The sequence below is a fragment of the Mesorhizobium sp. NPDC059025 genome, from assembly GCF_042739655.1.
In the GTDB taxonomy this organism is placed as follows: Bacteria; Pseudomonadota; Alphaproteobacteria; order Rhizobiales; family Rhizobiaceae; genus Mesorhizobium.
The window spans coordinates 1-108,932 of sequence record NZ_JBHYIM010000004.1 but is presented as its reverse complement, the minus strand read 5'-3'; the positions used below and the strand labels follow the sequence as shown (position 1 = coordinate 108,932).

Here is a 108,932-nt window from a genome sequence, read left to right as displayed (position 1 = left end):
GCCGCGATCAGACGCCTGCCAGTCGGCGGCGCGGTAGCTCCACCAGGTGTAGATCTTCTGCTCGACAGGCACGTTGAGGCGCATCAGGTCGGCCCAGGCCCCTTGCTTGCGCATGGCCTCGAAACTCTCCGTCTCGACCGGTGTATGGCTGACGACGTTGAGCAGCTGCTTGTGCGACCAGACGTCGTGTTCGAGCGGCGCGATGTTGAGATCGCCGACCAGGATCGAGCCTGCGCCGTCACTGTCGTCCGCGCGAACACCGTTCATCTCCTGCACGAAATCGAGCTTGTGCCGGAATTTCGGGTTGATCGCCGGATCTGGTTCGTCACCACCCGCCGGCACGTAGAAATTATGCAGCACGATCTTCCTGCCACCGGCCTCGAACCGCACGGAGATATGCCGGCTGTCCTCTATCTCGCAGAAGCGGCGCTTCTCCACGATCTCGATCGGTCGCCGCGCGACAGTGGCGACGCCGTGGTAACCCTTCTGGCCGTGGATCGCGATGTGCTCGTAGCCCAGCTTGCGGAACGCATTCGCCGGAAACAGATCGTCCGGGCATTTGGTTTCCTGCAGGCAGATGACGTCGGGATTGCGCTCGGCGATCAGTTGCTCGACCAGCGGCATGCGCAGCCTGACCGAGTTGATGTTCCAGGTTGCCAGGGTAAAAGCCATGCGTGTTCCGAACCCGTGCCCGTCAAGCCGGCGGGCTCAAGCGAAGGCATCAATGCGATGAATGTGCGCGGAACCTGCCAGCCCGGGTTCGGAAAAACAAGACGGCGCATCGGACAACGGCCAGGTGCGTCGAATTTCCACAAAGAGTTGGGAGATGGCGGCAGCCGGAACGAAACTGCCGCTGCCAGTCTTAGCGCAAGCCTTTCTTGGCATTGAGTTCGCGGTTGGCGGTGTAGTCGATCTTGAACGTGTCGGGCGCGAAGGAAACACCTTCCCTGGTATTGAAGATCATCACCGTCGTGTCCTTGCCCTGCGCATCGGTGATGGTCCACTGGCGCAGTTCATAGGTCTTCGGATCGAACATCATGGTGATGGTAGAATTGCCGAACACCTGCTTGTCCGACAGCTTGATCGTGGTGAGATCTTCTTCTTCCTTCACGGTCTTCACGCGGTCGCCGGACAGGTCGATCCTGTCTTCGAGCAGAAGCTTCAGCGGCGTCTTGGAAAGCGGATAAAGATCGGACGTCTGCAGCTTCTTGTTGAGCAGGACCACCGATTCGCCGTCCGAGATCACCTTGAAATTGTTGGCGCCGTCGTAGTTGAAGCGGATCTTGCCCGGGCGTTCCATGAAGAACTTGCCGCCGGTCTGCTCGCCCTTCGGACCGAACTGCACGAATTCGCCCGTCATCGACTTCACGGCCGAGAAATGATCGGCGATCTTCTGCGCGGCAGGCGGGACACCGGCCTGGGCAGAAGCCACGGGCATGAACACCGGCACGGCATTGGCTGCGGCGGCTCCCGCCACCATCAGGCCAAGCCCGAGCAACCGCCGCCGCGTCAGGGCAAGACCGGCTGTCGCTGCGAAAAGATCGTCTTTCATGCCGCTTACTCTCGTATCGTTGTTCCGGACAGCCAATGGACCCTCAGTTGGGCTTTAGTTTGACCATCCCTCCCGTCAGAACTTGTCTTCTTCCGTCGGCACCAGGATTTCGCGTTTTCCCGCGTGATTGGCTGCGCCGACGATGCCTTCCTGCTCCATCCGTTCGATGATCGAGGCCGCGCGATTGTAGCCGATGCCGAGACGGCGCTGGATGTAGCTGGTCGATGCCTTGCCGTCACGCAACACCACGGCGACCGCCTGGTCGTATGGGTCGTCGGAATCATCGAGATTGCTGTTGCCGCCACCAGAGCCACCACGACCCGACGGCTCGTCATCACCGTCCTCGTCGTCTTCGGTGATTGCGTCGAGATATTCAGGCACACCCTGCAGCTTCAGGTGCTGCACCACCTTCTCGACTTCGTCGTCGGCCACGAATGGACCGTGCACGCGCTGGATACGGCCGCCGCCGGCCATGTAGAGCATATCGCCCATGCCGAGCAGCTGTTCCGCACCCTGTTCGCCGAGGATGGTGCGGCTGTCGATCTTCGACGTCACCTGGAAGGAGATACGGGTCGGGAAATTCGCCTTGATCGTGCCGGTGATGACGTCGACGGATGGACGCTGCGTTGCCATGATGACGTGGATGCCGGCGGCGCGCGCCATCTGCGCAAGGCGTTGCACGGCGCCTTCGATGTCCTTGCCGGCCACCATCATCAGGTCGGCCATCTCGTCGATGATGACGACGATGTAAGGCATCGGTTCGAGATCGAGATTCTCCGTCTCATAGATCGCTTCGCCGGTCTGGCGATCGAAGCCGGTCTGGACGGTCCGCGAGATCTTTTCGCCCTTCTTGTCTGCCTGCGCGACGCGCTGGTTGAAGCCGTCGATGTTGCGCACGCCGACCTTGGACATCTTGCGGTAGCGATCCTCCATCTCGCGCACCGTCCATTTCAGCGCGACCACGGCCTTCTTCGGATCGGTGACGACAGGGGTGAGCAGGTGTGGAATGCCGTCATAGACGGAGAGTTCCAGCATCTTCGGATCGATCATGATCAGGCGGCATTCTTCCGGTTTCAACCGGTAGAGCAGCGACAGGATCATGGTGTTGATGGCCACCGACTTGCCGGAACCCGTGGTACCGGCCACCAGCACGTGCGGCATCTTGGCGATGTCGACGATGACAGGCTCGCCATTGATGGTCTTGCCCAGCGCAAGCGCGAGCTTGGCCTTGCTGTCCTCGAAATCGCGGCTCGCCAGGATCTCGCGCAGATAGACCATCTCGCGCTTGGCATTGGGCAGCTCGATGCCGATGGCGTTGCGACCGGGCACGACGGCGACACGGGCCGCGATCGCGCTCATCGAACGGGCGATGTCGTCGGCCAAACCGATGACACGGCTCGATTTGATGCCGGGCGCCGGCTCGAGTTCGTAGAGCGTGACCACGGGACCGGGCCGGACATGGATGATCTCGCCCTTGACGCCGAAGTCCTCCAGCACGCCTTCCAGCAGGCGCGCATTCTGTTCCAGCGCGTCCTTGGACAGGCTTGGGTCGCGGGCTACGCTTTTTGGCTCTGAGAGGAAATGCAGCGAGGGCATCTCGAAACTGCTGGGGGCGATCAGCGAGGTCTGGGCCTCGCGCTGGACGCGCGCGCCCTGGGTCGGCCGTGGTGCAGGTGCTTCGACCCGCGTTGCGGCATCGGAGCGGAAATTGCGCACCTGGGTAGTAGAGCCGGCCCTCTGCGAGCCCACGGGCTGGTCATAGGCATAATCGTCCTCGTCGCGCTCGACATCGGCTTCACCGAAATCGCCATTGTCGAAATCATCGGTCTCGAACGGGGCGACCGCGGGATCGACCGTTGGATGGCGGTCCTTGACCATCGCCGCGAAGAACTCGGGTTCGACGCGGGCACGACCGCTCGAGCTCATGCGGGCTTCAGCGAGTTCGGCTGATTCCACACGTTCCGCCGCGCGCCGCCAGGCGCTTTCCCGCGACGGCATTTCGGCGAAATCGAACTCGCCCTCCTCTTCGCGCCGACGGGCGGCGGCACGGCGATGCAGCCAGGCGCGGAATGAAAGCCACCAGTGGGTGACGGCGCCAAGCGCCAGCAGGCCGCCATTGTCGTCGTCATCCTCTTCATTCTCGAACAGGATGGCGTCGCGGTCTTCTTCCTTCTCGCGACGCTTCGGCTCGGGCTCGTCGATGACGGCAAAGCCGTTGGCACGGGAAATCAGCGCCGCCCCATAGGCGAACAGCCAGAGTGCGGGAGCGGCCAGAAGGACGGCGATGATGCTGGCGGCGACACCGGTCGGATATCCCCCCAGGAATATCCCCGGCACCTTCAACACCATGTCGCCGAAGACACCACCGAGACCACTTGGCAACGGCCAGGTCTTGGGCGGCACGACGCAGCCGGCCATGGCTGCCGCAAGCAGGGCGAAACCGAACCATGAGACGCCACGGCGCGGCATCTTGTCGACGCCGCGGGCGGAGAACAACAGGAAACCCCAGATCACGGCCGGGACCAGCGCGGCGACGGCGGAAAGGCCGAGGAACTGGGTGGCGAGATCGGAGAATACCGCACCCGGATACCCCATGGCATTGGTCACCGGATTGTCGGTGGCATGGGAGAAGGAGGGATCGGCAACGTTCCAGGTCGCCAGCGCGGCCACGCCGAAAGCGACGAAAACGAACAGCGCTCCGCCGACAAGCCGGCCGGCCTGGCGTCGCAGGAACGCCTGGAAACCGTGTCCGGTGCCAGTCATCGCGAGCGGTGCCGATGCCCCTGAACGCATGAATTTCCCCGTCTGTCGTTGCCTGGGCCGGATGCGGGACGCATTCCGGCAGATTCGAAACCCAGACTATCGAGGCGATGGTTAAGGCGGCATTAACTATGCGGGACAAGGTATGATCTTTGACGAAAGCCAACCCGCGGCGATGAAAAAAGGGCCCGGATCGCTCCGGGCCCAAGTGACGTGAGCGCGTTCGCAGCGGCCACGACGGGATTTTCTGTCGGGCGCAGGACGCCCGCGATGCGATGCTTACTGCACCACCTCTCCGTGCTGGGTGACGTCCAGCCCTTCGATCTCTTCCTGCTTGCTTGGCCGCAGGCCGACCAGCGCCTTGACCACATAGAGGATCACAAGAGTGGCGACGGCGGCCCAGACGATGGTGAAGACGATACCGTAGAGTTGCTTGAGCACCGAGGCGTCCTTGCCGAGCGCGTTTATGGCGGGATCGGCGAAGACACCGGTGAGCAGTGCGCCGACGATGCCGCCGACACCATGCACCCCGAAGGCATCGAGCGAATCGTCATAGCCAAGTGCGTGCTTGATCTTCACCGCTGCGAAATAGCAGATGATGCCCGCGGCGATGCCGATGATGAAGGCGCCGGTCGGATTGACGAAACCGGAAGCCGGCGTCACCGCGACGAGGCCGGCAACAACGCCCGAGATGATGCCGAGTACCGACGGCTTCTTGGCAACCAGCCATTCGGTGAACATCCAGGCGAGGCCGGCTGCTGCGGCCGCTACTTGCGTGTTGACCATGGCGGCCCCGGCAAGGCCATCGGCAGCGAGTTCCGAACCGGCATTGAAACCAAACCAGCCTACCCACAGCAGCGCGGCACCGATCACCGCGTAGACGAGGTTATAGGGTGCCATGTTGACCGAGCCGTAGCCCTCGCGCTTGCCAAGCACCAGCGCACAGACGAGGCCGGCGACACCAGCGTTGATGTGCACCACGGTACCACCGGCGAAATCGAGCACGCCGGCCGAACCGAGGAAGCCGCCTCCCCACACCCAATGCGCGACTGGCGCATAGACGACGAGCAGCCAGAGGCCACTGAACAGCAGCAGCGCCGAGAACTTCATGCGTTCGGCAAAAGCGCCGGCGATCAGCGCCGGTGTGATGATGGCGAAGGTCATCTGGAACATGGCGAAGACGAACTCGGGAATGTTGGCCACGCTCGGCGCCCACAGCGACGAAACCGTGATCCCCTGAAACAGGACCTTGGAAAAGCCGCCGACATAGGCGTTGAGCGAGCCGCCATCCGAGAATGCCAGCGAATAGCCGGCCACGAACCACAGCACGGTGACCAGACAGCAGATCGCGAAGCTCTGCATCACGGTGGCGAGCAGGTTCTTCTTGCGCACCATGCCGGCGTAGAACAGGGCGAGCCCTGGGATGGTCATCATCAGCACCAGCGCCGTGGATGTCAGCATCCAGGCGGTGTTGCCGGTGTCGAGCGTGGGAGTGGGAGCGGCGGCGGGTGCTGCTTCCTGCGCATAGGCGACAGTCGCGGCAAGCATGCCGGCCAGGGCGGCCAGCGGCATTGCCACCCTCTTCAGGCTAGGAAGATTGTTCATCGATCTCTCCATAACGATGCGTGACCCGCTCACAGCGCGTCGGTGTCTGTTTCGCCGGTGCGGATGCGCACGGCCTGGTCGATGCCGAAGACAAAGACCTTGCCGTCACCGATCTGGCCGGTCTTGGCGGCGTTGGTGATCGCCTCGACGGCCCTGTCGACGAGGTCGGTCGAGACAGCGACTTCGATCTTGATCTTTGGAAGGAAGGAGACGGCGTACTCCGCTCCACGATAGATTTCGGTATGCCCCTTCTGACGTCCGTAGCCTTTGACTTCGGTGACGGTCAGACCCTGGATGCCGACGGCGGTGAGCGCTTCGCGCACCTCGTCGAGCTTGAACGGCTTGATGATAGCCATCACGATCTTCATCAGGTTTCGCCCTTTGTTCGTTGCGGTCCCCGCGTTCCACGCGACATCACCGGCCTCGACATGGGCCGGCGAGTGCCCATGGCAATTCAAGCTCCGTGCCAAATGGCGAAACGGATGCTTAAGTCTTTGATTAAAAAAGAAATACATATGCTTCGACCGGAATCGAAGCACCATGGACACCTACAAAATGCCTATTTAGTGAGCAAAAAAGGTAGATTGCCTATTCTGCAGGCGGTCGTTTCAGACGAATCAGCCCTTCCTGGGCGACGGAGGCGATCAGCGTGCCGTCGCGGGCGAACAGCGAGCCGCGTGTGAAACCCCGCGCGCCCTGCGTCGAGGGGCTGTCCTGCGTGTAGAGGATCCAGTCGTCGATCGGATGGCTGCGGTGGAACCACATCGAATGATCCAGGCTGGCCGCCTGGATATCGCGGTCGAAGATCGCCCGGCCATGCGCAAAGGTTGAGGTATCGAGCAGCGTCATGTCCGACAGGTAGGCCAGCACCGCAGCCTGCAGCGCACGATCATTCGGCACGGGACCCGTCGTACGGATCCAGATGTTCTGCTCTGGCTCCAGCCGCTCGCGGCTGGTGTAGTGCTTGAGCATGATCGGCCGCATTTCGATCGGGCGTTCGCGCTGCCAGTAGCGCTTGATCCCTTCCGGCACGGCCTCGCCGAATTTCTCCAGCAGGTCGCGCTGCGTCATCAGCGTGTCCGGCTCCGGAACATCGCGGGGCATGGGAATCTGGTGTTCGAGCCCGCCTTCGTCCAGTTGGAAGGAAGCCTCCAGCGAAAAGATGGCCTGGCCGTGCTGCACCGCCACCACACGCCTTGTGGTGAAGGACGAGCCGTCGCGGATGCGGTCGACCTCATAGATGATCGGCAGCTTTGTGTCGCCCGGCCGCATGAAATAGCCGTGCAGCGAATGCACATGCCGATCCGGCTCGACCGTGCGCTGCGCGGCCACCAGCGCCTGCGCGATCGTCTGGCCGCCGAAAACACGCTGCCAGTCGGTCTGGGGGCTGCGACCTCGGAACAGGTTGTCTTCCAGCTTCTCCAGGTCGAGAATGCCAAGAAGTTCGTTCATGGCTTGCGTCATGCGTCCGTTCCTCGCAATTGTCGGCGCGGTTTCGGACAGCCATGGCGGGCAGTCAAGGCATAAAGCGGATATCGGCTGGAGCGGCCAGGCGAGAAAGGTGGCTGGAATGGCGACAGGATCGGGGAAAGACGCACTGGAAAACACGCGGCTCGACGTGCTGGTGGCGGGTGCTGGCTATGTCGGCCTCGCCGCCGCTGTCTCGCTCAAGCAGGCACGTCCCAGCCTGCGCATCGCCGTCGTCGATGCTGCTCCGGCGGGTGTATGGCGGAAGGATGGCCGCGCTTCGGCTATCGCTGCTGCCGCATGCCGCATGCTCGACCAGCTCGGCGTCTGGGCCGAGATTGCTCCTCAGGCGCAGGCCATCACCGATATGATCATCACCGATTCGCGCACCGCGGATCCGGTACGGCCGACCTTCCTGACCTTCGATGGTGAGGTCGCTCCCGGCGAACCCTTCGCGCATATGGTCGCCAACCTTGATCTGAACGGTGCCCTGCGTCGCCAGGCCGAGCGCCTGGGTATCGACCTGATCGAAGGCGTCGCTGTGCAATCCTTCGATACCGGTACCACCGGCCTGACCGTTCATCTGGCCGATGGCGCCACCCTCAATGCGCGCCTGCTGGTCGCGGCCGATGGCGTCAATTCCAGACTGCGCAACATGGCCGGCATCAAGACGGTGCGGTGGGAATACGGCCAGTCCGGCATCGTCTGCACAGTGGCGCACGAACGGCCGCACAACGGCCGCGCCGAGGAACATTTCCTCCCCGCGGGACCTTTCGCCACCTTGCCGCTGAAACCGGATAAGGACGGCACCAATCGCTCTTCCATTGTCTGGGTAGAACGCACCGAGGACGCCGAAAAACTTGTCGGCGGCGACGATCTTGTCTTCGAGATGGAGCTGGAACAGCGTTTCGGACTGAAGCTCGGCGAGATCCGCGCAATGGACAAACCCCGCGCCTGGCCGCTCGGGCTTACGCTTGCCCGCGCCTTCGTGGCGCCGCGCCTGGCACTGGCGGGCGACGCGGCGCACGGCATCCACCCGATCGCCGGACAGGGGCTCAACCTCGGTTTCAAGGATGTTGCTGCCCTTGCCGAAGTCATCGTCGAGGCCGACCGGCTTGGCCAGGACATCGGCGCGCTCGACGTGCTCGAACGCTACCAGCAATGGCGCCGTTTCGACACGATGCAGATGGGTGTCACCACCGATGTGCTGAACCGGTTGTTCTCCAACGACATCGCACCGCTGCGCGCGGTCCGCGACATTGGCCTCGGCCTGGTCGAACGCATGCCCCGGCTGAAGGATTTCTTCATCCGGCAGGCTTCGGGCCTGGCGAATGACACGCCCCGCCTGCTGAAGGGAGAGGCGATCTAGGCATTCTCAGGACCAATGGATATCCGGACTGGCCACCTGAACTGGCAACCAGTCCGGTTGCCTGCCTTGCAGGCGATCCTTATGGTCTGGATATGAGCCTCGAATCCGTCCGCGCCTTCTTCGCTGCCCAAGCCCCGGACATCGACATCATCGTTACCGAAGCAAGCTCGGCGACGGTTGCGCTTGCTGCCGAGGCCCATGGCGTGACACCTGACCAGATCGCCAAGACGATCTGCCTGAGGGTTGGCGACACGGCGATGCTGGTGGTCGCTGCCGGCACAACGCGGCTCGACAACCGCAAGTTCAAGGACCGTTTCGGTGGCAAGGCACGCATGCTCGAAGCCGAGGAGGTTGTGACCCTGACCAGCCACCCGATTGGCGGCGTATGCCCCTTCGGCCTGCCTGCACCGTTGCCGGTCTATTGCGATATCTCGCTGAAGGCGTTCGCCGAGGTTGTGCCCGCGGCCGGCGCCACGAATGCCGCCGTGCGGCTTGATCCAACACGCATGGCGGCGCTCGTCGGCGCCGAGTGGGTCGATGTCTGCCAGGCATCGGCGCCTGCAGTGCAGGATTGACGGCCGCGCGCAATCGCACGCTCCAACGGTCGCCTGGGTGATCGTTGGTATTACGGCTGCGGAATGTCGTAGATAGCTCGCACCTCGATCATGCCCATCTCCGCCAGCGGGATATCGGCGGCTAGCGCGAGCGCCTTTTCAAGATCTTCTGCCTCGACCAGAATGAAGCCGAGCAATTGCTCCTTGGTTTCGGCGAACGGACCGTCGGTCACCAGCACCCTGCCCTTGCGTTTGCGCACCACCTTCGCCGTTTTCACCGGCTGCAACGCCTCCGCCGCGATCAGATGGCCGCTATCGTCCAGCAACTTGTCGTAGGCGAGTGACTCCGCATCGAGCTTTCTCATGTCTGTGGCGGACAGCGCCCGCAGGGCCGCTTCCTCGTGATAAACCAGGCACAGATATTTCATCGTTCACTTCCCCATGTGGTGTGCGCCGATATGGCGCCAGGCCCAGGACGGCCCAGCTTGCGCAAAGCCGACATTCCGGCGCGACGATTCTCAGCGGTCGAGAAGGATGTTGTGGTCTTGTCAGGTTGCGGCGCTATAGTTCCTTCCTCAATCCCTGCAGGAGAAAGACCATGGATCGCACCGCAACAGCCGTCTGGAAAGGCAATCTGAAGGAAGGTGCCGGCACGATCGACACCCAGAGCGGCGCGCTCAAGGGCACGCCCTATTCGTTCAAGATGCGCTTCGAGGACGAAAGCGGCAAGTCCGGCACCAACCCGGAAGAACTGATCGCCGCTGCCCATGCCGGCTGCTACGCCATGCAGCTTTCGCATTTCCTGGCCGAAAACGGCGCGCCTGCCGCCAAGCTGGAGGCGACGGCGGCTGTGAAGCTCATCCCCGGCACCGGCATCACCGAGAGCAACATCACGCTGGTTGCCGATGTTCCCGGCATCGATGACGCCAAGTTCCAGGAACTGGCCGCCAAGGCCAAGGCGGAGTGCCCGGTTTCGCGCGCCCTTGGCGCCATCAAGGTCGGCCTGAACGCCAAACTCGCCTGAACCACGGGCCGCGTTGCTTCCGCAAGCTACGCGGCCTTTTGCAAGGCGGGCGATTGCGGCTCATCGGATGGCCTGGTCGGGCCATCCTTGCGGAACATCAGCAGCATCACGACCGCGGCGACAACAGTCAGCACCGTCGAGATCGTGGCGATCAGCTCGAAGCCGCTGCTGAAGGCGTCCCGCGCCACGACCAGCAGCGCGTCGGCAAGTCCCTCCGGCAGTTGCGGGGCAATCGCGACCGCTCCGCCAAGCGTATCGCGCGCCGTGTGGGCGGCTTCTTCCGGTACGCCGGCGGGCACACCACCGGCCATGGCACTGCGATAGATCGCCATGCCTATGCTGCCCAGAACCGCGATGCCCAGCACGCCGCCGAATTCCGCGCCGGTTTCCGAGAGCGCGCCAGCCGCTCCGGCGCGCTCAGGAGGCGCGGCACCCACGATCAGATCCGTGGTCAGCGTAAAGACGAGACCCAGGCCCAGTGACATGACGATTGTCGCCGCCACGATCATTCCGAGTGGATGGCCATTGCCGACCTGGGTCAGCAGCAGGAAAGCAAGCGAGGCCAGCGCCAGCCCGCCGGCGATGACACGCGGCGCCGGAATGCGCGCGACGACCCAGGAGGTCATCATCGAGGAGACCACGAAGCCGACGGACGACGGCAATGTCCACAGACCCGCCTTGAGCGGCGTCAGGCCGATGACCAGCTGCAGATATTGCGCGATGAAGACGAAAGGTCCGAAAGCAACGAAGCAGGCGATGACGTTGACGATCAGCGCCGCGCTGAATGGACGCGAACGAAACAGGCTGAGATCGAGCAGGGGATCGGCCAGGCGGCGCTGTCGCGTCACGAAGGCAGCACCGACGGCAACGCCGCCAAGGATCGCCGCGACCGGCAGCCAGGCGACACCGTCCGAAGCGATCTGCTTCAGACCGTAGACCATCGCCAGGACGGCCACCAGGGAAAGCGCCGCGCTGGCGACGTCGAGACGGCCGGCGCTGGGATCGCGATACTCGGGCAGCAGGATCGGCCCGACGATCAGAAGCAGCACCATGACCGGGACAGCCAGCAGGAACACCGAACCCCACCAGAAATACTCGAGCAGCACGCCGCCGAGCAGCGGACCGATGGCGGCACCCAGCGAATAGCTGGTCGCCCAGATCGAGATTGCGAAGGTGCGCTCGCCGGCGTCGTGGAACATGTTGCGGATCAGCGAAAGCGTCGACGGTGCCAGGGTCGCCCCGGCGATGCCGAGAAGCGCCCGCGCCGCGATCAGCATTTCGGCCGAGGTCGAGAACGCGGCGATCACCGAGGCTATGCCGAAGAGAATAGCGCCGGCGAGCAGCACCTTGCGGCGGCCGATACGGTCACCCAGCGTGCCCATGGTGATCAGCGAGCCGGCGATCAGGAAGCCGTAGATGTCGACGATCCAGAGCAGTTGCACGGCGCTCGGCTTCAGGTCGGCGACCAGGTGCGGCACCGCGAGATTGAGCACTGTCAGGTCCATCGTGTAGAGCAGGCAGGGCAGCGCGAGTGCCACCAGCCCGATCCATTCGCGGCGTGTCGCCTTCTGGTTCGGCATTTACCCCTCCATTACAACGACGGCGAGGGTGCCGGCGCAGCGTGTATTTGCCAGATCCCTAATAGAGGAAGCGCCGACAGCCGGTTCAAGGGCACGGCAAATCGTTGCTGACACATCTCGCCATCGATGTCCCGCATGGAGAGCCGGGCTGCTCAGATCAAGCCGAGATGGCCGGCCAGCTCGCGGGCTGCCGCGCCGCCGGCGCGATTGGCGCCGATGGTGGAGGCTGAGGGCCCATAACCCACCAGATGGACACGCGGATCCTTTTCGACCCGCGTTGCCAGCCGGCCACCCATGACGATCCCGCCATTGTCCTCGCGCAGCTGCAGCGGCGCGAGATGATCGAGCGAACTGCGGAAACCCGTCGCCCACAGAATGACGTCGGCCCGCTGCTCGGAGCCGTCAGGCCAGCGAACGCCGTCCCTGGTGATCTCGCTGAACATCGGCAGGCGCTTCAGTGCACCACGATCCCGGGCGGCGCGCAGGGCTGGCGTCAGCGAAATGCCGGTAACGGAAACCACTGATCCCGGAACCAGGCCACGCCGCACCCTGTCTTCGACCGCGGCGACCGCAGCGCGGCCATCTTCCGGCGTGAAGGGCTGTTCCCGGAACTGTGGCTCGTGGCGGGTGACCCAGGTTGTGCCGGTCACCCGCGAAATTTCATCGAGATGCTGCAAGGCGGAAATGCCACCGCCGACCACGATGACATGTTTTCCCGCGAACTCGTCGGCGCCGCGATAGTCATGGGTGTGGAGTTGCCGGCCCAGGAACAGGTCTGCGCCGGGATAGGCCGGAATGACCGGGTTTTCCCAGGTACCCGTGGCGTTGATGATGCCGCGCGCCGAAAACGTCTCGCGGTTCGTCTCGATCCGCAGCCGCCCGGAGCGATCGCAGACGACTTTGGCCGTGACCGGCCGGTAGACCGGCAGATTGAACTTGCGCTCGTAACTGGCGAAATATTCCGGCACCGCGGCCGACGCCTTGACGGCTCCGTCACCGGTGTCGACAGCCTCCGAGAACTGCATGCCGGGCAGATCGTGCACCCGGTTGACGGTGCTCAGCGTCAGCGAGGGCCAGCGATGCTGCCAGGCACCGCCAGGCGTCGGGTTGCTGTCCAGCACGAGGAACTGTCGCCCGACCGCCAGGCCCAGCCTGCCGAGATGATAGGCTGAAGAAAGGCCGGCCTGCCCCGCACCGATAACGACGATGTCGACCTTGAAACTGACATTCGTCGAGGCGTTGGCCCGCGGCTCGGCCACGCTATGCGCCTACGGCATCGAGCCTGGCCTTGAGGGCCGCCACTTCCTCCTCCAGAAGCCGGATCCGCTCTTCGAGCTCCGAAACGGCGGACGGAGCAGTGTCGGCCGCACGGCTTGTCACAACCACCGCGCCAACTTCGACATCGCCGGAGAGCAGATGCGCGAAACGGTCTTCGCGCTGACCCGGCGCTCGCCCGATTTCCTTGACCAGGGGCGGCCTGCGGCCGATCAGCATGTCGAGTTCGCCACGCACGGCATCGGCGTCGGCGAAACTGGCCATGCGCTCGGCGCGCGCCTGCAATTCATGGACCGTCTGCGGACCGCGCAGCAGAAGCAGGCCGATCAGCGCGCTCTGGTTGCGGGTCAGCGAGAACCTCTGCGCCATCAGATGTTCGTAGCGTTCGACGCGCGAGGCGAATTGCTGGCGCACCAGGCCCTTGGTCTGCAATGTGCCGAGCGTGCGCATGATCTCGACCATCTCCAACGTCATCACCGGATCGCGCGAGGTCTTCTGGTTGGCTGCGGCCACCAGCGCATTCGATGTCATCGGATAGACGTCGGGGGTAAGCTCTTTCTTCTCGATCAGGCAGCCGAGGACCCGCGCTTCGGCGGGAGTGAGATGAGGGAGATCTTCTGCGGTCATGTCTACTCTCTAACTCGAACGCCAGGCGCTGTCAGCCAAGTCGCTCGATCGTCTGCCGGTAAAAGTCCTCTGCCAACTGATGTCGCAGCGCGAGATCGGCTCCGTCATTGCGCATATCTGGAATGTTCTTTTCATGGTGAGCGTAGCGTCGCTCCACATAGCTGGCGATGGGGGCCGGGATTGGACCCGTGCCCATCTCCCGGGTCTTGGCCTTGCGATCGATCAGATCACGGATTGCCTGCGTCGTCGCGATGGGCAACTCCGTTTCGAAAAGACAATCGGGCAGGGCCATCGGAGGCAACGCTGCAAAATGACGCTGCTCCATCCAATCCAGCGCGACAATCGGCCGGATGAGATAGAACAATTTTTTCAGGTTCACGTCGCCGGAAAAATGTCCAAGCCGGGCAACGTGCGAACGCGCCAGACCCAGATAGTGTTGCGCGACCTTGATCGGGTCGACAACCTGGTCCAGGATTCCGACCAGTGACTGCCTGAACCCATGAATCTCTTCGTAGACGATCGGTGACTTGACCCACTCCACGACGACGGCATTTCCACCCAGGGCCAGAAGCAGCGCCTTGCGTAAATCCCAACCCCCGGCATCGATCTCACCTTCGATCGGAAACTCGATCACATCACGCGGCTGGGTGAGCACCAGATGCCGCCGCATCCCGCACGCATAGACGAACCGGCAGTCGTAATCGCTGTCCGGCGAAGGGAAACCCCAGGCGCGACTGCCGCTTTCAATGGCAAAAAGTATCGAGACGTCTTGCTCCCGCGCCAAATCCAGCCGCTGCCGGATTGAAACGACGGCCTCGGGCGAAAAACTTGACGGGAGACGGTCGCTCAGACTCGCCGCTCCACCATCATCTTCTTGATCTCGGCGATCGCCTTGGCCGGGTTGAGACCCTTCGGGCAGGTCTGCGCGCAGTTCATGATGGTGTGGCAGCGGTAGAGCCGGAACGGATCCTCGAGGTTGTCCAGGCGCTCACCGGTGGCTTCGTCTCTGGAATCGATCAGCCAGCGGTAGGCCTGCAGCAGCGTGGCCGGACCGAGATAGCGATCGCCGTTCCACCAGTAGCTCGGGCACGATGTCGAGCAGCAGGCGCACAGGATGCATTCGTAGAGGCCATCGAGCTTCTGGCGATCCTCATGGCTCTGCAGCCATTCCTTGGCCGGCTCCGGCGAAACCGTTTTCAGCCAGGGTTCGATCGAACGATGCTGGGCGTAGAAATTGGTAAGATCAGGAACCAGATCCTTCACCACCGGCATATGCGGCAGCGGGTAGACCTTCACCGCGCCGGAAATGTCGTCGCAGCCCTTGGTGCAGGCCAGAGTGTTGGAACCGTCGATGTTCATGGCGCAGGAACCGCAGATGCCTTCGCGGCAGGAACGGCGCAGCGTCAGCGTCGGGTCGATCTTGTTCTTGATGTAGAGCAGCGCGTCGAGAACCATCGGGCCGCAGTCGTCCATGTCGACGAAATAGGTGTCGATGCGCGGGTTCTCGTCATCGTCCGGCGACCAGCGGTAGATGCGATACTCGCGCAGGTTCGTCGCGCCTTCCGGCTTCGGCCAGGTCTTGCCCGGCTTGACCTGCGAATTCTTGGGGAGTGCGAGTTCGACCATTACCTACGGTCCTTTCGGATGACGAGCTTCAGCCCGGACCAGATTTCATCGATTGCCGCGACCTTGATGTCGACCAGATCGAGCTTGAGCGCTTCGGCGCGGATCACGTCCTCGGTCACATCGGTCGGCACTTTGGATGCCTTTTTCGGCCACGACACCCAGATCATGCCGTCGCGCTTGATCGCAGCCTGCAGCTGACTGAGCGAACTCTCGACCTCGTCGCGTTGCTTGGTGAAAGCATGCACCACATCGCAGCTTGCATCGGCCTCGATGTCTGCCCAGGCAGCGAAATGCCTCACCGTGGCAAAGCGGACTGCTTCGCTGAGCCGCGTCAACTGTTCCGGCAAGGCAAGAAAGACGGCATGCATCCCGTCCTTCAGTCCCAGCTTCGCCACAAGCGGCGTACCGGAATAGCCAGCCGTGGCCAGCGCCGCACCCATCCTCAGTACACCCGCGCCTTGGGCGCGATCTTTGCGGGGTCGATGCCCCCCTTGTCCAGCGGCAGCGTGGTTTCGGTGTGCACGCCGCGATAGGTCAGCGTCACCTTGCCATCCTCGCCGACCTTCGCCAGCGTGTGCTTGCGCCAGTTGGCGTCGTCACGCGCCGAGAAGTCCTCGCGGGCATGTGCGCCGCGGCTTTCCTTGCGCGCTTCGGCGCCGTAGACGGTGGCGATGGCGTTGGCCATCAGGTTTTCCAGCTCCAGCGTCTCGACCAGGTCCGAATTCCAGATCATCGAGCGGTCGAAGACCTTGAGATCCTTCAGCTCGCCCCAGATCGCGGAAATGCGCTTGCAGCCTTGCTCGAGCGACTCCTGCGTGCGGAACACCGCAGCATCTTCCTGCATGGCGCGCTGCATCTTGTCGCGCAACACCGCGGTCGGCGTGCTGCCATTGGCGTAGCGCAGCCGGTCGAAGCGATCCATGATCCTTTCGAGCGACTTTGGGTTGGCCGATGGCACGGCGGAGCTGCGGTCCACCACCTGTCCCGCACGGATCGCCGCCGCGCGGCCGAACACCACAAGGTCGATCAGCGAGTTGGAGCCGAGACGGTTGGCGCCATGCACGGAAGCGCAGCCGGCCTCGCCCACCGCCATCAGGCCCGGCGATACGCGGTCCGGGCTCTTTGCGGTCGGGTTCAGCACCTCGCCCCAGTAGTTGGTCGGCACGCCGCCCATGTTGTAGTGCACAGTCGGCAGCACCGGGATCGGCTCGCGCGTCACGTCGACGCCGGCGAAGATCTTCGCCGATTCCGAGATACCCGGCAGGCGTTCGTGCAGAACCGCCGGATCGAGATGGTCGAGATGCAGGAAGATGTGATCCTTCAGCTTGCCGACGCCGCGTCCTTCGCGGATTTCCAGCGTCATGCAACGCGAGACGACGTCGCGCGAGGCAAGGTCCTTGGCGGAAGGTGCGTAACGCTCCATGAAGCGCTCGCCCTCGGAATTGACCAGATAACCGCCTTCGCCGCGCGCACCTTCGGTGATCAGGCAGCCGGCGCCATAGATTCCGGTCGGATGGAATTGCACGAATTCCATGTCCTGCAACGGCAGGCCGGCACGCACGGCCATGCCGCCGCCGTCGCCGGTGCAGGTGTGTGCCGAGGTTGCCGACAGATAGGCGCGGCCGTAGCCGCCGGTCGCCAGCACCACCATCTTGGCCGAGAAGCGGTGGATGGTGCCGTCATCGAGATTCCAGGCGACGACACCGGTGCAGGTGCCGTCATCGTCCATGATCAGGTCGAGTGCGAAATACTCGATGAAGAACTGGGCGTTGTTCTTCAGAGACTGGCCGTAGAGCGTATGCAGGATGGCGTGGCCAGTGCGGTCGGCCGCCGCGCAGGTGCGCTGCACGGGCGGACCGTCGCCGTAGTTCATCATGTGGCCGCCGAACGGGCGCTGGTAGATCTTGCCTTCCTCGGTTCGCGAGAACGGCACGCCGTAGTGCTCGAGCTCGTAGACCGCGGCAGGTGCCTCGCGCACCATGTACTCCATGGCATCGACATCCCCGAGCCAGTCGGAGCCCTTCACGGTGTCATAGAGGTGCCACTGCCAGCTGTCGGGACCCATGTTCTGCAGCGAGGCGGCGATGCCGCCCTGCGCCGCCACGGTGTGCGAACGGGTCGGGAAGACCTTGGTGATGCAGGCCGTGCGCAGTCCCTGCTCGGCCATGCCGAGCGTAGCGCGCAGGCCGGCGCCACCCGCGCCGACGATCACCACGTCGAATTTGTGGTCCACATAGGTATAGGCGGAGCCTGCGCTGCCGCTTTTTGCGTCCTTGGCCAAAGCGTCAGCCTCCGAATGCCAGCTTGAGCAGGGCGAAGATCGAAACCACGCCGACCGCTACCGTGAAGAAAGTATTGAGGATGAGCACTGCGAGCTTTCTGCCCTCGCTGGTAACGTAGTCCTCGATGACGACCTGCATGCCGAGGCGCATGTGAACGAGCCCGGAAACCAGCACCAGGATCATCACCAGCGCAACCAGCGGGTTGGCCAGGGCTGCGCGGACTTCCTCATAGGATGCGCCGTTGGTGGCGATGAGGAAGCCGACAAAGAAGAGCAGCAGCGGGACATTGGCGACCGCCGTCAGGCGCTGGCGCCAGAAGTGCATGGTGCCTTCGCGAGCGGAGCCAAGGCCGCGCACCTTCTTGAGCGCAGTGCGCATCTCGGATTTGTTCGCGCTCACGGCTCAGCCTCCCCTGACCATATAGCCGACAACCCAGATCAGGATCGTCAGGATCACCGAGCCGATCAATGTCGCCCAGGCGATCTTCGAGGCGGTGTGCTTTTCGAGCCCGGCACCGGTATCCCACACGAAATGGCGGATGCCGCCCAGCATGTGATGCATCAGTGCCCAGGTGTAGCCAAGCAGCACCAGCTGGCCGAACCAGGAGCCGAAGATGCCGTTGACGAAATCGAAATAGGATTGCGGACCGGCCGCTGCCGTCAGCCACCAGGCGACCAGAAGCGTGCCGACATAAAGCGCGCAACCGGTGATGCGGTGCACGATCGACATCGTCATGGTGATCGTCGGCCGGTAGATGGTGAGATGCGGCGAAAGTGGTCTGTCGCGGGTGGCTGGTGAGTGGCTCATGGCTTCCCCGTTCGGCACCCGTCACGGCAATGCAAACGCGGCATCGACGCTTCGGAATGCGACTATGGAACAGCGGCGTTCTAAAACGCTTTTTGCACCGCGTCAAAGCCAGAAAATCGTTTTGGAAAAGTCATTTAGTCTGATGAATAGTGGCGTCGTCGCCTTTAAACGATTGAACTTCCTCGCGACTGCGAATGCCACCACCCGACTGGCCTATCGGATGCTGCCCGAAAGGATCAGCGCCTGCAGGCCACAGGGGTAGCATTGGCTTTCATGACCAGCGCCTCGCGCCCGTCGATCACGATTGCGTCATGGTCGATACCGAATCGGCTGTTCTGGCCGGCCGGCGCCGCGGGCAGCTCCTCATTGACACCATCAGAGCCCACAACGCGGATCGCCGTGCCAATGTTCTCGACGGTCATGCGGCCGCCGTCGGCGCAGTTGTAGGTCGCCATGCGTGGCTGCGGCGTATCCTTTTCAACCAGCGTCGTTGCGGCTTGCGAAGCCGGTGCGGCAGCGGTGGCGGCTGCAGCCAGCTGCCCCTGTGCGCTGTTGGCTTTCAGGGCGGATTTGCTCGGCTGCGAAACACAGGCTGCAAGCGCCAGAAGCGTGATCAGGATGGGCGTCGCCCGGGAAATTCGGCGTAGCGCCATATGACTCCTCCACCGCGCCAACCTAGTCGCGATCATCCCTGCCGATCAAGCCACGATATTAACCATGTTAAGCGAAGTCACGCATGCCAACGCGCCACCCCCTTAACAAAGGTTAAGAAAAGGTTAATTCTACGATTCGAGGAGGCAGCCCTCGTTCGAATGGAGGAGCGCCATGCATTGGAATTCTACCCGCCATGCCGTCATCGGCATCACGTTTGTGGCCATGACAGTCGGCCAGGCGTTTCCCGCCCTGGCGTGGTCGAGTCAGCACGATCGCGCCTACGCCGACTCTTTCGGCAACCTGGTGATCGACAGTGCGACTGGTTACAAGCGCATCCTGGTCGGCGAAGGCGCCATGGCCAGGAAGATGGCCGACTACACCAGCGCCGGCCAGCCGAAGCTTCTTTATATGGATCGAATGGGCAGCCACGCCGATGAACGCGACTGCTATCGGCCGCCGGCCTTCGTGAAGGGCCGCTCCTATATGTACGGCCTTGCCGACGGCGAAATGCCGGAAATCAGTCCCTGCCGTTGAAGCCGTTGCCCAGCGGCTTGCCGTTGGGTTTGCCGACGAGGGCGATCGGCCCCGAAGCCACGCGGACCTGGTCACGGCCCCCCTTCTTGGCGCCGTAAAGTGCCTCGTCCGCCCTGCGCACCAATTCGGAGAGGGTTTCCCCGGAGCGTAGTTCGGCAACGCCGAAGCTCGCCGTACAGCGATAGGACAGCGGCAACCCCTTGATCGGCAGGGCACCGAAGGCACTGCGCGCGCCTTCAGCGAACAGTCGCGCGGCGGCAAGATTGGTCCCCGGCAGCATCACAGCGAACTCTTCGCCGCCGAGACGTGCGGCGAGATGGCTCTGCCCGGCCGCATCGCGCAGGAAACCCGAGAAGGTTTCGATAACGCGGTCGCCGCAGGCATGGCCGAAATTGTCGTTGACCAGCTTGAAATGGTCGAGATCGGCAATGACGAGCGACACCGGCAGGCCCTGGCGGGCCCCGTCGCGCAATGCCGTTTCGGCATGACGCTCGAACCCGCCGCGATTGAGCAGGCCCGAGAGCGTATCGGTCTCCGATTTCGAAGTGGCTTCGGCGAGCACGTCGCGCACCAGGATGACCAGAAGCAGCAAGGCAATCGCAATGGCAAACACCGTGCCAATCGACTGCGAAACCATCGCATAGTTCGTCTGCAGATAGGCTTGCGGATTGGCACCCCAGCCGCCCAATGCGTGGGCGATCAACGGCTTCGACGCAAACTGCAGCGCGCTCGCCGCGAGAACAGCCATCAGGATGATGTCGAGCTTCTCGCGCCGCTGGCGCGACGACCAGACGATCCACAGTCCGATGAGCTGCGCCGCGGCATAGGGGAATTGATAGGCTGCCATGCGCGGGAAGGAATTCCGAGGCAGATCCTGCACGAAATAGACGATCACTGAAGTAAGCAGCAAAAACGCCACCATGAAACGCCACGGCGGCGTTATGCCGTATTTGTTGGCGAGCCCGACGTTGAAGATGAGGGTTGCTGCAAGAAATACCGCAAACGCCGCCACCACCGGTGGCGTCGCATAGTTGAAAGCAGGGATGGAGAATTCAACGACGAAATAGACCATGCCGACGGCGTAACCGAGCGCCAGCCAACGCGCCGCGACACGTCGCGTGTCGTAGGCGGCAACAGTCATGAAAGCCGCTGCCAGCAGGCCAGCGACGAAAAGGTTGATCGCCAGGATGAAGTTCGCACCGCTCATCGCGACAAATCTATCCGTAGCCTCGGTTCCGGTCGCATCAACTTAATCATTTTAGCAAGTGATGATTGTAGCGCTGCGAAACGAAGAACAGGTTAACCGGGCGGCAGTTCCGTCAACTCGCAGCCGGCAGTTCCACGTATGCGGCCATCGGCTGCCTCTGGAACGATATGCGGACGCTGTCGCGCCCGTTCTGCTTCGCTTTGTAGAGCGCCTCGTCTGCGCGCAACATCAGCGGGGCGAGTTCTTCGCCTCCGAAGCGGCCGGCGACGCCGAAACTGGCGGTCAGCTTGACGCCCTGCGGCACGCCTTCGACTGTTTCCGAGCAGAAGGCCCCCCGCACCGTTTCGGCAAACAGGCGCCCGGCAACCAGATCGGTCGACGGCATCAGCACCGCGAATTCTTCGCCGCCGATCCGCCCGACGACCGCGCGCGAACCCGCCGCCTGCAGCCTCGCGGCGAATTCGACGATGACCTGGTCGCCGACAGCATGTCCGAAACGGTCGTTGACCGACTTGAAATGATCCAGATCGGCCAGCACCAGTGTCACCGGCGCGCCGTTGCGGGCGCTACGCTGCAGAACGGACGCGGCTTTCTGTTCGAAGCCGCGCCGGTTGAGCAGTTTCGACAATGTCTCGGACTCGGCCTGCAATTCGTTGATGGTGTCGAGCGCAACGGCAGTCAGCAGGGTGAGCGCGATCAGCAGCGAGAACACCATTACCGAAAGGCTGGTGGTCAGCCAGTAGGGCGAGTGCAGGTATGGCGGACGGCCGGCATCGACGCCGCTCAACAATGCGACCAGCAGCGGGCGAATGAAAAAGTCAGCCGCCCTCAGTCCGGCCATCAGGACGATCATCCGGTCGATCACCGAGCGGCGGCTGGACTGGCGCAGCCGCATCACGGCGATGATGCACAGCGCGCCCAGGCCGTAGTTCACGGAAAACACCCGCCCGGGAAAGTAAGGTTGCACGAACAGGAACCAGAGCAGGCCGCCCATGCCAGCCGCTATGCAGACCAGCGACGCTACCCAGGGGACGCGCACGCCCTGGCGGGTCGCGACTGCCGCGACAAACAGCAGAAGCGCGCCGAAAAACAGAAAATTGGAAATCACTTTCGACACGGCTAGGCCGGCACCGAGGTCGAACGATTGCAGTGTGAAACCGATCGCCACGGCTAGGTAGCAGATGCACAGTTGCAGCACGTAGCGGTTCTCGCGCCGGAAAGACCACAGCACGAAAAATGCCGTCGACAGAACGATCGACAGCACCGGATTGAGAAGCGATATGAAAAGGTCCTGACTCACCGCCACGCCCGAATGTCCCGCCTGCACACTAGAACCAAGGGACAAACAACGCGTTAAGTAGGGCTGGAACTGTCAGCTCCTGTTTGCCGCCGCCAGGTCCTCGAGCATACGCATCGCATCGTCGGCGCGATCGGCCGGCACGAAAAGATGGTCGTGGTAGAAACCAGAGACCGGATTGACCCCCATGCCTGCGGCGGCAAGGCGCGGCAGGATGGCAGCGAGAAAGCCCACGGCCTCCAGCGACGAGTGGATGGAAAGCGTGATCATGCGGCAGGGGAAGGTGCCAGACAGCCCGGCTCGGCCGGCTGCGTCTTCGCCGACGATGCAGGTCCAGCCCTCTTTTTCACCAAACACCATCAACGGCGGGACACCATCCGGCAGGCTGTGGTCAAGCGGAAGGGTGACAAAGACATATGTCTCCGGTTGCAGTTCCGGCCGCATCGAACCGAGCAACGTCTTCAGCTTGGTCTCACCACTCATTGTTTCCTCGCAGGTTGGTTCAGCGGCAAAGAATCAAGACCCCTGTCGGATTTGCGCCGGCTTATCCGTCCTAGGCGTAACTTCGCAGATGGCCTCGGACAACCCCGGGCCAACGAAGCATTGGAGGGAACAACATGTCCAATCTCAACGCATCGACGGAAACCGTCTCGACCCGAGCCCTGTGGGCTGGCCGCATCATGAGCGGCTTGATCGTCCTTTTCATGATATTCGACGGCGTGATCAAGCTGCCACCACTCGATATCGTCACCCAGACGATGACCGAGATCGGCTGGCCCGCGGATGTCGGCACCGCGCGCCTGCTCGGTGTCATCGGCCTGATCTCCACCGCGCTCTACGCCTGGCCGCGCACCTCTTTCCTGGGGGCCATCCTGCTTACCGCCTATTTCGGCGGCGCGATCGCCACTCACGTCAGGATCGGCAATCCACTGTTCTCGCACACCTTCTTCGGCATCTATCTCGGCCTGCTTCTGTGGGGCGGCCTGTGGCTGCGTGATCCGCGGTTGCGCGCTCTGTTGCCGTTCTCCGGCTAAGGGAGTGATTGTTTGGATCGAATCCAACGCTACGGCGTTGGACACAGGCGGGCGGTATGTCGCTTCGAAAGGAACGATCATGAAGAACGTCTTGATCCTGGCAGCTTTGTTGCTGCCCCTTGCCGCCTGTTCGCAGACGGAAAGGGGCGCTGCAATCGGCGGACTGGGTGGCGCGGCAGTGGGTGCCGCCGTCGCAGGCAATCCAGTCGAGGGTGCCGTCATCGGCGGCGCTGTCGGCACTGTGGCAGGCGCCTTGATCGGCAACGCCAGCGAGCGTGGCAAATGCCGCTACCGCGATCGTTATGGACGGGTCTTCGTCGATCGCTGTCCGGATCGCGGCGGCCGTTACTACAACGACGATCCAGATTATCGCTCTCGCCCCGGATACTGACGAGCAGAAGCAGCACAGCGCCTGAAGCGGCGTCGCGACGCATCCTGTCGCGGCCGTGTGTTGCTAGCCGCCATTTCCCATTCTATGCCCGGCTGTCGAAGGGTGGGCAAGAGTGGGGTTGTCATGATCGTGCGGCCAAAACCGGGGCTCTGGCAGCTCTTCTTCATCATGCGCGGGTCGATCGTACCGCGAATTCTGCCGCAGATCCTCGGTTTTGCCGCTTATGCGGCCGCCGTGGTCGCGCTGGTCAGATATTTCGGCTTCGAGCTGAGCGGTTTCACCATCGCCCCCTTCGGTCTGTTGGGCGTGACATTGTCGATCTATCTCGGCTTCCGCAACAACGCCGCTTATGACCGCTGGTGGGAAGCGCGCAAGCTCTGGGGACAACTTGTCTACGATGTCCGCAACCTTGCCCGTGCCGCGACCGGACTCATTTCATCGCGGGAGGAACAACGTTCGCTGCTGATGGACGTGCTGGCCTTCTGTCACATGTTGCGCGGGCAATTGCGGCGGATCGACAGCACCACCGACGCGCGCCCCTTCATCGGCGAGGCGGCCGACAGCCTCGCGGTCTTCGTCAATCGGCCGGACGAGATGGTGAGACGCATGGGCAAACGAGTGGCGGCCCTGCGTGAAAGCGGCACGATCGACAGTATCGGCTATCGCATCCTCGACGAGCGCCTGTCGGCGATCGCCGCCATGCAGGCTGGTTGCGAACGCATCGCCGGCACACCGCTGCCTTTTGCCTATGCACTGCTGCTGCACAGAACGGCCTACATCGTCTGCCTGCTGTTGCCCTTCGGGCTTGCCGCGACCGCCGGCTGGGTGACGCCGCTTTTCACGGCGCTGATCGCCTACACCTTCTTCGGGCTCGATGCCTTGTCGGAAGAACTGGAAGACCCTTTCGGCACGGAGGCCAACGACCTTGCGCTCGACGCGCTTTGCCGGGTCTGCGAGGTATCCGTGTTCGAAGCACTCGGCGAACCGGCGCCGCCGGTGCTGGAGGCAGAAAACTACTTCTATTCGTGACGGATGGCCTCCAAGGCCAGAGCGTTTCCTTTTTCGGAAGCCGAAGCGCTTCAATTTTTGCTTTAGGCAACTCCGGCCGGAAAACCGCTGCACGCTTTTCCCGAGATTGCTTTTAGGCGACCTTACTCTCGTCGCTGCGGTAGCTGTCTATGATGCGCAAGGCGCCGACGCTGTCGACCGGGGGGCTGAACAGGAAGCCCTGAATCTCGCCGCAGCGTTCCTGCCGCAGCAGTTCAAGCTGCGCACCCGTCTCGACGCCTTCCGCAGTTGTATCGATGCCGAGATTGGCGCCCAGACCGATGATCGCCCTGACAATCGCCATGGATTCGCGGCTGGAACCAATGTCGCGGATGAAGGAGCGATCGATCTTCAGCCGGCTGAACGGGAAGCGCCTGAGATAACTCATGCTTGAATAACCGGTGCCGAAATCGTCGAGCGCGACGCGGACGCCGACATCCTTCAGCCGCTCCAGCAAAGCAAGATTGGCACCCGTGTCGGCCAGCAGCACGGATTCGGTGATTTCGATCTCCAGGCGCGAGGGATCGAGCCCGGACGCCGCGAGCGCCTGGGTGACTGTCTCCGCGAAGCGGCCCTGGCGGAACTGCACCGCCGAAGCGTTGACGGCGATGATGAGATCCTGTGGCCAGGCAGCTGCACGCCGGCAGGCCTCCTCCAGGACCCAACGGCCGATGGCATCGATCATGCCTGTCTCTTCGGCCAAGGGGATGAATTCTGCCGGGGACACCATGCCGCGTCTCGGGTTGCGCCAGCGCACCAGCGCTTCGAAGCCACGCAGGCCGCCGCTGCGCAGCGAGATGATCGGCTGGTAGTGCAACTCCAGTTCGCGGTCGAAATCGGCCGAGCGCAGTTCCAGTTCCAACTCACGGCGCTCCCGCATTTCGGCGTCCATTTCGGGTTCGAAGAAATGGAACGTGCCCTTGCCCTCGCGCTTCGAGCGGTAGAGAGCGAGGTCGGCGCATTTCAGCAGCGTGCCGGCCTCACGTGCATCGACAGGCGCGATGGCGGCGCCCAGGCTGGCGCCGATGGAAAGCTTGTGTCCTTCATAGCCGTGCGGCTGGGCGATCGCCTGGATGATCCGCCCGGCCAGCAACTGGACGTCGTCTCGGCTCAGGGCGCCACGCAACAGCACGGCGAATTCATCGCCACCGAGACGAGCGACGAGATCCGTACGGCGCAGCAGCCGGCGGATCCTGTCGGCGGTTTCGATCAGCAGGGAATCGCCGGCGGCGTGACCCAGCGTATCGTTGACGGCCTTGAAGTCATCGAGATCGATCAGAACCAGTGCGAATGGCTGGTGGCCGGCAACCGCGGTTGCCACCGCCTCCTCGATTTCCTGTGAAAAGGTCGTACGATTGCCGACCCCGGTCAGCGGATCGTGGTGCGCGAGGAACGAGATCCGCTCTTCCGCCCGCTTGCGCTCGGTGACATCGACGATGGTCGAGAGCGTTGCCGGTTGTCCGCCGACCGTTATGGCACGCGTGTATTCGATGACGTCCAGCTCGGCTCCTGATGCCGTGCGGTGGCGCGCGAAGCGTTCGCCGGAAGAACCAACACGCGCCGCGGAATTCGGTTCGAGATTGCGGATGTCCAGGGCGAGGAAAGCAGCGCGATCATGCCCGTAAAGGTGAAGTGCCGCGGCATTTGCGTTGAGGAAGGCGCCGGTCGCGAGATGGCGCACATACATCGGCACCGGGTTGTCGTCGAACAGCGAACGGAACAGCACCTCGCGGTTGCGGATCTCACGCACATCGGTCAGCGTCACGGCAAGAAGACCGTCGGTTTCGACGACACCCACCTGCAGGGAGATCGCTTCGCCGGCGAGATCGTATTCGAGTTCGAGCGACGGTACAGCAGTGCCCTGGCTTCGGTTGCGAGAGCGCTGATCAAGCAGACGCGCCAGGCATTCAGCCGCACTCACCTCGGACAACAGGCGCAGGCGCATGTTTTCCGCCGGTGCGTCGAGCATCCTGGCCGCGGCGTTGTTTATGCTGAGCACCTGAAAGTCGCGGGGCGCGGTACCGACGCCTTCCAGTGGGCTCAGCGCCAGAATGCCCTCGTCGGTCGAGTTGATGAGCAGACGTGCCAGATCGACCTGGCTTTTGCGCGGTCTTGCGAAGACCAGGAAATATTCGCCTGGCCAGCGACAGGATAGCGGCAGCGCCAGCACCTCCATGGTTGACACCATGCCGTCGATGATCGACCGGCACAGCGTCAGATAGGGGCGCGCAGCCAGGCGCGCGAGATCGATGGCGTCATTCACCGCGCGTCGAACCGCAAACGGCAGGACGGAAAGCGAGACCGATGCCTCGGCGATGTCAGCCAGGCTGCAGAAACGGGAGCCCGCGCGCAGGATGAAACCCGCATGGCCTTCCGAAAGCCGAACCACTGCCAGTTCGTCGGCAAAACGACCGACGCTGCCCAGTGCCAGCTCCTCATAAGGGGGGAGAACGCCGTCGATGCATGCCGCCTGCCAGCGACGCAACATCAGTCGAACGTCCTCGAATTCGGTGTCGATACGGAACACGCGGTCGGCCTGGCTCGAAGGACTTGGCTCGGTCGGCTGTTGTTGCCTCGCAAGCCCGTCCAGTTCCTTGACCCGCACCGCAATCGACATCATTCCAGCCCGCCATTGCCGCAACGCTTCCACGGCCCGGCATGCACCAGGCTTCACGGCAGAGTCGCATCGATTTTCAGCACATGCCGGAACAATTCCGGCCCGGCATCACGGCATCATGCCTCGCGCAACATCCTTGGACAGCGCGCCATATCAAGCACGTTAGCGGCCGCTTACTTACTTCTTGCTTAAGCCGAATGTCATATACCCGTCATACTTCGAAAGGGAGGAACCGCCGCCCGCAACGCGCCCGTCTTTCGACGTGAGGACAGACATCAGCCCATCAGGATCGGCCGAATGAGATGCAGATGACGGAACGTGAAATCAAAGAAGCTGCTGATGCGCGGCGTCTGGCGCAGATCGGCACGGGTGAGAAGATACCAACCCCGTGCAAGGTCCTGCACCGGAGGAAGAACCTGGACCAGGTCATCCTCCGTGTCTGCAATGGTGGTTGGCAGCGGCGCGATGCCGATACCTGATTTCACGGCATGCAACACGCCAAGCACGCTGTTGTTGCGTGCAGCGATCCTGGCGCCGGGGGCAACGGCAGACAGCCATTTCGCAGCGCGATGGTTGACGAGCATTCCATCGAAGCCAACCAGCGCGTGGCGGTCAAGGTCGTCGACCCGTTCCGGCCGACCATGATGCTGAAGATAACTCTTGCTGGCGTAGACCGCCCATATCGAATCGGCGATCTTGCGGCCGACCAGCGTTTCGTCATCCGGTTCGCCTGAACGCAGCGCCACGTCCGCCTCGCCCTTTCCAAGGTCGAGATAGCGGTCACTCATCACGAATTCGATCGTCAAACCCGGATGCTTCTCGTGGAAGAGGTCGAGATAGGACGACCCTGCGAGGCGGGACACCAGTGGCTCGGGGCAGGTCAGGTGAATGACCCCGACAAGCTCGTCCCCGTGAGCGCGGATCTGGTTCTGAAGAACCAGAATTTCTGCTTCTACGCGCTCGGCTGCCGGAAGCAGCGCCTCGCCCAGGCTCGTTAGCCTGTAGCCCGTTGCATGTCGGGAGACGAGTGCAGAACCGACGCGCCGCTCGAGCTCAACCAGCCGTCGATGGACCGTGGACTGGTTTACTCCCAGCACCCGCGCAGCCGCCAGCGTGCTGCCCTCGCGCGCGACGGCAAGCAGATAGCGCAGGTCGTTCCAGTCGAACATCCCGACGTTATGCGCTTCTGCTCGGCGGCTCTGCAAGCTTGCGGCTGCCGGAAAGAGCGGCCCGGCATTAGCCTTCATTACGAAACGATGGAGGAGACGATGCACGAGACAATGGCAACCAGAGACGCCATCGCCGGCCTGACCGTCGGCATCACCACCTCGGCACGATCTTCGGGTGCCGCGAAGCTATCGGTCGCGTACCGCGCGGCGACCACCGACATGCCGACACAGGAGACACAGGAAATACGGATCCTGCTGGCCAGGCTTGATCCTGGCGATTGCACGCCTCATCACAGCCATCGTCACCCCGTGACGGTCTATATGCTGGAAGGAACGTTCACGCTTGAGCTCGAAGGCCGTGCGCCGATGGAGATAAGGGCGGGTGAGGTCTTTGTCGAACCGGCGCACGTCGCCATGACGGGCCGCAATCTGAGCACCGATACGCCCGCACGGATGGTGATCTTCTACGCCAGCAAACCGGACACTCCATTTGCCGACCCTGTTGCCTGAACGCAAAACGGCGGGCCTTTCGGCCCGCCGTTTCTCCGCCGTAGCGGAACTGTTTACTCGCTGGCTTCAGCCGGGGCGGCAGCGGCAGCCACGGCGGCAGCGGCGTCTTCCTGCGCCTTCTTCAGCAAGGCGGCGCGTTCCTGCGCCTTCTTGCCCGGCTCGGCCTTGGACGGGTTGTTGCGGGCTTCGCGCTTGGCGATACCGGCTTCGTCGAAGAAACGCAGCACGCGGTCGGTCGGCTGCGCGCCGTTGCCCAGCCAATGCTTGGCGCGATCAGCGTCGATCTTGACGCGGTCGCCATCCTTGGGCAGCAGCGGGTTCCAGGCGCCGATCGATTCAATGAAACGGCCGTCGCGCGGCGAGCGCGCGTCGGCGACGACGATGTGGTAGTAAGGACGCTTCTTCGAGCCCGCGCGGGCCAGTCTGATTTTCAGTGCCATTTTGTTTCTCCTAAAGCTCTGATTCTCGTTGATCGGGTTACGGCCGGGTCCAGCCGGTTATGCTTGCGCCGTTTCCGCGGCGATCTGCTCGTGATGGCGGATCACTTCGCGGATGACGAAGTTCAGGAATTTCTCTGCGAAATCGGGATCGAGCTGCGCTTCCTTGGCAAGTCGGCGCAACCGCTCGATCTGCTCGGTCTCGCGCTTCGGGTCGGCTGGCGGCAAGCCATGCGTGGCCTTCAGAACGCCGACCGCCTTGGTGCAGCGGAAACGCTCCGCCAGCATATGCACGAGCGCGGCATCGATGTTGTCGATCGAAGCACGATAGCCTGCGAGCTGGGCGCGGGCGGCTTCCATTTTTTTCTCGTCGCTCATCGCCGCCTCACTTCTTCTTGCCGAGGCCCGGCAAGCCACCCGGACCACCGAGGCCCGGAAGCTTCAGGCCACCAGGCAGGCCCGGCAAACCGCCGCCACCGAGGCCTGGTAGACCGCCGGGCATTCCGCCCGGAAGACCCTTGCCGAGGCCCGCGGCTTCCGCCTGTTTCTGCAAGGCTTCGATCTGCTTGGGGTCCATCTTGGAAAGATCGGGCATGCCACCCATCCCAGGCATCATGCCGCCAAGGCCCATCTTGTTGGCCAGCCCGCCCATCAGGCCGCGCATCATGCCGCCGCCTTTGCCCTTGCCGCCCATCGCCTTCATCATGTCGGCCATGCCGCGATGCATCTTCAGGAGCTTGTTGATCTCGGCGGCATCGGTCCCGGAACCGGCAGCGATGCGCTTCTTGCGGCTGTGCTTGAGAAGGTCCGGGTTTGCCCGCTCGGCCTTGGTCATCGACGAGATGATGGCAAGCTGGCGGCCGAACATCTTGTCGTCGAGGCCGGCGGCCGCCATCTGGTCCTTCATCTTGCCCATGCCGGGCATCAGGCCCATGATGCCGCCCATGCCGCCCATTTTTTGCATCTGGCCGAGTTGATCGGCGAGGTCGTTCAGGTCGAACTTGCCGGACTGCATCTTCTTGGCCATCGCCGCGGCCTTTTCCGCGTCGATGGTTTCGGCAGCCTTCTCGACCAGCGAAACGATATCGCCCATGCCGAGGATACGGTCGGCGATACGCTTGGGGTGGAATTCCTCCAGCCCGTCCATCTTCTCGCCGGTGCCGATGAGCTTGATCGGCTTTCCGGTGACCGCGCGCATCGACAGCGCCGCGCCGCCGCGGCCGTCACCGTCCATACGGGTCAGCACCAGCCCGGTGATGCCGACGCGGTCGTCGAAATTCTTGGCGAGATTGACGGCATCCTGACCGGTCAGCGAGTCGGCCACCAGCAGGATTTCATGCGGGGTCGAAGCCTTCTTGATGTCGGCCATCTCGACCATCAAAGGCTCGTCGATATGCGTCCGACCGGCGGTGTCGAGGATGACCACGTCATGGCCGCCCAGCTTGGCCGCCTGAACGGCACGCTTGGCGATATCGACCGGGGTCTGTCCGGCGATGATCGGCAGCGTCGCCACCTTGGTCTGCTCACCGAGCTGCCGCAGCTGCTCCTGCGCCGCCGGGCGGCGCGTGTCGAGCGAGGCCATGAGCACTTTCTTGCCCTGGCGCTCGGTCAGCCGCTTGGCGATCTTGGCGCTGGTCGTCGTTTTGCCGGAGCCCTGCAGACCGACCATCATGACGACGACCGGCGCCGGCGCATTGAGGTCGATGGCGACGCCTTCGGCACCCAGCATCTCGACCAGTTCGTCATGAACGATCTTCACGACCATCTGGCCGGGCTTGATCGCCTTCAGAATCGCCGCGCCGACCGCCTTCTCCCGCACCTTGTCGGTGAACGAACGCACGACTTCCAGTGCGACGTCGGCCTCGAGCAGCGCACGGCGCACTTCGCGCAGCGCGGCCGAGACATCAGCCTCCGACAGCGCGCCGCGGCCGGTAAGGCCGTTCAGAATTGAGCCAAGTCGCTCTTGCAGCGATTCGAACATGCTTCTTCCTTCGATCCCGGATGGTCAGACCCGAGAGGTAATACGTCCGCACCGATCATCCAAGCAAAGCCCAAAACCAAAAAGCACCCGGGGGCGCACAGCGCTGCCGGGTGTTGGCCTCCGGGATCGCTCGGCAGCGCATCTTGACGCGCTTGCCTCGTCCCGGTCGGCTTTCGCGAAGACGATCGTCGCGGAAGTTGGCGGCCTTTGACAGGAAAAATGGCCGAGAGTCAAGGGAAATGGCTGAAATCGGCGTTTTCGGCCAGTCAACCGAGATCCGGCGCCACCCTGAGCGGCGAGCGCGGATGCAGCAGAAGCAGTGCCGTCAGCAGGCTGGATACGATGCCGATACCCGCGATCAGGACCGCATCGGTGCCAGCCCAGCCAGCGCCCTCCAGCGATCGTGCCTCGAACAGCGCAAAGCTGGAAAGACTGGCCTGGTGCGAAATCAGCAGGAAACCGAACAGGTTGTTGCCGAGATGGGCACCGAAGGCCGCGCCGAGATTCCCTGTCGAATGGACGAGCATCATCAGGACAGCCGCGAAGACACCGATGGAGATCAGTCCGGCAGCGTTCATCGCGGGCGCCGAGCCTCCACTCCAGTGCAGCGCCGTGAAGACCAGCGTTGGCAGCAGCGCCCACACCGCCGGGCTTCGGAAACGTCCGGCCAGCCCGCGCGGCAGGTAGCCGCGAAACAACAGCTCTTCCGCGGAGGTCTGCACGAAACCAAGCAGCGCGACAGGCACCAAAGCCAACAACCAGACACCAAGGCGGATCGAGCCACGCTGGATCACAGGATCGAGCAGAAACAGCAGCACTTCGGAAAAGACCGATGTGAGGATGACGGCAACAAAACCTTTGAGGAAACCGGATCGGGAAATCCGCTGGCTGTTGCCGAAAAGGGCCGAAAGCGGCTCGCGGTGGATCCATCGCATCACCAGCCACGCACCAGCCCATATGCCGCAGAATGTGACCAGCGCTGTCAGCACACCGATGGGCGAGGTGAGGAAAGCCTCCATGCCATAGCCATCCGGCCGCAACGAGGCAGGCACCAGCGCAACGAAACCCCAGCCGGCCCGCACCGCCGCAAAAGTCGAAAGTGTCCAGACCAGCAAGATGATGATGGTGCCGAAGATGAGACGCGGGAGCGTCATTTTGCCAGTCGGGCTCGAACGGTAACGCTCGAAGGCTGTCGGCTCGGAGATCATGCGGGCTCTTCTCGAATGACCCGCCTGTAACATCGGGCACCGCCATGACTAGGCGATGCCCGGAAACCTCGCAATCACGTCGCAAGGATTAGGTTAAATTTGTCGGATCGCGCCGCCGACAGTCGTTATGATTACTCGCCGACATAGACGACATGCCTGGACGACGGGCTGACGATGACCGGCTCGCCATTCACATAGGCATATCGATAGTCATAGCCGGGAACTTCACGCAGCATGACCGTATCGGGCAGTGTCGCGCCGGTCCGAACCTCATCCTGGATGTAGATCGGATCAACCGCGTTCGTCCTGACGTAGCTGCGCACTTCCATCGGCGGCACCGGCATATCCGCATCATCATCCTGGATGATCGATCCGGTCGACAGTTCATCGTCCATGACGGCGCCCGGCGTCTCGATCACGGTCACGCCTGAATCGACGGGCCGTTCTGTCAGCAGCACGCGCCTGCCGGAGAATTCGCTGGTGACATAGTCCGAATTGATCCAGGCACGGTTGTCGGCATTGCCGACGGCGCACCATTTCGAGCCTTGCAGGCAACCATCCAGCACCGCGGTCTGACCCGCAGCCAGGACACCCACCACGGGGTAACGTGAACCAGGCCCGGCGCGCATGTTGAGGTCTCTGTCGGCCGATACGAGCGTATCCGCCCATGCCGCGCCAGACATGGCAACGAGTGTTCCCGCGATCGCAGACAACAGCAATGTCCTCATTGTCTTGCTCCTCTGTCATCGTCCCTCGCACCGCCAACGCCTCCGGCATCCTGACGTTCCCGCTAAAGTTTCGATCGATGCTCACGCTTTGTTCCGGATTGTCGTTGCAGGTGAGCCGCAGGCGCCGCCAGATCGACGCCCGAATCGGCGAAATCGGCAAAAAACGCTTGATTGGAGCAGGGTTCTGGCCTTTAGCCGGAACACGGCGGGCGCCGGGGAAACGTCGGTGACAAGCTCGATGTTCGCTGGCAAATTCGCCTCGCGAGGTGATTCAGGCAACCAGGAGATGAGAATGGCATTGCGTGCCAAGGGAAAGGTTTTCGCAGCCGTGGCGGCGCTTTTGCTGCTGACCGGCGCCACCCAGGCGGCCGAATGCGGCAAGTCGGCCGCGGGGTTCGACCAGTGGAAGGCGGATTTCGCGCAGCAAGCGCAGGCTGAAGGCGTCAAGAGCCGCGGCCTTGCGGCGCTGGAAGGCGCGACATACGCCACGGCGACCATACGCGCCGACCGGGCGGTCAAGAAGGCTTTCAGCGGTTCGGTGGAAGATTTCATGAAGCGCAGGGGCGCCGCGACAATCATTTCGCGCGGCAAGTCCATGAAGAGGGCCAATGCGGCGCTCTTCAACCGGATCGAGAGCACCTACGGCGTAACGCCGGGCGTTCTGCTCGCCATCTGGGGCATGGAAACCGGTTTTGGCGCCGCCATGGGCAAGCAGAACACCGTCTCCGCCATCGTGACGCTCGCCTACGACTGCCGTCGTCCCCAATTCTTCTACCCGCATGCCATCGCCGCCCTCAAGCTCGTCGATCGCGGCGCGCTGACCGCCAGTTCGGTGGGCGCGATGCACGGAGAGATCGGCCATACCCAGTTCCTGCCGGGAAATGTCCTGAAATATGGCGTCGGCGGAGCAAACCTGCGCGACAAGGAAACCGCGCTTGCCTCGACCGCCAACTTCCTCAAGGGCCACGGCTGGCAGCCCGGTGTCGGCGCTGATGGCAATATGGGCGCAATTGCCGGCTGGAATTCGGCCAGCGTCTATCAGCAGGCAATCGCCCGCATCGCCACGGCCATCGACAACGATTGATGGGACCAGGTTCGAGCTCGGGCTCGAACTTTTCTTGCGAGGGTCGCCGGCGCGGCGATCCTCGCCTATTTCCCCTTTATGACCTTCCAGATCTCGGTGGATCGGTTCTCCTGAAGCCGATTGATATCGGACAAGGTAATGCGTCCACTGGCGACAGCCTTGGCGAGGCGCTGACAGAAAAGTCCAGGCGCGCGCTCCTTCGATACCCCCATGAAGGTCCTGATTTCCTCCTTTGCGGAGAGGGGAAAGGAAGGATAGTTTTTCATGCAGCGGGCGAAGCCGGTTTTGACGTCCGGCCTATCAGCCGCCTGGGTGGTTCGACTGCCGGAAAGCACGACGGTCGCAGCAAGTAATACGAAAAGACAATTCTTCATGGAAAGCCCCTCAGCCCGATAGGTCGCAAACCTAGGCAAGGGTGACAAAACATCAAGCCGCAGAGGCGCGCGTGTAGTTGGTCCTCAATCAGTGATTGACCGATATGTCCTCTGCGATGCCGGACGACACGCTTTTACATGACCTCGACCTTGTAGGAGCAGCCGGCAAGTACCTTGCCTGGATGCGTCTCGACTGTTGAGACATTGAGGCTGATGCGGGTGGCAAAAGTGATGCCTTCGGACGTCTCGCTCCTCTCCGAGACGACCTTTTCGCCGAGGAATTTCTGCGGTGTGGAGATCATCGGCTCAATGCCGAGCTTCTTTGCCAGATCCGGGGCTGTGATGCCATCGAGCACGGCCATCGGGCCGCTCGATGTGAAGACCAGCGTTCTTGTTTCGCTGCCGAAGGCAACCAGCGGCTTTTCCAGCTCATACTGCGACAGGAAAGGATTGCCGCTGTCGACCTTGCGCCAGCCCAGCCTGTCGGCGGCGTCCGGCTCACCCGCCAACCAGAAAGCGAAACCGTTATAGGTAGGCACGTCCGCCCGGCATTCGACCAGTGCAGGCAGATCAAGCGCAGCCGGGTCGAAATCCTGTGCGACAGCCGGCAGAACCGCCGCCAGCGCAAGAAAGCCAGCGACGGAACAACGGGCCTTGTGCACGCTCAACCGCGCTTGTTGCGGGCCGCGAGCGTGCGCAGGCGCAGGGCGTTCAGCTTGATGAAGCCGGCCGCATCCTTCTGGTCATAGGCGCCCTGGTCGTCCTCGAAGGTAACCAGCTTGTCGGAATAGAGCGACTTAGGCGATTCACGGCCGATAACCATGACGTTGCCTTTGTAGAGCTTCAGTGTCACTTCACCCTCGACGTCCTTCTGGCTGAGGTCGATCGCGGCCTGCAGCATCTGCCGCTCCGGCGAGAACCAGAAGCCGTAGTAGATCAGCTCCGCGTAGCGCGGCATCAACTCGTCCTTGAGGTGGGCTGCACCGCGGTCGAGCGTGATCGACTCGATGGCGCGATGCGCAGCCAGCAGGATCGTGCCCCCCGGCGTTTCGTACACACCGCGCGATTTCATGCCGACGAAGCGGTTCTCCACCAGGTCGAGGCGGCCGATGCCGTTGTCGCGGCCATAGTCGTTGAGCTTGGCAAGCAGCGTCGCCGGCGAAAGGCGTTCGCCATTGATCGAAACCGCGTCGCCCTTTTCGAAGCCGACCGTGATGACGGTTGCCTTGTCGGGAGCGGCTTCCGGTGAAATCGTGCGCATATGCACGTATTCGGGCGCCTCGACCGCCGGATCTTCCAGCACCTTGCCCTCGGAGGAGGAGTGCAGCAGGTTCGCATCGACCGAGAACGGCGCCTCGCCCTTCTTGTCCTTGGCGACCGGGATCTGGTGCTGCTCGGCGAACTCGAGCAGGTGCGTGCGGCTCTTGAAAGACCAGTCCCGCCATGGCGCGATGATCTTGATGTCCGGGTTCAGCGCATAGGCCGACAGTTCGAAGCGAACCTGATCGTTGCCCTTGCCGGTCGCACCGTGCGCGATGGCGTCGGCGCCGGTCCTCTCGGCGATCTCGATCAGATGCTTGGAGATCAGCGGGCGGGCGATCGAAGTGCCGAGCAGATAGACCCCCTCGTAGACCGCGTTGGCGCGGAACATCGGGAAGACGAAATCACGCACGAATTCCTCGCGCACGTCCTCGATGAAGATCTCCTTGATGCCGAGCATCTCGGCCTTGCGGCGCGCCGGCTCCAGCTCTTCGCCCTGGCCAAGGTCGGCGGTGAAGGTGACAACCTCCGCGCCAAGTTCGGTTTGCAGCCACTTCAGGATGATCGAGGTATCGAGGCCGCCCGAATAGGCGAGCACCACCTTCTTCACGTCTTTGAATTTGGACATCTTGGAGGGCAACCTTCCTGCATTTGGCCAGAACCGCTTTTTCGGCGCCACTATTAGTGCGGTTCCGATCCTGGGGGAAGCGGCCAACCGCGCCAAATTGTTTGGCGGCAAGGATGTTGGACCGGACATCCGGCAGGACATTTGGCGTTCCTGATGGAAACACTTCCTTGACCCTACTCTTCGACCGAACGGGGAACTCGCCTCGAATACCGCTGGGTTAAACCCGCATTCACGATTCAACCGCTAGTCGGTCTCGGCTTTCTTGATTGTCCCGCTCCAAAGGTCCGCTGAATCCGATGCGCGTCATCTCCTGCATCGCCATGGAACACAATCTGTGGCTCGTCCTGCTCGCGGCATTCGTTTGCGTCACAGGCTGCTGGGTCACCTCCGGTCTTTTTCAACGCGTCAGAAAAACCGAAGGCGTGCAGGCGAAGGGCTGGCTGGTTCTGACCGCCGTAGCCGCCGGCTCGTCGATATGGTGCACGCATTTCGTCGCCATGCTGGCCTATGATCCAGGCGCGCCCATTTTCTTCGAGCCGCTCCTGACTATGGCGTCGCTGGTCATTGCCATCATCGGCACAGGTATCGGCTTTGCCTGGGCAACAAGCGGCCGCCGCTTGGCGGCAGTGGTCGGCGGCGCTGTTGTCGGGCTTTCGATCTCGGCCATGCATTATGCGGGGATGGCGGCCTATCACGTCGCCGGCATCGTCGAATGGGATGGCATCTATGTCGCAGCATCCGTGCTCATCGCGGTTGTCGCAGCGTCCCTGGCGCTGAGGCAGTGGGTCGATGGGCAGAGTGCCAAGGCATTCCTCATTGGCACCGCGATCCTGGTGCTTGCCATCGTCGGACTGCATTTCACCGGGATGGCCGCGGTCTCGGTGACGCCGATGTCCTTCGTCACAGGCGGTACCAACCCGAGCGTTCTCGAAGCCATGGCCGTCTCGGTAGCGATCGTCGGACTGCTGATCGCCGGCACCGGCGCCGTCAGCCATCTCATCGACGAGCGGACGCGTTTCGAGAACTACGAACGCCTGCAGCATCTTGCCCTCAACGATGCGCTGACCGGCCTGCCGAACCGTACGAGCTTCAACGACCGTCTGGCTCACGAGATCGAGCGGGCAGGCGAGGCCGAGGACGCGAGAGTCGCCGTGATCGGAATCGATCTCGATCGCTTCAAGGAGATCAACGACATGCGCGGACATGCGGCTGGCGACCAGGCGCTGAAGACCGTGGCGCGCCGCATGACCCGCCTGTTGAAGGATAGCGAGTTCGCGGCTCGCCTGGGCGGCGACGAGTTTGCAGCCATCAAGCGGTTTTCGGAACAGAGCGACCTGCTCGATTTTGTTGCCCGGCTTGAAAAGGCGCTGTTCCAGCCGCTGCGGTTCGACGATTTCGAGATCGTCACCGGAGCCAGCATCGGTGTCGCGGTCTATCCGCACGACGGCGAGGACTGCGAGCGCCTAGTGAGCAATGCCGACCTGGCCATGTACCGTGCCAAGGCGGATGTACAGCAAGTTGTCTGCTTCTATGAATCAGCCATGGACGAAGCGGCCCGCGACCGGCGGGCGCTCGCCAACGATCTGCGCCACGCGATCGAACGCGGCGAACTGGCCCTTCACTACCAGCTGCAGGCCTCCGTACTCACCGGCGAAGTGACCGGCTACGAGGCGCTCCTGCGCTGGCGTCACCCCGAGCGTGGCATGATCCCGCCATCCGAATTCATCCCGATCGCGGAGGAAAACGGTTCGATCCAGGCGATCGGCGAGTGGGTCCTGCGCACCGCATGCCGGCATGCGGCGGGTTGGCACAATGAGCACAAGGTTGCCGTCAACCTGTCGCCGAAACAGCTGTCGCACAACAACCTGCCAAAGCTGGTCCATGAGATCCTGCTGGAGACGGGCCTGCCGGCGCGCCGGCTGGAACTCGAGCTGACCGAGTCAGCGATCATCGCCGACAAGGCGCGAACCCTGCACGCACTGCGTCAGATCAAGGCGCTGGGTGTCACCATCGCGATCGACGACTTCGGCACCGGTTATTCCTCGCTCGACACGCTGCGTTCATTCCCCTTCGACAAGATCAAGCTCGATCGTTCCTTCATGGGCGATATCGAACAGAGTCCACAGGCCAAAGCCATCGTGCGTGCCGTACTGGCTTTGGGGCGCAGCTTGGAGATCCCGGTGCTTGCAGAAGGCGTCGAGACAAAAATCCAACTTTCCATCCTGCAGAAGGAAGGCTGCAACGAGGCGCAGGGTTATCTGCTTGGCAGGCCCCAGCCACTGGGCAGGATCATCGAAGCCAAATTCGGCCCCTACATGCCCGAAGAGACTGCTGAAATCGCCGTCTCGACGCTCCCGGCGCTGAGACGCCTGGGTCGATAGAGACATTCAGCTGCACCTGGAGCAAGGCGGGCTTATCGGTTATGGCTCGGCCTGCCTGCTGCGGGGAGCCTGCAATGTCGTTTGTTCCAGATACCACCACGCTGATCCAGTTCGCCATCGCCACCTTCATCCTGGCGATCACGCCCGGGCCCGACATGACGCTTTTCGTCAGCCGTACCCTAAGCCAGGGCCGCGCTGCCGGCTTCGCTTCGATGGCGGGGGCGCTGTGCGGCACCCTGATCCATACATCGCTGGTGGTGGTCGGCATTTCCGCGCTGATCGTCGCCTCGCCGATGGCGTTCTTCGTGCTGAAGATATTCGGCGCCGGCTACCTTGTCTTTCTCGCCTGGCAGGCCATCGCCAAGGGCTCGGCTTTTTCCCCGGAGAAGAAGAGCGGACCGAAAATCTCGCTGACCCGCGCCTGGGCGGCCGGACTGGGCGTCAACCTGCTCAATCCCAAGATCATCCTGTTCTTCATGACCTTCTTGCCGCAGTTCGTTTCCGCGCACGATCCTAACGCGCCGGGCAAGCTGTTCTTCCTCGGCGCCATGTTCGTGGTGCTGTCCATCCCGGTCACCGCGCCAATGGTGTTCGCTGCGGAAAAATTCTCGGCAGCGATGAAGGCGAGCCCACGCGTGACGCGAGCCGTGGATTATCTGTTCGCCGGCGTCTTCTCGGCCTTCGCGCTCAAGATCCTGACGGCCCAGGCGAAGTAGGCGGCCTGCTGTCCCGCCACCAGCTTCCGGCCCAACGGCCGGCGCAGAGCCAGTAGAAGATGCCGCCGACCATTCCTGCACCGACGATGCCCAGGATGACGCGCGTGTCCATGACCGCGAAATCCGGGTCGCCCGATCGCCAGGCAACGCCCAGGACTATGCCCGCGACCACGCCACCCCCCAGGGCATAGAACAGCCAGTCGCGCCGAGCCAGCAGCTCCGTCACCAGGATCAGCAGCGCGGAGGGCGCAAACGCGAAATAACCGACGAAGACAGCAAGAAGTGGAATGGTGACCACCAGCGGGCCGCTTGCCAGCCAGCGGGTTTCCTCGGCACTGAAGCCGATCGCCCCCAGGAACAGCACATTGATGAAGGCACTCGCCGCCAAAACGGCGACCGCATACCCGAACAGGATGACAAGGCAGCGGATGAAATAGGCCGCGAAGCGGTTCATGCCGTCGTCCTGCCCCAGTTGCCAATTCGACGGACACACACAAGATGGAAAACGAAACCGCCGGCGAGGCCGCCAACGACGCATGGGATCAGCAGGCCCGGCGGCATGACGAACAGTCGGGTCCCGGTGAAGAAATTGAGCACAAGGATGGAGAAGACGCCGTTCAGCCCCCCTGCCAGGGTGTAGCTCAGCGGCTTGACCCAGCGAAGGATTGCCGCGGCGGATATGGCAATCAGGAAACCGGGCAATGCCGATTGCACGGTTATGATCAGGCCTACCAGGAAAGTTTCGGGCAACTGGCGCAGGTTCTTCAGCAGGCCAGCCATGTTGGCGCCTTCCGCGACGAAACCAGCGGCGAAAAGCGCGATGACCGTGACGGCGGTCGCACCGACGACCGAGGCCAGATAGCCGAGAACGACGAGGCCGAAGCGACCAAGCCAGAGCACCAGAGCGGAACTCTGGCTGCTCACGCCTCGCCGTGTCCCGCTATCATCATCGCCTCGAGCGCCAGGCGCTCGGATTTCTTCAGCCGTTCCGATTCCGACTTCAGCTGGCCGCAGGCCGCGAGAATATCACGGCCGCGCGGCGTACGGATCGGCGAGGCATAGCCCGCATTGTTGATGAAGTCGGCGAACTTCTCGATCGTCTCCCAGTCCGAGCACTGGTAGTTGGTGCCGGGCCAGGGGTTGAACGGAATCAGGTTGATCTTGGCCGGAATGCCTTTCAGCAGCTGCACCAGCGCCTTGGCATCTTCCAGGCTGTCGTTGACATCCTTCAGCATCACATATTCGAAGGTGATGCGGCGCGCGTTGGAAAGGCCGGGATATTTTCGGCAGGCGTCGATCAGATCCTTCAGCGGATACTTCTTGTTGATGGGCACCAGAAGATCACGCAGGTCGTCATTCGACGCATGCAGCGAGATCGCCAGCATCACGCCGATCTCCTCGCCGGTCCGGTAGATTTCGGGCACGACGCCCGAGGTGGAAAGCGTGATACGACGCTTTGACAAGGCCAGCCCGTCGCCATCGGAAGCAATCAGCAGCGCCTGCTTGACCGCCTCGAAATTATAAAGCGGCTCGCCCATGCCCATCATGACGATGTTGGAAACCTTGCGGCCTTCGGCCGGCACGATCGCGCCAGCCGGCGTGTCCCGGTCCGGGAAATCGCCCAGCCGGTCCCGCGCGGTCAGCAGCTGCGCCAGGATCTCTTCCGCCGTCAGGTTGCGCACCAGCTTCTGCGTGCCGGTGTGGCAGAACGAACAGGTCAGCGTACAGCCGACCTGGGAAGAGATGCACAGCGTGCCGCGCCCCTCCTCGGGGATATAGACCGTCTCGATCTCCACCGGCCTGCCGGCTCCGCGCGCAGGGAAGCGGAACAGCCATTTGCGCGTGCCGTCCTCGGAAATCTGTTCCTCGACGATTTCCGGACGGGCAATGGCAAAATGCTGGTCGAGCGCGGTGCGCAGATCCTTCGAGATGTTAAACATCTGCGAGAATTCGGAAACGCCGCGCACATAGAGCCAGTGCCAGAGCTGCTGCACGCGCATCCTGGCCTGTCTTTCCGGCACGATGCCAGCAGCAATGAGCGCCTCGGCCATTTCGGCGCGGCTGAGACCGACAAGCGAGGCCTTCTGCTGTGCGGCAGCGCGTGATGCAAGCGCGGCGCGTGTGTTGCTGTCGGTGATGTCGAGCGAAATGGTCATGGCAGATCTGGCTTGAACAGAAACAATCCTGGCTAGATAGGGTTCAGCCGGCACATATCACAGCTGTGGCGTGACGTCACGATGGCGCGTCCTTACCGCCGGAGAGGATCGAGAAAGAGGCGGTATCGCTGCTCCGGCTTGCCGGTGCGCGGATGTGGCAGCGCCTCTCCATGCGGTTGCCAACCTCCGCGTTGGTAGAATTGAACCGCACGCTGGTTGTCGACATAGACCGAGAGCCTGGCCACTGCAAAGCCTCGTTCGAGCAAGGCATCCTGCGTGGCCACCAGTGCCACGGCGCCGTAGCTCCTGCCCCATGAAGGCGGCTCGACACCGAGGTAGTGCAGTTCGGCCATGTCTTCGTCCCCGGGAACGGGTGCCACCGCCGTGAAGGCGACCGGCCGGCCGCCGTCGGCGTCCTCGAAAACCATCAGCAGGAATGAACGCTCCGAGATTTCCAGCACGCGCTTGATGATCGGGCGCGACAATTCGAGCGACGGCACGTCCTTGTCATTGTCGCGCCGGCTGGTCGCCTCGGCCCAGATCCGCGCTGCCGCATCGAGATGTTCACCTGCCTCGTCGACAACGATGCGCATCATCGGGAAGTTTCTCGCGTTTGAAAAACAGAAAGGGCCGGATATCGACCCGGCCCGCTGTCGAAATGTCGGGGTATCAGGTCCCTATTTGCACGTCGCGATCGATTGCAGCGCTGCAGAAATGCCTTTCAGCGAGAAGACGTAGGATGTCGGATTGCCGCGACCGGACTTGGCGGTGACTTTCATATCCTTGCCGGTCTTCATCGCCGCGATCAGCACCGGCTCCTCGGCGGCGTTTTCGACCCAGGCCGATTTGCCGCGTGTGAACATCGAGAAAGACTTGTTGTCGATGGTGACAGTGGCCTTCGAGTTCTTCTGGAACTCGTAGCCCGCAATGAACTGCGGCTCGTAGGAGACCTGCTGGCCCGGGCGCTGGCTGACAAAGAAGAACATGTCGCCATGGTCCAGCGTCGGCGGCTGCTTGTCGGTCGGAACGGTCAACACGTAGCACACCTTGCCGGTCTGCGCCTTGTAGCTGTAGGTGCCCCAGGCGTTGTGCTGGCCGATCTTGGTCGCCTGCTGTGCCAGCGCCGGCGAGGCAACGGCAAGCAAGACCAGACTGGTGGCTGTGAGGATCAATCCGCGCATCTTATTCCCTGTATTCCATACGGTGCGGCGCCAGGCGGACCCCCGCCCGCCGGTTCGCTTTAGTTTGATTTAATCTGGGTTACCAAAGGGTGAACTTTCCATCGAAAAGAGCATGACCTTCGGAAACCGCCGCCAATTCCATGCCGTAGCCAACCCTTCAGGCGACAACATGGTGTCCCGGCGTCGACTTGGAGAGCAGGAAAACGGCAAGAATTTGACTGGATTACCCCGACGGGGACCGCATTGACCACACCATGCGGTGACGCCGCGTCAGTCCTGTTCGGCGATTGCCTTGCGCGCCGCGAGTTTGTGAGCGGGCGTAATATGGGCGCGTACGGCGGTGATCGCCGCCGTCAGCACCGCAACGTCGTCAGTGAAGCCGATGCCCGCGACGATATCGGGGATGGCATCCACCGGCAGCACGAAATAGGCCAGCGCGCCGAGCAGGATCGCCTTGACCTTGTACGGCGTTTCCTTGTCCAGGGCGCAATAGTAGGCCGCTACGACGTCTTCCATGAATGGAACCTGGCGCGCCGCCTTCTTGGCGGTGCGCCAGAACTTCGCGCGCACGTTGTCCTCGCCGATGACCTTGCCATCGGGCCCGAGGAACTCGTAGTTGCTGCCTTGCACCATGGTGGTTTCCCTCGTGAAGCAGCAGATGCTGCCTCGCTTCGCCACGAAATGTGGTGACCTCTGCGATCCATCGCAAGATGCAACCGGCTCAGCTGCCCGCGAAGCGGTCCATCTTCTTGGCCAGTTCGAAGTCGAGCGCCGTCAGTCCGCCGACATCGTGTGTGTTCAACGTGACATCAACGGTCTTGTAGACATTCGACCAGTCGGGATGATGATCCAGTTTTTCCGCTGCCAGCGCCGATCGGGTCATGAAGGCGAAGGCTTCTGAAAAATTCTTGAATTCGAACCTGCGACGGATCGACTTCCCATCGGCGGCAAGGGTCCAGCTCTCGAGCCCGGCCAGAAGCGCCGCTACGGCCTGTCCGTCCAATTTCTCTCTCGCCATGGCTTGCTTCCGTGCTTTCCCGGTTAAGCATGTCGTGCAACAGTGCAAACGGTCTTGCGATGACGACATGCGCAAAAAACCCGATGCGCGACATGCATCAGAATTGACAGAGGATACCGTAGCGTCGGATGCGCGTGGAACCCCCAAAATCGATCCTTTTCGTCTGCCTCGGCAACATCTGCCGCTCACCGCTCGCGGAAGGCGTTTTCAGGGATGTCCTGACCACGCGTGAGCTGGAACATCGCTTTCTCCTGGATTCGGCCGGCACGGGCGGGTGGCACGCCGGCTCAGCACCCGATCCGCGCTCGGTCGAAATCGCTGCCCGTCATGGCATTGATATCTCCAGCCAGAAGGCACGCAAGGTCGCTCTCGACGATTTTTCGCGCTTCGATCTGATCTTCGGCATGGACCGGTCGAACGTCGCCGATCTCAAGGCGATGGCACCGCACGACGCACGCGAACGCATCCATCTGTTCCTGGAATACGCCGGTGATCGCGGCCGCGAAGTGCCGGACCCCTATTATGGTGGAGCGGAAGGTTTTGCCTCGGTCTACCGCATGATCCGCGACGCGTCGGAGGCCATCGCCACTCGGTTGGACGGGCGCGTGGCGGCATCCGACAGCGGCCATGCCTCCTCGACGATGTAGGGGCCGCCACCAACGGAATCGCGTGAGGACATCAGCACGAAGCGGCCGACCCTGAACGGCAGGGCCGCGAAATTGCCGCGTGCGGAGAGATAACCGGCGACCTCCAGCGGGCTGGAATTGCGTAGCCTTGCCAGTGTCACATGTGGCGTGAACTTGCGCGGATCGGTGGGTACGCCAAGGCGTTTGCAGACACGGTCGATATCGGCCTGCAGCATGTTGAGATCGGGGGACGGAATGACGCCTGCCCATACAGCATGCGGCTTTTTCTGGCCGAAAGCGCCAACACCACAGAGGGTCAGCGAGAAGGACGGGCGTTCGATGCGGTCGAGCGCATTGGCGACTTCATCGGCGACATGACCTTCGACATCACCGATGAAGCGCAACGTCAGATGGTAGTTTTCGACATCGATCCATCGGGCGCCGGGCAAGCCGCCCCTGAGCAGGGAGAGCGAAAGCGCCGCATCACGCGGAATTTCGAGGGCCGTGAAAAGACGTGGCATGGCAAGCCTCCTGTCCTCGAATCGAACTCTCGAATCACAGCGAATCACTGAAAAGCGGCGGGAGCAAGGGGTTTATTTTCCGGACACACTGACGCAGCCCATCGATCGGGCAGCCGGCTCAGGACTTCGCGGGCAACGCCTTGATCGCTTTTTCGACATCCGGAAGGATTCGCTCGACGATCACGTCGATGCCCTTTGCATTGGGATGCATCTTGTCTTCCAGCTGCAAGGCAGGGTTGCCGGCGACTCCGTCCAGGAAGAACGGGTAGAACGGCACCTCGTATTTTTTCGCCAGCCGAGGATAGAGCGTGCCGAAGGCCTCGCCATAGGCGTGGCCGAGATTGGGGGCAGCCACCATGCCGGCGAGCAGGACTGGAATTTTGCGCTCCTTCAGCCGTGCCAGCATTTTGTCCAGATTGTCCTCGACCATCTGCGGATCGATGCCGCGCAGCATGTCGTTTGCGCCGAGTTCGAGGATAACCAGGCTCGTGCCGTCAGGAACCGACCAGTCGAGCCGGGCCAGACCGCCGCTCGAGGTATCACCCGAAACGCCGGCGTTGGCGACGGCGACGTCATAACCCTTGGCGCGCAATGCCACCTGCAGCCGGTCGGTGAAGCCTTCGCCGGGGGCCAGGCCGAAGCCCGCGGTAAGGCTGTCACCGAATCCGACGATCTGGACTTGTTCGGCCCGAACGGGTGAAGTCTGTCCGAATGCAAGGAAAAGCGCGACAAAAGCAGCCAGATGTTTGAAAGCCATGCGGCAGAACCCATATCACCGGGGCAACTCCGCCCACGTTCCCTCCATATAGGACAGTTTTGCTTTGACTGAAGCCGCTATTCAGCTGAAGGACGTTTCCCTGACCCTCGGCGAGGGTGCTTCCTCGGTGAACGTGCTCAAGGGCATCAGTCTCGATGTCGCAGCGGGCGAAACCACCGGCATCGTCGGGCCGTCCGGTTCCGGCAAGTCCACGCTGCTGATGGTTCTGGCCGGACTGGAACGTGTGGACGCAGGCGAGGTGCGCATCGCCGGCCAGGTGCTGAATGGAAAGAGCGAAGACCAGATCGCGGCGTTTCGAGGTCGCAATGTCGGCATCGTCTTCCAGTCCTTCCACCTCATCCCCAACATGACCGCGCTTGAAAACGTTGCCGTTCCACTCGAACTCGCGGGCGCGGCCGATCCTTTTGGGGTTGCCGCGCGGGAACTGGCAGCTGTGGGCCTTGCCGACCGTGTCACCCATTACCCGGGCGAGCTTTCGGGCGGCGAACAGCAACGTGTTGCGATCGCGCGGGCACTGGCCCCCTCGCCGCGCATCCTGATCTGCGATGAACCCACCGGCAATCTCGATCAGGCCACCGGCAAGCAGGTGGCCGATCTGCTTTTCGCCAAGGCTGCCGAGCGCGCCATGACGCTGGTTCTGGTCACCCACGACCCTTCCCTGGCGGCTCGCTGCTCCCGGCAGGTGGCGATGCGCTCCGGCCGCATCGAGATTGACGCCGCTCCAGCCAAGATCGTGGCCTGAGAACGAACGGATGCCAGGCAACGCAGCGACCCAGACGATTTCACCGGCCCGAACCCTGGCCCTGGCCATCCGGTTTTCACTGCGCGAGATGCGTGGCGGCCTGTCCGGCTTTCTCATCTTCCTCGCTTGCATTGCGCTCGGCGTTGCGGCTATCGGCGGGGTCAATTCGGTGGCGCGTTCCATTTCGGATGGCGTCGCGACCCAGGGCCAGGCGCTGCTCGGGGGCGACATCCGCTTCCAGTTGAACCAGCGCGAAGCAAGCCCGGCGGAACGGGCGTTTCTTGATGGACTTGGCGCGGTGTCGGAAAGCTCCGGCATGCGTTCGATGGCACGCCTGCCGGACGGCTCCGACCAGGCACTGGTCGAGGCCAAGGCGGTTGACGACGCCTATCCGCTCTATGGTGCGCTGCAGACCGAACCGCCCCTCGCGCACGCGGCGCTGCTTGGACAGTCTGGCGATGTCTTCGGCGCCGCGGCACCTGACCTGCTGTTTGAACGGCTTCATCTGAAGCTCGGCGACCGCGTCAAACTTGGCAACGCCACGTTCGAATTGCGCGCCAGGCTGATCGGCGAGCCGGACGCCGTCTCCGATGGTTTCGGCTTCGCGCCACGCCTGCTCATCTCCCGCGACGGCCTCCAGGCCTCTGGTCTGGTTCAGCCGGGCAGCCTGGTTGAAAACGCCTACAAGGTGCGCCTGCCCGGGAGTGCTGGCGAAGCCGACATCGAAACCGTTCGCCGGCAGGCGACCGAGCGATTCCCCGAAGCGGGCTGGTCCATCCGCAACCGCACCAATGCGGCACCTGCTCTGTCATCCAACATCGAGCGTTTCTCACAGTTCCTGACCCTGGTTGGCCTGACGGCGCTTGTGGTCGGCGGCGTTGGCGTCGCCAACGCCGTGCGCGCCTATCTCGACGGCAAGCGTGCGGTGATTGCCACCTTCAAGAGCCTGGGCGCTTCCGGCGGCTTCGTCTTCTTCGTCTACCTGGTTCAGATCCTGATGATTTCAGGGCTTGGCATCGTTGCCGGCCTGCTGCTCGGGGCAGCGATGCCCTTTGCCGCGAGCACGGCACTGCAGTCCGTCATTCCGGTGCCTGCGGAAGGTGGTTTTTATCCCGGTTCGCTCGCCCTTGCGGCACTGTTCGGTCTGATGGTGACGCTTGTCTTCGCACTGCTGCCGCTCGGCCGTGCCCGTGACGTGCCAGCAACAGCCCTGTTTCGGGAAATGGGCTTCGAAAGCCGTGGCCTGCCGAGGCTGCCCTACGTCGTGATAGCGCTTGCCATTGCAATCGCATTGGCAACGCTGGCGATCTTCATGGCCAATGATCGCCGCATTGCCGCTATCTTCGTGGGCGCGACGGTATTTTCGTTCCTCGTGCTGCGCGTTGTGAGCACGCTCGTCCAGTTCATCGCCAGGAAGAGCCCACGTGTGCGTTCGACGGCGCTGCGGCTTGCGGTCGGCAACATCCATCGGCCGGGCGCGTTGACGCCTTCGGTCGTTCTGTCGCTGGGCCTGGGACTGACCCTCCTGGTGACGCTGGCGCTGATCGACGGCAATCTGCGGCGCCAGATCGGCGGCAACCTGCCCGAGCGCGCGCCCAATTTCTTCTTCGTCGATATCCAGGCAGCCGATGTCGATGCCTTCGCCGCCCTGGTCGGCAAGGAAGCTCCTTCCGGTACGCTGGCCAGGGTGCCGATGTTGCGGGGCCGGCTCATGGCGTTGAACGGTGTCCCCGTCGACAAGGTCAAGGTGCCACCCGAAGCGGCCTGGGTTCTGAGGGGTGACCGAGGCGTCACCTATGCTCCTGCCAAGCCCGAGAACGCCACGCTGATCGAAGGTAGTTGGTGGCCGGCCGATTATCGGGGCGAACCGCTGGTTTCCTTCTCGGCCGACGAGGCCAAGGCGCTTGGACTGAAGCTCGACGACACGGTGACTGTCAATGTGCTCGGCCGCAACATCACGGCCAGGATTTCCAGCTTCCGCCGCGTGCAATGGGAAAGCATGGGCATCAATTTTGTCATGGTGTTCTCGCCCAACACCTTCGCCGGCGCGCCGCATTCCTGGCTGGCCACGCTGTCTGACAAATCGGCAACCGTTACCGATGACGCTCGCCTGCTCAATGCCGTGACCCGCGCCTATCCGACGGTGACGACCGTCCGGGTCAAGGACGCGCTCGACGTCGTCAATCAGCTGGTCGGCCAGATCGGAACCGCGATCCGCGCCGCGGCTGGCGTGGCGCTCATCGCCTCCGTGCTCGTGCTGGCGGGTGCGCTGGCTGCCGGCAACCGGGCGCGCGTGCATGACGCGGTGGTGCTGAAGACCCTGGGCGCGACACGGCGTACGCTGATCTCTGCCTTTTCGCTTGAATACATGCTGATCGGGCTTGCCACCGCCATCTTCGCCCTTTTTGCCGGTGGCATCGCGGCCTGGTTCGTCATCTCGAATGTCATGACGCTACCGTGGACTTTCCTGCCCGAAGTAGCGATCGGCACGATCGTGCTCTCGCTGGTCGTCACCGTCGGCATCGGCCTCATCGGCACGTGGCGAATTCTCGGACAGAAGGCAGCTCCCGTATTGCGCAGCCTTTGACGCAGGGGGCCGTCAGCTGGGCGCTTTTGATTAATTTTCGGTAAGAAATGGCCTGTTTTGGTTAAAAACGGCGCGTCCTGGCCGCTCACGAAGCGTTGCAGGCCGTTACGGTCTTGTTCTTGCCGGCAATAACCCTCATATTTCGAGCAGGCATGCTGGAGCCCCGCCAGCGGCGCCTGGGTTTCGTTCGAGGAACCGGACACCCGACGGGGCAGAGCAACAGAGGAATCCATGTCTGACTTCCGCAACTATCAAACGCGTAGCGTGCCGGCTGGAACCCGTGCCGACGCCGGCATCGACGAAGGCCTGCGCGCTTATATGCTCAAGGTTTACAACCTTATGGGCCTTGGCCTGCTGATCACCGGCCTTGCCGCCGTTGGCACCGTGATGCTGGCCACCACGAGCGACCCTGCCTCGGCCGTCGCAACGCTGCCGAGCGGTGACATGCTGACTTCGTTCGGTTACGCCATCTTCGCTTCGCCGCTGCGCTGGGTCGTCATCCTCGCTCCGCTTGCCGCGGTGTTCTTCCTGTCGTTCCGCGTGCAGTCGATGAGCGTTTCAGCCGCGCAGACCACCTTCTGGATCTATGCCGGCCTGGTCGGTCTGTCGCTGTCGTCGATCTTCCTCGTCTACACGACGGCGTCGATCGCTCAGACCTTCTTTGCCACCGCGGCCGCCTTCGGTGCGCTGTCGCTCTACGGCTACACCACCAAGCGTGACCTGACCGCGATGGGCTCGTTCCTGATCATGGGCGTGTTCGGTCTGATCATCGCCTCCGTGATCAACATCTTCCTGCAGTCCTCCGCGCTGTCCTTCGCCGTCTCGGCGATCGGCGTGCTGGTGTTCGCCGGCCTCACCGCCTACGATACCCAGAAGATCAAGGAAATGTATTACGAGAACGACGACACCCTCGTCGCTGGCCGCAAGGCCATCATGGGTGCTTTGCAGCTCTATCTCGACTTCATCAACATGTTCATGTTCCTGCTGCAGTTCATGGGTGATCGTCGCTAACCGACGCGCTGGACCAGCGAAATCGAAGGGGCGGCCCAACGGCCGCCCTTTTCTTTTGAACGCGGATTTGCTGTTATTGAAGGCAGTAGATACGAGTGCATAATAAATGAGCAACTTGACGATCCGCGATGCGGAACCAGCCGACCTCGACCGGATAACCGAAATCTATGCAGACGCCGTCGACAATGGCACGGCGTCTTACGAACTTGTCCCCCCGGGCAGGGAGGAGATGGGCGCACGCTACGAATCACTGCGGGCCGGCGGCTTTCCCTATCTGGTTGCAACTGATTCGGACGGGACCATTCTCGGTTACGCCTATGCCGGCGCATTCCGGCCACGTCAGGCCTACCGTTTCATCGTCGAGGATTCCGTCTATGTCGCGCCCGAAGCGAAGGGCAGGGGCGTCGGACGGCGCCTGATGGAACAGCTGATCGAGGCGGCGCGGGCGCTGGGCTTCCGCCAGATTATCGCCGTGATCGGTGACGGCCACCCCGAAAGCGCCTCGGTGAAGCTGCACGAGAAGCTCGGCTTCGGTCACTCCGGACGCCTCGTCGGCTCGGGCTACAAGCACGAGCGCTGGCTGGATACGGTGTTCATGCAGCTCGAACTGAACGGCGGCGCTACGCTCCCGCCGGACCCGGCATCGTTGCCGGAGCGGAAATTCCGGCAAGGCTAAGCTCTGGCAACCGCTTGATAACTCAGGCTTTCAAGCCTTTACCAGCTTGAGCTTGGTGTCGAAGATGCCAAGCACGCGGGCAAGTTCATGGCCACGTTTCAGAATACGGCCGCCCGCAGCGACAACGGCAAAGGCACCCTGGCGCCGCGCGAGATTCGGATCCTTGATGATCTGGAACAAGGGCACTTCCGATGCACGACGATAGACGGAAAAAACCGCCCGGTCGGCAAGATGATCGATGGCATAGTCACGCCATTCATTGGCTGCAACCATGCGCCCGTACAGGCGGAGAATGAGATCGAGTTCACGTCGCTCGAAGGCGACCGGCATATCGAGGCGCTCGCGTCGTGCCTCGTGTAGCGGGATCAGTATTGCGGATGCTTCCCCATCCTCCGTCCCGCCACCACGGTCCATCATGCCTTTGTCCTCAGGCTGAATCGTTTGCTGGCAACAGGGTCGCGCTTTCGGATCGCAATTGCAAGGGCGCACACGAATCTGTTCACGACGTCAGCAGCCGTCACCAATGGAGCGCACGTCTACTCACATTTGCGAACGATGTGTTGGAATTGGTGATTCCTTGCCACATTCTCGCCGTCTTTTATCCGCGTTGTCGCCCCAATGTCCGACGAACTTGCGGGTGTTGCCTGAGACGGTTCGGTCCGGCACTGGCTCGTAAACCCCAAGCCCCCCGCCCACGGGTCTGAGTCGGATCGAACCAACCTCGGCTTTCAATCAGGAAAGTCGCAGCGACAATCTGGATGTTTCCAACCGGCGTCGGGCCTGAACTGACGTCGGTTTTTACATTTTAACACCCATTTCGACCGGGCCTGCGACAGATATCCTTGGCAAAGCAGGCCGACAATCACGTTACGTTTGCGATGTCGCGGGCTGCCCGACCATCGCAGCGCCTTGACTCGTGGCGCTCGCTGTATGTATTTCGTATTTATGCGAAATAACGAAGCAAATGATTCATCCAGGCACCGTCTTACAGCTTTGAAGGCACTTGCCAGCCCGGTGCGGCTGGCTGTGCTGGACTACCTCAAGGATCCCGTTGCAAACTTCCCCCCGCAGGAGGATGGCGATCTCGTGCTCGACGGTGTCTGCGCGGACTTTCTGCGCGACAAACTCGAAATCGCCGCGGCAACCGCCTCACGCCATCTGACCCTTTTGACCGACTGTGGCCTGCTGATTGCAACGCGCAGGAAAGGCTGGACCTTTTACCGGCGCAACGAAGAGGAGATCGCTCGCTTCACCAACGATCTCGCCAGCAATCTCTAACGGAGGTTATCCGTGCTGTCCTATCTGCATGTCGACGTGTTCGCACCTCACGCCTACGCCGGCAACAGCCTGCCGGTGTTTCTCGACAGCGCCGGCCTGAACGCCGATCAGATGCAGACGATCACCCGCGAGCTCCGGCATTTCGAAGCCATCTTCCTGGAAGCCGCGGCGGACGCCCGGACCTATCGCGCCCGCGTTTTCGACCTGATCGAGGAACTGCCCTTCGCCGGCCACCCCATCATCGGCGCGGCGGCTGCTCTGCACGAAACAGCGGAGCGCGAGGAAGACCAGCGATGGACATTCAACCTCGCCGACAAGAGCGTCACGGTTGTCACGCAGCGAAATGGCTCGGGTTATTTCGGTTTGCTCGATCAAGGTCCGGCCCAGTTCTTCGGCGAGGTCGCGACGTCTGACGAGATCGCCGCGGCTTTTGGCCTGAGCTTTGCCGATCTCGATCCAACACTGCCACCGGCCGTCATAAGCACCGGCCTGCGCTATCTGATCGTACCTGTGGGTCCGCAAGTGCTGGCCCGAGCCAGGATCAAGGCTGACATCAGCGGATTCCTCGCCGCCCGGGGTGCTCAATTCGCCGTGCTCCTCGACCGGGCAGCCTGCGAAATACGCCATTGGAACAATGACGGCATCATCGAGGATATCGCCACGGGAAGCGCAGCGGGAACCATTGGCGCTTATTGCCTTCGTTATTGTGGCGCCCAATCGGGAAAAGCCTTCACGCTGAACCAGGGACGCTTTGCAGGACGACCGAGCGAACTCATTGTCGAGCCGTATGGGACACCAGACAACGTCACATCCGTAAAGGTGGGTGGCAAGGTAGCAATCGTCGGTCACGGCGTGATGGTCGCACCGTGACACGGTGACATGGTCCCAGAAAATTGAGGTCTTTAACCGACCTGGCCGCGATCAGACGGATGGCCTGCGGATGAAGGACGCGCCGATGATCGGGCCGAGTTCCCCATCGCGGCCGACCGACTGCAACAGCACGGCGGAACCGGCCGCCTTGGCGATCTCGCTGGCCGGCAGATCGTAGCGCTGTGCCTTGCCGTACCACATGCCGGCGGTCTGGACATTGGAAACGGCGTTCCAGTAAGTCATCTTGCGGCCGTTGTTTTCGCCGTTGCCGACATTCACGACCTGCGGTGGATTGAAATAGACGATGACGACATGCGCCTTTACCGGAATGCCGGCGGCATCGCTGGGCGCATTACCGGCCTCGATCGAGATGCCGTCACCGGTGTTGGTCACCGTGATGTCGATCCGCATGCCTTCGCCAGTCTTGTTCAGCCTGGTCAGGGCGCCGCTGATGGCTTCGCGGCTGGCGCCGTTGACGTCGGCGCGGCCGTTGATGACCGCTTGCGGTGTATAGACGGAACGACCCTTGAAGGAGCGCATGTAGCCGTATTGACGCTCGGTGTTCTCCTTGCGCGCGAGCGAATCCTGCCAGCCGAGATAGTCCCAATAGTCGACATGGTAGGCGAGCGCGATCACATCACCCTTGGCGGCGATCTCCGCCAGGTAACGATCGGCAGGTGGGCAGGATTTGTTGCCCTGGCTGGTGAACAGCTCCACGACCCCGAGGGGTCGCACCGGCTCCTTCGCCTGAGCCGCGGTTGCGAGCATCGATACCGCCAGCCCGGCAACAGCCAGCAGCAATGGTTTCCGAGAGGACATATTTCTGGTCCCGCCAGCATGGCCGGCATGTTCGTGTTTTCTGAATTACTGCCAGAAGCGACGCTCAACCGGAAGTCACGTTGCGGTGAAATTCTTTCGTTCACAAAACAACTGTTTCCACAAAACAAGACCGCCGGAACTTTCATTCCGGCGGTCTCTTTTTGGATATGCTTGTCGGATCAGGCTGCGAGGTCGCGCAGCACGTACTGCAGGATGCCACCGTTCTTGTAATAGTCGAGCTCGTCGAGCGTATCGATGCGGCACAGGATCGGGACATTCTTGACGGTGCCGTCAGCGAAAGTGACCTTGGCGACCATCTTCTGGCGCGGCCTGATGGTCTCAAGTCCGTCGATCTCGACCAGTTCGTCGCCTTTCAGGTTGAGCGAGGCCCACGACGTTCCCTCCTCGAAGGTGAAGGGGATGACGCCCATGCCGACCAGGTTCGAACGGTGGATACGCTCGAACGACTGGGCAATGACGGCACGCACGCCGAGCAGGTTGGTGCCCTTGGCCGCCCAATCGCGCGAGGAGCCGTTGCCGTATTCCACGCCGGCAAAGATCACCAGCGGCACGCCTTCCTTGCGGTATTCCATGGCTGCGTCGTAGATCGACATCTCCTCCTTGGACGGATAGTGGATGGTGTAGCCGCCCTCGCGCCCGTTCTCGCCCAGCATATGGTTGCGGATGCGGATGTTGGCGAAGGTGCCGCGCATCATCACTTCATGGTTGCCACGTCGCGTGCCGTACTGGTTGAAGTCGGCGACGCCGACGCCATTGTCGGTGAGGTACTTTCCGGCCGGAGAGGCCGCCTTGATCGAACCCGCCGGCGAGATGTGGTCGGTGGTGATCTTGTCGCCGAACAGACCCAGCACGCGGGCACCCTTGATGTCGCTGATATGGCCGGGCTTGCTGCCCATGCCGGCGAAATAAGGCGGGTTCTGCACATAGGTCGACTTGTCGTCCCATGCATAGGTCTGGCCGCTCGGAGCCTGCACCTTCTGCCAGTTCTCGTCGCCCTTGAAGACGTCGGCATATTTGCGGGCGAACAGCTCGCGCGTGACGTTCTTCTCGATGAACTCCTGGATTTCGGCCGAGGTCGGCCAGATGTCCTTGAGATAGACCGGCTTGCCGTTCCGGTCTTCGCCGATCGGCTCCTTGGTGAGATCCTTGGTCACAGTGCCGGCAAGCGCGTGGGCAACCACCAGCGGCGGCGAGGCGAGATAGTTTGCCTGCACGTCCGGCGACACGCGACCCTCGAAGTTGCGGTTGCCGGAAAGCACCGCTGCAGCGATAAGGCCCTTGTCGTTGATGGTCTTGGAGATCGGGCCGGGCAGCGGGCCGGAATTGCCGATGCAGGTGGTGCAGCCGAAGCCGACGAGGTTGAAGCCGATCTGGTCCAGTTCCTTCTGCAGGCCGGACTTTTCCAGATATTCGGCGACGACCTGCGAGCCGGGCGCCAGCGACGTCTTCACCCAGGGCTTCTGCTTGAGGCCGAGGCGATTGGCATTGCGGGCCAGCAGGCCGGCGCCGATCAGCACCGAAGGATTGGACGTGTTGGTGCACGAGGTGATGGCGGCAATGACGACATCGCCATGACCGAGGTCATGGTCGGTGCCTTCGACTGCGTAACGCTTGTGCATCTCGGCGGCCTTCTTGTACTCGGTCTCCATCGCCTTGGCGAAACCGGCCGGGATGTCTTCGAGCGCGACGCGGCCTTCGGGCCGCTTCGGGCCGGCCATCGAAGGCACCACCGAGCCGAGGTCGAGTTCGAGCGTGTCGGTGAAGACCGGGTCGGCCGAACCATCGTGCCGCCACATGCCCTGCGCCTTGGAATAGGCCTCGACCAGCGCGATACGGTCTTCCGGGCGGCCGGACATGGTCAGGTACCGGATGGTCTCGCCGTCGACCGGGAAGAAGCCGCAGGTCGCGCCATATTCGGGTGCCATATTGCCGATGGTGGCACGATCCGCCAGCGTCATGTTGGACAGGCCGGGGCCGAAGAATTCGACGAACTTGCCGACAACGCCCTTCTTGCGCAGCATCTGTGTGACGGTGAGCACCAGGTCGGTGGCGGTCACGCCTTCCTTCAGCCTGCCGGTGAGCTTGAAGCCGATGACCTCGGGCAGAAGCATGGAGACCGGCTGGCCGAGCATGGCAGCCTCAGCCTCGATGCCGCCGACGCCCCAGCCCAGCACGCCGAGACCATTGATCATGGTGGTGTGCGAGTCGGTGCCGACGCAGGTGTCCGGATAGGCGACGGTTTCGCCATCCTCATTGTTGGTCCAGACCACCTGGCCGAGATATTCGAGATTGACCTGATGGCAGATACCGGTGCCGGGCGGCACGACGCGGAAGTTACGGAATGCCTGCTGACCCCACTTCAGGAACTTGTAGCGCTCTTCATTGCGCTGATATTCGAGCTCCACGTTGCGGGCGAACGCCATCGGTGTGCCGAACTCGTCGACGATGACCGAGTGATCGATGACCAGATCGACCGGCACGAGCGGGTTGATTTTTTCCGGGTCGCCGCCGAGGGCAGCGATGCCGTCGCGCATGGCTGCCAGATCGACCACGGCCGGAACCCCGGTGAAGTCCTGCATCAGCACGCGGGCCGGGCGGTAGGCGATCTCGACGCCGGCGCTGCCCTTGTCGGTCAGCCAGGCCGCGACAGCCTGGATCGCATCCTTGGTGACGGAGCGGCCGTCTTCATTGCGAAGCAGGTTCTCCAGCAGAACCTTCATCGAATAGGGGAGCTTCGACGCCCCGGCCAGGCCGTTCTTTTCGGCCTCGGTGAGGTCGAAATATACATATTCTCCGCCACCTGCGGTCAGGGTCCGGCGGCAATTGAAACTGTCTAGTGATTTGGACACGAGCGATCCATCCTTGTCTGTTCAGCCTGAAAGGGAACGGACTCCGATGGGCATGCTCATCACGCGCAAAGGTGCGGGTACGGCCATTTCCGCTGTCCGCTCCCAAGCAACCCGAGCCGTTCAAGGCGGCGCGTGCGCTGGTTCGGCGCAAATTCATTTTGCCTTCCCCGACCGCTGGGGTTGGTAAGGGTGCATATAGAGAAAATGATTGAATAGTTCTAGACAGGGAATTGGCATTTTTGTTGCGACGCAATGCACTGCCAGTCAGACTTTCGGCGAAGGGGAAATGATGCGGCTTATCGCCGAAAATCTGAGCGGAGAGCGCAGCGGAGAGCCAGTTTTCGAGAGCATCGACTTTTCTATCGCAGACGGCGAGAGCCTCGTGGTCACTGGACCCAACGGTTCCGGCAAGTCGACGCTGCTGCGCGTCGTCGCCGGTTTCCTGCCTGTGGCCGCCGGCAGCATGCGAATCGCCGAGGGTGGCGAGGCTTTCCCAAGCGTTGCTTCCGCCTGTCACTACCTCGGCCACCAGAACGCGATGAAGACGGCACTCACAGTGACGGAGAACCTCGCCTTCTGGCGGCACTTCTGTGGCGAAGGCTGGCTCGGCATCGCCGAAGCACTTGATGCGGTCGGGCTGGATGGTATCGGCCACCTGCCTTTCGGCTACCTGTCGACCGGGCAGCGCCGCCGCGCCGCCATCGCCAAGCTGCTGGTCTCGCATCGTCCGGCCTGGTTGCTGGATGAGCCGACCGCAGGCCTCGACAAGGCATCGGAACAGCGTTTCACCGGCCTGATCAACGCCCACTGCGCCGCTGGAGGCATCGTTATCGCCGCGACCCACCTGCCGCTGGGTCTGAGAACGGCAAGGACGCTGGAGATGGGAGGGCGATCCTGATGCTTGCCCTCTATGTCAGGGATCTCAAACTGGGCTTCCGTGCCGGCGGCGGTGCGCTGACGGGCGTCATCTTCTTCCTGGCCGTCATCGCCACCATTCCGTTCGGTGTTGGGCCGGATCTCAACCTGCTTGCGCGCATCGGCCCGGCGATCCTGTGGATCGGGGCGCTGCTTGCTTCCCTGCTCGGTCTCGACCGGCTGTTCCAGGCCGAACGCGAGGATGGATCGCTCGACCTGCTGGTGCTCAACCGTGATCGCCACATGCTGGCTCTCACCGTCTTCGTCAAATGCCTGTCCCATTGGACAGTCAGCGTGCTGCCGCTGGTCGTGGCCTCGCCCTTGCTCGGCCTGTTCATGAACATGACCCCGACCGGCATCGGTGCCACCGCGCTGACCTTGCTGGTCGGCACCCCCGCAATCACTTTCATCGGCGCCGCGGGTGCGGCGGTGGCGGTGGCACTGCCGCGTGGCGGACTGCTGATCTCGGTGCTGGTTCTGCCGATCACCATTCCTGTGCTGATCTTCGGCGTCTCGGCCAGCTACGGTGCCGTCAACGATCCCGATCCTTTTTTGCAGCCTTTCCTCATTCTTGCCGCGCTGACGTTGTTTCTGGCAGTCATCGGACCACTGGCCGCCGCCCTGGCATTGCGCCATAGCGGTGACTGATGGCGTTTTGGGGTGCGGCGTGGCGCCGGATTGCGCCCTCAAAAGGCGAGGGCTAAGGGTAGGCATGATCGCAAAGGGCCGGGAAGACAGTCTGCCTGTCGATTGCGCGCGAGGCTACGCATGAGTGCACACGCCCTTTATGTAACTGCCGCCTACGGCATCACTGCCATTGCCCTGGCTGGGTTGATCGGCTGGATCCTGCTCGACCAGCGGGCCCGTAACCGGGAACTGGCGGAGCTGGAATCGGCCGGCGTTCGCCGTCGCTCCGACAAGGCGGCCAGATCATGAAAGCGGTATTTTAAGTGAGCGAACAGACAGAAGCGCCCCGACGCCGTCGTTTCAAGCCGATCCTGCTGTTGCCGCTGGCGATCTTCCTCGGTCTCGCTGGCCTGTTCCTGTCCCAGTTGCTGTCCGGACGCGACATTTCCGCCATCCCTTCGGCTCTCATCGGCCAGGACGCGCCGGAGACCAACCTGCCGCCGCTGGAGGGAAGCAGCCTGCCGGGTCTCGATTCCTCAGAGTTCGAGGGTCAGGTCACCCTGCTCAACGTGTTCGCCTCCTGGTGCGTGCCCTGCCGCGAGGAGCACCCGGTGCTGATGGGACTTGCCCAGGACAAACGCTTCGTGATGGCCGCGCTGAACTACAAGGACAAGCCGGAGAATGCGCGCCGCTTCTTCGGCGAACTCGGCAATCCGTTCAACGTCATCGGCGTCGATGCGAACGGGCGCGCCGCGATCAACTGGGGTGTCTACGGTGTCCCTGAAACCTTCCTGATCGACAAGGACGGCAAGGTCGCCTTCAAATATGTCGGGCCGCTGACCCCGCAGACCGCCAAGGCACTGCTGCTGCCCGAAATCGAAAAGGCGCTGGCGGCAGACTGAAGCACCGCGTCCTACTCGGCGCATGCTTTACCCTGAGCCTGCGCCGTCGATCGACTTGACCCATGGTAAGCCGACTTGGCCGCATGCCCGATAGGCAAGCAAGCGGCTTTTCGATTACCTTTCCCGCAAGGGCTGCAAGGGAGGGCGCCACAACGGCGCGCGCAGTCTAAAAGGGGAGAGGACTTCCATGCAGGACAGCTCCGCGCTGACAATCTTTCTGCCGCTCGCGCTCGGCGTCATCATGCTGGGCCTCGGCCTGTCGCTGACGCTCCAGGATTTCCGCGACGTTCTCCAGAAACCGAAGGCCGTGATCGTGGCGCTGATCTGCCAGACGCTGATCCTGCCGCTGGCCTGCCTTGCCCTCATCTACCTGTTTGAACTCGAGCCGGCACTGGCTGTCGGCATGATGCTGCTGGCGGCCAGCCCCGGCGGCACGTCGGCCAATCTCTACAGCCATCTCGCCGGTGGCGACGTGGCACTCAACATCACGCTGACAGCAATCAACTCGGCCTTGTCGATCGCCACGCTGCCCTTGATCGTCAACTGGTCGCTCGCGCATTTCATGACAGGCGACCAGGCGATTCCGCTGCAGTTCGCGAAGGTGGTGCAGGTGTTCGTCATCGTGCTCGGGCCGGTGCTGATCGGCATGTGGCTGCGCAGTCGCTTCCCGGCATTCGCCGCGCGCATGGCACAGCCGGTGAAGATCCTGTCGATGCTGTTCCTGTTCGCGGTGGTCGTGGTGGCGCTTGTCCAGGAATGGGAGACCGCCATGACCTGGGGCCCGGTGGTCGGCCTTGCCGCGCTCGCCTTCAACCTTGTCAGCCTGGCGGTCGGCTATTGCGTGCCACGTGTGGCGGGTATCGACAGACGCCAGGCGACCGCCATCGGCATGGAAATCGGCATCCACAATGGCACGCTGGCGATCGCCATCGCGCTCAGCCCGCTTCTGCTCAACAATGCGACCATGGCGGTGCCGGCGGCGATCTACGGGGTCATTGCCTTCGTTACCGCTGCGATCTTCGGCTATTGGCTGAAGCGGGCGCAGACAGCATCGGCCGCCGCACAGAGATTGTCCTGATAGCAAAAGAACCCGAAAGCCGGCCGGCTTTCGGGTTCCAGAACTTTCACATCGAGCGCCAGGGATTCCTGGCGCAACGTGCGACAAGCAGGCTTAACCGTAGATCTGCTTGCGAACGTTGTAGAGCATCTCGGCGCGGTTGCCGTTGAAGTCGGCGAGGTCGCGGTCGGTCAAGCTCTGGATCTCGTTGACGAGCTGGTTGTAGCGCTTGCGCTTGTTCATGCTGTCACGAGCACGGGACACGAGGTCGAGGATCATGGCGAAATTCCTTCGCGATTGGCCGCATTGGCGCGGCGGTTAGTCCTCCCTTTTCAATTCCACCATGACATAGTTCGTGTGCATTGCAAAACAAGATGCTGCAATGCAGCATTGCGCCCTGCGCATGGCCGGTTAATGCCGAATTAATCGATTGAAGAGCTACTTTTCCGCTTTTTCCTCAACCGAATGCCGCATGATCAACGGCATCTGGCTGAGGGTGAACACCAGCGTGATCGGCATGATTCCCCACACCTTGAAGTAGAGCCAGGTGTTCTCGGAGAAATTGCGCCACACCACTTCGTTGACCGCGGCCAGGAAGAAGAAGAACAGGCCCCAGCGGAAGGTGAGCTTGCGCCAGCCTTCGGCATCGAGCTTGAAGGCCGTGTCGAACACATAGGCGAGCAGCGACTTGCCGAACAGCAGCCCACCCAACAGCACCGCGCCGAACAGCGAGTTGATGATGGTCGGCTTCATGAAGGCAAAGGTCTTGTCCTGCAGCCAAATCGCCAGCGCGCCGAACACGAAAACCACCACCGCGGATACCAGCGGCATGATCGGCAGGCTGCGTGTCAAAAGCCAGGAGACGCTCAGTGAAATCGCCGTCGCGGCCATGAAGAAGGCCGTGGCGATCAGGATCGGCTCGCCAAGTTCGGCCAGCACCGGGAACTTCTGCGCCAGCCATTCGCCGCGCAAGGTCACAAAGAAGAAGACGAGGCCAGGCCCAAGTTCCAGCAGGAACTTCAGGCCGGGATTCAACGCCTTCTTGCGTGGATCGGAGGGGTCTTTTTCGAGAATGGGTTCGTTCATCATCTATCCAACGCCGGCAATCGCCCTGGCGAAATCGCTGGCGGAAAAGGGTTCGAGGTCGTCGACCTGTTCGCCGACACCGATAAAATAGACCGGCAGCTTGTGTTTGGCGGCGATGGCGACCAGGATACCGCCGCGCGCCGTGCCGTCCAGCTTGGTCATCACCAGCCCGTTGACCCCCGCGATGTTGCGGAAGATCTCGACCTGGTTGAGCGCATTCTGGCCCGTGGTCGCGTCCACCGTCTGCAGCACGGTGTGCGGTGCTTCCGGATCGAGCTTGCCCAGAACGCGCACGATCTTTTCCAGTTCCGCCATCAGCTCCGCCTTGTTCTGCAGGCGGCCGGCCGTGTCGATGATCAGGACGTCGGAGCCGGCTTCCCTTGCCTTTTCAAAGGCGTCATAGGCGAGACCGGCGGCGTCGGCACCGAGCTTGGTGGCGATGACGGGCGATTTGGTGCGTTCACCCCAGATCTTGAGCTGTTCGATGGCGGCAGCGCGGAACGTGTCGCCGGCGGCCAGCATCACCGAAAGCCCGCCGTCGGTGAGCTTGGCGGCAAGCTTGCCGATGGTCGTGGTCTTGCCGGTGCCGTTGACGCCGACGACGAGGATGACATGCGGCTTGTGCGACAGGTCGAGCTCCAGCGGCTTTGCCACCGGTCCCAGCACCTTTTCCACCTCGGCAGCCATGACCGCACGCACTTCCGTATCGGACACATCCTTGCCGTAGCGGCTGGAGGCCAGGGAATCGGTGACGCGCAGGGCTGTCTCGACACCAAGGTCGGCGCGGATCAGCACGTCCTCCAGGTCCTGCAGCGTCTCCTCGTCGAGCTTGCGCTTGGTGAAGACACCGGCAATGTTGCCACTCAGTTCACGCGACGAGCGGGCGAGCCCCTCGCGCATGCGCTGGAACCACGAGCGCTTCGCAACCGGTTCGGGAGCCCTTTCGGGCTCTGTCTTCTGCTCGACTTTCTTGCTGACGGTAACCTTGCCGGCAGTTGCACGGGCAGCAGCCGCTTCCGCAACAGGAGTGGGAGGCACAGTCGCTTCGACCTGAGGCGCTTCCACCGGCTTGAGCGCAACTGGTTCAGGTTCCGACTCGGGTACGACTATTTCCGACGCGGTTTCGGTTTCCGCTTGCGGCACTTCCTCGACGACAATCGTCGGCTCGACTGCCATCGCAGGCTCTTCTTCGGCCTGCGGTGTCTCGGGCTGACTTTCCAGCTCGGAGTGTTCAACCTCCGGCTCCGGCATAGCGGGAGGCGATTCGGCGGCTGTATCCGCTTCCGGTGCCGGCGTTGCCTCGACTTCGGCGACGGGCTTTGGTTCTACCGGTTCGACAACAGGCGCTACCGGCTCCGGCTCGACGACTGCCTCTGCCTGTTCGACATCGATTTGCGCGACAGGAGCATCTTCAGGTTCTTCTGTAACCGGCTCGGGCGCGGTCTCGACAAACGCCGGCTGTTCGACCCGAGCTGTCAGCGCCTCCGGTTCTGCGGCAGTCTCGATCAATTCCTGGTCGGGTGCCCCGGCTTCAGGCCCCGCCGGTTCGACCTTTTCGGGTTCAGGAATGACCGGTTCCGAAGCCGGTACAGTTTCGGCCTGCTCTTCGCGCTTCAGGAAATCAGGGACTTCCTGCTCGGCGATCTCGATCGGTTCTTCGTCAGCCGCCTTGGCTTCCGGCGCCGCTGGTTCGATCTTTTCTGGCGCGGCCGGTTCCGGAGCCGGTATCGCTTCGGCCTGCTCTTCGCGTTTCAGGAAATCGGGGACTTCCTGTTCGGCGGCGGGCCTGAGCGCTTCCAACGCGTCGAAATTGAGCGGCGGCAGCGGGGCGGTCTCGTCGACCTTCTCCTCCACCACTTCCTTCTTGCCGAAGGAAAAGACCTTTTTGATGAACCCGAATGCCATGCGTCCCGCTCGTTTCAGGCTGCGCGTGCGGTCAGCGGCGCGGCTTCGAGCCGGGCGCCGTCATGGCCGGTCACCACCGCCTCGATGATTTCGCCGGGCTGGCCGGCCGCGATCGCCGCCAGCGTGAAGCCCTCGGTGCGGCCAAGACCCGCACGTTCGATGAGGATAGACTGCGTCGTGCCGCCAAGGGATGCCAGGTGCCTGGCGTAGGCTGCATCGCCTGCCGCGCGCAATCGGGCTGCGCGGCTTTTCACCACATCACGCCGCACCTGCGGCATGCGCGCAGCCGGCGTGCCTTCACGCGGACTGAACGGAAACACATGGAGATGGGTGAGGCCACATTCCTCGACGATTGCGACCGAATTGTCGAACATGGCGTCCGTTTCGGTCGGAAAGCCGGCGATGATGTCGGCGCCGAAGACGATGCCGGGCCGCAGCTTCCGCACATCCTCGCAGAATCGGATGGACTGGTCGCGCAGATGCCGCCGCTTCATGCGCTTGAGGATCATGTCGTCACCCGACTGCAGCGACAGATGCAGATGCGGCATCAGCCGGCTCTCGGTGGCGATCGCTTCGAGCAGGTCGTCATCGGCCTCGATCGAATCGATCGACGACAGGCGCAGCCGCCTCACCTCCGGCACCTGGCGCAGAATGGTCTTCACCAGCCTGCCCAGTCGCGGCGCGCCAGGCAGGTCGGCGCCATAGCTTGTCATGTCGACACCGGAAAGCACGATCTCGGCGTAACCATTGCCGGCCAGCCGCTTGATCTGCTCGACCACGGCCCCCATGGGCACCGAGCGCGAATTGCCACGACCATAAGGGATGATGCAGAAGGTGCAGCGGTGGTCGCAGCCATTCTGCACCTGCACGAAGGCACGCGCGCGCCCCTCTATGGCATCGACCATATGCGATGCCGTTTCCTTCACCGACATGATGTCGTTGACGCGGGCCTTTTCGAAATCATTGACGCCGAAATCGGGCAGCGCGCGGTAGTTGTGCGCCTTGAGCTTTTCCTCGTTGCCGAGCACGAGGTCGACTTCGCCCATGGCGGAGAAATCCTGCGGCTTGGTCTGGGCGGCGCAGCCGGTCACGATGATGCGGGCTTCCGGGTTCTCGCGTCGTGCCTTGCGGATCGACTGCTTGGCCTGGCGCACCGCTTCACCTGTCACGGCACAGGTGTTGAAGATGATCGCGCCGCCCTTCAGAGCGCCTAGGCCAGCACTTTCGGCCTCCCTGCGCATCACTTCGGATTCATAGGTGTTGAGCCGGCAACCGAAGGTGACGACTTCGATCCCCTTGGCAGGCGCTTCCGGCATCAGGCGGCGCTCTCGGTATCGCGCGTCCAGGCGCCGTTGGCCGGATCAAAGGTGCCGGAAAATTCCCATGCGGCCGGGCCGGTCAGGACAACGTTGTCGTCCCCCCGCCATTCGACATGCAACTGTCCGCCCGGCGCGGTGAGGTTGACGCTGCGTCCGGTGCGCTTGGTACGCGCGCCGGCCACCGCTGCCGCGCAGGCAGCAGAGCCGCAGGCCTTGGTGAGACCCGCACCACGCTCCCAGGTGCGGATGACCATGCTGTCGGGCGAGGTCACCTGGGCGATGCTGATGTTGGCGCGTTCCGGGAACATCGGATGGTTTTCCAGCATCGGGCCAAAACGTTCGAGCTCATAGCTCCAGACGTCGTTGTCGACCCAGAAGATCGCATGCGGATTGCCCATCGAGACGGCCGAGGGCGAATGCAGCACCGGCGCATCGATCGGCCCGATCTGCAGCTCGATCATGCGGGTATCGCGAAATTCCTCGGCCAGCGGGATTTCCTGCCAGCCGAAACGCGGCTTGCCCATGTCCACCGAGATCAGCCCGTCGGCGTGCTGCCTGGCGTTGAGGATGCCGGCGACGGTTTCGAAGGTGAACATCGTCTGCCCGGTTTCGGCGGCCAGGGCCTGCACCACGCAACGCATGCCATTGCCGCAGGCCTGCGCCGACGATCCATCCGAGTTCAGGATCTCGACGAAATAGGCGGTACCGGGCGTTTTCGCGTCATAGATCGCCATGATCTGGTCGAAGCGCGTGGCGGGATCGGCATTGAGCGCGATCGCCGCCGCCGCCGTGACCTTGTCGGCACGACCACGCATGTCGGCAACGATGATCTCGTTGCCGATGCCATTCATTTTGGCGAAGGGGGCTGCGCCAGCCATAATGGTCCCGAAATTCCACGTCTGTTTGGCGCTATATGGCGGAAACGGCCGGAAATTACCAGTCCGGCCGAGAAGTGGAGCAAATCAGGTGATGGCGAAGACGCCGAGGAGCAGCAGCAGGAACAGCACCAGAACTATGGCGATCAGAATGCGCGCACCGGTCGCTGCAGCGCCGGCCAGTGCCGGCATGCCGAGCAGGCTCGCCGCAGCAGCGACAATGAGCAGGATGAGAATCCACTTGAGCATTTATATACCCTCGCAATCGATAGACCGACGACGCTCAAACGCTGTTTCGAATACTGGGTTCCGAAAAGATGAAGGGACATCCGCGACGTCCGAACTGCGGTAACGGCACCGCTCCCGGTTGCGATAAAAATGCAACAGACGCCGGCGCAAACCCTATTTTAACCATATCGGGTTGAAATTCTGCCGCCTTCGCCCTTTTGGTGGAAGGCGCATTTTCTTTGGACGGCGCCCGTTTCGGGCCGCGGAGGTTGCCATGATCCTTTCGAGATCCGGTCTTGTTGCCGTATCGCTAGCCGCACTTGTCGCCAGCGGCTGTACCAGCACGCGCTTTGGCTCGGAGGACTCGCAGCCCGCTCCGCTCGAGCCGCAGCCTTCCGGCACCGTTTCCTCGAGCCAGCTGCCGCCGCCGGCCGCTCCGGCTCCGACCGATGCCTCCAAGTTTCCGACCGCACCGGGCGCCGGCACCCAGGTGGCTTCGCTGCCGGCGGGCGGTGGCGCCACGCCGCCAGCCAACGCACCGGACCTCACGGCGTCGGCGATTGCCGGTGTGTGGAGTGCTTCGGTCGCCGGCCAGGGCTGCAAGGTGGCGACTCCGCAGACCAAATTCGGCCAGGGCTATCGCGCCGGCCCGCTGCGCTGCCCCCCGCCGATCGACAACGTCAAGTCGTGGAACGTCGCCGGCAAGCAGCTGACCCTCTACGATCAGGACGGCGGCACTCTGGCCAGGCTCTATTCCTCGAGCCCGACCAAATTCGACGGCCAGACCTCGAACGGCCAGCCGATCTCGCTTTCCAGATAAGACCAGTCGGGATAGGTGTTCCCTATCCCCATCCGGTGACCATACATCATGCATGTGCGTGACGGCCTCCAGACCCACGCGACCGTCAGGCAGCGCTACGACCATCTCGTCGAGACCGGCGCGGTCACGCGCGACGCCGCACAGGAGCGTATCGTAGGGCGGCTCGACCGCCTCATCGATGAAATCGCCGACAAGCGCCTGGCGCATAAGTCCAGCGCGCTGGGCTGGCTGTTCGCCAGGCGACCCCGAACCCCTGCCGTCGTCAAGGGCCTTTATGTCTATGGCGGCGTCGGCCGCGGCAAGACAATGCTGATGGATATTTTCTTCGAGCTCGTGCCGGTCAGGCGCAAGCGACGCGTCCATTTCAACGACTTCATGGCCGACGTGCAGGACCGCATCCAGAAGCACCGGCAGGCCCGCAAGGAAGGTACCGTCAAGGAGGACGATCCTATCCCGCCGGTCGCCAAGGCGCTGGCCGAAGAATCATGGGTGCTGTGCTTCGACGAGTTCACTGTCACCGATATCGCCGACGCGATGATCCTGTCGCGGCTGTTTTCGGCGCTGTTCGCCAGCGGTGTCGTGCTGGTGGCCACCTCCAATGTGGCGCCGCACGATCTCTATCGCGACGGCCTCAACCGGCAACTCTTCCTGCCTTTCATCGCGATACTGGAACGCCATGCAGACGTGGTGACGCTGGACTCCGACACCGACTATCGACTGGAGAAGCTCAACCGGCTGCCGGTCTATATGACCCCGCTGGGCGAAGAGACCGGCCGCAGGATGGACGAGGCCTGGCATGCCGTGACCCACGGCCACGCCTCGACGGTGGTCGAGATCCCGCTCAAGGGCCGGCATGTGTCGGTTCCCCGTGCCGTCGGCGCCAATGCGCGCTTTTCCTTCGCGGAATTGTGTGACGCACCGCTTGGTGCGCGCGACTACCTGGCGATCGCCGAGCGTTTCGACACGATCTTCATCGACAACGTGCCGGTGCTCGACCAGACACGCCGCAATCCCGCCAAGCGTTTCATCCTGCTGGTGGATACGCTCTACGACACCAGGAAGCGCGTCGTCGTGAGTGCCGAAGCAACGGCCGACGGGCTTTATGCCGGTCGCGCCGGTACGACCGAAGCGTTCGAATTCGACCGCACCGTATCCCGCCTCATCGAAATGCAGAGCAAGGACTGGCTCGAAGGCTGGTCCGAAAGACAGGCCAAGCCGGCCCTGGCCGGTTAGAACGTGCGCCACCGCCCGCAGTCTCGACGGGCTCGCGGGGCACCTTCCCAGCCTCACCGCAGAGCAATGCGTCATCACTCGGCAACAATCTTCTGATCTCTATGGTCATCTTGCCAAAACCGGCTCTACAAGCACGTTCGAATTTTGACGTTTACGTAAATCCAAAGTAATCTAACCGATTGAAATATTTAGCCTCAAAATAATCGTTTGAATTTTTTCCACAACGGGACTATTGGGTGCGGCGAAATCTCGCGGGTTTCCCGATCCTACCGGCCTCTCCTCCGACGCCGCAATGGCGCCGTCTTTTGACAAGGGAATTGATCCTCACATGGCACGCAACAAGATAGCGCTCATCGGCTCCGGCATGATTGGCGGCACGCTCGCTCACATGATCGGCCTGAAGGAACTCGGCGACGTCGTGCTGTTCGACATCGCGGAAGGCATTCCTCAGGGCAAGGGACTGGATATCGCGGAATCCTCGCCGGTGGACGGCTTCGACACGCGTTATGTAGGTGTCAACGATTATGCCGGCATCGAGGGTGCGGATGTGTGCATCGTCACCGCCGGCGTGCCGCGCAAGCCCGGCATGAGCCGCGACGACCTGCTCGGCATCAACCTCAAGGTGATGGAACAGGTCGGTGCCGGCATCAAGAAATATGCCCCGAACGCTTTCGTCATCTGCATCACCAACCCGCTCGATGCGATGGTCTGGGCGCTGCAGAAGTTCTCCGGCCTGCCGAAGAGCCATGTCGTCGGCATGGCCGGCGTGCTCGACTCCGCCCGCTTCCGCTATTTCCTGGCCGAGGAATTCAAGGTTTCGGTCGAGGACGTCAGCGCCATGACGCTTGGCGGCCACGGCGACGACATGGTGCCGATGACCCGCTACTCCACCGTCGCCGGCATTCCGTTGCCGGACCTCGTCAAGATGGGCTGGACCAGCCAGGAGAAGCTTGACGCCATCGTTGAGCGCACCCGCAAGGGTGGCGGCGAGATCGTCGGCCTGCTCAAGACCGGCTCGGCTTACTACGCCCCGGCCGCCTCGGCGATCGCCATGGCCGAGAGCTACCTGAAGGACAAGAAGCGCGTCCTGCCTTGCGCCGCGCACCTCAACGGCCAGTACGGCCTCAAGGATACCTATGTCGGCGTGCCGGTGGTGATCGGTGCCGGTGGCGTCGAGCGCATCATCGAGCTCGACTTCAACAAGACCGAGGAAAAGATGTTCGAGAAGTCGGTCGAAGCCGTGAAGGGCCTTTGCGAGGCCTGTGTGGCGATCGCGCCGCAGCTCGGTCAAAAGTAAACGGGGACCGCTCCAGATGAACATCCACGAATATCAGGCAAAGCAGGTTCTCAAGGGTTTCGGCGCTCCGGTCGCGGAAGGCGTGCCGGTGTTCCAGGCTGGTGACGCGGAAGCCGCCGCCAAGCGGCTGCCCGGACCACTCTATGTCGTTAAGAGCCAGATTCACGCCGGCGGCCGCGGCAAGGGCAAGTTCAAGGAACTGTCCGCCGATGCCAAGGGCGGCGTGCGGCTGGCCAAGTCGATCGCCGAGGTGGTCGCCAACGTCAACGAGATGCTCGGCCACACGCTGGTGACCAAGCAGACCGGCCCTGCAGGCAAGCAGGTCAACCGCCTCTACATCGAGGACGGCGCCGACATCGACCGTGAGCTCTATCTGTCGATCCTGGTCGACCGCTCGGTCGGCCGCGTTGCCTTCGTCGTTTCGACGGAAGGCGGCATGGACATCGAGACCGTCGCGCACGACACGCCGGAAAAGATCGTCACGCTGGCGATCGATCCTGCCAAGGGCGTGACCGGCGACGACGTCGCCGGGCTGAATGCCGCACTGAAGCTTTCGGGCGATGCAGCCAAGGACGGCGAAACGCTGTTCCCGCTGCTCTACAAGGCTTTCACCGAGAAGGACATGAGCCTGCTCGAGGTGAACCCGCTCATCGTCATGAAGAACGGCCGCCTGCGCGTGCTCGACGCCAAGGTGTCGTTCGACAACAACGCGCTGTTCCGCCATGCCGACATGATGGAACTGCGCGACGAGACCGAAGAGGACGAGAAGGAAATCGAGGCGTCGAAATACGACCTCGCCTATGTCGCGCTCGACGGCAACATCGGCTGCATGGTCAATGGCGCCGGCCTTGCCATGGCGACCATGGACATCATCAAGCTCTACGGCGCCGAACCCGCCAACTTCCTCGACGTCGGCGGCGGCGCTTCGAAGGAGAAGGTGACGGCCGCCTTCAAGATCATCACCAAAGATCCCGCGGTCGAGGGCATCCTCGTCAACATCTTCGGCGGCATCATGAAATGCGATGTCATCGCCGAGGGCGTTGTCGCGGCCGTCAAGGAAGTCGGCCTGAAAGTGCCGCTGGTCGTGCGCCTCGAAGGCACCAATGTCGAGCTTGGCAAGAAGATCATCCGCGAAAGCGGCTTGAACGTCACGCCGGCCGACGATCTCGACGACGCTGCCAAGAAGATCGTGGCGGCGGTCAAGGGCTGAACGGTTTCTGGCTGAAACGGCTTCGACCATGAGCACGGCATCTTCACCCGCTCTGTCACCCGACCACCAGCGCCTGCAGGCGCTGGTTGGCGCGTGGCATGGCGAGGAGGAGATCTCAGCCACGCAATGGGCACCGGCCGGCAAGGCCACCGCCGAGATCGTGGCCGAACCCGAGTTCGACGGCCTGTTCGTGGTGCAGCGCTATCGGCAGAGCCGCGACGGCAAGGCGTCCTTCGCTTCGCACAACGTCTTTGGTTTCGACCTGCCGAACGGTGCCTGCACCATGCATCAGTTCGACACCATGGGTTTCGTGCCGGCGGCGCCGGCTTCCGGCGCCTGGATCGGCAACGAGCTGGCGCTGGTGAAGACCTCGCCGCGCGGTGCCGCGCGCGTGACCTACAATTTCGATACCGCCGACAGCTACCGCATGCGCCTCGAGTTCAAGGCGGCCGGCAGCGACGTCTGGCAAGACATGGTGAGCGGCGTCTACCGGCGCGTCTCACCTTCCTCAATCACCCTCTCGTAAAAAGGTTGGGCATGTCCATTCTCGTCGACAAGAACACCAAAATCCTGGTTCAGGGCCTGACCGGCAAGACCGGCACCTTCCACACCGAACAGGCGCTGGCCTATTACGGCACGCAGATGGTCGGCGGCATCCACCCGAAGAAGGGCGGCGAGACCTGGACCGGCGCCAAGGGCGAGACCCTGCCGATCTTCTCGTCGGTGGCCGAAGGCAAGGAGAGGACCGGTGCTACCGCCTCCGTCGTCTATGTGCCGCCGGCAGGCGCCGCCGAGGCGATCATCGAGGCGATCGACGCCGAGGTTCCTTTCATCGTCTGCATCACCGAGGGCATCCCGGTGCTGGACATGGTGCGGGTCAAGGCCCGGCTGGAAAACTCCAAGTCGCGCCTGCTTGGCCCCAACTGCCCCGGCGTGCTGACGCCGGAACAGTGCAAGATCGGCATCATGCCCGGCAACATCTTCAAGAAAGGCTCGGTGGGCGTTGTTTCGCGCTCGGGAACGCTTACCTATGAAGCTGTGTTCCAGACCTCCAATGTCGGCCTCGGCCAGACCACTGCAGTCGGCATCGGCGGCGATCCCGTCAAGGGCACGGAGTTCATCGACGTGCTGGAGATGTTCCTGGCCGACGACGAAACCAAATCGATCATCATGATCGGCGAGATCGGCGGTTCTGCCGAAGAAGACGCCGCGCAGTTCCTCAAGGACGAAGCCAAGCGTGGCCGCAAGAAGCCGATGGCCGGTTTCATTGCCGGCCGCACGGCTCCGGCCGGCCGCACCATGGGTCACGCCGGCGCGGTGATCTCGGGCGGCAAGGGCGGCGCGGAAGACAAGATCGCAGCGATGGAATCGGCGGGCATTCGCGTGTCGCCGTCGCCGGCGCGCCTCGGCACGACGCTGGTCGAAGCGATCAAGGGTTAAGGGAATAAGGGATTGGGGCAGTAAGGCATCGGGACCGGAACATTCCCCTACTGCCTTGTTGCCTTACTCCCCTTCACAAAGGAGACGGAGCGAGCGCTCCGAGACAAAGATGGCACGACAAGATCAGGCCAACGACCAATTTTCCCTCACTTCGTTCCTCTATGGCGGCAACGCCGACTACATCGATGCGCTTTATGCCGCCTATGAGGACAATCCGGCGTCGGTCGATCCGGAATGGCAGGATTTCTTCGCCGCGCTGAAGGATGACGCTGCCGATGTGAAGAAGAACGCCAAGGGCGCATCCTGGGCGCGTCCTTCCTGGCCGCTGGTCGCCAATGGCGAGCTGGTTTCCGCGCTCGACGGCAATTGGGGCCTGGTCGAAAAGACCATCGAGAAGAAGGTCAAGGAAAAGGCCGCCAGCAATGGCGTCGCCGTCTCCGAGGCCGATGTCCATCAGCAGACGCGCGATTCCGTGCGCGCCATCATGATGATCCGCGCCTTCCGCATGCGCGGCCACCTGCACGCCAATCTCGACCCGCTCGGCATTGCCAATCCGCTCGAGGACTATAACGAGCTGTCGCCGGCCAACTACGGCTTCACCGAGGCCGACTACGACCGGCCGATCTTCCTCGACAACGTGCTGGGCCTCGAGTTCGGCACTATCCGGCAGATGCTGGAGATCCTGACGCGCACCTACTGCTCGACGCTGGGTGTCGAGTTCATGCATATCTCGGACCCCGAGGAAAAGGCCTGGATCCAGGCCCGCATCGAAGGCGCCGACAAGGAGATCTCCTTCACCGCCGAAGGCAAGAAGGCGATCCTGCAGAAGCTGATCGAGGCCGAAGGCTTCGAGCAGTTCCTCGACGTCAGGTACAAGGGCACAAAGCGCTTCGGCCTTGATGGTGGCGAATCGCTGATCCCGGCGCTGGAGCAGATCCTCAAGCGCGGCGGCCAGCTCGGCCTCAAGGAGGTCGTGCTCGGCATGGCCCATCGCGGCCGCCTCAACGTGCTTTCGCAGGTGATGGCGAAGCCGCATCGCGCCATCTTCCACGAATTCAAGGGCGGCTCCTATGCCCCCGACGATGTCGAGGGTTCGGGCGACGTGAAGTATCACCTCGGCGCCTCCTCGGACCGCGAGTTCGACGGCAACAAGGTGCACCTGTCGCTGACCGCCAATCCGTCGCATCTGGAAATCGTCGATCCGGTGGTGATGGGCAAGGCCCGCGCCAAGCAGGACCAACTCGTCGGCCGCGAGCGCGGCGAGATCGTGCCCTTGGCCGAACGGGCCAAGGTCATGCCGCTGCTGCTGCATGGTGACGCCGCCTTCGCCGGCCAGGGCGTGATCGCCGAAATCCTCGGCCTCTCCGGCCTGCGCGGCCATCGCGTCGCCGGCACGCTGCACTTCATCATCAACAACCAGATCGGCTTCACCACGAATCCACGCTTCTCGCGCTCTTCGCCCTATCCGTCGGATGTGGCCAAGATGATCGAGGCGCCGATTTTCCACGTCAACGGCGACGATCCGGAAGCCGTGGTGTTCGCCGCCAAGGTGGCGACCGAATTCCGCATGAAGTTCCACAAGCCGGTGGTTGTGGACATGTTCTGCTATCGCCGCTTCGGCCACAATGAGGGCGACGAGCCGGCCTTCACCCAGCCGATCATGTACCGCAAGATCCGCACGCAGAAGACCGCCGTGCAGCTCTATGCTGATCGCCTCATCGCCGAAGGCCACCTTGCCCAGGCCGATTTCGACAAGATGAAGGCGGACTGGCGCGCGCATCTGGAAAGCGAGTGGGAAGTCGGCCAGGCCTACAAGCCGAACAAGGCCGACTGGCTCGACGGCGCCTGGTCCGGACTGCGCTCGGCCGACCAGCAGGACGAGCTGCGCCGTGGCAAGACCGCCGTGCCGGTCAAGACACTGAAGGAAATCGGCAAGAAGCTGACCGAGGTGCCGAAGGATTTCGAAGCGCACAAGACCATCGCGCGCTTCCTCGACAACCGCCGCCAGGCCATCGAAACCGGCGAGGGCATCGACTGGTCGACCGCCGAGGCGCTCGCCTTCGGCGCCATCCTGCTCGACGGCAATCCGATCCGTCTGTCCGGCCAGGATTCGGAACGCGGCACCTTCTCGCAGCGCCACTCCGTGCTCTACGACCAGCGCGACGAGACCCGCTACATCCCGCTCAACAACCTTTCGCCGGCACAGGCGGGCTACGAGGTCATCAATTCGATGCTCTCGGAAGAGGCCGTACTCGGCTTCGAGTATGGCTACTCGCTGGCCGATCCGAAGGCGTTGACCTTGTGGGAAGCCCAGTTCGGCGACTTCGCAAATGGGGCGCAGGTGGTGTTCGACCAGTTCATCTCGTCGGGCGAGCGCAAATGGCTGCGCATGTCAGGCCTCGTCTGCCTGCTGCCGCACGGCTATGAGGGTCAGGGTCCGGAACACTCGTCGGCTCGCCTCGAGCGCTTCCTGCAGCTCTGCGCCGAAGACAACATGCAAGTCGCCAACTGTACGACGCCGGCCAACTACTTCCACATCCTGCGCCGGCAGCTGAAGCGCGACTTCCGCAAGCCGCTGATCCTGATGACGCCGAAGTCGCTGCTGCGCCACAAGCGCGCGGTGTCGACCATCGCCGAGCTGTCGGGCGAGAGCTCGTTCCACCGCCTCCTGTGGGATGATGCCCAGCTGTTGCCGAACCAGGCGATCAAGCTGGTCAAGGATTCGAAGATCCGTCGCGTCGTGCTGTGCACCGGCAAGGTCTATTACGACCTCTACGAGGAACGCGAGAAGCGTGGCATCGACGACATCTACCTGTTGCGTGTCGAGCAGCTCTATCCGTTCCCGGCCAAGGCGCTGATCACCGAGCTGTCGCGCTTCCGCAACGCGGAAATGGTGTGGTGCCAGGAAGAGCCCAAGAACATGGGTGCCTGGTCATTCATCGACCCGTATCTGGAATGGGTGCTCGCCCATATCGACGCCAAGCATCAGCGCGTGCGCTACACCGGCCGTCCGGCAGCCGCTTCGCCTGCTACCGGCCTGATGTCCAAGCATCTGGCGCAGTTGGCCGCCCTTCTCGAAGACGCGCTCGGCGGTTAAGCCGGGCATACCGAACCCAACCGAAAACAACGGACAGGCACATGGCTACCGAAATCAAAGTCCCGACGCTCGGCGAGTCGGTCACCGAAGCAACCATCGGCAAGTGGTTCAAGAAGGTTGGCGACGCCATTGCCGCCGACGAGCCGCTGGTTGAGCTGGAAACCGACAAGGTGACGGTGGAAGTGCCTGCACCTGCTGCCGGTACGCTGGTGGAAATCACCGTGAAGGAAGGCGAGACGGTCGGCGTCGGCGCTCTGCTCGGCACGATCGGTGCCGGCGCGGGCGCGCCAGCCACCAAGCCGGAGGCGGTTGCCCAGGCTTCGGCGCCAACCGCTGCCTCGACCGTCAAGGAAGCCGCCGCCCAGAGCAACCAGGTTGCCGGCGAAGGCCCGATCGAAGCGCGCACCATGCCGCCGGCGCCGAGCGCCGCCAAGCTGCTCGCCGAGAGCAACATCGCGGTCGACCAGGTTTCGGGTTCCGGCAAGCGCGGTCAGGTGCTGAAGGGTGATGTGCTCGACGCCATCTCCAAGGGCGCGCCGTCCCAGCCCGTTGAAACGCCAAAGGTCCCTGCGGCGCCGCGCGCCCCGTCGACCGAAGGCGATGCGGTGCGCGAGGAACGCGTGCGCATGACCAAGCTGCGCCAGACCATCGCACGCCGCCTCAAGGATGCGCAGTCGACCGCCGCCATGCTCACCACCTTCAACGAGGTGGACATGAAGGCGGTGATGGACCTGCGCGCCAGGTACAAGGACATCTTCGAGAAGAAGCATGGCGTGAAGCTCGGCTTCATGGGCTTCTTCACCAAGGCCGTGACCCATGCGTTGAAGGAAATCCCGGCCGTCAACGCCGAGATCGACGGTACCGACATCATCTACAAGAACTATGCCCACATCGGCGTGGCCGTCGGCACCGACAAGGGCCTCGTGGTGCCGGTGGTGCGTGACGCGGACGCCATGTCGATCGCCGAGATCGAGAAGGAAATCGGCCGCCTTGGCATTGCCGCGCGTGACGGCAAGCTCTCGGTCGCCGACATGCAGGGCGGCACCTTCACGATCTCCAACGGCGGCGTTTACGGATCGCTGATGTCGACGCCGATCCTGAATGCGCCGCAGTCGGGCATTCTCGGCATGCACAAGATCCAGGAACGGCCGATGGTGGTCGGCGGGCAGATCGTCATCCGCCCGATGATGTATCTGGCGCTCTCCTACGATCACCGCATCGTCGACGGCAAGGAAGCCGTGACCTTCCTGGTCCGCGTCAAGGAAAGCCTGGAAGATCCGGAACGCCTCGTTCTGGACCTGTAAGGGCGTTCTCCATTGCCGTCCGAGGAAGATTTTCGTCGTGGCCGGTCGAAATGACCGGCCGGCAAACGACTTTCGCTTGTAACTGAACGTAGCGGGGCGCGATGCGCCTCTCGACAAAAGGGGACAAGAAATATGGAAGCTGTTGCGGCATCGACGGAAGTCCAGGTTCTTGGCTGGAGCGCGGCGCTCCTGATCATTCAGGTCGTCGCCCAGGCCTCGACCATCGGAGATCTCGGCCCGAAATATCTGTTCAGCGCGCGCGACGAGGCCCGTGTTTCGAAAAGTGTGCTGGCCGGACGCCTGCTGCGTGCCCTGCACAACCTGCTTGAAACCTACCCGGCCTTCATCGCTCTGGTTCTGGCGCTTGCACTTACCGGCAAGACCGGCGGCATTGCCGCGACCGGTGCGGTGTTGTGGATCGTTGCCCGCGTGCTTTATGTCGTTTTCTATGCGGCCGGGGTGCCGGTGGTGCGCACCATCGTCTGGACCGCCTCCATTGTCGGTCTGGTGATGATGCTGGTCCGACTGATCGCCTCATAGGACACGAAGAACAGGAGGAATGATGGAAGCCGCAGCAGCGTCGACCGAAATCTGGGTGTTCGGCTGGAGCGTTGTTTTCCTCCTGGTTCATATTCTGGTTCAGGCCCTGTCGCTCGACCTGTCGAGTGATCTCGGCCTGAGATATCTGCTTGGCCCGCGCGATCAGCCGAAGGAACCGGGAAATGTTCTACCCGGTCGGCTGAAGCGTGCGCTCGGCAACTTTCTGGAAACCTATCCGGCCTTCATCGGCCTGGCCCTGGCGCTGACGGTCACCGGCAAGACCGGCGACCTCGGCGCGACCGGTGCATGGCTCTGGTTTGTTGCGCGCATCGTGTATGTATTCCTCTACGCGGCCGGCGTTCCGGTGCTGCGCACACTGGTCTGGTTCGTCTCCATCCTCGGCCTGGCGCTGATGGTGGTCAGGCTGATGGCCTAGACCGGCCACAACAAGGGCTCCGATCGATGCACTATGTCTATGAGTTTCTCGGCCTGATGGCGGTCTTTTCGGTGCTGGTGGTCTCGCCTGGCGCCGATTTCCTGCTCGTGGTGCGCCAGAGCCTGGTGCATGGCCGCCGTGCGGCCATCGTCACCAGTTTCGGCATCGGCGCCTCGCTGCTGTTCCACATCGGCTACACCATCCTCGGCATCGGCATCATCGTCGCGCAGTCGCTGTTCCTGTTCGGCCTGCTGAAATGGGCGGGTGCTGCCTATCTGCTCTATCTCGGCTGGAAGTCACTGCGTGCCGACGCCTTCGAGATGCCGGACGAAAAGACGGAATCGCAAACCGCGGCCGCCGCACCACCTTCGACATTGCGCCTGTTCCTGCTCGGCTTCGCCACCAATGCGCTGAACCCCAAGCCGGTTCTGTTCTTCCTGTCGCTGTTCACCGCGCTGGTCAGCCATGACACGCCGGCCCCGGTCCAGGCCATCTACGGCCTGCTGATGGCGGCGACCCTGATCCTCTGGTTCGTTGGTGTCTCGACCTTCTTCACGGTCGCCTCGGTGCGCGAACGCTTCGTCGCCTGGGGCCGCTGGTTCAATCGTATCACCGGCATGATCTTCATCGGGTTGGGCATACGCCTGGCAACGCAGCAGGCAAGCTGAGCACACCATGCGACTGCCTGCCATGATCTCTTCCCTGGAGCGTTTCCGTTTCTCACGGAAACGCGGAAACGCAATTCCCGACGGAAAACCGCTACGCATTTTTCCTGGAATTGCTCTGGCTTTGTTCGGCGTTTCGCCAGCTTTGGCGGCTTGTCCGATCGAGCTTGCCGTCTATGGCGAACGCGAGCAGGTGGCGGAGATCGACTTCCGTCCGACCATGGGCTCGGCCACCACCACCAACAGCTTCAAGATGCTGCTGGGCAACGATCTCGTCCTCGACGGTGTGGTGCTGTGGAGCAGCGATGCCGCGCGCCCGCATGGTACCCTCATGCATCAGTGCCCGGAAGGCGATGTCACCGGCGAGGAGCTCGCGGCCTGTACCGTCTGGGAAGGCGTGATCTACACGACGGATGGCGCCGGCGCGGTCGATCTTCTGCCCAATGAGCATAAGGACGCGCCCGGAAAACTGATCTTCCCGGATCTCGCCGGACAGCTCAGCCGCTCCGCCATCAAGGACAAGCTGCCCAAGCAGCCCTGGGATGTCTTTGCGTTGAAGGGATGCCAGGAATGACCGCTGCCGCAAAGACACTGCTTGTCACCGGCGGCAGTCGCGGCATCGGCGCGGCCGTGTGCCGGCTTGCGGCCAAGGCTGGCTATCGCGTGGCAATCAACTATGCCTCGAACGAGGCAGCCGCCGCCGCGCTGGTGGCTGAAATCCAGGCCGGTGGTGGCGAGGCTTTTGCCGTCAAGGGTGATGTCGGCAACGAAGCCGATGTGGTGGCGATGTTTTCAGCCGTGGACAGGACCTTCGGCGGGCTCGATGCCTTCGTCAACAATGCCGGCGTGGTCGACCGCAAGGCGCGCGTCGACGAAATGAGCATCGAACGGCTGGAGCGCATGATGCGCATCAACGTCGTCGGCTCGATTCTCTGCGCCCGCGAGGCCGTCAGGCGCATGTCGACGCTGCGCGGCGGCAGTGGCGGCTCGATCGTCAACCTCTCCTCGGCCGCGGCAACGCTCGGCTCGCCCGGCGAATATGTCGATTACGCCGCGTCCAAGGGTGCCATCGATACCTTCACCATCGGGCTTGCCCGCGAAGTCGCCAACGAAGGTGTGCGCGTCAATGCCGTGCGCCCGGGCATCATCGACACCGAAATCCATGCCTCCGGCGGTCAGCCGGGACGGGTCGCTGCCATCCGCGATACCGTGCCGATGAAACGCGAGGGCAAGGCCGAAGAAGTCGCCCACGCCGTGCTCTGGCTTTTGTCGGACGCGGCATCATATACGACGGGCTCCATTGTGAACGTAAGCGGCGGCCGTTGACCGCCAGGCAGGAAGGACAAGATCATGGCTTATGACGTCGTCGTTATCGGATCCGGCCCCGGCGGCTATGTGTGCGCCATCAAGGCCGCGCAGCTTGGCCTGAAGACGGCTGTGATCGAAAAGCGCGAGACCTTTGGCGGCACCTGCCTCAACATCGGCTGCATCCCGTCCAAGGCGCTGCTGCATGCTTCCGAAATGCTGGCCGAAGCACAGCACTCCTTCGACACGCTCGGCGTCGAGGTGGGCACGCCGAAGCTCAATCTGAAGAAGATGCTGGCGCACAAGGACGCGACCGTCGCCGCCAACGTCAACGGCGTCGCTTTCCTGTTCAAGAAGAACAAGATCGATGCCTTCCGCGGCACCGGCAAGGTGGTGTCGGCCGGCAAGGTCTCCGTCACCGGCGAAGACGGCAAGGTGCAGGAGATCGAGGCGAAGAACATCGTCATCGCCACCGGTTCGGACGTTGCCGGCATCCCCGGCGTGAAGGTCGACATCGACGAGAAGGTCATTGTCTCCTCCACCGGCGCCCTGTCGCTGGAGAAGGTGCCGGGCCACCTCATCGTGGTTGGCGGCGGTGTCATCGGGCTGGAGCTTGGTTCGGTCTGGGCACGCCTTGGCGCCAAGGTCACGGTCGTCGAATATCTCGACACCATTCTCGGCGGCATGGATGGCGAAGTGTGCAAGCAGTTCCAGCGCATGCTGGCCAAGCAAGGTCTCGACTTCAAGCTCGGTGCCAAGGTGACGGCCGTCACCAAGGCCAAGAAGGGCGCGACCGTGACCTTCGAACCGGTCAAGGGCGGCGCTGCCGAAACCATCGAAGCCGACGCGGTGCTGATCGCCACCGGCCGCCGGCCCTACACCGACGCGCTCGGTCTCAAGGAGGCCGGCGTCGACGTGGACGAGCGCGGTCGCGTCAAGACGGACGCGCATCTGCGCACCAATGTGCCGGGCATCTACGCGATCGGCGACGTGGTGGCCGGTCCGATGCTGGCGCACAAGGCAGAGGACGAGGGCGTCGCCGTGGCCGAGACCATTGCCGGCCAGGCCGGCCATGTGAACTACGACGTCATTCCGAGTGTGGTCTATACCAGCCCCGAGGTAGCCTCCGTCGGCAAGACCGAAGAGGAGCTGAAGAAGGCGGGCGTCGACTACAAGGTCGGCAAGTTCCCGTTCACGGCCAACGGCCGCGCGCGCGCCATGCTGCACACCGACGGTTTCGTGAAGATCCTGGCCGACAAGGCAACCGATCGCGTGCTCGGCGTGCATATTCTGGGCTTCGGCGCCGGCGAGATGATCCACGAGGCGACGGTGCTGATGGAATTCGGCGGCTCGTCGGAAGATCTCGCCCGCACCTGCCACGCGCATCCGACCATGTCGGAAGCGGTCAAGGAAGCAGCGCTCGCCACCTTCTTCAAGCCGATCCACCTTTGAGATTGCAATTGGTCCGAAAGAGCGGCCATCGCGCCGCTCTCGCCTGGTCAAACGAAAAACGGCCCGCCGAAAGGCGGGCCGTTCTGTTTCATGACGCTGCCGGTTATTGAGCCGGGGCAGCCGGAGCCGGGTTTGCCGGGGCAGGCTCTGCAGGCTTCGCGGGTTCGGCAGGCTTGGCCGGTTCGGCCGCGGGTGCTGCCGGAGCCGGAGCAGGTGTGCTGGCCGCCGGAGCTTCGGCAGGCGCCGGATGCTCACCGCCACTGCGGCCGAAGACGAAATACGCGACGACGGCCAGAACGACGATAACGAGTGCGATCAGCCAGCCGCTGCCGCCACCACCAGAGCTTGGAGAGCTGTTGGATGAATCCGCCATGGAAGTCCTCCTGGGAGAAAGTTATCAATCAACGCCAATCGACGCGCAACGCGTGATTGTTTGTTGAATCTAGAAGCCGCAAGGCGTCAAAACAACGACAGTGGCGCTAAAATCAGCAAATCGCCCAGCTTTTTTACCTTCAGGCAGGGTAAAATCGAGGGATCGAAATCTATAGCTGGCTTTTTACTGATGAAAATCGCGCCGCCGATACCAATCCTCGTTCCGCGACGGCGACATTTGGTCAGCTGATTCTATGGCCGCGACGACGCTAGAATTGACGTTGCTCCGTACCTTTCGCAACCTCGGAGCAACCGGAGATGGCTGACATGCACAATCTCTCCAGACATCAAAACATCCTGCCGGCGGCGCAGTTCTTCGACCGCTATTCGATCGAAATCGACGGCCAGAACCTTGATGCACGCACCGCGGCGGAACGTGTGATGTTGCGGCGGCCCGCCTGGATCCGCTGGCTGATGGCACTCCGCAACCTCGTGGTCCTGCCATTCGGTCTGAAGACAGGCCCCACCGACATCCCGGCCGGTCAGGAACGGATCGGTTTCTTTCCCTTGCTCGACGAAAGCCCGTCAACCGTGGTTCTCGGCCTGGATGACCGGCATCTCGATTTTCGGCTGCTGGTGGAAGTGGACGAACTCGGCGGCGGCCGCCAGTCGATCAGCGCCACGACTTTCGTCGCAACGCACAATCTGCTCGGCCGGGCCTATCTGTCGATCGTCATGCCGTTCCACCGCGTCATCGTGCCGGCGATGCTGTCGCGGGTCGCCTGAGAGAGCCGTCAGTCGACTGCGGTAACGGTATATCCCGCCTTGCGGAAATGCTCGACCAGACCCTCTTTTCCGGGCAGATGCAACGCACCGACCGCCATGAAGGTATTTCCCTTCGCCAGGATCGGCAGAGCCCGTTCGGTCATCGTCTTGTTGCGCTTGGTGATCATGGCTTCCTCGAAAGCCGCATAGCCTTCCGCGTCTTCCGTCGCCTCCGGCAGTGCGACCCGAAACAGCGGCCAGATCATGCCGATGTCGCCGCGCTGGTAGAGCACGATCATCGTTTCCGACACGTCGTTGATCCTGTCGCCCAGCTTCAGCGTCTCGAGCAGACCCTTGACGTGCTGTTCCATCGGCAGCGAGGCCATCGCACGCAACTGGTCCGCGGCAGTCTCCAGCCCCTGCAGATCCTTGCCCGCCGCCTTGGCCTGTTCGGCCAGATTGACATCGAGCACCGGCTTTCCTTCATTCTTGCGGGCCATCTCGCAGGCCGGCAGTGAAACCATCGCCGACAACATCCAGGGTTTCATCCTGGCGACGGAAGCAGGAGGAATGCCGCGCGCATCCAGCCCCTTGTCCAGTGCCTTGATATCGTCCGGCGACAGGAAGGCATTCAGTGTCTTGCCGTCGGTGAACATCATCAGCTCCGGCTCCTTGGCCAGCGCCGCCATCATCTTGCCCGGGTCGAGCACATCGGTGGTTTCGATGATCACGGTATCGGCGCCGTCGAAGGCCTTCTGCGCGGCCGGCGGCAAGGTCACCACACGCGGGTCGGTCATGTGCATGGTGCCGAACAGCCAGGACGGCTTTTCGCCGGCCCTCTCGAGCTTCCACAGCAAGCCCTTGCCGTTGGGTACGGCCGCCGCTTCCGTTTCGATTGCGGCATAGGCAGCCGGATCGCTCTTCTGCAGACCGGCAAGCATGTCGGCGCCGCTGCAGGTCACCGCCTCGGCATGCGCACGGCTGGAGGCGAGCAGCGCCACCGCCACGAAGGACAGGAACAAAAGCACGTTGATCGCCGCAAGCAGCTTCAACGACAGCTGCGCGATACGGTCGGCTTTTGTCGGAGCAAGTATCATGGCGATTGTTCTAGGCGCCAAAGGCGGCAAAACGGTTAACCGGGCGATGAAAATTGTCATCGCTTCCGACAGGCTCACGCGCGAGGGTGCGCCGCCTCGTAGATATCGAGCAATCTCGCGGTATCGACGCCGGTATAGATCTGGGTCGTCGACAGGCTGGCATGACCAAGCAATTCCTGGATGGTTCTAAGATCGCCACCGCGTCCCAGCAGATGCGTGGCGAAGGAATGGCGCAGCGCATGCGGCGTCGCGGTCTCGGGCAGGTTCAGTGCCGAGCGCAGTTTCACCATCTCGCGCTGGATGATCGCCGCATTGAGCGGCCCGCCGCGAGCACCACGAAACAACGGGCCATCCGCGCCGAGATGGTAAGGACAGAGCCTGCGGTATTCGGCTATCGCCTGGAACGCCACCGGCAGGACGGGCACAAGCCTGACCTTGCCACCCTTGCCGGTGACGCGTAGCACCGTCTCCGACGCATGCGCGAGATCGGCACCGGTCAGGGCAAGCGCCTCGGAAATACGCAGGCCCGAGCCGTAGAGCAAAGTGAGGACGGCCGCATTACGCGCCGCGATCCAGGGCTCCTCCGCCATCTGCTCGCCGGTCGAGACGATCCGCCGCGCATCCGCCGCCGTCAACGGCTTTGGCAGTGACTTCGGCTGCTTCGGCGCGCGCAACGCTGCAGCGCCCGCCGCGTTCGCCAGCCCTCGCCGCTCCAGGAAGCGCAGCAGTGATCGCACACCGGCGAGCCCACGCCCCAACGTGCGGGCACCGGCCCCTTCGTTGCGGCGCTGGGCGAGAAAACCGCGCAGGTCCGCAGGGCGCAGCCCGGCGATGTCGGCAATGCCGGCAGGACCACCGACATGGCCGGTCAGGAACTGCAGGAACTGGCGCGTATCGCGTTCATAGGCTTCCACTGTCAGCGCCGACAGCCGACGCTCGCCCGCCAGCCCCTTCAGCCAGCTTTCGCGGGCGGCCTGGAGGTCCGGCTTGGCGGCGATGAGGAATTCCTGCATTGGCAGAGCGGGCCCTGTTGACTAGAACACCTGACAGACTTTCATCGGAAGGCGGTGCTCCAGACCAGCATTTGCCTTTCAGGTTACCAAGCGATGAAGCCCGGCCAATGACCAAACCAAAAAATCCTGTCCTAATGGCCGTGATCGGCGCTCCTCATGGTATCAAGGGCGAGCTGCGCGTGAAAACCTTCACCGGCGACCCGCTGGCGCTCGCCGACTATGGTCCGCTCTATTCGAAGGACGGTCGCGCCTTCGCGATCAACGACATCCGCCCCGCCGGCAATGTCGTCGTGGTGCGTTTCAAGGGCGTCAATGACCGCACTGCCGCCGAAGCACTGACCAATGTCGAGCTTTTCGTCGACCGCTCGGCGCTGCCGGACGATGGCGACGAGGACGAATTCTACCATACCGACCTGATGGGCCTTGCCGTGAAGGACGACTCCGGAGCCATCATCGGCAAGATCGTGTCGGTGCAGAATTTTGGCGGTGGCGACATCCTCGACATCACGCTCGGCACCCGCAAGGGCGTGCTCATCCCGTTCACCCAGGCGGCCGTGCCCGAGGTTTCGATCGCCGGCGGCTTCGTGCGCATCGACGCGATCGCGGCCGGCCTTGTCGAGGATGAGGACGGCGACGGCGAACCCGACGGCGAGACGGCGCCAGGCGATGACGGCTTCGATGCGAAACGCCGGCCGCGCGGTCCGAAGGACGCCGGGGGCAACCGGTGAACTTTTCGGCGTCGGTTCTTACCCTCTATCCGGAGATGTTTCCGGGCGCGCTCGGCCTCTCCCTGGCCGGCCGGGCGATGGAACGCGGCGACTGGTCCCTTGAGCCGATCCAGATTCGCGACTTCGCTTTCGACAAACACCGCACCGTCGATGATTCGCCGGCTGGCGGTGGTGCCGGCATGGTGATGCGCGCCGACGTGCTGGCCCGCGCCATCGATCACGCCGCGCCCGAAGGCGATCCGCGCCCGAAGCTGCTGATGAGCCCGCGCGGAAAGCCGCTGACGCAGGCGCGCGTGCGCGAACTGGCGGCGGGACCGGGCGTCGTCATCCTGTGCGGCCGCTTCGAAGGTGTCGACCAGCGCGTGATCGACGCACGAGAGCTGGAAGAGGTTTCGATCGGCGATTTCATCCTGTCCGGCGGCGAACCGGCGGCGCTGGTTCTGCTCGACGCCGTCGCTCGGCTCCTGCCCGGTGTCATGGGCAATGAACGCTCCGGCGAGGAAGAGAGTTTCGAGAACGGCCTGCTCGAGCATCCGCACTACACCAGGCCGCAGGAGTTCGAGGGCCTGCCCATTCCCGACGTGCTGATCTCGGGAAACCACGCCAGGATCGCCGCATGGCGGCACGATCAGTCAGAGAAGCTGACGGCGGAGCGAAGGCCTGATCTGCTGGCCGGGAATTCTAGCGACGGGCGCGGCTAGAGCGTTTCCGTTTTTTCACGGAAACGCTCTAAGTTTTTGTTTTCGTCGCATTTTTGCAACGCCAAGTGATACCACTTGGCTACAAAATGCTCTAGGCTTTCAGGAAATAATACGCCGCCAGGAACAGTCCCACGGCGATGACGAAGCCGCGCACCGCGTTCTGCGGCACGCGCTTGGCAATCCAGACGCCGACATAACCGCCGACCGCGACGGCCGGTATCATGACGATCGCCTGCGGCCAGGACACCACGCCGCCGGACACGAAGATCAGGATGGCGACGGCGGCAATGACGATCGAAAACATGTTCTTCAGCGCATTGAGGCGGTGATAGTCGCCACTCTGGGTCAGGCCCAGCGTCGCCAGCATCATCACGCCCATGCCGGCGCCGAAAAACCCGCCATAGATGGCGGTGGCGAACTGCATGAGAGCGCCCGGCACGGTGCCGACGGCAGCCGGCTGACCAGGCTTCGGTTTCGGCTTCAGCCACGGTCCGGCGGCGAACAGTGCGGTGGCAGCGATCAGCAGCCAGGGCACCATGACGCGGAAGGACGGGTTGTCGAGGGCGAGCAGGAGGAGCGCGCCGCCCAGCGCGCCGATGGCCGAGACGATGCAAAGCAGCAGGGCGCTGCGCCAGATGGCGCGGATATCGCTCCAATAAGCCAGCGTCGAGGTGATGTAGCCGGGAAACTGCGTGATCGAGGACGTGGCATTGGCCGAGATCGGCGGAATGCCCAGCACGCTCATTGCCCCGAAAGTAAGGAACGTGCCGCCACCGGCTACGGCGTTGACGATGCCGGAAAGCAATCCGGCGGCAAAGAGAATGGCGGCGTCGATGAACGTCAAGGCTGGCCCTGTCGAATGCTTATCCGGCAGGTTTAGGGGCGTCGCCGCCTGCACGCAAGCAAACTCAGGCCTTGCCCATCAGCTCCAGCAACGCTTCCGCCGTCGCTCTGGGTGCCTCTTGCGGAATGTTGTGTCCGACGCCCGGCAGGATCCGGCGTTCGAACGGGCCGGAAAATTGATGGCCGTCCTCCGCGTCGGGTGGACCGACGCCGTCGTCGGCCCCGCACAGCGAGATTGTCGGCACTGAAATCCGCGGCTGCTTCTCCAGCCGGTCCTCGATCGGCTGCAGTGCCGGGTCGCCGGGTGCGTAGCCGTAGCGATGCCGATAGGAGTGGATGACGATGTCGACGAAATCAGGATTGTGAAAGGACGCAGCGCTGCGCGCGAAGTCGCCGTCGCTGAAGGCCCAGCTCGGCGACCACAGCTTCCACAGCAGCCGGGTCAGCGCCTCGCGGTTTTCGGTCAGCCCACGCACGCCGCGCGCCGAATGAAAATAATACTGGTACCAGTAGCGGTATTCGTCCTCGGGCGAGGCCGGATTCACCGAAGCCGGGATGTTCTGGATGTTGTAGCCGTCGCCGGTTACCAGGCAGCGTGTCCGTTCCGGCCGCAAGGCGGCGACGATGCAGGCGGCTCGACCGCCCCAGTCATAACCGGCGAGTGCCGCCCGTTCGATCGACAGCGCATCCATCAGGTCGATGAGGTCCTGCGCGATCGCCGCCTGCTGGCCAGACCGCATTGAGCCGTCCGAGCGGAAGCGGGTCGGCCCGTAGCCACGCAGATAAGGCACGATCACGCGATGTCCATGCAGCAATGGCCAGACCTCATCATAACCGCGCGGATCGTAAGGAAAGCCATGCAGCAGGATGATTGGATCGCCGTTTGGTTCGCCGTGATCTTCATAGGCGATGTCGAGCAGCGCGGTGCGTGCGAAGCGGATGGGATAGGGTTCGGTCATGGTCAGCGCTTCCCTTTGGTCCGACTTTTTGGCATTGAGTGCCGGCCTGACCAACCGGCCACGGTAAAAAATACCGTTGGACAGGTGACAAACGCGCGAAATAGCGCTATGTGCCGCGCCGAACCGGACAAGATCGTCCGGACCCGTCAACAATGGCGGTGTAGTCGCCCCTGCCGGACATCTTCGGATGAAAGGCATAGCCAAGCGGTCTGGAACTGCAAGGCAAGTGCAGGGCGCTCTGGCTGTCGGAAGAACAAGAAGTGGATTTTAAGATGGATCTGATCCGTCAGCTCGAGGCCGAACAGGCCGCCAAGATCGAAGCCAAGCGCAAGCTCCCCGAATTCCAGCCCGGCGACACCGTGCGCGTCCAGGTGCGCGTCACCGAAGGCAGCCGCACCCGCGTGCAGGCTTATGAAGGCGTCGTGATCGCCCGTTCCGGCTCCGGCTTCCAGGAAAATTTCACCGTCCGCAAGATCTCCTACGGCGAAGGCGTGGAGCGCGTGTTCCCGGTCTACTCGCCGATGGTCGAAGCGGTCGAGATCGTCCGCCGCGGTAAGGTTCGCCGCGCCAAGCTCTATTACCTGCGCGATCGTCGCGGCAAGTCGGCTCGTATCTCCGAGAACACCGGCGTGCGCGCCCGCAAGCTGAACGACGAGGAGCGCGAGGCGCTCGCTGCCGAGAAGGCCAGGATCGAAGCCGAAAAGGTCGCTGCTGCCGAAGCGCTGGCCGCCGAAAAGGCCGCCCAGGAAGCTGCCGAGAAGAAGGCTGCCGCCGAGGCCGCTGCTGCGGAAACCGCTGCGGCTGAATAAGATCTTCGGATCCTGCTGATTTTGGAAAGGCGGCTTCGGCCGCCTTTTTCATTTCTTGCTGCTGTGTGGCCAAAGGCGAACTTTTGCAATCGCCGCTCCGGTCTACGAATGCAGTTGCGAAACTCAATCCGCGATTGCACCTTGGCGGAAGCGTACCCTTGTCGAGGTTGATCCCCCAAGCTCCGTCCATGCCCTGGCTGTTGATCGCCGAAGGCGCGCCTCCACCGACGCCGATACCGCCGGCAGACGCGACACCTAAGGCGCGGCCGGTGTTCATCACAAAATTCAGGGTTGACTCCATTTAATTTGTACACTAATCATTTGCGTACAAATTAAATGGAGATGCCGATGTCTGCCTTGTATTCCACCGAAGCCCGTGCCGTTGGCGGTCGCGCCGGCCATGTGAAGTCCTCTGACGGCCTGCTCAGCCTCGACCTCGCCATGCCGAAGGAGCTGGGCGGCAAGGGCGGCGCCACCAATCCCGAGCAGCTTTTTGCCGCCGGATATTCCGCCTGTTTTGAAAGCGCTATGCGTTTCGTTGCCGGCAAGCAGAAGCTGCCGCTGGCGGATGCCGCGGTGACGGCCAGGATCGACCTTCTGCCGAACAGCCAGGGCGGCTTCCGGCTCGGCGCCGAGCTCATCGCCGAAACCAAAGGGCTTGATCGGGCAGCGGCGGAGGCGCTGGTTGCCGCCGCGCACAAGGTCTGTCCTTATTCCAATGCGCTCAGGGGCAATGTAGACGTCGCTCTTTCGGTGAAGGCGGGATGACCGTTTCGGACACGATCAAGCAAAAAACGGATACGAGCCGGGTGCAGACGCCCCGGCTCGATCGTCAGCTGTGCTTTGCGCTCTATACGGCCAGCGGACTGATGACGAAGCTCTACCGTCCGCTGCTGGCGCCGCTTGGGCTGACCTATCCGCAATATCTCACCATGCTGGCATTGTGGGAAAAGGCGCCACGCACGGTCGGCGAACTGGGCGATACACTCGGCCTCGACCCGGCCACGCTGACGCCGCTGCTGAAGCGCATGGAAGCGGGCGGTTTGATCAGCCGCCGTCGCGACCCTGCCGACGAGCGGCGCGTGCTGGTGCAACCGACCACCGAGGGTGAAGCGCTGCGCACTGCAGCCAACGACATCCAGGAAGCCCTCGGCTGCCAGCTGCCGCTCGAACCGGCCGAACTGGCCGGGCTGCGCGATACATTGAACAGGTTGAGCAGTCAGTTGCGTATTGCAGAAACCGAAACCGTTTTTGCCGAACCGCCTGACGGAACCGAGCGATAACCCACCCCAATCATGCCCCGTCACCGCCATCGAATTGCACTTTCTTGGCGTGTAGCGCAATATCGTGCCTTGCAAGGGTCCGATAGAACGCTAATGTCGGCGCGCAATTGATTGGACCGCCAACGGGGTGTGGGCTCGGTCCTCGTTTCTCGAGGGATACATCATGATCAGATCCAAACTCGTGCTGGCCGCGATTGCTGCCTGCCTTCTCGCGCCGATTGCCGCCGCGGCCCAGACCTTGCCGGACCTTGCCGGCAAGAAGGTCGTGGTGGTGACGGAAAACGCCTACCCGCCGCTGCAGTTCGTCGACCCCAAGTCGGGCAAGCAGATCGGCTGGGAATACGATTTCATGAACGAAATCGCCAAACGGCTGAATTTCAAGGTCGAATACCAGAACACCTCCTGGGATGCGATGATCCAGTCGGTGGCCGACAAGCAGTACGACATCGGCATGACTGGGATCACCATCAACGACGAGCGCAAGGCCAAGGTCGATTTCTCCGACCCCTACATGCGCAACGAACAGTTCATGCTGGTGCGCGGCGATGAGAGCCGCTTCAACGACGCCAAGAGCTTCGGCGCCTTCAAGGATGGCCTGATCGGCGCGCAGCCGGGCACCTCGCCTTTCTACACCGCCGTCTATTCCGTGCTCGATGGCAATGAGCAGAACCCGCGCATCAAGCTGTTCGAGACCTTCGGCGCCACCGTGCAGGCGCTCAAGACAGGCGACGTCGATGTGGTGCTGACCGATTCCACCGCCGGCAAGGGTTATGTCGACGCTTCGGAAGGCAAGTTGAAGCTGGTCGGAGGCCCGCTCGGAACCGAGGATTTCGGTTTTATCTTCGCCAAGGGCTCCGATCTGGTGAAGCCGGTCAATGAAGCGATCGCGGCCATCAAGGCCGACGGCACCATCGATGGCCTGAACAAGAAGTGGTTCCTCGACTACAAGGTCGGCCAGTAGGTTATCGCCTAGATCAGCCGGCGCCATACCGACTGGCGCCGGCATGATCGATCATATAACGCCACGAGCCATCGGCCTGCTTGCGGATGATTTCGGCGGTGAAGCCGGAATAGATGACGAAGCCTTTGCCGTCAGTCAGCGTGAAATCGGCGCGCAGCAGCGCCAGATCGCCATGCTCCACGCAGAAGGTATTGTTCGACGCCATCATGCCGGGCAATTCGATCAGCTTCTGCAATTCCATCGCGATTGCCACCTTGCCGGTGAGACTGGCCCCACTCGCATCCACAAGCAACTGCGCATCGTCTTCATAGAGCGAAAGCAGTTCATCGAGATCTCCGGCATTGCGGGCGGCCGCAAAAGCTCCATTCATCTCAGCCGGCTGATAGACTTTTCTTGACATTGGCTTTCTCCTGTTTCGAGAACAGAACCATGTCGTTTCAGAACTATCCAAACGGGAACCCAGCATGACCGAACCGGCGACGGCCGAAGCCTACCCGCAAATGCCCGCACCGCGACGACCGGATCTTTGTCCGGTCGAGGATTGGCTGGCTTTCCTCGGTCATCGCTGGAATGCGCTGGTGCTGTGGCACCTGTCCGCAGGCGCCAAGCGGCACGGCGAGCTGATGGCCTGCTTGCCCGGTATCACCGCAAAAGTGCTGTCGGAACGGCTGGACGGCCTCATGCAACGGGGACTGATCGAGCGCAATACGATTTCCACCTTCCCGCGCGGTGTCATCTATGCGCTGTCCGAAGGGGGCCGCCAGATGATTGCCATCCTCGATCGCTTCGAGGCGCTGCCTTCCTCCTTTCGCGAGCCACGACATTGACCCCGTCCGTGTCTGGCAAGCAGGCCAAGGAATTTCCCTGGTGGCTGGCAGTAGCTGTCGCCATCGCCGTGGTCGCTGCGTTTGCGATCGCCACGAGCGAGGTCTATGCGCAGGTCTTCGCCACCGTCGCGCAAGGTATCGGCATCACCATCTTCGTCGCGCTGGTCGCATTCCTTCTGGCGGCGACGATCGGCCTTGGCTTCGCGCTGATGGGGCTGTCGGGATCGATCTGGTTGCGGCAGGCCGCGCGCTTCTATGTCGAGATCATGCGCGGCATTCCGGTGCTCGTGCTTTTGTTCTGGATCGCTTTCGCCGGCGTCCCCGCTTTCGTCGCAGGCTGGAACTTCATCACCTTGCCGCTGCAGCAGGCCGGCTACATGGACGCACTGCTGGTGCGCGAGGTGTCGCTGCTGTGGCGCGCCATCATCGCGCTTGCCTTCGGTTACTCTCCCTTCATCGCCGAGATTTTTCGCGCCGGCATCCAGTCGGTCGACATCGGTCAGGTCGAAGCTGCGAAGGCGCTCGGCTTAAGCCGCGGCCAGCGTTTCAGGTTCATCGTCATGCCGCAGGCGATCAGGGTCATCCTGCCACCGCTCGGCAACGACTTCATCGCCATCACCAAGGATTCTTCGCTGGTCTCGGTGCTCGGCGTCGCCGATATCACCCAGATGGGCAAGATCTACGCCTCCGGTTCATTCCGCTTCTTCGAAACCTATTCGATCGTCGCCTACATCTACCTGACCCTTACCGTCAGCCTTTCTTTGGCGCTGAGGGCCCTGGAACGACGCATGCGGCGCAGCCAGCGCCTGGGTTGACGCAGGCGTCGTTCGCTTCCACCTTGGCTGGAACGGCTGCTGGGAGACACGCGATGAACACCGACAAGGCGCATGCGGCGCTGGATTCCGTCTATGGCGCAGATACACCCGAAGCGCTCGATGCAGCCTATGCCGCCTGGGCGGCGAGTTATGACAGCGAGACCGCCTCGCTCGGCTATCTGCTGCCGTTCCTGATCACCGCCTGGGTGACGCGTTATGTTGCGGCAGGCGAAGGCCCTTTGCTTGATGCCGGTTGCGGCACCGGCCTCACCGGCCCGCAGCTCAAGGCGCTCGGCTACGCCGATCTGGCCGGGCTCGACCTTTCCGACGACATGCTGCGGGTCGCTGCCGGCAGGCAGGCCTATGGTGACTTGAAAAAGGCAATGCTCGGCGGCCCGCTGCCTTGGCCGGACAGGCATTTCCGCGCTTTTTTCTCCACCGGTGTCTTCACCATCGGCCACGCCCCGGCTTCCGGCCTGCATGAGCTGGTGCGCATCACGAAAGCCGGCGGCCATGCCATCTTCACCGTGCGCGACCAGGTGTTGGAAACGGGTCGTTTCCGCAACGTTTTCAACGAACTGGAACAGGCCGGCAAATGGCGGCTGCGCGAAGAAAGTCCCTGGTTCCGCTGCTACGCCGTTGCCGACCCCGACGCGCAGGTGAAGGCTTTCGTGTTCGAGATTTTCTGACGCCGGAGGCCAATCGGAACGCCTCAGACCTCTGGCGCGAAACGGAAGTGGCCAACGATGCGGAAGGCGAGCAGCGTATCCTCGACCCTGGCACCGGCGCCGATGTTATGGACCACCAACGGCCGCTGGCCATCCGGCGTCATTTTGCTGGTGACGATGGCGATATGCGGCAAATTGCCGGGCAGCCGCTGGGTGACCAGGTCGCCCGGCCGATAGGCCGCCGGATCGTCGACAACCTCCAATGCCGCGCCTTTTCGCTTGAAGAAGGTCTCCAGATTGGGAACACGGCGGTGATCGATGTTGCGGTCCGGCTGCTTGCGGCCCCAGATCGTCGGATAGGCGGAGAACGCCGCACGCATGTCCTCGTTGACCAGCCGTTGCAGATCGACGTCGAACGCCTTGCGGTAGGCACGCACCACCACGTCCGTGCATACGCCGCGCTCGGCGGGCACGTCGCCATCGGGATAATCGAGCCGTACATAGGCCGGATCGTAGATGACGGTCACGCCAACCTGATCGAGCGCCGCGTCGACCAGCCGTGTGGTCCACGGCTGCGATTGCGCAGCGGCCAATACCGGGCGCGTCAGCAGCACCGGACAGGCAGCCAGCGCCATGGATTTCAGCACTGTGCGACGATCGATCATGGGGGCTCCTCGTTTCGCCGCTCAAGGCAATCGAGCTTTCAGGCTTATTTGCGACCTGGCGCACATGCTCGAAAAGCGTGCTTTGCGCGTCCGGACGGACGCGCGGCGCTCTAGTCGCCGCCAATTGCCGATCCGGCAAAAGATTGGTATGAGCGAGGCGATGGAAGAGCTTTTCGGCGATCCGGCCTACAAGGGCTTCGTGCTGCAGGACAAGAAGCGCCTGCCTGCGCGCTTTTTCGCCCGCATTTCCGGCGCGCTGACCAGCCGACTTAGCCTGATTTAACGGCCGAACGCGCCTATTTTCCGGCCGGCGCGTCCCTGCATCTTCCCTGCTTCATATCGACGGATTTACGCACATGAGCGCACCGCGCACCCTCTACGACAAGATTTTCGACGAACACGTGGTCGACCGCCAGGACGACGGCACCTGCCTGCTCTGGATCGACCGACACCTCGTGCATGAAGTGACCAGCCCGCAGGCCTTCGAAGGCCTGCGCATGGCTGGCCGCAAGGTTCGTCATCCGGAAAAGACCCTCGCCGTCGTCGACCACAACGTGCCGACCTCGCCGGACCGTGTGAACGGCATCAAGAACGAGGAAAGCCGTATCCAGGTCGAGGCATTGGCCAGGAACGCCGCCGACTTCGGCGTCGAATATTACTCCGAGAAGGACCGCCGCCAGGGCATCGTCCACATCATCGGCCCCGAGCAGGGCTTCACCCTGCCGGGCATGACCATCGTCTGCGGCGACAGCCACACCTCCACGCACGGCGCCTTCGGTGCGCTGGCGCATGGCATCGGCACCTCGGAGGTCGAGCATGTACTCGCCACGCAGACGTTGATCCAGAAGAAGGCCAAGAACATGCTGGTGCGTGTCGATGGCCAGCTGCCGGAAGGCGTCACCGCCAAGGACATCATCCTCGCCATCATCGGCGAGATCGGCACCGCCGGCGGCACCGGCTATGTCATCGAATATGCAGGCGAGGCGATTCGCTCGCTGTCGATGGAAGGCCGTATGACCATCTGCAACATGTCGATCGAAGGCGGCGCCCGCGCCGGCCTGATCGCGCCGGACGAGACCACCTTTGCCTATGTGAAGGACAAGCCCCGGGCGCCGCAGGGCGAAGCCTGGGACATGGCTCTGGATTACTGGAAGACGCTGCACTCGGACGAGGGCGCCCACTACGACAAGGTCGTCGTGCTCGATGCCGGCAAGCTGCCACCCATCGTCACCTGGGGTTCCTCGCCTGAGGACGTGACCTCGGTGCTCGGCGTCGTGCCGAACCCCGACGAGATCGACGATGAGAACAAGCGCAATTCCAAGAAGCGCGCACTGGAGTATATGGGCCTCGAACCCGGCACCAGGATCACCGACATCAAGCTCGACCGCGTCTTCATCGGCTCCTGCACCAATGGCCGCATCGAGGACCTGCGTGCCGTCGCTGCCGTCGCCAAGGGCAAGAAGGTCGCTGCGACCGTCAACGCCATGATCGTGCCGGGCTCCGGGCTGGTGAAGGAACAGGCCGAGGCCGAGGGCCTGGACAAGATCTTCATCGAAGCCGGTTTCGACTGGCGCGAGCCGGGTTGCTCGATGTGCCTGGCCATGAACGACGATCGTCTCAAGCCGCATGAGCGCTGCGCTTCGACCTCGAACCGCAATTTCGAGGGCCGCCAGGGCTTCAAGGGCCGCACCCACCTGGTGTCGCCGGCCATGGCCGCTGCCGCCGCGATCGCCGGCCACTTCGTCGACATCCGCGACTGGAACTGATCGCAGAGCGATCTTCTCACAAAGAAAAAGGCCCCGGCAGAACCTGCCGGGGCCTTTTTCGTTAAAGATGTTTTCGAAACAAACTTCAGATCTAAGCCCGCGATCGCAGCCCAACGGTCAAAGACCGCAAGCACGACCGTGTGTCGCGCCTCGTGGCGCGCCCCGTCCGGAGCGAGCCGCGAAGCGGCGACATCGTGAGGACGAACTAAGCCGCCTTCTTCTTCGGCTGGATCAGGCCGCGCTCGACGAGCAGTTCGGCGATCTGCACGGCGTTGAGAGCGGCACCCTTGCGCAGATTGTCGGAGACGATCCACATGTTGAGGGCGTTATCGAGCGTCGAATCCTCGCGGATGCGCGAGATGTAGGTGGCGTCCTCGCCTGCGGATTCGATCGGCGTGATGTAGCCGCCGTCCTCGCGCTTGTCGATGACCAGGCAACCAGGTGCCTCGCGCAGGATGTCGCGCGCCTCGTCGGCCGTGATCGGCTTCTCGAACTCGACATTGACCGCTTCGGAATGGCCGATGAACACCGGCACGCGCACGCAGGTGGCCGTCAGCTTGATCTTGGGGTCGAGCATCTTCTTGGTCTCGGCCACCATCTTCCACTCTTCCTTGGTGGAGCCGTCTTCCATGAACACGTCGATATGCGGAATGACGTTGAAGGCGATGCGCTTGGTGAACTTCTTGGCCTCGACCGGATCCGCCACGAAGACGGCGCGGGTCTGCGTGAACAGCTCGTCCATGCCTTCCTTGCCGGCGCCCGACACCGACTGGTAGGTCGCCACGACGATGCGCTTGATCGTCGCCGCGTCATGCAGCGGCTTCAGCGCCACCACCAGCTGCGCCGTCGAGCAGTTCGGATTGGCGATGATGTTCTTCTTGGAGAAACCCTCGATCGCGTCCGGGTTCACTTCCGGGACGATCAGCGGCACTTCCGGATCGTAGCGGAACGCCGACGAATTATCGATGACGACGCAGCCCTGCTTGCCGATCTTGGGCGACCATTCCTTGGAAACGTTGCCGCCGGCCGACATGACGGCGATGTCGGTGTCGGAGAAGTCGTAGCCTTCCAGCGCCTTCACCTTCAGCGTCTTGTCGCCGAAGGACACTTCGGTGCCCTGGCTGCGCCGCGAGGCGAGTGCGACCACCTCGCTCACCGGGAAGCCGCGCTCTTCCAGAATGTTCAGCATTTCGCGGCCCACATTGCCCGTGGCGCCGACTACCGCAACCTTGAAACCCATCGAAAAATTCTCCTGTCGCTCTCCGCTCGCTTTGCTTGGAGAAACCCGCCGGCCACTGCGGGTCTCGCCTCCCTCGGGCCAGACCCGGGGAGAGGGCGAGAAGGCCAAGGGAGATCAGACCGTGGTGACGGTGGTTTTTTTGGCCATAGTTTTGGTCGAGGACAGGAGCGCACGCTGCCGGCCTCCCGCAACCATGTTGCCATGGCCGGGGAAGTCGAATGCGAAGAGAGCCATGATAAGGCCGCGCATGAAGACGTTCCTGTTCGGTGCCGGCTTTTACGCCGATTGCGCAAAGAGTCAATCGCGGCCAAAGGCCGGCGGCGAAGTTCAACCCGGCTGTGGCGGTCAGATCACGTTGAGCTCGCGGAACGGCCGGCCTTCCGCCACGCGGGCATAGCCGAAAGCCGAGCAGTCGATCGTGCGATAACCGCCATGCAGGATCAGTTCGGCCAGCGCCTTGCCGACCGCCGGCGCCTGCTGCAGGCCATGACCGGAGAAGCCGTTGGCGAAGATGAAGTTCTTCACCTCGGGATGCGGACCGATCACCGCATTCTGGTCGAGTGTGTTGTAGTCATAGTGGCCAGCCCAGGCGCGGGTCATCTTGATCGCCTCGAAGGCTGGAATGCGGGTGGCCAGCACCGGCCAGATCGTTTCCTCGAACAGCGGCCAATCCGGCTCGAAGTCGGTCGGGTCGGCGGCAAGCTCGCCTTCCTCGGGCTCGGCGCCACCGGTGATATAGACCGAGCCTTCCGGGCGCACATAGATGCCGCTCGGATCGACCAGCAGCGGCAGGTCTTCGTAGCGCTCGCGCGCCTCGAACACGAACACCGAGCGCTTGCGCGGCTCGACCGGCAGTTCGATCCCGGCCATCGCCGAAACCTTGCCGGCATTGGGACCAGCGGCGTTGACGACGATGCCGGCCTGCAGCGTCTCGCCATTGTCGAGCGTCACCGACCGGACCTTGTCGCCGTCACGGGCGATGGCGGTGACGGAAGCGGTGATCAGGTCGACCGACTTGCCGCGCAAAGCCTTGCGGAACAGCTGCAGATAGGCATGCGCGTCGAACCAGCCCTCGCCGGAGCGGCCATAGGCACCGGCGGTGATGCCTTCCGCCGACAGCCATGCGAAACGGCGGGTCAGCGCCTCGGCGTCCTCCAGCACGATATCGGCGCCTTCGGCGACCTGCACGTCGTGGTTGGCCCTCAGGATCGGCAAGCCGTTCTCGCCGGCCAGGATCAGATAGCCGCCCTCGCGGAAACCGATATCGGCGTCTTCACCGAATTCTTCCTTCAGCCGCCGGAACAGCTTCAGCGTGAACTGCGACAGCCGGATGTTTTCCGGGATCGAGAACTGCTGACGGATGGAGGCGCAGGACAGCGTCGTTGCGGCATGCGCGAACTGCGGATCGCGCTCGACCAGCGCGATGGAGCCGGTGAAGCCTTCCTCGCGCAGATAATAGGCAACCGAAGCGCCAACAATGGCTCCGCCGATGATCACGATGTCGTATTGCGCCATGAAGTCTGTTCCGGATTGCAGTTCTGGAGGTTAAGCAGGTTCAGCCACCCTCCCGCAAGCCCTTGCAAGGGCCAGCTTTGGCGGGCAAGAAGACCAGATGGTTGAAAATCCCTATCGTCCGCGCCGTTCCGTTCTCTACATTCCCGCCGCGAACGAGCGCGCGCTGGCCAAGCTCCCGGCCCTTGCCTGCGACGCCGTCATCATCGACCTGGAAGACGCCGTAGCCTCCGGCGAAAAGGTTTCGGCGCGTGACCGGCTCGGCACGATCTTCGCCAATCGCCCGCAGCGGCGCTGCGAGATGGTGGTGCGCATCAACCGCTTTGGTGGTGAGGGCGGGCCCGAGGACCTGGCCGCGGCCCTTGCCTGCCAGCCGGACGCCATCCTGCTGCCCAAGATCAACACGCCACGCGACATCCTGGAAGCGGGCGACGCTCTCGATGAGGCTGATGCGCCCGACGAGGTGAAGCTTTGGGCGATGGTCGAGACCCCCAGGGCGCTGATCAACATCGCAGCCATTGCCGAACTCGGCCGTGATCCCGCGTCGCGGCTCGCCTGCCTGGTTGCCGGCACCAATGACCTGATCAAGGAAACCGGCATTCTGGCCACGCCGGACCGACGCTATCTGGCGCCATGGCTGATGCAGATGGTGCTGGCCGCGCGTGCCGGCGGCATCGCCCTTCTCGACGGCGTCTTCAACGATTTCCGCAACCTGGACGGATTTGCCCGCGAATGCGCCGATGCCGCCGGCATGGGCTTCGACGGCAAGACGCTGATCCACCCGGCGCAGATCGAAGCGGCCAATGCGGCTTTCTCCCCCTCGGAGCAGGCCGTTGCGGAAGCCAGGGCCATTGTCGCGGCCTTTGCGAAGCCGGAGAACACCAACAAAGGTGTAATCGCACTGGAAGGCAGGATGGTTGAGCGTCTCCACTTGGTCCAGGCCGAAAAATTGCTGGCGAAAGTCGCCAGCATCGGCGCATGATCGGATAGCCGCTGCAAGGACAGGACCATGCGCCTTTACCGCTTCCTCACCGCCGTCGACGACGCCACCTTCTGCCACAAGGTGACAGCCGCGCTGAACAAGGGCTGGCACCTCTACGGTTCGCCGACCTATGCCTATGACAAGAAGGAAAAGGTGATGCGCTGCGGCCAGGCCGTGGTGAAGGATGTCGATGGCCAGGAGTACGTTGCCGGCGAAACCAAGCTGAGCGACTGGTAGGTCTCTGGAGCGTTTGTTCGCAATTCCAGACGGAAAGCCCTAACAACTTTTCCTGGAATTGTGCGCTACAGGCCGAGCTTTTTTCTCAAGATTTCGTATTGGGCGGGCGAGGTGTCGGCCATCGCCTCGGCGCGATCCGAAGGCAGGTCTTCGAATGGTATCGGTCGATCGAATTGGCTGATGGTGAGGTCCCATTTGACGCCATGGACCCGATTATAGAAGTGCGTACCACCCGTTGTGCGGGTCTTGAGGATATCGCCGCCGAGGATATCGTGGACGGCGATGGCGGTGACGCTGCACTGACCTTTTGCCGGATTATCCGGTGTCCAGTTGCTTGACGTTTCCAGGCTCCAGGCCTGTTTGAGCTTTTCATGCAGCTGAAGCGGAGTCATCTCGTCGCCCTTTGTCATTCCGCCGACGCCTCGATGCGCTCCATGTCATCGTCGGAGAGGCCGAAATGGTGGCCGATCTCGTGGATCAGTACATGGGTAACGATGTCGCCCATCGTTTCCTCGTTCTCGGCCCAGTAGTCGAGAATGGCACGGCGATAGAGCGTGATGCGGTTCGGCCCTTCGCCGGTCGCGGGGTTCCAGCGTTCGGCGATACCGCGGCCTTCGAACAGGCCGAGCAGGTCGAAGGGGGTCTCCAGCGACAGGTCGTCCATGATCTCGTCTGTCGGGAACTCCGCCACCTGGATGACGATCTCGCCGGTCAGTTTGCGAAATTCCTCCGGCAGATGCGCGTAGGCTTCCAGCGCCAGCAGCTCAAGCTCCTCGAGAGAGGGGGAAAGCTCGTTGTGCCAGGTGCGGGTCTTGTAGATGCGGGCCATTCTTTATCCTTTGATCCCGGCATATAGGCTGTTGCGGCAAAATCGGCAAATAAAGCATGCTCCCGGACTGACAGGCGGCGCTGCAAAAGGCTGCAGGCTTTCGGAAAACAAGCGCGGCGCACATCCGGGTACTGTTTTCACCGTGACAGGAGAGGAATAAATTCTCCATGAGTCCGCTTGACTCTCATTCCGCCCTCTGGAATCTATAAGAACATAACAGGAACAAATTGACTGGACGCTGACCGACATGGCGATAAACGCCGTGGCGCGAGACACTGTTTTTGCCTTGCGCCGCCAGATCGCGAAGATTGAAGGAACGCTGCCGGAGCGCCTTGAGGTGCCTGTCGGCTTCGACGCGGACCGTATGCTGGTGCGCCGCAGCGGCGTGGCCGAAAGCCATGGCTTGCTCGCCACTGGTGCGAACCGCTTTGATGCTGCCTTGAATGGCGGACTGCCCAAGGCTGCCTTGACCGAATTCCATGGTGTCGAGACCCGCGATGCCGGCACCGTCGCCGGCTTTGCGCTGGCGCTTGCCGGCCTGCTGCTGAAGTCGACGGAAATCCCGGCACCCATCCTGTGGGTCGGTACCACCGAGATCTTTCGCGAGGCAGGTTTTCCGTACGCGCGCGGACTTGAGGCCAATTTCGGCATCGCACCAGAGAACCTGCTTTACGCCGAGGCGCCGAAGATCACCGACGCCTTGTGGATTGCCGAAGAAGCGGCAGGCTTGAGCGCACTCTCTGCTGTCGTGCTGGAGCTGCGCGGCAATCCTGACCGGCTCGACCTTACCGCCACGCGCCGGCTGCATCGCCGCGCGCTCGCCGCAGAACGGCCGGTCTTCCTGCTGCGTCAGGCCGCCTTTGCCGAGCCGACCGCTGCCCCCGTCCGCCTCGTTGTCGCGCCGGCGTCGGCCACATTGCGCAAAACCATGGCCGGCCCCCTGGACGGCACGATCGGCTGCCCTGGCATCGCTGTCACCATCGGCAAGAGCCGCGCCGCACAGCCCGGACAATTCACATTGGAGTGGAACCCCGATGAACGCACATTCCTGGATCGAACGCACGCGGGCGCAACCCACCAGCGGCCATGGAACACCCAGAACCGGGCAAAGAATCCTGTCGCTGTGGTTCCCTTATCTTCCGGCGGAACGGATCCTGCGGCAGCGGCACGGCCGGTCCTGGCGTTCCCGTCCCGCCAGCCATTGCCCGCTGGTGATCAGCCATCGCGACCGCAACGCCCAGCGCATCGCCGCGCTTGACGAACGGGCCGAGGCACTGCGGCTGAAACCCGGCATGGGCATTGCCGATGCCCGCGCCATGCATCCGGCAATCGATGTTGTCGAGGCCGACCCACAGGCAGACCTGCGTCTGCTTGAAAGCCTGGCCGACTGGTGCGATCGCTACACGCCGCTGGTCGCGCTCGACGGTGCCGATGGCCTGTTCCTCGACATCACCGGCTGCACACATCTGTTCGGCGGCGAGCACGCCATGCTTGACGAGATCCTGGCCCGCTTCTTCCACCAAGGCTTCGATGTTCGTGCCGGCATCGCTTCAACAGCGGGGGCAGCCTGGGCTGCCGCCAGGTTTCGCGGCCGCTGTATTATCGAAATAGGACAGGAAGAGGCCCTTCTCATCCCGCTGCCACTCGCGGCACTGCGCCTTGAACCCGCCGTCCGCGGCAGCCTGGAAAGCGTTGGTCTGCGTACGGTTGGCGCTGTCCTGGCGGCACCACGCGCGCCGCTGGCGCGCCGTTTCGGCGTTGCCTTGCTCCTGCGCATCGACCAGGCGCTCGGACGGCAGGACGAAGCCGTCTCACCACGCCTGCCCATCGCTCCGCTTTCCGTCGAACGCCACCTCGCCGAACCCATCACCTTGATCGATGACATCGAACGGCTGGTGCTTCTGCTAGCAACGGCATTGAAAACCGATCTCGAGCGACGGGGTGAAGGCGCTCGCGCGGTAGCGCTCCTGCTTTTCAGGGTCGATGGCGTGGTTACGCGTCTTGTCGTCGGCACCTCGCGGTCGATGCGCGAGCCGCGGTTGATCCTGAGATTGTTCCAGGAAAAGCTGACCGCGATCGCCGAGGACTTCGACGCCGGCTACGGCTTCGATCTGGTTCGCCTCGCCATCTTGGCGACCGCTCCTTTCGACATGCATCAGGCCGACCTTGCCGATACCACCGAAGACAGTGGGGAAGACCTGGCACTGTTCGCCGACCGTATCCGTGCGCGCCTGGGCGAAGGGGCCATCCTGAAACCGGTCACCGTCGAAAGCCACCTGCCGGAACGTGCCGTTGCGGTGATCCCTTATTGGCAGGACGCACCGCGGCGGATTTCGCCGCCGAAGAAGCCGGCCGGACCCAGGGAACTGCCTTCCGCCGTGCCTTACCAGCCGGAACGTCCGATCCGGCTGTTTCAGGCGCCTGAACCCGTCGAAGTCCCCGCCTCGGAAATTCCGGACGGTCCGCCGCGGCAATTCCGCTGGCGGCGGGCACTCTACCGCGTCGCCAAGGTCGAAGGGCCGGAACGTCTCGCCGCTGAATGGTGGCGCAAAGACGAACCAACGCGTGACTATTTCCGCATCGAGGACACCGACGGCCGCCGTTATTGGCTCTACCGCCAGGGCTTCTATGATGCTTCGAAGCCGCCGCCGCGCTGGTTCATGCACGGGGTGTTTGCATGAACATGATTGTTCAGCGCGCACCGGCCTATGTCGAATTCGGCGTGCAGTCGAATTTTTCATTCCTGCGTGGCGCCTCGCGCCCCGAGGAACTGGTCGTCACCGCGAAACTTTATGGTTTTTCGGCGGTCGGCCTTGCTGACCGCAATACGGTCGCAGGTGTCGTACGCGCCTGGCAGCAGTCGAAGGTCGAAGGCATAGCCTATCATCCCGGCTGCCGACTGGTTTTCGGCGACGGCACTCCCGACATCCTGGCCTATCCGCAGGATCGCGAAGGATGGGGGCATCTGTGCCGCATGCTCACTCAGGCCAATCTGCGTCCCGAGACGGAAAAGGGCGCGACGCTGCTTGAGCGGGGCGACCTGCTGGAATGGGGCGACCGCCTGTCGCTCGCCGTCCTGCCTGATCTCCTGGGCAAAGGCGAAACGCAGCTGGCCTTGCTGCGCCAATTGAAAGATCGCTTCGACGGCAATCTATGGTTGGCGGCGGCTCCCGATTATCAAGGCAACGACCGCTTCAGGCTGGAACAGGCAGCAGCCCTGGCCGCCGCGGCCGGCCTGCCCCTGATGGCGACCAATGACGTGCTCTACCACACGCCCGCGCGCCGGCCGCTCCAGGATGTGGTCACAGCGATCCGCCTCAATGTCTCCGTCGCCGAAGCCGGTTTCGAACTGGCGGCGAATGCCGAACGCCACATGAAACCGGTTGCCGAGATGGCGCGGCTTTTCCGCAGGTATCCGGACGCGCTGGAACAGACGCGGCGCTTCAGCGAGACGCTGCGGTTTTCGCTGAGCGAACTCGAATACAACTACCCCGACGAACCGACCCTGTCGGGTCTCGGGCCACAGGAAGAATTGGCCAGGCTGGCTTGGGAAGGCGCAGCCAACCGCTACCCGGCCGGCGTACCGGCTGGTGTGCGCAAGCGCATCCTTGAGGAACTGGCACTTATCGAGCGCCTGAACTATGCGCGCTATTTCCTGACGGTGCACGACATCATGCGTTTCGCGCGCGAGAAGGGAATTCTGTGTCAGGGACGCGGTTCGGCCGCCAATTCGATCGTCTGCTTCTGCGTCGGCATTACCGAAGTGGGACCTGAGCGAATCGACACGCTTTTCGAGCGTTTCATCTCCGAGGAACGAAACGAGCCACCGGATATCGACGTCGACTTCGAACATGAGAGGCGAGACGAAGTCATCGCCTACATCTATGACAAGTACAAAGAAAAGCACACCGCACTCGCCGCTGCCGTCACCAGCTATCGCGGCCGCTCGGCCCTGCGTGAGGTCGCTAAGGCCATGGGTCTGTCCGAAGATGTTCGAAGTGCTTTGTCCAGCTCGATCTGGGGCTGGTATTCATCCGAACTCGGCGAACGGGAAACCCAGGCAGGCGGTCTCGATCGGAGCGATCCCTTGACCAGACACGTGGTCGATCTCGCCAATGAGATCATGGGTTTTCCGCGCCATCTCACCCAGCATGTCGGCGGCTTCGTCATCACCAAGGACCGGCTCGACGAGATCGTGCCCATCATCAAGACGGCGATGGACGAGCGCAAGATGGTCGAATGGGACAAGGACGATCTCGACGCGGTGAAGATCCTAAAGGTCGATGTGCTGGCGCTCGGCATGCTGTCTTGCCTGAAGCGCGCCTTTACGCTGCTGGAAGATCATTATCCCGCACGCGATGGGTTCGGCCGGCCTTATACCCTGGCGACACTCCCCGAGAGCGATCAGCGCGTCTACGATATGATCTGTCGCGCCGACACCCTGGGCGTTTTTCAGATCGAATCCCGCGCGCAGATGTCGATGTTGCCGCGCTTGCGGCCACGCACTTTCTACGATCTCGTCATCGAGGTTGCGATCGTCCGCCCCGGTCCCATCCAGGGCAACATGGTGCATCCTTATCTGCGGCGCAGACAGGGCAAGGAAGCTGCCGAATACCCCAAACCGGAATTGAAGGACATTTTGGGGAAGACCATGGGCGTGCCCCTGTTCCAGGAACAGGCCATGAAGATCGCCATCGTCGCCGGCGGCTTCAAACCAGGAGAGGCCGACCAGTTGCGTCGCGCCATGGCGACATTCAAGCGCACCGGGACCATCGGCAACTACCGCGACCGCATGATCAATGGCATGGTCGAGCGCGGCTACCCCAGGGAATTTGCCGAACGCTGCTTCAAGCAGATTGAAGGTTTTGGCGAATACGGCTTCCCGGAAAGCCATGCCGCCTCCTTCGCTCTGCTCGTCTATGCGTCCTGCTGGTTCAAGACCTTCTATCCCGACGTGTTCTGCGCCGCGATCCTCAACTCGCAGCCGATGGGCTTCTACCAACCCGCCCAACTGGTGCGGGATGCCCGCGATCATGGCGTCGAGGTCCGCGACGTCGACATCAACACCTCCGTCTGGGATTGCACGCTTGAAAAGGCATCCTTTGATGCCGATCGCATCGTGAACCGTCATGCCGGAATGCGCGGCGTCATCGTAACGGATCATGCCGTGCGATTGGGGTTTCGCCAGATCAAGGGCTTGTCCGAAGACAGGATGAACACCTTCATCAAACAGCGCGGCGACGGCTACGAATCCGTTCGCGACGTCTGGCTGCGCTCCGGCCTCGACACCGACGAGATCGAAAAGCTCGCCGAGGCCGATGCCTTTCGTTCGCTCGGTATCAGCCGGCGTGACGCGCTGTGGGCGGTGCGCGCTCTGGATGGTCGCAAGGCTGCGGAACGACTGCCTCTTTTCGACCAGCCCGACGTAAGGCTTCCGGATCTAGAGCCGGCAACGAAACTGCCAATGATGCAGTCGGGCGAACACGTCATTCACGATTATCGTTCGCTCGGCCTGTCGCTCAAGGCGCATCCGGTCTCGTTCCTGCGCGATCGGCTTACCCGCAGCGGTGTTACGCCGAATGCGCTGCTCTCCTCGGTGCCGGACGGCAGGCGCGTCACCGTCGCCGGCCTTGTGCTGGTGCGCCAGCGCCCGGGTAATGGCAATGCCATCTTCCTCACCCTCGAGGATGAAAAGACCGTCGCCAATGTGATCTTCTGGAAATCGACTTTCGCGCGCTTTCGGCCGATCATCATGGGCGCACGCTTCGTCCGCGTCACCGGCAAGTTACAATGCGAGTCGGATGTCATTCACATCGTCGCAGACAGGATCGAAGATCTGACGCCCTGGCTGTCGACCTTGCTGGAAGACACGCACCCAGACCTCGCCAGATCGGCCGACGGCAGGAAACTTCTGACCGGTTCCGCTGGCCGAAGTCACGGCAGCATGCCCGAGCTGCAACGGAAGCCATCGGAGCAGGATTTCCGCACGCTTGCCGATGAGACGCAGAGCGTCATGCCGAAAGGCCGCAACTTTCATTGACCCGGCCAGAACCCGGATTGGCAGATGCTTGCAAAGTAGCCAACAATTCCAGGGATCAACCCTTACCGGGCGCTATCGACCGTGCCTCGGAGGGCAGCATGATCGGAATCCCGTCGCGCACCGGATAGGCCAGCCTGGCAACGCGCGAGACCAGTTCGCTGCGTTCGGCGTCCCAGCTCAGAGGTCCCTTGGTCAGCGGACACACCAGCAGCTCCAGCAGCTTGGGGTCGACATCGACCTTCTTGCCTTCCCGCTCACCCATGCTTTGCATCTCCAGCCTTGTTGCAGGGTTTCTACTGCAAACCTGGCCCGGAATCCTCGCCCTCGCGCGCCAGCGTCATTTCGGTGATGGCGATCAGCGTCTCGGCCCGGTTCTTCAGGTCCTGCGCCTCCAGAAGTGCCTGCTTTTCGGCCGCGCCATAAGGCGCCATCATCGACAGCGCATTGACCAGCATGGTGTTGTCGGCCCGGCTGACGCTTTCCCAGTCAGCTTCCAGATCGTTGGCCTGCAGATAGGCCCTGAAGGCCTTGAGCAGGGCGGTGCGATCAACCGCCGATGCTGACGGATCTTCCTCCAGGTCTGCCAGGAAGGGTGCCACGCGGCATTGCCGGAAAGGTGTGCGCACCGAGAGTTCCTGCGTGACCCGGAACCGGCAGACTCCCTGAAGCGAAACGACATAACGGCCGTCGCCGGTTTCCATGTAGGAAGTCAGCCTGCCGATGCAGCCGATGCCGCTCAGTTCCGGTTCGCCGTCGTCACGCAGTGCACCATCGAGACTTGGCTGGATCATGCCGATCAGCCTGGAGCCGCCAAGAACATCGTCCACCATCTGCAGGTAGCGCGGTTCGAAAATATTCAGCGGCAAACGCCCGCCGGGCAGAAGCAGCGCCCCCGCCAGCGGAAAAACCGCGATCGAGGCAGGTAAATCGGTTTCGAGCCGATACCGCGTGTTTCCCGCGCGCATTCCTTTTCCTGTCCAGTCACATGCCTCGCGAAAAACCGGCTGATGCCCCTCGAGGCTTGCCGGGCTCCCAGCGAGGGCTCGTCCGCGCTGTGCTTTACGAAAACAGCAGCGAGGACAGTTTGCGGCGCGTCGACAAGGTGACCTCGTCGGTCATGCCCCAGGCTTCGAACAGCTGCAAAAGCTGCGCACGAGCGCCGTCGTCATTCCAGGCGCGATCGGCCTTGACGATCGCCAGCAGATTGTCTGCGGCTTTTTCGCGTTCGCCGTTGGCGTTCTGGATCATGGCCAGGTCGAAGCGAGCCTGGTGATCCTTCGGGTTCTCGGCAAGACGCTTTTCGAATTCCGCCGGGTTGCCGAGTTCGGACGCCTGCGCGGCAAGCGCTATCCGCGCCCGCACGGCGCTGATCGCCGGTGCATCCGCCTTTCCTTCCGGAACCTGGGCCAGCACGGCTTCCGCACCAGCTGTATCGCCGGCATCGAACAGGATCTCGGCAAGGCCGGCTATCGCTTCGACCGTGTCGGGCGCCTGCTCCAGGATCGACTGATAGATATCGGCAGCGGTCTGGATATCGCCGGCGCCACGAGCCTCGGTTGCGGCAGCCAGGGCCTCGGCGAGCTGCGGCTGGCCGCCGCCTTTACCGCCCACCCGCTCGATGAATTCACGGATCTGGCTTTCGGGAATGGCGCCCATGAAGCCGTCAACCGGCTGTCCGTTCTTGAAGGCGATGACTGCCGGAATGGACTGGATGCCGAGTTGTCCGGCAATCGAAGGATGGTCGTCGATGTTCATCTTGACGAGTTTCACCGTGCCGCCGGCGGCGTTGATCGCCTTTTCCAGCAATGGCGTCAGCTGCTTGCACGGCCCGCACCAGGGTGCCCAGAAATCCACCAGCACCGGCTGGTTTCGTGACTCCTGGATAACGTCGGCAGTAAAGGTCGCCGTGGTCGTGTCCTTGATCAGGTTGCCGGCTGCACCATTTGCCGGCGCGGCTCCACCGTTCTGCCCGCCATACTGCACGGTTGTCGTATACGCGTTGCCCATGCCGCTGAACGGATTTTGGTCACTCATCATCTTGTCCTTTCGGGTCGCCGGCAAGAACGGCGGCCCAGTTCTGCAGGGGCTGGTTTTGCCACCAATGTGGCGATCACGCCGAGACTTTCAAGATAACAGGCTCGTGGCCTGTTGCCTCGATGAATCTGATCAGGTCGCCCGAAGTAATCGATGTGGTCGCTTCATTGGTCAACGGATGCGCGTTGATGACCGGGTTTTCCATCAGCGGCGCGTCCAGCACGATCTTGACCTGCTTTTCGCTGTCGTTGATCAGTCCGAAGACGGTGACGGCGCCGGGAACGACGCCTAGCAATTCCAGCAGCTTCTCGGGCTTGCCGAACGAAACCCGGCTGGCCGCGCCGATCAGATGGTGGATCTGCTTCAGGTCGACCTCCGCTTCCTCGTCGACGGTCACCAGGAAGAAATTGTCCTTCTTGTCCTTGAGGAACAGGTTCTTGGTGTGCCCGCCGGCGATTTCGCCGCGCAGCGCCTGCGAATCGGCGACGGTGAACAGCGGTGCATGCCGGCGTGTCGAAACTTCGATGCCCAAACCGGCCAGGAAAGCGAAAAGCTCGTCTTCTGTCTTGGCCATGATGCTCCACTCAATTGCCGCACAGGGATTCGACGTGGCCATCCATGCGCCACTTGAACGCGTATCCTCCTGATCCATAGAGCAGAGGGAGCCTGCAAGCCAAGGCGTTTTGGTCAGTTTTGCCAACGATGCAAAAAGCGCATTTTTCCCTGTTGCATTCGGCGCGGTCTTCGGCCATATAGGCCCGGCTTGCGGCCCAAGGCCGTGTGAGCGGGTGTAGCTCAGGGGTAGAGCACAACCTTGCCAAGGTTGGGGTCGGGCGTTCGAATCGCCTCACCCGCTCCAGTTTTCCTCCGGAAAACCAAGCTGTTAGAAAAAGGCTGCCGTTTGGCGGCCTTTTCTGTTTTTCGCTTGGCCGAAACATGGTTGCGGCGCATCTCCCCAGGATATCTGAGCATGCGAGGCTCCATCCGGTTTCGGCTATTCCGGTTTGATGGGGGCTGTCAGGTGGTGGATCTCAGGATGTGGAGCCGCCAGCCGGCTCGGTCCTTCGCCTTCCGCGCCATTCTGGGTCAAGGCGAGAGGCAGTCTCAAGATGACGAGCGTGCCACCACTCGAACGATTCTGAAACGACATCGATC

General features: G+C 62.7%; 119 protein-coding genes and 1 tRNA gene (1 of these 120 running past the window's edge). 56 read left to right on the top strand and 64 right to left on the bottom strand.

What is annotated here, in order from left to right:
* The 6 genes from ACFWYE_RS11775 to tesB all read right to left on the bottom strand — a co-directional run.
* Positions 1-672 carry the 5' portion of an exodeoxyribonuclease III gene (locus tag ACFWYE_RS11775; RefSeq protein WP_379111535.1) on the bottom strand. It extends 132 nt beyond the left edge of the window, so the window shows 672 of its 804 coding nt (coding positions 1-672); the start codon lies at positions 670-672; its stop codon lies beyond the left edge, outside the window.
* Between the two features lie 190 nt (positions 673-862).
* Positions 863-1,552, bottom strand: a complete 690-nt coding sequence (locus ACFWYE_RS11770) for an outer membrane lipoprotein carrier protein LolA (protein WP_379065381.1) — start codon at positions 1,550-1,552, stop codon at positions 863-865.
* A 75-nt stretch (positions 1,553-1,627) separates the two neighbouring features.
* On the bottom strand, positions 1,628-4,345 hold the full coding sequence (locus ACFWYE_RS11765) for a DNA translocase FtsK (RefSeq protein WP_379111534.1): 2,718 nt from the start codon (positions 4,343-4,345) through the stop codon (positions 1,628-1,630).
* 246 nt (positions 4,346-4,591) lie between these two features.
* Complete coding sequence (locus tag ACFWYE_RS11760; RefSeq protein WP_379111963.1) at positions 4,592-5,884, bottom strand: ammonium transporter; 1,293 nt, start codon at positions 5,882-5,884, stop codon at positions 4,592-4,594.
* 62 nt (positions 5,885-5,946) lie between these two features.
* Positions 5,947-6,285 (bottom strand): P-II family nitrogen regulator, encoded by a 339-nt coding sequence (locus ACFWYE_RS11755; RefSeq protein ID WP_239362395.1) that lies wholly within the window; start codon positions 6,283-6,285, stop codon positions 5,947-5,949.
* 220 nt (positions 6,286-6,505) lie between these two features.
* Positions 6,506-7,381 carry an acyl-CoA thioesterase II gene (gene tesB, locus ACFWYE_RS11750; RefSeq protein ID WP_379065379.1) on the bottom strand — a complete coding sequence of 292 codons (876 nt, stop codon included), beginning with the start codon at positions 7,379-7,381 and terminating at the stop codon, positions 6,506-6,508.
* Between the two features lie 106 nt (positions 7,382-7,487).
* On the opposite strand from tesB, the gene ACFWYE_RS11745 reads away from it, so the two are divergent.
* The gene (locus tag ACFWYE_RS11745; RefSeq protein WP_379111961.1) at positions 7,488-8,753 is read left to right on the top strand and encodes a ubiquinone biosynthesis hydroxylase; all 1,266 of its coding nucleotides are present in this window, start codon (positions 7,488-7,490) and stop codon (positions 8,751-8,753) included.
* A gap of 92 nt (positions 8,754-8,845) precedes the next feature.
* On the top strand, positions 8,846-9,328 hold the full coding sequence (locus tag ACFWYE_RS11740) for a YbaK/EbsC family protein (protein ID WP_379111533.1): 483 nt from the start codon (positions 8,846-8,848) through the stop codon (positions 9,326-9,328).
* 50 nt (positions 9,329-9,378) lie between these two features.
* On the opposite strand, the gene ACFWYE_RS11735 is transcribed toward ACFWYE_RS11740, so the two are convergent.
* On the bottom strand, positions 9,379-9,735 hold the full coding sequence (locus ACFWYE_RS11735; RefSeq protein WP_379111531.1) for a YciI family protein: 357 nt from the start codon (positions 9,733-9,735) through the stop codon (positions 9,379-9,381).
* Positions 9,736-9,905: 170 nt separating this feature from the next.
* Between ACFWYE_RS11735 and ACFWYE_RS11730 the strand changes: the two genes are divergently transcribed.
* Positions 9,906-10,331: an OsmC family protein gene (locus tag ACFWYE_RS11730; RefSeq protein WP_379111529.1), complete on the top strand. Its 426-nt coding sequence runs from the start codon at positions 9,906-9,908 to the stop codon at positions 10,329-10,331.
* Between the two features lie 26 nt (positions 10,332-10,357).
* On the opposite strand, the gene ACFWYE_RS11725 is transcribed toward ACFWYE_RS11730, so the two are convergent.
* From ACFWYE_RS11725 to sdhC, 9 genes are all read right to left on the bottom strand, one after another.
* Entirely contained in the window at positions 10,358-11,911 is a 1,554-nt protein-coding gene (locus tag ACFWYE_RS11725; RefSeq protein ID WP_379111527.1) for an MFS transporter, read from the bottom strand.
* A gap of 152 nt (positions 11,912-12,063) precedes the next feature.
* Positions 12,064-13,170, bottom strand: a complete 1,107-nt coding sequence (locus ACFWYE_RS11720) for an NAD(P)-binding domain-containing protein (RefSeq protein WP_379111525.1) — start codon at positions 13,168-13,170, stop codon at positions 12,064-12,066.
* Position 13,171: 1 nt separating this feature from the next.
* Complete coding sequence (locus ACFWYE_RS11715) at positions 13,172-13,813, bottom strand: YceH family protein (RefSeq protein ID WP_379065367.1); 642 nt, start codon at positions 13,811-13,813, stop codon at positions 13,172-13,174.
* 31 nt (positions 13,814-13,844) lie between these two features.
* Positions 13,845-14,597: a DNA polymerase beta superfamily protein gene (locus ACFWYE_RS11710; protein WP_379111523.1), complete on the bottom strand. Its 753-nt coding sequence runs from the start codon at positions 14,595-14,597 to the stop codon at positions 13,845-13,847.
* A gap of 62 nt (positions 14,598-14,659) precedes the next feature.
* Entirely contained in the window at positions 14,660-15,439 is a 780-nt protein-coding gene (locus ACFWYE_RS11705; protein WP_379065363.1) for a succinate dehydrogenase iron-sulfur subunit, read from the bottom strand.
* Positions 15,439-15,879: a DUF3052 domain-containing protein gene (locus ACFWYE_RS11700; RefSeq protein WP_379111521.1), complete on the bottom strand. Its 441-nt coding sequence runs from the start codon at positions 15,877-15,879 to the stop codon at positions 15,439-15,441. Before ACFWYE_RS11700 ends, ACFWYE_RS11705 begins: the two co-directional genes overlap by 1 nt.
* Positions 15,880-15,881: 2 nt before the next feature.
* Positions 15,882-17,720, bottom strand: a complete 1,839-nt coding sequence (gene sdhA, locus ACFWYE_RS11695; RefSeq protein WP_379065359.1) for a succinate dehydrogenase flavoprotein subunit — start codon at positions 17,718-17,720, stop codon at positions 15,882-15,884.
* Between the two features lie 4 nt (positions 17,721-17,724).
* Complete coding sequence (gene sdhD / locus ACFWYE_RS11690) at positions 17,725-18,099, bottom strand: succinate dehydrogenase, hydrophobic membrane anchor protein (RefSeq protein WP_379073244.1); 375 nt, start codon at positions 18,097-18,099, stop codon at positions 17,725-17,727.
* 24 nt (positions 18,100-18,123) lie between these two features.
* The gene (gene sdhC, locus ACFWYE_RS11685) at positions 18,124-18,528 is read right to left on the bottom strand and encodes a succinate dehydrogenase, cytochrome b556 subunit (protein WP_144378668.1); all 405 of its coding nucleotides are present in this window, start codon (positions 18,526-18,528) and stop codon (positions 18,124-18,126) included.
* Between sdhC and ACFWYE_RS11680 the strand changes: the two genes are divergently transcribed.
* A complete protein-coding gene (locus ACFWYE_RS11680; RefSeq protein WP_379065357.1) occupies positions 18,527-18,790 on the top strand; it encodes a hypothetical protein in 264 nt (87 codons plus the stop codon). The two genes, sdhC and ACFWYE_RS11680, sit on opposite strands and share 2 nt — an antisense overlap.
* Here ACFWYE_RS11680 and ACFWYE_RS11675 read toward each other — a convergent pair.
* Positions 18,765-19,181, bottom strand: coding sequence for a hypothetical protein (locus ACFWYE_RS11675; protein ID WP_379065355.1), 417 nt, complete (start codon positions 19,179-19,181; stop codon positions 18,765-18,767). The two genes, ACFWYE_RS11680 and ACFWYE_RS11675, sit on opposite strands and share 26 nt — an antisense overlap.
* A gap of 172 nt (positions 19,182-19,353) precedes the next feature.
* On the opposite strand from ACFWYE_RS11675, the gene ACFWYE_RS11670 reads away from it, so the two are divergent.
* Positions 19,354-19,716: a hypothetical protein gene (locus ACFWYE_RS11670; protein WP_379065353.1), complete on the top strand. Its 363-nt coding sequence runs from the start codon at positions 19,354-19,356 to the stop codon at positions 19,714-19,716.
* On the opposite strand, the gene ACFWYE_RS11665 is transcribed toward ACFWYE_RS11670, so the two are convergent.
* From ACFWYE_RS11665 to ACFWYE_RS11655, 3 genes are all read right to left on the bottom strand, one after another.
* Positions 19,700-20,923: a GGDEF domain-containing protein gene (locus tag ACFWYE_RS11665; protein ID WP_379111519.1), complete on the bottom strand. Its 1,224-nt coding sequence runs from the start codon at positions 20,921-20,923 to the stop codon at positions 19,700-19,702. The genes ACFWYE_RS11670 and ACFWYE_RS11665 overlap by 17 nt on opposite strands.
* Positions 20,924-21,035: 112 nt before the next feature.
* Positions 21,036-22,229 (bottom strand): diguanylate cyclase, encoded by a 1,194-nt coding sequence (locus ACFWYE_RS11660; RefSeq protein ID WP_379111518.1) that lies wholly within the window; start codon positions 22,227-22,229, stop codon positions 21,036-21,038.
* Positions 22,230-22,295: 66 nt separating this feature from the next.
* On the bottom strand, positions 22,296-22,703 hold the full coding sequence (locus ACFWYE_RS11655; RefSeq protein WP_379065347.1) for an ACT domain-containing protein: 408 nt from the start codon (positions 22,701-22,703) through the stop codon (positions 22,296-22,298).
* A gap of 134 nt (positions 22,704-22,837) precedes the next feature.
* On the opposite strand from ACFWYE_RS11655, the gene ACFWYE_RS11650 reads away from it, so the two are divergent.
* From ACFWYE_RS11650 to ACFWYE_RS11640, 3 genes are all read left to right on the top strand, one after another.
* Complete coding sequence (locus tag ACFWYE_RS11650; RefSeq protein ID WP_379065345.1) at positions 22,838-23,254, top strand: DoxX family protein; 417 nt, start codon at positions 22,838-22,840, stop codon at positions 23,252-23,254.
* A gap of 79 nt (positions 23,255-23,333) precedes the next feature.
* On the top strand, positions 23,334-23,645 hold the full coding sequence (locus tag ACFWYE_RS11645; protein ID WP_379065343.1) for a YMGG-like glycine zipper-containing protein: 312 nt from the start codon (positions 23,334-23,336) through the stop codon (positions 23,643-23,645).
* 123 nt (positions 23,646-23,768) lie between these two features.
* Complete coding sequence (locus tag ACFWYE_RS11640; RefSeq protein ID WP_379111517.1) at positions 23,769-24,674, top strand: bestrophin family protein; 906 nt, start codon at positions 23,769-23,771, stop codon at positions 24,672-24,674.
* Positions 24,675-24,786: 112 nt separating this feature from the next.
* Here ACFWYE_RS11640 and ACFWYE_RS11635 read toward each other — a convergent pair whose 3' ends face one another.
* Both ACFWYE_RS11635 and ACFWYE_RS11630 read right to left on the bottom strand, forming a co-directional pair.
* On the bottom strand, positions 24,787-27,312 hold the full coding sequence (locus ACFWYE_RS11635) for a putative bifunctional diguanylate cyclase/phosphodiesterase (RefSeq protein ID WP_379111516.1): 2,526 nt from the start codon (positions 27,310-27,312) through the stop codon (positions 24,787-24,789).
* Between the two features lie 272 nt (positions 27,313-27,584).
* Entirely contained in the window at positions 27,585-28,478 is an 894-nt protein-coding gene (locus tag ACFWYE_RS11630) for a LysR family transcriptional regulator (protein WP_379111515.1), read from the bottom strand.
* 99 nt (positions 28,479-28,577) lie between these two features.
* On the opposite strand from ACFWYE_RS11630, the gene ACFWYE_RS11625 reads away from it, so the two are divergent.
* Positions 28,578-28,988, top strand: coding sequence for a cupin domain-containing protein (locus ACFWYE_RS11625; RefSeq protein ID WP_379111514.1), 411 nt, complete (start codon positions 28,578-28,580; stop codon positions 28,986-28,988).
* Positions 28,989-29,041: 53 nt separating this feature from the next.
* Here ACFWYE_RS11625 and rpsP read toward each other — a convergent pair whose 3' ends face one another.
* The 5 genes from rpsP to ACFWYE_RS11600 form a co-directional block, all read right to left on the bottom strand.
* Entirely contained in the window at positions 29,042-29,428 is a 387-nt protein-coding gene (gene rpsP, locus ACFWYE_RS11620) for a 30S ribosomal protein S16 (RefSeq protein WP_379065331.1), read from the bottom strand.
* Positions 29,429-29,485: 57 nt separating this feature from the next.
* Positions 29,486-29,803, bottom strand: a complete 318-nt coding sequence (locus ACFWYE_RS11615) for a chorismate mutase (RefSeq protein WP_379065329.1) — start codon at positions 29,801-29,803, stop codon at positions 29,486-29,488.
* Positions 29,804-29,810: 7 nt separating this feature from the next.
* Positions 29,811-31,406 carry a signal recognition particle protein gene (ffh, locus tag ACFWYE_RS11610; protein WP_379111512.1) on the bottom strand — a complete coding sequence of 532 codons (1,596 nt, stop codon included), beginning with the start codon at positions 31,404-31,406 and terminating at the stop codon, positions 29,811-29,813.
* A gap of 266 nt (positions 31,407-31,672) precedes the next feature.
* Positions 31,673-32,614 (bottom strand): CPBP family intramembrane glutamic endopeptidase, encoded by a 942-nt coding sequence (locus tag ACFWYE_RS11605; protein ID WP_379111511.1) that lies wholly within the window; start codon positions 32,612-32,614, stop codon positions 31,673-31,675.
* Between the two features lie 131 nt (positions 32,615-32,745).
* On the bottom strand, positions 32,746-33,342 hold the full coding sequence (locus ACFWYE_RS11600; RefSeq protein ID WP_379111509.1) for a DUF1236 domain-containing protein: 597 nt from the start codon (positions 33,340-33,342) through the stop codon (positions 32,746-32,748).
* Positions 33,343-33,634: 292 nt separating this feature from the next.
* Between ACFWYE_RS11600 and ACFWYE_RS11595 the strand changes: the two genes are divergently transcribed.
* Positions 33,635-34,426: a lytic transglycosylase domain-containing protein gene (locus ACFWYE_RS11595; RefSeq protein ID WP_379111507.1), complete on the top strand. Its 792-nt coding sequence runs from the start codon at positions 33,635-33,637 to the stop codon at positions 34,424-34,426.
* 65 nt (positions 34,427-34,491) lie between these two features.
* Here ACFWYE_RS11595 and ACFWYE_RS11590 read toward each other — a convergent pair whose 3' ends face one another.
* The 3 genes from ACFWYE_RS11590 to ACFWYE_RS11580 form a co-directional block, all read right to left on the bottom strand.
* Positions 34,492-34,800 carry a hypothetical protein gene (locus ACFWYE_RS11590; RefSeq protein WP_379111505.1) on the bottom strand — a complete coding sequence of 103 codons (309 nt, stop codon included), beginning with the start codon at positions 34,798-34,800 and terminating at the stop codon, positions 34,492-34,494.
* A gap of 134 nt (positions 34,801-34,934) precedes the next feature.
* Positions 34,935-35,462, bottom strand: coding sequence for a hypothetical protein (locus ACFWYE_RS11585; RefSeq protein ID WP_379111503.1), 528 nt, complete (start codon positions 35,460-35,462; stop codon positions 34,935-34,937).
* A gap of 2 nt (positions 35,463-35,464) precedes the next feature.
* The gene (locus tag ACFWYE_RS11580; RefSeq protein ID WP_379111501.1) at positions 35,465-36,688 is read right to left on the bottom strand and encodes an argininosuccinate synthase; all 1,224 of its coding nucleotides are present in this window, start codon (positions 36,686-36,688) and stop codon (positions 35,465-35,467) included.
* A 296-nt stretch (positions 36,689-36,984) separates the two neighbouring features.
* On the opposite strand from ACFWYE_RS11580, the gene ACFWYE_RS11575 reads away from it, so the two are divergent.
* Positions 36,985-39,069 carry a putative bifunctional diguanylate cyclase/phosphodiesterase gene (locus ACFWYE_RS11575; RefSeq protein ID WP_379111959.1) on the top strand — a complete coding sequence of 695 codons (2,085 nt, stop codon included), beginning with the start codon at positions 36,985-36,987 and terminating at the stop codon, positions 39,067-39,069.
* A 74-nt stretch (positions 39,070-39,143) separates the two neighbouring features.
* Positions 39,144-39,785 carry a LysE family translocator gene (locus ACFWYE_RS11570; protein WP_379065314.1) on the top strand — a complete coding sequence of 214 codons (642 nt, stop codon included), beginning with the start codon at positions 39,144-39,146 and terminating at the stop codon, positions 39,783-39,785.
* Here the strand turns inward: ACFWYE_RS11570 and ACFWYE_RS11565 are convergent.
* From ACFWYE_RS11565 to ACFWYE_RS11535, 7 genes are all read right to left on the bottom strand, one after another.
* Positions 39,757-40,239 carry a hypothetical protein gene (locus ACFWYE_RS11565; protein ID WP_379065312.1) on the bottom strand — a complete coding sequence of 161 codons (483 nt, stop codon included), beginning with the start codon at positions 40,237-40,239 and terminating at the stop codon, positions 39,757-39,759. The genes ACFWYE_RS11570 and ACFWYE_RS11565 overlap by 29 nt on opposite strands.
* Entirely contained in the window at positions 40,236-40,709 is a 474-nt protein-coding gene (locus ACFWYE_RS11560; RefSeq protein ID WP_379065310.1) for a hypothetical protein, read from the bottom strand. Before ACFWYE_RS11560 ends, ACFWYE_RS11565 begins: the two co-directional genes overlap by 4 nt.
* Positions 40,706-41,941, bottom strand: coding sequence for a 23S rRNA (adenine(2503)-C(2))-methyltransferase RlmN (rlmN, locus tag ACFWYE_RS11555; protein WP_379111499.1), 1,236 nt, complete (start codon positions 41,939-41,941; stop codon positions 40,706-40,708). Before rlmN ends, ACFWYE_RS11560 begins: the two co-directional genes overlap by 4 nt.
* 92 nt (positions 41,942-42,033) lie before the next feature.
* Positions 42,034-42,537, bottom strand: coding sequence for a GNAT family N-acetyltransferase (locus ACFWYE_RS11550; protein WP_379111497.1), 504 nt, complete (start codon positions 42,535-42,537; stop codon positions 42,034-42,036).
* An 81-nt stretch (positions 42,538-42,618) separates the two neighbouring features.
* Positions 42,619-43,122, bottom strand: a complete 504-nt coding sequence (locus tag ACFWYE_RS11545) for an invasion associated locus B family protein (protein WP_379065306.1) — start codon at positions 43,120-43,122, stop codon at positions 42,619-42,621.
* A gap of 270 nt (positions 43,123-43,392) precedes the next feature.
* On the bottom strand, positions 43,393-43,755 hold the full coding sequence (locus ACFWYE_RS11540) for a YkvA family protein (RefSeq protein WP_379065304.1): 363 nt from the start codon (positions 43,753-43,755) through the stop codon (positions 43,393-43,395).
* Positions 43,756-43,843: 88 nt separating this feature from the next.
* Positions 43,844-44,140 carry a 4a-hydroxytetrahydrobiopterin dehydratase gene (locus ACFWYE_RS11535; protein ID WP_379065302.1) on the bottom strand — a complete coding sequence of 99 codons (297 nt, stop codon included), beginning with the start codon at positions 44,138-44,140 and terminating at the stop codon, positions 43,844-43,846.
* 128 nt (positions 44,141-44,268) lie between these two features.
* Between ACFWYE_RS11535 and ACFWYE_RS11530 the strand changes: the two genes are divergently transcribed.
* Complete coding sequence (locus tag ACFWYE_RS11530) at positions 44,269-44,787, top strand: low molecular weight protein-tyrosine-phosphatase (RefSeq protein ID WP_379111495.1); 519 nt, start codon at positions 44,269-44,271, stop codon at positions 44,785-44,787.
* Here the strand turns inward: ACFWYE_RS11530 and thpR are convergent.
* Together thpR and ACFWYE_RS11520 are read right to left on the bottom strand one after the other, a co-directional pair.
* Complete coding sequence (gene thpR / locus ACFWYE_RS11525; RefSeq protein WP_379065298.1) at positions 44,691-45,287, bottom strand: RNA 2',3'-cyclic phosphodiesterase; 597 nt, start codon at positions 45,285-45,287, stop codon at positions 44,691-44,693. The genes ACFWYE_RS11530 and thpR overlap by 97 nt on opposite strands.
* A 118-nt stretch (positions 45,288-45,405) precedes the next feature.
* Positions 45,406-46,044: an arylesterase gene (locus tag ACFWYE_RS11520; RefSeq protein WP_379065296.1), complete on the bottom strand. Its 639-nt coding sequence runs from the start codon at positions 46,042-46,044 to the stop codon at positions 45,406-45,408.
* Positions 46,045-46,108: 64 nt separating this feature from the next.
* Here ACFWYE_RS11520 and ACFWYE_RS11515 point away from each other — a divergent pair, with 64 nt between their 5' ends.
* The 4 genes from ACFWYE_RS11515 (at position 46,109) to ACFWYE_RS11500 (ending at position 51,081) form a co-directional block, all read left to right on the top strand.
* Positions 46,109-46,807, top strand: coding sequence for an ABC transporter ATP-binding protein (locus tag ACFWYE_RS11515; protein WP_379065294.1), 699 nt, complete (start codon positions 46,109-46,111; stop codon positions 46,805-46,807).
* 37 nt (positions 46,808-46,844) lie between these two features.
* Positions 46,845-49,394 carry an ABC transporter permease gene (locus tag ACFWYE_RS11510; protein ID WP_379111957.1) on the top strand — a complete coding sequence of 850 codons (2,550 nt, stop codon included), beginning with the start codon at positions 46,845-46,847 and terminating at the stop codon, positions 49,392-49,394.
* A gap of 231 nt (positions 49,395-49,625) precedes the next feature.
* Complete coding sequence (locus ACFWYE_RS11505) at positions 49,626-50,405, top strand: Bax inhibitor-1/YccA family protein (RefSeq protein WP_129412460.1); 780 nt, start codon at positions 49,626-49,628, stop codon at positions 50,403-50,405.
* Positions 50,406-50,511: 106 nt separating this feature from the next.
* On the top strand, positions 50,512-51,081 hold the full coding sequence (locus tag ACFWYE_RS11500; RefSeq protein ID WP_379111493.1) for a GNAT family N-acetyltransferase: 570 nt from the start codon (positions 50,512-50,514) through the stop codon (positions 51,079-51,081).
* A 30-nt stretch (positions 51,082-51,111) separates the two neighbouring features.
* On the opposite strand, the gene ACFWYE_RS11495 is transcribed toward ACFWYE_RS11500, so the two are convergent.
* The gene (locus ACFWYE_RS11495) at positions 51,112-51,498 is read right to left on the bottom strand and encodes a DUF2794 domain-containing protein (protein ID WP_379065290.1); all 387 of its coding nucleotides are present in this window, start codon (positions 51,496-51,498) and stop codon (positions 51,112-51,114) included.
* A 576-nt stretch (positions 51,499-52,074) separates the two neighbouring features.
* Here ACFWYE_RS11495 and ACFWYE_RS11490 point away from each other — a divergent pair.
* Both ACFWYE_RS11490 and ACFWYE_RS11485 read left to right on the top strand, forming a co-directional pair.
* On the top strand, positions 52,075-52,359 hold the full coding sequence (locus tag ACFWYE_RS11490) for an ArsR/SmtB family transcription factor (RefSeq protein WP_379111491.1): 285 nt from the start codon (positions 52,075-52,077) through the stop codon (positions 52,357-52,359).
* Positions 52,360-52,371: 12 nt separating this feature from the next.
* Entirely contained in the window at positions 52,372-53,229 is an 858-nt protein-coding gene (locus ACFWYE_RS11485; protein ID WP_379111489.1) for a PhzF family phenazine biosynthesis protein, read from the top strand.
* Between the two features lie 51 nt (positions 53,230-53,280).
* Here ACFWYE_RS11485 and ACFWYE_RS11480 read toward each other — a convergent pair whose 3' ends face one another.
* Both ACFWYE_RS11480 and acnA read right to left on the bottom strand, forming a co-directional pair.
* On the bottom strand, positions 53,281-54,048 hold the full coding sequence (locus tag ACFWYE_RS11480; RefSeq protein ID WP_379111487.1) for a DUF1223 domain-containing protein: 768 nt from the start codon (positions 54,046-54,048) through the stop codon (positions 53,281-53,283).
* 179 nt (positions 54,049-54,227) lie between these two features.
* On the bottom strand, positions 54,228-56,918 hold the full coding sequence (gene acnA, locus ACFWYE_RS11475; RefSeq protein ID WP_379111485.1) for an aconitate hydratase AcnA: 2,691 nt from the start codon (positions 56,916-56,918) through the stop codon (positions 54,228-54,230).
* Between the two features lie 289 nt (positions 56,919-57,207).
* Here acnA and ccmA point away from each other — a divergent pair, with 289 nt between their 5' ends.
* From ccmA to ACFWYE_RS11450, 5 genes are all read left to right on the top strand, one after another.
* Positions 57,208-57,816 carry a heme ABC exporter ATP-binding protein CcmA gene (gene ccmA / locus ACFWYE_RS11470; protein WP_379111955.1) on the top strand — a complete coding sequence of 203 codons (609 nt, stop codon included), beginning with the start codon at positions 57,208-57,210 and terminating at the stop codon, positions 57,814-57,816.
* On the top strand, positions 57,816-58,481 hold the full coding sequence (gene ccmB, locus ACFWYE_RS11465; RefSeq protein WP_379065280.1) for a heme exporter protein CcmB: 666 nt from the start codon (positions 57,816-57,818) through the stop codon (positions 58,479-58,481). The genes ccmA and ccmB overlap by 1 nt, the downstream gene beginning before the upstream one ends.
* 120 nt (positions 58,482-58,601) lie before the next feature.
* Complete coding sequence (gene ccmD, locus ACFWYE_RS11460; RefSeq protein ID WP_379065278.1) at positions 58,602-58,769, top strand: heme exporter protein CcmD; 168 nt, start codon at positions 58,602-58,604, stop codon at positions 58,767-58,769.
* 14 nt (positions 58,770-58,783) lie between these two features.
* Positions 58,784-59,362, top strand: a complete 579-nt coding sequence (locus tag ACFWYE_RS11455; protein WP_379065276.1) for a DsbE family thiol:disulfide interchange protein — start codon at positions 58,784-58,786, stop codon at positions 59,360-59,362.
* 187 nt (positions 59,363-59,549) lie between these two features.
* Positions 59,550-60,440: a bile acid:sodium symporter family protein gene (locus ACFWYE_RS11450; protein WP_379065274.1), complete on the top strand. Its 891-nt coding sequence runs from the start codon at positions 59,550-59,552 to the stop codon at positions 60,438-60,440.
* A 93-nt stretch (positions 60,441-60,533) separates the two neighbouring features.
* On the opposite strand, the gene ACFWYE_RS11445 is transcribed toward ACFWYE_RS11450, so the two are convergent.
* The 6 genes from ACFWYE_RS11445 to ACFWYE_RS11420 form a co-directional block, all read right to left on the bottom strand.
* A complete protein-coding gene (locus ACFWYE_RS11445; protein WP_129412452.1) occupies positions 60,534-60,698 on the bottom strand; it encodes a DUF1127 domain-containing protein in 165 nt (54 codons plus the stop codon).
* A 159-nt stretch (positions 60,699-60,857) separates the two neighbouring features.
* Positions 60,858-61,505, bottom strand: a complete 648-nt coding sequence (locus ACFWYE_RS11440; RefSeq protein WP_379073240.1) for a septation protein A — start codon at positions 61,503-61,505, stop codon at positions 60,858-60,860.
* Between the two features lie 3 nt (positions 61,506-61,508).
* A complete protein-coding gene (gene ftsY, locus ACFWYE_RS11435; protein ID WP_379111483.1) occupies positions 61,509-63,410 on the bottom strand; it encodes a signal recognition particle-docking protein FtsY in 1,902 nt (633 codons plus the stop codon).
* A gap of 14 nt (positions 63,411-63,424) precedes the next feature.
* Positions 63,425-64,726, bottom strand: coding sequence for a tRNA (N(6)-L-threonylcarbamoyladenosine(37)-C(2))-methylthiotransferase MtaB (gene mtaB / locus ACFWYE_RS11430; RefSeq protein WP_379111481.1), 1,302 nt, complete (start codon positions 64,724-64,726; stop codon positions 63,425-63,427).
* Positions 64,726-65,607: a diaminopimelate epimerase gene (gene dapF / locus ACFWYE_RS11425; RefSeq protein WP_379065268.1), complete on the bottom strand. Its 882-nt coding sequence runs from the start codon at positions 65,605-65,607 to the stop codon at positions 64,726-64,728. Before dapF ends, mtaB begins: the two co-directional genes overlap by 1 nt.
* 84 nt (positions 65,608-65,691) lie before the next feature.
* Positions 65,692-65,853, bottom strand: coding sequence for a DUF1328 family protein (locus tag ACFWYE_RS11420; protein WP_129412449.1), 162 nt, complete (start codon positions 65,851-65,853; stop codon positions 65,692-65,694).
* 253 nt (positions 65,854-66,106) lie between these two features.
* Here ACFWYE_RS11420 and ACFWYE_RS11415 point away from each other — a divergent pair, with 253 nt between their 5' ends.
* The 14 genes from ACFWYE_RS11415 to lpdA all read left to right on the top strand — a co-directional run bounded on the left by ACFWYE_RS11415 (position 66,107) and on the right by lpdA (position 80,631).
* Positions 66,107-66,652: an AprI/Inh family metalloprotease inhibitor gene (locus ACFWYE_RS11415; RefSeq protein ID WP_379065265.1), complete on the top strand. Its 546-nt coding sequence runs from the start codon at positions 66,107-66,109 to the stop codon at positions 66,650-66,652.
* Positions 66,653-66,700: 48 nt separating this feature from the next.
* Positions 66,701-67,885, top strand: a complete 1,185-nt coding sequence (gene zapE, locus ACFWYE_RS11410) for a cell division protein ZapE (RefSeq protein WP_379065263.1) — start codon at positions 66,701-66,703, stop codon at positions 67,883-67,885.
* 328 nt (positions 67,886-68,213) lie between these two features.
* Positions 68,214-69,182, top strand: coding sequence for a malate dehydrogenase (mdh, locus tag ACFWYE_RS11405; protein WP_379065261.1), 969 nt, complete (start codon positions 68,214-68,216; stop codon positions 69,180-69,182).
* A gap of 16 nt (positions 69,183-69,198) precedes the next feature.
* Positions 69,199-70,392, top strand: coding sequence for an ADP-forming succinate--CoA ligase subunit beta (gene sucC, locus ACFWYE_RS11400; RefSeq protein ID WP_379111479.1), 1,194 nt, complete (start codon positions 69,199-69,201; stop codon positions 70,390-70,392).
* A gap of 28 nt (positions 70,393-70,420) precedes the next feature.
* Positions 70,421-70,918 (top strand): DUF1579 family protein, encoded by a 498-nt coding sequence (locus ACFWYE_RS11395; RefSeq protein WP_379065257.1) that lies wholly within the window; start codon positions 70,421-70,423, stop codon positions 70,916-70,918.
* Between the two features lie 11 nt (positions 70,919-70,929).
* On the top strand, positions 70,930-71,832 hold the full coding sequence (gene sucD, locus ACFWYE_RS11390) for a succinate--CoA ligase subunit alpha (RefSeq protein ID WP_129412443.1): 903 nt from the start codon (positions 70,930-70,932) through the stop codon (positions 71,830-71,832).
* Between the two features lie 109 nt (positions 71,833-71,941).
* The gene (locus tag ACFWYE_RS11385) at positions 71,942-74,929 is read left to right on the top strand and encodes a 2-oxoglutarate dehydrogenase E1 component (RefSeq protein ID WP_379065255.1); all 2,988 of its coding nucleotides are present in this window, start codon (positions 71,942-71,944) and stop codon (positions 74,927-74,929) included.
* Positions 74,930-74,970: 41 nt separating this feature from the next.
* Positions 74,971-76,233: a 2-oxoglutarate dehydrogenase complex dihydrolipoyllysine-residue succinyltransferase gene (odhB, locus tag ACFWYE_RS11380; protein WP_379111477.1), complete on the top strand. Its 1,263-nt coding sequence runs from the start codon at positions 74,971-74,973 to the stop codon at positions 76,231-76,233.
* A 132-nt stretch (positions 76,234-76,365) separates the two neighbouring features.
* On the top strand, positions 76,366-76,773 hold the full coding sequence (locus tag ACFWYE_RS11375; RefSeq protein ID WP_379111475.1) for an MAPEG family protein: 408 nt from the start codon (positions 76,366-76,368) through the stop codon (positions 76,771-76,773).
* A gap of 22 nt (positions 76,774-76,795) precedes the next feature.
* Entirely contained in the window at positions 76,796-77,209 is a 414-nt protein-coding gene (locus tag ACFWYE_RS11370) for an MAPEG family protein (RefSeq protein ID WP_379111474.1), read from the top strand.
* A gap of 26 nt (positions 77,210-77,235) precedes the next feature.
* Positions 77,236-77,877: a LysE family translocator gene (locus ACFWYE_RS11365; protein ID WP_379065249.1), complete on the top strand. Its 642-nt coding sequence runs from the start codon at positions 77,236-77,238 to the stop codon at positions 77,875-77,877.
* A gap of 7 nt (positions 77,878-77,884) precedes the next feature.
* Positions 77,885-78,448 (top strand): hypothetical protein, encoded by a 564-nt coding sequence (locus ACFWYE_RS11360; protein WP_379111472.1) that lies wholly within the window; start codon positions 77,885-77,887, stop codon positions 78,446-78,448.
* Positions 78,445-79,200: an SDR family oxidoreductase gene (locus tag ACFWYE_RS11355; protein ID WP_379111470.1), complete on the top strand. Its 756-nt coding sequence runs from the start codon at positions 78,445-78,447 to the stop codon at positions 79,198-79,200. The genes ACFWYE_RS11360 and ACFWYE_RS11355 overlap by 4 nt, the downstream gene beginning before the upstream one ends.
* A 24-nt stretch (positions 79,201-79,224) precedes the next feature.
* The gene (gene lpdA, locus ACFWYE_RS11350; protein WP_379111468.1) at positions 79,225-80,631 is read left to right on the top strand and encodes a dihydrolipoyl dehydrogenase; all 1,407 of its coding nucleotides are present in this window, start codon (positions 79,225-79,227) and stop codon (positions 80,629-80,631) included.
* A 103-nt stretch (positions 80,632-80,734) separates the two neighbouring features.
* On the opposite strand, the gene ACFWYE_RS11345 is transcribed toward lpdA, so the two are convergent.
* Positions 80,735-81,004 carry a hypothetical protein gene (locus ACFWYE_RS11345; protein ID WP_379111466.1) on the bottom strand — a complete coding sequence of 90 codons (270 nt, stop codon included), beginning with the start codon at positions 81,002-81,004 and terminating at the stop codon, positions 80,735-80,737.
* A gap of 317 nt (positions 81,005-81,321) precedes the next feature.
* Here ACFWYE_RS11345 and ACFWYE_RS11340 point away from each other — a divergent pair, with 317 nt between their 5' ends.
* A complete protein-coding gene (locus ACFWYE_RS11340) occupies positions 81,322-81,789 on the top strand; it encodes a DUF2867 domain-containing protein (protein WP_379111464.1) in 468 nt (155 codons plus the stop codon).
* Between the two features lie 8 nt (positions 81,790-81,797).
* Here the strand turns inward: ACFWYE_RS11340 and ACFWYE_RS11335 are convergent, their stop codons facing one another.
* Together ACFWYE_RS11335 and ACFWYE_RS11330 are read right to left on the bottom strand one after the other, a co-directional pair.
* The gene (locus tag ACFWYE_RS11335; RefSeq protein ID WP_379111462.1) at positions 81,798-82,865 is read right to left on the bottom strand and encodes a TraB/GumN family protein; all 1,068 of its coding nucleotides are present in this window, start codon (positions 82,863-82,865) and stop codon (positions 81,798-81,800) included.
* A gap of 74 nt (positions 82,866-82,939) precedes the next feature.
* Positions 82,940-83,878, bottom strand: coding sequence for a tyrosine recombinase XerC (locus ACFWYE_RS11330; RefSeq protein ID WP_379111460.1), 939 nt, complete (start codon positions 83,876-83,878; stop codon positions 82,940-82,942).
* A 107-nt stretch (positions 83,879-83,985) separates the two neighbouring features.
* Between ACFWYE_RS11330 and rimM the strand changes: the two genes are divergently transcribed.
* Entirely contained in the window at positions 83,986-84,606 is a 621-nt protein-coding gene (gene rimM / locus ACFWYE_RS11325; RefSeq protein WP_379111459.1) for a ribosome maturation factor RimM, read from the top strand.
* Positions 84,603-85,307 carry a tRNA (guanosine(37)-N1)-methyltransferase TrmD gene (gene trmD / locus ACFWYE_RS11320; RefSeq protein WP_379111457.1) on the top strand — a complete coding sequence of 235 codons (705 nt, stop codon included), beginning with the start codon at positions 84,603-84,605 and terminating at the stop codon, positions 85,305-85,307. Before rimM ends, trmD begins: the two co-directional genes overlap by 4 nt.
* 91 nt (positions 85,308-85,398) lie before the next feature.
* Here the strand turns inward: trmD and ACFWYE_RS11315 are convergent, their stop codons facing one another.
* Both ACFWYE_RS11315 and ACFWYE_RS11310 read right to left on the bottom strand, forming a co-directional pair.
* Complete coding sequence (locus ACFWYE_RS11315; RefSeq protein ID WP_379111456.1) at positions 85,399-86,151, bottom strand: sulfite exporter TauE/SafE family protein; 753 nt, start codon at positions 86,149-86,151, stop codon at positions 85,399-85,401.
* A gap of 64 nt (positions 86,152-86,215) precedes the next feature.
* Positions 86,216-87,109 carry an alpha/beta fold hydrolase gene (locus tag ACFWYE_RS11310; protein WP_379111455.1) on the bottom strand — a complete coding sequence of 298 codons (894 nt, stop codon included), beginning with the start codon at positions 87,107-87,109 and terminating at the stop codon, positions 86,216-86,218.
* 272 nt (positions 87,110-87,381) lie between these two features.
* On the opposite strand from ACFWYE_RS11310, the gene rplS reads away from it, so the two are divergent.
* The 4 genes from rplS to ACFWYE_RS11290 all read left to right on the top strand — a co-directional run bounded on the left by rplS (position 87,382) and on the right by ACFWYE_RS11290 (position 90,162).
* Positions 87,382-87,918 (top strand): 50S ribosomal protein L19, encoded by a 537-nt coding sequence (rplS, locus tag ACFWYE_RS11305; protein WP_379065227.1) that lies wholly within the window; start codon positions 87,382-87,384, stop codon positions 87,916-87,918.
* A gap of 342 nt (positions 87,919-88,260) precedes the next feature.
* A complete protein-coding gene (locus tag ACFWYE_RS11300) occupies positions 88,261-88,686 on the top strand; it encodes an organic hydroperoxide resistance protein (protein ID WP_379111453.1) in 426 nt (141 codons plus the stop codon).
* The gene (locus ACFWYE_RS11295; protein ID WP_379111452.1) at positions 88,683-89,201 is read left to right on the top strand and encodes a MarR family winged helix-turn-helix transcriptional regulator; all 519 of its coding nucleotides are present in this window, start codon (positions 88,683-88,685) and stop codon (positions 89,199-89,201) included. The genes ACFWYE_RS11300 and ACFWYE_RS11295 overlap by 4 nt, the downstream gene beginning before the upstream one ends.
* A 163-nt stretch (positions 89,202-89,364) precedes the next feature.
* Positions 89,365-90,162 carry a transporter substrate-binding domain-containing protein gene (locus ACFWYE_RS11290; RefSeq protein WP_379065221.1) on the top strand — a complete coding sequence of 266 codons (798 nt, stop codon included), beginning with the start codon at positions 89,365-89,367 and terminating at the stop codon, positions 90,160-90,162.
* A gap of 13 nt (positions 90,163-90,175) precedes the next feature.
* Here ACFWYE_RS11290 and ACFWYE_RS11285 read toward each other — a convergent pair whose 3' ends face one another.
* Positions 90,176-90,562 carry a YybH family protein gene (locus ACFWYE_RS11285; protein ID WP_379111450.1) on the bottom strand — a complete coding sequence of 129 codons (387 nt, stop codon included), beginning with the start codon at positions 90,560-90,562 and terminating at the stop codon, positions 90,176-90,178.
* Between the two features lie 64 nt (positions 90,563-90,626).
* Here ACFWYE_RS11285 and ACFWYE_RS11280 point away from each other — a divergent pair, with 64 nt between their 5' ends.
* From ACFWYE_RS11280 to ACFWYE_RS11270, 3 genes are read left to right on the top strand one after another with little or no spacing between them, the layout of a single operon-like run.
* Entirely contained in the window at positions 90,627-90,989 is a 363-nt protein-coding gene (locus tag ACFWYE_RS11280; RefSeq protein ID WP_379111449.1) for a winged helix-turn-helix transcriptional regulator, read from the top strand.
* A complete protein-coding gene (locus ACFWYE_RS11275; RefSeq protein WP_379111448.1) occupies positions 90,986-91,804 on the top strand; it encodes an amino acid ABC transporter permease in 819 nt (272 codons plus the stop codon). The genes ACFWYE_RS11280 and ACFWYE_RS11275 overlap by 4 nt, the downstream gene beginning before the upstream one ends.
* Before the next feature lie 53 nt (positions 91,805-91,857).
* The gene (locus ACFWYE_RS11270) at positions 91,858-92,493 is read left to right on the top strand and encodes a class I SAM-dependent DNA methyltransferase (protein WP_379111447.1); all 636 of its coding nucleotides are present in this window, start codon (positions 91,858-91,860) and stop codon (positions 92,491-92,493) included.
* A gap of 23 nt (positions 92,494-92,516) precedes the next feature.
* Here the strand turns inward: ACFWYE_RS11270 and ACFWYE_RS11265 are convergent, their stop codons facing one another.
* Entirely contained in the window at positions 92,517-93,137 is a 621-nt protein-coding gene (locus tag ACFWYE_RS11265; RefSeq protein ID WP_379111446.1) for a DUF1287 domain-containing protein, read from the bottom strand.
* A 64-nt stretch (positions 93,138-93,201) separates the two neighbouring features.
* Between ACFWYE_RS11265 and ACFWYE_RS11260 the strand changes: the two genes are divergently transcribed.
* Both ACFWYE_RS11260 and leuC read left to right on the top strand, forming a co-directional pair.
* Positions 93,202-93,420, top strand: a complete 219-nt coding sequence (locus ACFWYE_RS11260) for a hypothetical protein (protein WP_379112005.1) — start codon at positions 93,202-93,204, stop codon at positions 93,418-93,420.
* Positions 93,421-93,493: 73 nt separating this feature from the next.
* Complete coding sequence (leuC, locus tag ACFWYE_RS11255; RefSeq protein WP_379065207.1) at positions 93,494-94,903, top strand: 3-isopropylmalate dehydratase large subunit; 1,410 nt, start codon at positions 93,494-93,496, stop codon at positions 94,901-94,903.
* 205 nt (positions 94,904-95,108) lie between these two features.
* On the opposite strand, the gene ACFWYE_RS11250 is transcribed toward leuC, so the two are convergent.
* The 3 genes from ACFWYE_RS11250 to ACFWYE_RS11240 form a co-directional block, all read right to left on the bottom strand.
* Positions 95,109-96,143: an aspartate-semialdehyde dehydrogenase gene (locus tag ACFWYE_RS11250; RefSeq protein WP_379065205.1), complete on the bottom strand. Its 1,035-nt coding sequence runs from the start codon at positions 96,141-96,143 to the stop codon at positions 95,109-95,111.
* 114 nt (positions 96,144-96,257) lie between these two features.
* The gene (locus tag ACFWYE_RS11245; RefSeq protein ID WP_260855432.1) at positions 96,258-96,392 is read right to left on the bottom strand and encodes a hypothetical protein; all 135 of its coding nucleotides are present in this window, start codon (positions 96,390-96,392) and stop codon (positions 96,258-96,260) included.
* Between the two features lie 96 nt (positions 96,393-96,488).
* The gene (locus ACFWYE_RS11240; RefSeq protein WP_379111445.1) at positions 96,489-97,658 is read right to left on the bottom strand and encodes an NAD(P)/FAD-dependent oxidoreductase; all 1,170 of its coding nucleotides are present in this window, start codon (positions 97,656-97,658) and stop codon (positions 96,489-96,491) included.
* A 97-nt stretch (positions 97,659-97,755) separates the two neighbouring features.
* Between ACFWYE_RS11240 and ACFWYE_RS11235 the strand changes: the two genes are divergently transcribed.
* Both ACFWYE_RS11235 and ACFWYE_RS11230 read left to right on the top strand, forming a co-directional pair.
* A complete protein-coding gene (locus ACFWYE_RS11235; RefSeq protein ID WP_379111443.1) occupies positions 97,756-98,637 on the top strand; it encodes an HpcH/HpaI aldolase/citrate lyase family protein in 882 nt (293 codons plus the stop codon).
* Between the two features lie 27 nt (positions 98,638-98,664).
* Entirely contained in the window at positions 98,665-98,874 is a 210-nt protein-coding gene (locus tag ACFWYE_RS11230; RefSeq protein ID WP_101938928.1) for a DUF1737 domain-containing protein, read from the top strand.
* Positions 98,875-98,939: 65 nt separating this feature from the next.
* Here the strand turns inward: ACFWYE_RS11230 and ACFWYE_RS11225 are convergent, their stop codons facing one another.
* Both ACFWYE_RS11225 and ACFWYE_RS11220 read right to left on the bottom strand, forming a co-directional pair.
* Positions 98,940-99,284 carry a hypothetical protein gene (locus ACFWYE_RS11225; protein ID WP_379111441.1) on the bottom strand — a complete coding sequence of 115 codons (345 nt, stop codon included), beginning with the start codon at positions 99,282-99,284 and terminating at the stop codon, positions 98,940-98,942.
* Positions 99,281-99,703, bottom strand: a complete 423-nt coding sequence (locus ACFWYE_RS11220) for a metallopeptidase family protein (protein WP_129412414.1) — start codon at positions 99,701-99,703, stop codon at positions 99,281-99,283. The genes ACFWYE_RS11225 and ACFWYE_RS11220 overlap by 4 nt, the downstream gene beginning before the upstream one ends.
* A 247-nt stretch (positions 99,704-99,950) precedes the next feature.
* On the opposite strand from ACFWYE_RS11220, the gene ACFWYE_RS11215 reads away from it, so the two are divergent.
* Genes ACFWYE_RS11215 through ACFWYE_RS11205 form a run of 3 tightly spaced genes read left to right on the top strand, consistent with a single transcriptional unit; the run spans position 99,951 to position 105,743 of the window.
* Complete coding sequence (locus ACFWYE_RS11215) at positions 99,951-100,961, top strand: ImuA family protein (protein ID WP_379111440.1); 1,011 nt, start codon at positions 99,951-99,953, stop codon at positions 100,959-100,961.
* The gene (locus tag ACFWYE_RS11210) at positions 100,915-102,384 is read left to right on the top strand and encodes a DUF6504 family protein (protein WP_379111438.1); all 1,470 of its coding nucleotides are present in this window, start codon (positions 100,915-100,917) and stop codon (positions 102,382-102,384) included. The genes ACFWYE_RS11215 and ACFWYE_RS11210 overlap by 47 nt, the downstream gene beginning before the upstream one ends.
* Positions 102,385-102,386: 2 nt before the next feature.
* Positions 102,387-105,743: an error-prone DNA polymerase gene (locus ACFWYE_RS11205; protein WP_379111953.1), complete on the top strand. Its 3,357-nt coding sequence runs from the start codon at positions 102,387-102,389 to the stop codon at positions 105,741-105,743.
* A gap of 55 nt (positions 105,744-105,798) precedes the next feature.
* On the opposite strand, the gene ACFWYE_RS11200 is transcribed toward ACFWYE_RS11205, so the two are convergent.
* From ACFWYE_RS11200 to ACFWYE_RS11185, 4 genes are all read right to left on the bottom strand, one after another.
* Positions 105,799-106,005, bottom strand: a complete 207-nt coding sequence (locus tag ACFWYE_RS11200) for a Trm112 family protein (RefSeq protein WP_379111436.1) — start codon at positions 106,003-106,005, stop codon at positions 105,799-105,801.
* A 31-nt stretch (positions 106,006-106,036) separates the two neighbouring features.
* Positions 106,037-106,708 (bottom strand): LON peptidase substrate-binding domain-containing protein, encoded by a 672-nt coding sequence (locus ACFWYE_RS11195; protein WP_379065192.1) that lies wholly within the window; start codon positions 106,706-106,708, stop codon positions 106,037-106,039.
* 94 nt (positions 106,709-106,802) lie between these two features.
* Positions 106,803-107,777, bottom strand: coding sequence for a thioredoxin (trxA, locus tag ACFWYE_RS11190; protein WP_379111434.1), 975 nt, complete (start codon positions 107,775-107,777; stop codon positions 106,803-106,805).
* Between the two features lie 76 nt (positions 107,778-107,853).
* Positions 107,854-108,351, bottom strand: a complete 498-nt coding sequence (locus ACFWYE_RS11185) for a prolyl-tRNA synthetase associated domain-containing protein (RefSeq protein ID WP_379065190.1) — start codon at positions 108,349-108,351, stop codon at positions 107,854-107,856.
* 210 nt (positions 108,352-108,561) lie between these two features.
* Between ACFWYE_RS11185 and ACFWYE_RS11180 the strand changes: the two genes are divergently transcribed.
* A tRNA-Gly gene (locus ACFWYE_RS11180) sits at positions 108,562-108,636 on the top strand.
* Positions 108,637-108,932: the final 296 nt, after the last annotated feature.

Coding starts and splice junctions, on each gene's coding strand:
- trxA (WP_379111434.1), bottom strand. CDS start 107,777: ATGAGTGACCAAAATCCGTTCAGCGGCATGGGCAACGCGTATACGACA.
- ACFWYE_RS11630 (WP_379111515.1), bottom strand. CDS start 28,478: ATGTTCGACTGGAACGACCTGCGCTATCTGCTTGCCGTCGCGCGCGAG.
- ACFWYE_RS11240 (WP_379111445.1), bottom strand. CDS start 97,658: ATGGCGCAATACGACATCGTGATCATCGGCGGAGCCATTGTTGGCGCT.
- ACFWYE_RS11645 (WP_379065343.1), top strand. CDS start 23,334: ATGAAGAACGTCTTGATCCTGGCAGCTTTGTTGCTGCCCCTTGCCGCC.
- ACFWYE_RS11505 (WP_129412460.1), top strand. CDS start 49,626: ATGTCTGACTTCCGCAACTATCAAACGCGTAGCGTGCCGGCTGGAACC.
- ACFWYE_RS11235 (WP_379111443.1), top strand. CDS start 97,756: ATGGTTGAAAATCCCTATCGTCCGCGCCGTTCCGTTCTCTACATTCCC.
- ACFWYE_RS11640 (WP_379111517.1), top strand. CDS start 23,769: ATGATCGTGCGGCCAAAACCGGGGCTCTGGCAGCTCTTCTTCATCATG.
- ACFWYE_RS11580 (WP_379111501.1), bottom strand. CDS start 36,688: ATGTCCAAATTCAAAGACGTGAAGAAGGTGGTGCTCGCCTATTCGGGC.
- ACFWYE_RS11495 (WP_379065290.1), bottom strand. CDS start 51,498: ATGATGGACCGTGGTGGCGGGACGGAGGATGGGGAAGCATCCGCAATA.
- ACFWYE_RS11680 (WP_379065357.1), top strand. CDS start 18,527: ATGGCTTCCCCGTTCGGCACCCGTCACGGCAATGCAAACGCGGCATCG.
- ftsY (WP_379111483.1), bottom strand. CDS start 63,410: ATGGCATTCGGGTTCATCAAAAAGGTCTTTTCCTTCGGCAAGAAGGAA.
- ACFWYE_RS11545 (WP_379065306.1), bottom strand. CDS start 43,122: ATGCGCGGATTGATCCTCACAGCCACCAGTCTGGTCTTGCTTGCCGTT.
- ACFWYE_RS11655 (WP_379065347.1), bottom strand. CDS start 22,703: ATGAGTGGTGAGACCAAGCTGAAGACGTTGCTCGGTTCGATGCGGCCG.
- ACFWYE_RS11600 (WP_379111509.1), bottom strand. CDS start 33,342: ATGAGGACATTGCTGTTGTCTGCGATCGCGGGAACACTCGTTGCCATG.
- ACFWYE_RS11570 (WP_379065314.1), top strand. CDS start 39,144: ATGTCGTTTGTTCCAGATACCACCACGCTGATCCAGTTCGCCATCGCC.
- rimM (WP_379111459.1), top strand. CDS start 83,986: ATGACCAAACCAAAAAATCCTGTCCTAATGGCCGTGATCGGCGCTCCT.
- ACFWYE_RS11415 (WP_379065265.1), top strand. CDS start 66,107: ATGATCCTTTCGAGATCCGGTCTTGTTGCCGTATCGCTAGCCGCACTT.
- ACFWYE_RS11650 (WP_379065345.1), top strand. CDS start 22,838: ATGTCCAATCTCAACGCATCGACGGAAACCGTCTCGACCCGAGCCCTG.
- ACFWYE_RS11250 (WP_379065205.1), bottom strand. CDS start 96,143: ATGGGTTTCAAGGTTGCGGTAGTCGGCGCCACGGGCAATGTGGGCCGC.
- ACFWYE_RS11770 (WP_379065381.1), bottom strand. CDS start 1,552: ATGAAAGACGATCTTTTCGCAGCGACAGCCGGTCTTGCCCTGACGCGG.
- ACFWYE_RS11590 (WP_379111505.1), bottom strand. CDS start 34,800: ATGAAGAATTGTCTTTTCGTATTACTTGCTGCGACCGTCGTGCTTTCC.
- ACFWYE_RS11185 (WP_379065190.1), bottom strand. CDS start 108,351: ATGGCCAAGACAGAAGACGAGCTTTTCGCTTTCCTGGCCGGTTTGGGC.
- ACFWYE_RS11230 (WP_101938928.1), top strand. CDS start 98,665: ATGCGCCTTTACCGCTTCCTCACCGCCGTCGACGACGCCACCTTCTGC.
- ACFWYE_RS11340 (WP_379111464.1), top strand. CDS start 81,322: ATGGCTGACATGCACAATCTCTCCAGACATCAAAACATCCTGCCGGCG.
- sucC (WP_379111479.1), top strand. CDS start 69,199: ATGAACATCCACGAATATCAGGCAAAGCAGGTTCTCAAGGGTTTCGGC.
- sdhD (WP_379073244.1), bottom strand. CDS start 18,099: ATGCGCACTGCGCTCAAGAAGGTGCGCGGCCTTGGCTCCGCTCGCGAA.
- ACFWYE_RS11370 (WP_379111474.1), top strand. CDS start 76,796: ATGGAAGCCGCAGCAGCGTCGACCGAAATCTGGGTGTTCGGCTGGAGC.
- ACFWYE_RS11615 (WP_379065329.1), bottom strand. CDS start 29,803: ATGAGCGACGAGAAAAAAATGGAAGCCGCCCGCGCCCAGCTCGCAGGC.
- ACFWYE_RS11575 (WP_379111959.1), top strand. CDS start 36,985: ATGCGCGTCATCTCCTGCATCGCCATGGAACACAATCTGTGGCTCGTC.
- ACFWYE_RS11290 (WP_379065221.1), top strand. CDS start 89,365: ATGATCAGATCCAAACTCGTGCTGGCCGCGATTGCTGCCTGCCTTCTC.
- ACFWYE_RS11280 (WP_379111449.1), top strand. CDS start 90,627: ATGACCGAACCGGCGACGGCCGAAGCCTACCCGCAAATGCCCGCACCG.
- ACFWYE_RS11420 (WP_129412449.1), bottom strand. CDS start 65,853: ATGCTCAAGTGGATTCTCATCCTGCTCATTGTCGCTGCTGCGGCGAGC.
- ACFWYE_RS11740 (WP_379111533.1), top strand. CDS start 8,846: ATGAGCCTCGAATCCGTCCGCGCCTTCTTCGCTGCCCAAGCCCCGGAC.
- ACFWYE_RS11310 (WP_379111455.1), bottom strand. CDS start 87,109: ATGACCGAACCCTATCCCATCCGCTTCGCACGCACCGCGCTGCTCGAC.
- ACFWYE_RS11260 (WP_379112005.1), top strand. CDS start 93,202: ATGCTCGAAAAGCGTGCTTTGCGCGTCCGGACGGACGCGCGGCGCTCT.
- ACFWYE_RS11665 (WP_379111519.1), bottom strand. CDS start 20,923: ATGAGCGGTGCGAACTTCATCCTGGCGATCAACCTTTTCGTCGCTGGC.
- ffh (WP_379111512.1), bottom strand. CDS start 31,406: ATGTTCGAATCGCTGCAAGAGCGACTTGGCTCAATTCTGAACGGCCTT.
- ACFWYE_RS11295 (WP_379111452.1), top strand. CDS start 88,683: ATGACCGTTTCGGACACGATCAAGCAAAAAACGGATACGAGCCGGGTG.
- ACFWYE_RS11355 (WP_379111470.1), top strand. CDS start 78,445: ATGACCGCTGCCGCAAAGACACTGCTTGTCACCGGCGGCAGTCGCGGC.
- ACFWYE_RS11395 (WP_379065257.1), top strand. CDS start 70,421: ATGAGCACGGCATCTTCACCCGCTCTGTCACCCGACCACCAGCGCCTG.
- ACFWYE_RS11605 (WP_379111511.1), bottom strand. CDS start 32,614: ATGATCTCCGAGCCGACAGCCTTCGAGCGTTACCGTTCGAGCCCGACT.
- ACFWYE_RS11225 (WP_379111441.1), bottom strand. CDS start 99,284: ATGACAAAGGGCGACGAGATGACTCCGCTTCAGCTGCATGAAAAGCTC.
- ACFWYE_RS11215 (WP_379111440.1), top strand. CDS start 99,951: ATGGCGATAAACGCCGTGGCGCGAGACACTGTTTTTGCCTTGCGCCGC.
- ACFWYE_RS11550 (WP_379111497.1), bottom strand. CDS start 42,537: ATGATGCGCATCGTTGTCGACGAGGCAGGTGAACATCTCGATGCGGCA.
- ACFWYE_RS11345 (WP_379111466.1), bottom strand. CDS start 81,004: ATGGCGGATTCATCCAACAGCTCTCCAAGCTCTGGTGGTGGCGGCAGC.
- ACFWYE_RS11730 (WP_379111529.1), top strand. CDS start 9,906: ATGGATCGCACCGCAACAGCCGTCTGGAAAGGCAATCTGAAGGAAGGT.
- ACFWYE_RS11755 (WP_239362395.1), bottom strand. CDS start 6,285: ATGAAGATCGTGATGGCTATCATCAAGCCGTTCAAGCTCGACGAGGTG.
- ccmD (WP_379065278.1), top strand. CDS start 58,602: ATGAGTGCACACGCCCTTTATGTAACTGCCGCCTACGGCATCACTGCC.
- ACFWYE_RS11700 (WP_379111521.1), bottom strand. CDS start 15,879: ATGGGTGCGGCGCTGGCCACGGCTGGCTATTCCGGTACGCCGCTTGTG.
- tesB (WP_379065379.1), bottom strand. CDS start 7,381: ATGACGCAAGCCATGAACGAACTTCTTGGCATTCTCGACCTGGAGAAG.
- ACFWYE_RS11195 (WP_379065192.1), bottom strand. CDS start 106,708: ATGCGCGCGGGAAACACGCGGTATCGGCTCGAAACCGATTTACCTGCC.
- odhB (WP_379111477.1), top strand. CDS start 74,971: ATGGCTACCGAAATCAAAGTCCCGACGCTCGGCGAGTCGGTCACCGAA.
- ACFWYE_RS11450 (WP_379065274.1), top strand. CDS start 59,550: ATGCAGGACAGCTCCGCGCTGACAATCTTTCTGCCGCTCGCGCTCGGC.
- ACFWYE_RS11330 (WP_379111460.1), bottom strand. CDS start 83,878: ATGCAGGAATTCCTCATCGCCGCCAAGCCGGACCTCCAGGCCGCCCGC.
- ACFWYE_RS11205 (WP_379111953.1), top strand. CDS start 102,387: ATGATTGTTCAGCGCGCACCGGCCTATGTCGAATTCGGCGTGCAGTCG.
- rplS (WP_379065227.1), top strand. CDS start 87,382: ATGGATCTGATCCGTCAGCTCGAGGCCGAACAGGCCGCCAAGATCGAA.
- sdhC (WP_144378668.1), bottom strand. CDS start 18,528: ATGAGCCACTCACCAGCCACCCGCGACAGACCACTTTCGCCGCATCTC.
- ACFWYE_RS11540 (WP_379065304.1), bottom strand. CDS start 43,755: ATGGTGCAAGGCAGCAACTACGAGTTCCTCGGGCCCGATGGCAAGGTC.
- ACFWYE_RS11360 (WP_379111472.1), top strand. CDS start 77,885: ATGCGACTGCCTGCCATGATCTCTTCCCTGGAGCGTTTCCGTTTCTCA.
- ACFWYE_RS11365 (WP_379065249.1), top strand. CDS start 77,236: ATGCACTATGTCTATGAGTTTCTCGGCCTGATGGCGGTCTTTTCGGTG.
- ACFWYE_RS11520 (WP_379065296.1), bottom strand. CDS start 46,044: ATGGCTTTCAAACATCTGGCTGCTTTTGTCGCGCTTTTCCTTGCATTC.
- ACFWYE_RS11735 (WP_379111531.1), bottom strand. CDS start 9,735: ATGAAATATCTGTGCCTGGTTTATCACGAGGAAGCGGCCCTGCGGGCG.
- ccmA (WP_379111955.1), top strand. CDS start 57,208: ATGCGGCTTATCGCCGAAAATCTGAGCGGAGAGCGCAGCGGAGAGCCA.
- ACFWYE_RS11245 (WP_260855432.1), bottom strand. CDS start 96,392: ATGCGCGGCCTTATCATGGCTCTCTTCGCATTCGACTTCCCCGGCCAT.
- ACFWYE_RS11535 (WP_379065302.1), bottom strand. CDS start 44,140: ATGGCGAGAGAGAAATTGGACGGACAGGCCGTAGCGGCGCTTCTGGCC.
- sucD (WP_129412443.1), top strand. CDS start 70,930: ATGTCCATTCTCGTCGACAAGAACACCAAAATCCTGGTTCAGGGCCTG.
- dapF (WP_379065268.1), bottom strand. CDS start 65,607: ATGGCTGGCGCAGCCCCCTTCGCCAAAATGAATGGCATCGGCAACGAG.
- ACFWYE_RS11440 (WP_379073240.1), bottom strand. CDS start 61,505: ATGAACGAACCCATTCTCGAAAAAGACCCCTCCGATCCACGCAAGAAG.
- ACFWYE_RS11565 (WP_379065312.1), bottom strand. CDS start 40,239: ATGAACCGCTTCGCGGCCTATTTCATCCGCTGCCTTGTCATCCTGTTC.
- ACFWYE_RS11300 (WP_379111453.1), top strand. CDS start 88,261: ATGCCGATGTCTGCCTTGTATTCCACCGAAGCCCGTGCCGTTGGCGGT.
- thpR (WP_379065298.1), bottom strand. CDS start 45,287: ATGCCACGTCTTTTCACGGCCCTCGAAATTCCGCGTGATGCGGCGCTT.
- ACFWYE_RS11270 (WP_379111447.1), top strand. CDS start 91,858: ATGAACACCGACAAGGCGCATGCGGCGCTGGATTCCGTCTATGGCGCA.
- ACFWYE_RS11715 (WP_379065367.1), bottom strand. CDS start 13,813: ATGACCGCAGAAGATCTCCCTCATCTCACTCCCGCCGAAGCGCGGGTC.
- ACFWYE_RS11675 (WP_379065355.1), bottom strand. CDS start 19,181: ATGGCGCTACGCCGAATTTCCCGGGCGACGCCCATCCTGATCACGCTT.
- ACFWYE_RS11500 (WP_379111493.1), top strand. CDS start 50,512: ATGAGCAACTTGACGATCCGCGATGCGGAACCAGCCGACCTCGACCGG.
- leuC (WP_379065207.1), top strand. CDS start 93,494: ATGAGCGCACCGCGCACCCTCTACGACAAGATTTTCGACGAACACGTG.
- ACFWYE_RS11530 (WP_379111495.1), top strand. CDS start 44,269: ATGCGCGTGGAACCCCCAAAATCGATCCTTTTCGTCTGCCTCGGCAAC.
- ccmB (WP_379065280.1), top strand. CDS start 57,816: ATGCTTGCCCTCTATGTCAGGGATCTCAAACTGGGCTTCCGTGCCGGC.
- ACFWYE_RS11335 (WP_379111462.1), bottom strand. CDS start 82,865: ATGATACTTGCTCCGACAAAAGCCGACCGTATCGCGCAGCTGTCGTTG.
- lpdA (WP_379111468.1), top strand. CDS start 79,225: ATGGCTTATGACGTCGTCGTTATCGGATCCGGCCCCGGCGGCTATGTG.
- mtaB (WP_379111481.1), bottom strand. CDS start 64,726: ATGCCGGAAGCGCCTGCCAAGGGGATCGAAGTCGTCACCTTCGGTTGC.
- ACFWYE_RS11220 (WP_129412414.1), bottom strand. CDS start 99,703: ATGGCCCGCATCTACAAGACCCGCACCTGGCACAACGAGCTTTCCCCC.
- ACFWYE_RS11745 (WP_379111961.1), top strand. CDS start 7,488: ATGGCGACAGGATCGGGGAAAGACGCACTGGAAAACACGCGGCTCGAC.
- ACFWYE_RS11595 (WP_379111507.1), top strand. CDS start 33,635: ATGGCATTGCGTGCCAAGGGAAAGGTTTTCGCAGCCGTGGCGGCGCTT.
- ACFWYE_RS11765 (WP_379111534.1), bottom strand. CDS start 4,345: ATGCGTTCAGGGGCATCGGCACCGCTCGCGATGACTGGCACCGGACAC.
- ACFWYE_RS11445 (WP_129412452.1), bottom strand. CDS start 60,698: ATGATCCTCGACCTCGTGTCCCGTGCTCGTGACAGCATGAACAAGCGC.
- rlmN (WP_379111499.1), bottom strand. CDS start 41,941: ATGACCATTTCGCTCGACATCACCGACAGCAACACACGCGCCGCGCTT.
- ACFWYE_RS11670 (WP_379065353.1), top strand. CDS start 19,354: ATGCATTGGAATTCTACCCGCCATGCCGTCATCGGCATCACGTTTGTG.
- ACFWYE_RS11625 (WP_379111514.1), top strand. CDS start 28,578: ATGCACGAGACAATGGCAACCAGAGACGCCATCGCCGGCCTGACCGTC.
- ACFWYE_RS11760 (WP_379111963.1), bottom strand. CDS start 5,884: ATGCCGCTGGCCGCCCTGGCCGGCATGCTTGCCGCGACTGTCGCCTAT.
- ACFWYE_RS11375 (WP_379111475.1), top strand. CDS start 76,366: ATGGAAGCTGTTGCGGCATCGACGGAAGTCCAGGTTCTTGGCTGGAGC.
- rpsP (WP_379065331.1), bottom strand. CDS start 29,428: ATGGCACTGAAAATCAGACTGGCCCGCGCGGGCTCGAAGAAGCGTCCT.
- ACFWYE_RS11725 (WP_379111527.1), bottom strand. CDS start 11,911: ATGCCGAACCAGAAGGCGACACGCCGCGAATGGATCGGGCTGGTGGCA.
- ACFWYE_RS11705 (WP_379065363.1), bottom strand. CDS start 15,439: ATGGTCGAACTCGCACTCCCCAAGAATTCGCAGGTCAAGCCGGGCAAG.
- zapE (WP_379065263.1), top strand. CDS start 66,701: ATGCATGTGCGTGACGGCCTCCAGACCCACGCGACCGTCAGGCAGCGC.
- ACFWYE_RS11285 (WP_379111450.1), bottom strand. CDS start 90,562: ATGTCAAGAAAAGTCTATCAGCCGGCTGAGATGAATGGAGCTTTTGCG.
- ACFWYE_RS11480 (WP_379111487.1), bottom strand. CDS start 54,048: ATGTCCTCTCGGAAACCATTGCTGCTGGCTGTTGCCGGGCTGGCGGTA.
- ACFWYE_RS11200 (WP_379111436.1), bottom strand. CDS start 106,005: ATGGGTGAGCGGGAAGGCAAGAAGGTCGATGTCGACCCCAAGCTGCTG.
- ACFWYE_RS11385 (WP_379065255.1), top strand. CDS start 71,942: ATGGCACGACAAGATCAGGCCAACGACCAATTTTCCCTCACTTCGTTC.
- ACFWYE_RS11265 (WP_379111446.1), bottom strand. CDS start 93,137: ATGATCGATCGTCGCACAGTGCTGAAATCCATGGCGCTGGCTGCCTGT.
- ACFWYE_RS11635 (WP_379111516.1), bottom strand. CDS start 27,312: ATGATGTCGATTGCGGTGCGGGTCAAGGAACTGGACGGGCTTGCGAGG.
- mdh (WP_379065261.1), top strand. CDS start 68,214: ATGGCACGCAACAAGATAGCGCTCATCGGCTCCGGCATGATTGGCGGC.